Genomic DNA, 115,343 nt, shown 5'->3' on the forward strand with positions numbered 1-115,343 from the left:
TATACCGGGAAAGGCGGTTCATTTCACCATATGGTTACGAGGGTAAAGCGAAGCGGCACCCTCAGAGAGTTTTTTGTATAAGAGTGCGGAGCGAGCCGCTTAGGTCCTGAGCATTAGGGAGTAAAAGAGCTTCTGTCCGGCAGCGCCGGGCAGGAGTTCTTTTACTTTCTAAGCGCAGGGACCTGGCTCGCGTAGCACGTTTCTGCCAGGTAACTTAGGTGTCACTACACAGTGTCGCAAGCAATTGACCTGTTAGTCGCCAGCCGGTTTGGCCGCTGAAATCACAATTTAATTTCCCCGCAACGCAGACTTAACGCAGAACTGTTATACTTAAGACTCGAATCAGTGTGTCGGGGAGACCGCGATGCACGCTGGAAGTCTGTGACCCCCGTGAATATCGCAATAGATTAATTGTTAAACTAATTTTGTTAACCCTATTTTAGGTTGGTGCTAAGCCAAAGAAACCGCTTCACCCAGCCGCCACTATGGAGATTTGTTTCATCTTGGTCGGGATAGTGGTAAAATGTAGGTTGATTTATTGTAAATAAATGGGTAACTTTAAATAGACTTACTAAATGTACTGAAGGGAATTCTCACATGGCAAATATTTTGAAACGATGGGTCGAAAGTGATCGCCGGACTTTACGACGCCTCAGTAAATTAGCGGACGAAGTTGGTGCTTACGCCGACGAGTACGCACAACTTTCAGACGATGATCTGAAGGCAAAAACGCCGGAATTTAAACAGCGTTATCAAGACGGCGAAACGTTGGACGATTTACTGCCTGAGGCTTTTGCGGCTGTCCGTGAAGGTGCCAAGCGGGTTCTCGGCCTCTATCCTTTCCACGTGCAGATCATGGGGGGAATTGTGCTTCATGAAGGGAACATTTCCGAAATGAAGACTGGTGAAGGGAAAACCTTGACCGCCACAATGCCCGTCTATCTGAACGCTATTGCCGGTAAAGGGGTTCACGTTGTAACGGTTAACGAATACCTGTCTGCACGTGACGCCACTGAAATGGGTGAACTGTACACCTGGATGGGCTTGACGGTTGGGTTGAACTCGGCTGAGAAGTCACCAGAAGAAAAGCGGGAAGCCTACAACGCCGACATCACTTACTCAACCAACGGGGAAATCGGTTTCGATTACCTGCGTGATAACATGGTTGTTTACAAAGAAGATATGGTTCAACGACCATTGAACTTTGCGATTGTCGATGAAGTTGACTCCATCTTAATTGATGAAGCCCGGACGCCACTGATCATTTCTGGTCAGTCCGAAGGGACGAGTGCGCTTTACCAACGGGTTGATCGCTTTGCGAAGACCTTACATGAAAAAGACGACTTTAAGATTGACCTGGAATCCAAGACGGTTGCTTTGACCGACACTGGGATTGAAAAGGCCGAAAAGTACTTCAACTTGAAGAACTTGTATGATACCGACAACACGGCCTTGACCCACCATATGGATCAAGCCTTGCGGGCCAACTTTATCATGCTTCGTGATAAAGATTACGTGGTTCAAGACGGTGAAGTCTTAATCGTTGATTCCTTTACTGGACGGGTTATGGACGGTCGTCGTTACTCTGACGGCCTGCACCAAGCCATTGAAGCCAAGGAAGGCGTCGAGATTCAAGAAGAAACCAAGACGATGGCCAACATCACGTACCAAAACTTGTTCCGGATGTACAAGAAGCTTTCCGGGATGACGGGTACTGCCAAGACCGAAGCCGAAGAATTCCGGGAAATTTACAACATGGAAGTTATCACCGTGCCAACCAACAAACCGGTTGTCCGGGTCGATGAACCTGACCTGTTGTATCCAACCTTGGAATCCAAGTTTGACGCCGTGGTTAAAGAAATTAAGACGTTACACGAAAAGGGCCAACCCATGTTAATCGGGACCGTTGCCGTGGAAACTTCTGAATACCTGTCCCAACGTTTGGATAGTGAAAACATTCCGCACGTGGTCTTGAACGCCAAGAACCATGCCAAGGAAGCCGATATCATTCAAAACGCTGGTCAAAAGGGTGCCGTTACCATTGCCACCAACATGGCTGGGCGGGGGACCGATATTAAATTGGGACCCGGCGTCGTTGAAATTGGTGGGTTAGCCGTTATCGGGACTGAACGTCACGAGTCACGGCGGATCGATAACCAACTTCGTGGACGTTCCGGTCGTCAAGGTGACCCTGGTATGACCCAATTCTACCTGTCCTTGGAAGATGATTTGATGCGGCGGTTCGGTTCTGACCGTGTCAAAGCCTTCCTTGAACGGATGAACGTTGATGGCGAAGACGCTGTTATCCGTAGCCGGATGATTACCAAGCAAGTAGAATCCGCACAAAAGCGGGTTGAAGGGAACAACTACGATTCCCGGAAGAACGTTCTGCAATACGATGATGTTATGCGTCAACAACGGGACGTTATCTACGGCGAACGGAACCAGGTCATTAACCAAGACGCCTCATTGAAGTGGGTCTTGATGCCAATGATCCAACGGACCGTTGAACGGGTGGTTAACCTGCATACGCAAGGCGACCAATCCGATTGGGATTTGGATACCTTACTAGACTTCGGGATTTCCGCAATGGTTTCACCAGATAAGATCAGCCTGGATGATTTGAAGGGCAAGACCGCTGATGAAATCAAGGCCTTCTTCATGGGCTTGGCGGAAGAGGTTTACGCTGACAAGCAAAAGCAACTCTACGACCCAGCCCAAATGCTGGAATTCGAAAAGGTTGTGCTGTTACGTTGTGTCGACTCTCACTGGACCGATCACATCGATGCCATGGACCAATTACGTCAATCCATTGGATTACGGGGCTATGGTCAGTTGAACCCATTGGTTGAATACCAACAAGATGGATTCCGGATGTTCGGCGAAATGATTTCCGACATCGACTATGACGCCACGCGCCTGTTCATGAAGTCTGAAATTAGACAAAATATTACCCGTTAAACGGGAACGAACGAGGCGGAAGCAATTCCGACCTCGTTTTCTTTTAACTTCGAGAATGTTATTGGAAATCAAGAAGGTCAGACAGTCTTAGTCACGAATAAGTTTAAGACAAAGTTTATTGGCGGCATATGACTGATAAGTGTGTCATACTAGTGGGAGTCTTGTTTGTGGGTTAAACTAGTGTTAGCCGCAGGGCTGGTGAAAATGAGCTCAGCCGTGGGAATTACCTTAGCAGCTGGTCTGCTTAGGCAATTGCTATCTTTGAGCCTCGGGCTGTGAGGCTCAAAGTAAGTCTGGAGACCGCTCTTTGGCTCCAGACGGGCGCCCACAGCGTCACGGCTCATTTTTCACCAGCCCGGAGGCGAAAACATTTAGCCTGAAACAAATAGAATAACTAAAAAGGAGCCAACCAATATGGAATTAAGCGATGCAAAACGTGAAATTACCACCATGCGTGAACAACTAACCGGCTTTAGGGGGTCGCTTTGACTTTGATGCCCTGAACGAAAGCATCAGTGTCAACGAAGGCCAGATGGCCCAACCGGACTTTTGGGACAATGCCCAAACCGCGCAAAAATTAATTGATGAAACCAATGAAATGAAGAAAAAGGTCGAGGAATACCAAAATCTTTCCGACCAAGTCGATGACCTCGAGGTTGCCCTGGAATTGTTGCAGGAAGAACCCGATGCCGACATGCAGGCGGAGTTTGAGGCGGACTTTGCCAAGGCTAAGCAAGCACTGCAGCAGTACAGTCTGAACATGCTGCTCAACCAAAAGTACGACCGTAACAATGCGATTTTAGAAATCCATCCCGGCGCTGGGGGCACTGAATCCCAGGACTGGGGGGACATGTTGATGCGGATGTACACGCGCTGGGCCGAGCAGCATGATTTTAAGGTCACCATTTTGGATTATCAACCGGGGGATGTTGCGGGCTTAAGCAGCGCAACGTTACTGATTGCCGGGCACAATGCGTATGGCTATCTCCGGTCCGAGAAGGGCGTGCACCGGCTAGTTCGGATTTCCCCATTCGATTCGGCTGGGCGGCGGCACACGTCATTTGCTTCCGTGGATGTTTTACCAGAACTGGATGACTCGGTCGACGTTGAAATTAATCCGGCCGACTTGAAGGTGGATGTTTACCGGGCGTCGGGTGCTGGGGGCCAACACGTTAACAAGACGTCTTCGGCCGTACGAATCACCCACTTGCCAACGGGTATCGTGACGCAGAGTCAGGCGCAACGGTCACAACTGCAAAACCGGCAGACGGCTTTGGGGATGTTGCGGGCCAAGTTGTATGAACGCGAAGAACAGAAGAAGGCCGAGGAAAAGGCCAAGCTGGAAGGCGACCAGATGGATATTGGCTGGGGCTCTCAGATTCGGTCATACGTGTTCCATCCGTACACGATGGTCAAGGATCACCGGACGGACTACGAAACGGGGAACGGCCAGGCTGTCATGGATGGTGACCTGGATCCGTTCATCGACGCCTATCTGCAGTGGCAACTGAGCCAGAAGAATCCAGACTAAGCAGTCCGTCAGCGTGATGAAACGTTAGTGCAACTAACAATCACCGTTGGGCAACTGCTACGGTAAGTGGCCTGATGAAACTGCCAGCGGGCATGTACGGGCGTTGACTGATTCACAAAAATAATGATTGCGCGGGTAACACGAATGTCGTGTTGCCCGTTTTTGTTTCATGCTATACTGGGGACAGCTATTTTTTCAGGAAAGGTGTCGATTTCATGCGGACATTTATTGCTTGTGGCAGTTATTTGCTGCAGCCGCTAGTTTGGCTGGCCGTTCTGCGGGTCTGGCTGGCTAGTCGCGCGCGGATCAAGTCCGAACGTCATGACTTTGGGAGCGCCGTTTATGGCGATCACTTTGAGTTGCGTCACTTGTTGACGCAGGGGATTTTGCTGGGGTTAGGGCTCTCCCTGGTGAACTTCTTGATTGGGTTCAGTCTACCTATTATGTGGATTATCGTTTATGAAGTGTTGGCGTTTATCACGTTGATCATTTTGCCAACCACTGTTTTACCACTGACCTTAATTGTGGTGAGCACGTTAATCACCTGGTGGGGCAGTAATTACATACCAATCAAGCCCGATTTATCAGCTGCCGGTCTCAGCTTTGGACCCGTAGCGGGGGCCAACTATCTGTGGCTCGCCGTCATGTTCTTCCTGTTGCTGGGCCACTGGGTTGCTCACTATGGGGGCCGGTTCACCAGTCCTAAGATCTATGCGAAACAACGGGGGAAGCGCATCGCCGGTTACCCTTGGCGTGAACTGCTCGTCATCCCCATGGTGACGCTGGTTCCTGGGGACTGGTTTACCAGTCAGTGGGCCTTTTGGCCGGTCTTTCACATTCAAGGACAGAGTTTTGCAATCTTAGTTTTACCATTACTGCTAGGCCTACGTTTCACCATCTTTCGGCAGGCCCCGCAGCTGGTCTACCGGCGTTTGGCGAAGCAATTCGTTTGGTTAGGCGTGGTCGCTGCGGCTTTCGTGGGTTGGACAACGTTTCGGCCACAAGATTCGCCATTCCTATTAATCGTCCTGTTAGTTGGTTATGCTGTTATCCTATGGCGGGCTAAACGCTATGACGAACACCAACAATTCTGGTATTCTCAGGTGGACGACGGCGTCCGGGTACTGGCTATCCGGCCACGAACACCAGCCGTGAAAATGGATCTGGCTGCTGGCGATATTATTTTGGAATGCAACCATCGTCCCATCAATAGTGAAACGAGTTTTTATGAGGCGTTGCTGGCCAATCCCGCGTACTGTCATTTACGCGTGCGGGACATGAATGGCGAGTTGAAGATGACCGAAACGGCCATTTATTCCGGCGCACCGCACGAAATTGGGATCGTTTTATTCAGAGATCAGGAGGGGTAACCTATGAGTCGAGTCCTAGTCGTCGATGATGAACCCGCCATTGTGACGTTGTTGCAGTACAACTTGGAACAAGCAGATTTTCAAGTGGTCACAGCAATTGATGGCGAACAGGCGTTGAATTTAGCCCTACACGAAAAATTTGATGTGATTTTACTGGATTTAATGTTGCCTAAATTGGATGGTGTTGAGGTGACCAAACGCCTCCGCCAAGAGAAAATTCAGACACCCATCATTATGGTGACGGCCAAGACGGGTGAATTTGATACGGTCTTTGGCTTGGAATTAGGCGCGGATGATTATATCACCAAACCGTTTAGTCCGCGCGAGGTGATTGCCCGGATGAAGGCTGTGATGCGGCGCTACCATGAGGATGAACCGCAAGAAAAGGCGCCTAGCAAGGCAGCACACCGGCTACAGGTCGGGGACCTGACCATTGACCAGGATAAGTTTCAGGTGAAGCGGGGCGACCAGCCGATTGAGTTGACCCCCAAGGAGTTTGAACTGCTCCTGTTCTTTGCGAAGCGTCCCGGCAAGGTCTGGAGCCGCGAGCAATTGTTGGAGGGCGTCTGGGGGTTTGATTATAGTGGGCAGACGCGGATGGTCGACATTCATGTGTCTCATCTCCGGGAAAAAATTGAGCGGGACCCCAAGCATCCAACGTTGTTGAAGACGGTGCGGGGCTTTGGGTATACCTTTGAGGTCCAGCCATGATCCGGCAACTGCTGGTGGTGTTTCTCGGCTTGGGTGCGGCCAATACGTTACTGGTGAGCGTGGTGCGCGCCCCACATTTTGCCTTGGCCACGTTGGTAGCCTGGTCGTTGGCCTTGCTGGAAACGGTGGTCGCTGGCTACCTATACCACTGGGCTGAACAGCGAATCACGATTTTGACGAAGAAGGTCGAGGGCATCCGTCATGAGGAGGCCCCGGCCCACGTGTTATTGTCCCCACACGACCCGTTTTATCAGTTGGCCTTACAGATCAACTATCTGCAAACGCAGCAGCGTAAGGCTCGGCGGCAGATGGCGGGGCAAAACCAAGAGTTTGCCACCCTGCTGGATTACCTGCCCATCGGCGTGATGGTGATCGACCGCTATCGCAAGGTCGAACTGGCTAATCCGGCGATGGAGCAGTTCCTGCAGCATCGCATCTCACCGCGGCGGCATCCCTTCACGCAAGATATTCGGCAGTTTGAGCTGGCCAGTCTGATCAATTCAGCGTTGAGTGACCGCGAGACCCAGCACCGAACCCTGAAGTTGCCAGGCGTGGTTAACGAGCGGACCGTGGATGCCCGGGCCATTTATACGGCGACATCGCAGGACTACTTTCAAGTGCTGGTGCTGTTGTACGATGTGACCGAAGTTTATGCGGTGGAGCAGATGCAGATGGACTTCGTGTCCAATGCGTCCCACGAATTGAAGACCCCGGTCACGGCAATCTCCGGTTTTGCTAAAACGCTGTTAGCAGGAGCCAAGGATGACCCGGAAAAATCGGTCGAGTTCTTAAAAATTATTGACCAACAGAGCGAACGCTTGGTGGAATTAATCAATGATGTCTTAACCATTTCGCACATCGAATCGGGCAACGCCGTTGAGGTGACCGAGGTCCCCGTGGGGCAGATGATTGCGAGTCAGGTCGCGTTGTTAACGCCTTTGGCGGCGGTCAATGCCGTGACGCTGATCAATCAGGTGCCGACGGACTTAATGGCCGTCACCGACCAGCGTAAGTTTGATCAGGTGCTGAAAAATGTGTTGAGCAACGCTATTAAATACAATCGGCCGCAGGGGTCTGTGACGCTCTCGACCCGAATCTTAGGGCACTCGTGGGCATTGACGATTGCGGACACCGGGATTGGCATTGCCCCGCAGGATCAGCTCCGGGTGTTCGAGCGTTTCTATCGAGCCGACGTGTCCCATTCCAACCAATTGGTCAGTGGGAGTGGCTTAGGCCTCGCCATTGTTCGGGAGTTGGTCGAATCGTTGAACGGCAAGATCGATTTGCAAAGTACGCCAGACGTCGGGACTAAGGTGACACTGACGTTCCCTTTGGCTGAAAAAGAATAGACGAATGACGTGGGTGCCTGGAAATTATTTTCCGGGCACCTTTTTTTGTGCAGGGGGGATGGACGCACGGGTGGTTGTGGCTTGCTTGGCGAAAGGAAATACTAGGCAGAGACAGTGGGGATGGCGTAACGAACGTCAACTGCTTAATTGGCTAGTTGTGGGGCGTGACCACTTAGCCAAAAAAATTACCCATAACGGGATATATTTACATAACCTTTACAATACGTCTACACGACATTTACATTCGTTAGGTATACTTGCTTTTGAAATGGTCGGGCCGCAAAGCCTAGCCGATTAGGAGGTTAACGGTATGTCTAAGAAGCGCTGGGTGCAGGGCCTGGTCTTGGTTGTTCTGGTTGCGTTGGGAGTTTACGCTTACCAAACGCGTCAGGTCAGCCATGCGGGTGAATCCATCACTGCGGTAGGGTCAACGGCCCTTCAACCCTTAGTAGAAGCAGCGGGCGAACAGTATACGGGCGAACACCTGGGGACGTTCATCAACGTTCAGGGTGGGGGCACCGGGACGGGATTGAGCCAGATTCAAGAGGGCGCGGTCCAAGTTGGAAATTCAGACCTCTTCGCTGCAGAACAAAAGGGAATTCGATCCAAGGAATTGGTTGACCATCGCGTAGCTGTTGTGGGCATTACCCCCATCGTGAACAAAAAAGTGGGCATCAAGAACCTATCGACACACCAGCTGATTCAGGTCTTTACCGGCCAGGTCACAAACTGGCGTCAGGTCGGTGGCGCGAACCTCCCCATCGTTTTAATCAACCGGGCCCAAGGCAGTGGGACTCGAGCAACGTTTGAACAATTTGGCCTGGAGAAGCACCGTTCCAAGACCTCACAGGAACAGGATTCTTCCGGGATGGTCCGGTCCATCGTCGCCACGACGCCCGGTGCCATCAGTTACGTGGCTTTTTCTTACGTTGACCAAACGGTTCAGGACCTGTCCTTGAATCACGTGGCGCCAACGGAAGACAACGTGACGACGAATCGCTGGAAGATTTGGTCCTACGAGCATTTATACACGAAAGGCCAGCCAACCGGTCTGACAAAGGCCTTCATTGCGTACGTTCAATCGCCAGCGGTCCAAAATACTTTGGTCCGTCAACTGGGCTATCTTTCGCCCAACCAAATGATGGTCGAACGAAATGCAACCGGGCAGATTACGCAGACGGAGGGCAACTAATATGAAAACAACGGAACAATTAGAAGCCAAGCTGAAGCGTCGTTCCAAGGCCGCCAAGTTAGAAATTTGGGGGCGCCTGGTCAGTCTAACGGCGCTGATGCTAATCGTAGCGGTCGTCGTAGCCATCATTGGGTTCGTAGCCTCCAAAGGGATCGCAACGTTTACCAGTAACCACGTCAGCCTCTGGGACTTTTTGTCCGGCAAGAGCTGGAATCCCGGGGTCAATGGCGCCAACGGCAAGCCTGAAGTTGGGGCGTTGCCCATGATTGTCGGCTCCTTCTTAATTACGATTTTATCGGCCATCGTGGCCACGCCATTTGCGATTGGCACGGCGGTCTTTATGAATGAAATTTCACCTAATAAAGGGGCCAAGATTCTCCAACCGGTGACGGAACTCTTAGTTGGGATTCCTTCCGTGGTGTACGGGTTTATCGGACTCTCCGTGGTGGTGCCGACCACCCGAGCCATCTTTGGCGGCAGTGGTTTCGGGATTCTTTCCGGGACCTGCGTGCTCTTTGTGATGATTCTCCCAACGGTCACTTCGATGAGCGCCGATGCCTTGCGGGCCGTCCCCCGCTACTACCGGGAAGCTTCCCTTGCCTTGGGGGCGACGCAGTGGCAAACCATCTACAAGGTGGTCTTGCGCGCGGCAACGCCAGGCTTAATGACCGCGGTCGTCTTCGGCATGGCGCGGGCTTTCGGGGAAGCCTTAGCTGTACAAATGGTGATTGGGAATGCCGCACTGATGCCCAACAGCCTGGTCTCACCGTCGTCCACGCTGACGTCGGTCCTGACGACGGGAATCGGCAACACCGTCATGGGTTCGCTGCAAAATAATGCGCTGTGGTCCCTGGCACTGGTTCTGTTATTCATGTCATTGGTCTTTAACTTAATTATTCGCTTGATTGGTCGAAAGGGGCGCTTACAATAATGAATTCCAAAACGCAAAATAAGATTGCCATTGGCGGTCTCTACGGAATTGCCGGATTGGTCGTTCTGATTTTGTTAGCCCTGCTTGGCTACATCTTGGCCAGTGGGGTGCCACAGTTAAGCTGGCACTTCCTGACCGCACCGGGTAAGGCGTTCCTGAAGGGCGGGGGCGTTGGGATTCAGCTGTATAATTCCTTTTACCTGTTGATCCTGGCCATGCTGATTTCCTTTCCCATTGCCTTGGGCGCAGCCATTTATCTGTATGAATACGCCAAGGATAATTGGGTCACGACCACGATTCGAACGGCGATTGAAATTTTAAGCTCGCTGCCCTCCGTGGTTGTTGGGTTGTTTGGTTTCCTGTTCTTCGTGGTCAAGCTGCACCTGGGATTCTCCATTCTGTCCGGGGCCTTTGCCCTAACGTTTTTCAACCTACCGTTGCTGACGCGGAGCATTGAAGATTCCCTACGTACCATCAGCGACGTGCAGCGGGAAGGTGGCCTAGCGCTCGGCCTGTCACGGTGGGAAACCGTTACCCGGGTGATTTTACCCGCCGCGGTACCCAGTATCCTGACCGGGGTCATCCTGAGTGCCGGCCGGGTCTTCGGGGAAGCCGCTGCGTTGATCTACACGGCGGGCCAGAGCGCCCCAGCGTTGGACTTCACGGACTGGAATCCGTTTAACATTTCCAGTCCGCTGAACCCGATGCGGCCAGCAGAAACGTTAGCCGTCCACATTTGGAAAATTAATTCGGAAGGCATCATGCCGGACGCCAAGGCCATTTCATCCGGGTCATCGGCCGTCTTGGTGATTGCCATCCTACTATTTAACTTTGCGGCCCGTTACCTGGGCAAACGTTTGTATAAGCGCCTGACGTCGGCGTAGAGGAGGAAAGCCATGTTTGTGAATAACGATGTAAAAAATGCGATGGCCATGGAAGAGCGGCACGTGATTAAGCTCAGTGACCCGGACCATCCCGTCATTCTCTCCACGGAAGACCTCCACGTGTATTATGGCAAGAAGGAAGCCCTGTTTGAAGGCGACCTGGAGTTTGCCAGCAATCAAATCTCGGCCTTGATTGGGCCCTCCGGTTCGGGGAAATCGACCTACTTGCGGTCGTTGAACCGGATGAATGATCGGATCGCCACGGTGACGGGGAAAATCATGTACCGCGGCGTGGATATTAATCAGCCCAGCATTGACGTCTATGAGATGCGGCGCCGGGTGGGGATGGTCTTCCAACGACCCAACCCGTTTGCCAAGTCAATTTACGATAACATCGCTTTTGCTTTACGACTCCGGGGGGTAACCGGTAAACATAAGTTAGATGAAATCGTGGAGACATCGCTCAAGCAGGCGGCACTCTGGGACCAGGTCAAAGACGACCTGAACAAGAGTGCGCTGGCGCTTTCCGGTGGTCAGGCACAGCGGTTATGTATCGCCCGTGCCATTGCCATCAAGCCAGACATCCTATTATTGGATGAGCCAGCTAGTGCGTTGGATCCGGTGTCGACTGGGCAACTGGAAGACACGTTGTTGTCACTCAAGGAGCATTACACGATTATCATTGTGACCCACAACATGCAACAGGCCGCGCGGATCAGTGAGTATACGGCATTTTTCAATCAGGGGCGGGTGTTGGAGTACGACACCACGAGCCATATCTTTACCAATCCGTCGGTGCAGGTGACCAGTGATTACGTGTCGGGGAACTTCGGCTAAGAGGAGGAGAAATAATGAAAGAAGAAATTTTGACGACGCAGGATCTTCACTTATACTACGGTGACAAGGAAGCCTTGAAGGGCATCAATTTAAACTTTGATGAAAAGGGCATCACCGCGTTGATTGGGCCATCGGGATGTGGGAAGTCCACTTACCTGCGGACCCTCAACCGGATGAACGATTTGATTCCGAACGTCACGATTACCGGGACGATTAAGTTTAAGGGTGATGACCTGTACGCCCCCAGCGCCGACACGGTACAGATTCGTAAGGAAATCGGCATGGTGTTCCAGCAACCTAACCCGTTTCCTTTTTCCATCTACGACAACGTGATCTACGGACTGCGGATTGCCGGGGAAAAGGACAAGGAAAAGCTGGATGCCGTCGTTGAAAAGTCTTTGCGGCAGGCGGCCGTGTGGGATGAGGTCAAGGATCACCTGCATGAAAGTGCCCTGGCCCTTTCCGGTGGGCAACAGCAACGGGTCTGCATCGCACGGGTCCTGGCCGTTTCACCAGAAATCATCTTGCTAGATGAACCAACCAGTGCACTGGATCCCGTGTCCAGTAGCCAAATTGAAGCAACACTCTTGAATTTACGCCACGATTATACGATTATTATTGTGACCCATAACCTCCAGCAGGCGTCCCGAATTGCGGACCGGACCGCGTTTTTCATGAACGGGGAGCTGATTGAAGTGGATCAAACGAAGAATATTTTTATGAACCCAGCAAACAAGCAGACAGAAGACTACATTAGTGGTCGTTTCGGGTAAGGAGGCAGGATATGCGCAGATTATTTGATGATGAGTTAGCTGAATTAGATGCTGACTTTACTGAAATGGGGATGCTGGTCAGTGAAACGATTGAGCAGGCGGTGAGTTCCTTTACCAATCGGGATGCCGTTGCCGCGCAACAGATTATTGACCACGACCATAAGATTAACGAACGTGAAATTGCGTTGGAAAAGAAAACGTTTGAAATGATTGCCTTGTACCAACCCGTCACCACGGATCTCCGAGAAATCGTGACGATTTTGAAGGCCGTGTCGGAACTGGAACGGGCCGGGGATCACGCCCGAAACATTGCCCACGCCACGATTAAATTTGGCACGAAGCAAAAGATTCCCGTTTTAGAACAGCTACTGAACCAGATGGGGCTGATGACGACCCAGATGGTTAAGGATGTCTTGGCGGCGTACGTGGATAAGAACGACCACGAAGCGCGCAAGTTAGCCGATGTCGATCGGCAACTTGACCAGCTGAATCACCAGGTACGGGCCGATAGCTATGCCCAGATGCGTAGCGACCCCGCGTTTGAAACGGGCGCGTCCATTTACCTGAACGTGGCGCAGGACCTCAGTCGTATTGGGGATTACGTGACGAACGTGTGTGAATGGATTGTTTACCTGAAGTCTGGTCAAATCATCGAATTGAACACGGCGAGTCAGGATGGCGAAACGGCGTAATCCGTTGCGACCAGCACGAAAGCTTAATCTAAACTGAAGATTGATGAGAACGGCCACTGAAGACTTGCTTTCAGTGGCCGCTTTCGTTATTCTTGCCCTAGTGAGCCCGATAATTCTCGCAAGATTACTGGATTTACTAAGGTAATTTCGGATATGATAGAAGCACTTAACCGTAAGCCGTGCGTTGTACAGGCCTCCGGGAGAGTGAAAACGGTCCGGAACGCTGTGGGCGAACGCCCGGAGCCAAAGAGCGGTCTCCGCGCTTACTTTGAGCCATCAAGATGTCTCAAAGATATCAATTGCCTAATCGGCCTAGTTCGCCGATAAGGCAATTCCCACAGCTGAGACCATTTTCACTCTCCCTGCGGCTAACGTTGCTAACTCACAGCTAACGTGGTCGCCTAGCCGATTACTTAGTGGGCTGATAGAGAGTTTATTAGTTAATATATTTCAAATGTTTATGAGGTAAATTAAAAAGGAGTGTGTTCGCCTATGGCAGCAAAGAAACGTTTCGTCCGTTCCCGTACTAACCGCTTAGTTGGTGGGGTATTGGGCGGCATTGCAGAATATTTTGATTGGAACGCCAACCTTCTACGGTTGATCTACGTCTTGGTTTCACTCGCGATTCCCACCCATGGGGTCTTGGGCCTATTGGTCTACGTGGTTGTGATGACCTTTATGCCGCTGGATGATTCACAGCCAGCAACGCCTAACTTCCGGGATCTATTCCGGGGCGGGGGCCAACAGGAACCCGACCACGCCGGGCGTAAGGTGATTCATGACGTCACCGAACAGGACGTCAAGGATTCTCACAAGGACGGTGAGTAGGGTGCGGTTTTGGCCAAGAATTTTTGTGAATGCGTTAATCTTCCTGGCGTTAGCCGGCTTTTTCCAGAGCTCGCTGGCCGGGTCATTTCAAAATAGCTTCACCGTCTCCAGCGTCTGGATTGCCTTACTGGCAAGCTTCGTGCTAGCCCTGTTGAATGCGGTGGTTAAGCCGATTCTCTTCGTGCTGTCGCTGCCGATTACCATTCTGACTTTGGGCTTGTTCAGCATCGTGTTGAACGCCGCCATGCTGGAGCTGACCTCGGTATTTGTCGGTGCCAACTTTGCGTTCAGCTCGTTTGGCACGACTCTGATCATCGCGGTGATCATGTCGTTATGTAACGCGATTATCAGCGACCACTTTGCCCGAGGATAACTTGCTGCTACCGGTTTAATTTGGTGGGAGTTCCCACGGGAAAGTGCTAAAATTAAAGTAGTTTACTATGCAGTAAGGAGGAGCGCCCATGACAGAAAGTGTCACGGTTGCCGAACTCGTCAAAGCCAACCGCTTAGATGTGTATTCCGGCGAAGAAAATCTAGACCGTCAAATTACGACCAGTGATATTTCCCGGCCGGGATTGGAATTGACCGGTTATTTTAATTACTATCCAGCAAAACGGGTTCAGTTACTGGGAATCACCGAAACCTCGTTTGCAAAGGGCATGAGTCACAAAAAATTGCTCGATGTGATGCGGAAGATGTGTCAACCCGAGACACCCGCGTTTGTGATTTCCACGCAACTGGATCCCCCAGAAGAACTCAAGGAATCTGCTGCTGAAGCGGGGATTCCTATCTTAGGGACCAAGCTCACCACGTCGCGGGTTCTCAGTAACATGACCAACTTTTTGGAAGGCAAATTAGCCGAACGCCAATCCGTTCACGGGGTTCTCGTGGACATTTACGGGGTTGGGGTCATGATTACCGGTGACTCCGGTGTTGGGAAGAGTGAAACCGCGTTGGAACTGGTTAAACGGGGCCACCGGTTGATTGCCGATGACCGAGTTGAAGTGTACCAGCAGGATGAACAGACCCTAGTTGGGGCCGCCCCGGCCATTTTGAGCCATCTGCTTGAGATTCGGGGAATCGGGATCATTGACGTGATGAACCTCTTTGGTGCCGGTGCCGTTCGGAGTGAAACGGACATCGATTTGATTGTCCACCTGGAGCTCTGGAAGGACGACAACCACTTTGACCGTCTCGGCAATAATGATGAGACACAACGGTTCTTTGATGTCGTGGTGCCAAAAATCAGTATTCCCGTGAAGACTGGGCGTAACCTGGCAATTATCATTGAAGCCGCCGCCATGAACTTCCGGGCGCGGTCAATGGGCTATGATGCCACCAAAGTTTTTGATGAAAACTTAAAGCGCTTAATTAAGCAAAACGGAAATAAATCATAAGGGAGATGGGCGTTATCTTTTCACCTATTGTGGCGGCGCTGAACCCCATCGCCATTCACCTGGGACCGATTGCAGTCCACTGGTACGGCGTCATTATTGCGACCGGGGTCATCATTGCGGTGACCCTGGCGGTGCGTGAGGGTGACCGCCGGGGAATCAAGTCGGATGATATTTACGACATGATTCTCTGGGCATTGCCGGCCGCTTTGATTGCGGCTCGCGCTTATTACGTTATTTTTCAGTGGTCGTACTACCAGCACCATCCCGGTGAGATTATTGCGATTTGGGATGGGGGTATCGCCATCTACGGCTCACTGATTGGGGCCGGCCTGGTCGTGTACTTCTTCTGCCGTTCCCGGTTCATTCCGGTGTGGTTGATGCTGGACGTGGCCGCGCCGACCGTTATTCTGGGTCAAGCCATTGGTCGGTGGGGGAACTTTATGAATCAGGAAGCCTTTGGCCGCATCACTAGCCTGGCCTTCCTACAAGGCCTCCATCTGCCAAACTGGATCATCAATCAAATGTTGATCAACGGGGCTTACCGCCAACCCACCTACCTGTATGAGTCGACCTGGGATCTGATGGGCTTCGTCATTTTGATGAGCCTGCGTCACTATCCCAAGCTCTTCAAACAGGGCGAGGTCTTCCTGGGCTACGTGATGTGGTACTCGTTTGGCCGGTTCTTTATCGAAGGCATGCGGACGGATAGCCTGATGTTGTTGGGCGTCATCCGAGTGTCACAGTTGTTGTCGATCATCTTATTTGTGGGTGCCCTGATTCTCTGGGTATCCCGGCGACGGGCGGCCACGCCACCAATCGCTTACCTCGACGGAAATCCGTTTCAAGAAAAAACTAATCTTTCTAAATAAGGAGAATCCATTACTATGTCAGAGAAAATTGCAGTACTCGGTGCCGGTTCATGGGGATCAATCTTAGCGAGCGTTTTGGACGAAAATGGTCATGACGTCCGCCTCTGGTCGTACAATCCCAAACAAGTTGAGGAATTAAACCAGCAGCATACGAACACGCATTACATTAAGGACTTTACTTTCTCTCCGTCGTTAGTGGCTTACTCCGATTTGGCGAGCGCCCTGGACGGCGTGGACGCCATTTTGTTTGTTGTTCCCACCAAGGCCATTCGTTCCGTGGCGGGTCAGGTTGCTGAAATTTTAAAGGCTAAGAACTTACAACCTGAACTGATTCATGCCAGCAAAGGGATTGAACAGAAGACTTACAAGCGGTTGTCACAAGTGCTGGAGGAAGAGATTCCCGCAGCTAACCGCAAGGCCGTGACCGTCTTGTCTGGCCCAAGTCATGCAGAAGACGTTGCCCGCAAGGATATTACCTTGGTAACGGCCGCTAGTGTGAGCCCTGACGCGGCTAAATACGTGCAGAAACTGTTCATGACGCCATACTTCCGGGTTTACACGAACCCTGATATTATTGGGGTCGAAATTGGTGCCGCACTGAAGAACATCATTGCTTTGGGTGCCGGGGCTTTACACGGTTTAGGCTACGGCGACAACGCCAAGGCTGCCTTGATGACCCGGGGGCTGGCCGAAATTTCTCGGTTGGGGACCTCCTTTGGCGCCGACCCAATGACTTTCATTGGGCTGTCCGGTGTCGGTGATATTATCGTGACCGCCACGAGTTCTAATTCACGGAACTGGCGGGCCGGCGATGAGCTGGGTCGCGGTGAGGCGTTGGATGACGTCATCAACCATATGGGCATGGTCATCGAAGGCTTGGCAACGACTAAGGCCGCTTACGAACTTTCTCGTGAGCGCGGCGTTTCCATGCCGATCACGGAAGCTATCTATCAGGTTATTTATGAAGGCAAGGACATTCGCGCCGCCATCTCTGATTTGATGCAACGCGAGGGTCGGTCTGAATTTTAAAAATTTCTGGGGATACGAGGAAGGATCTTATTACTATGAGAAAAGTTAGAAAAGCAGTGATTCCAGCGGCGGGTTTGGGAACCCGCTTCTTACCTGCAACCAAAGCGTTAGCGAAGGAAATGTTACCCATCGTGGACAAGCCAACGATTCAATTCATCGTTGAGGAGGCCCACAAGTCTGGCATTGAAGATATCGTGATCGTGGATGGCAAGTCTAAGCGCTCGATTGAAGATCACTTTGATTCCAACCCGGAATTGGAAGCGAATTTGGAAGCCAAGCATAAGGACGACCTGTTGCGTCAGGTTCAAGAAACCACGGGCATGAATCTCTACTTTATTCGCCAACCCTATCCACGGGGCTTGGGGGATGCCGTATTGACGGCCAAGGCCTTCATCGGCGACGAACCCTTCGTGGTGATGTTGGGTGACGACATGACCGACAGCAAGGTACCCTTGACCAAGCAATTGATCGACCGGTATGAAGAAACCGGTGCCTCCACGCTGGCGGTTATGCGGGTACCCCACAAGGACACGGCGAAGTATGGCGTGATTAATCCTTCCGAGGAAACGGCGCCAGGACTGTACAACGTCACGAATTTTGTGGAAAAGCCCCAACCGGACGAGGCACCTAGTGACTTGGCCATTATTGGCCGGTACCTGTTCACCCCAGAAATTTTTGAAGCCCTGGAGAACACGCCAGTTGGCTTGGGCAATGAACTGCAATTAACGGATGCCATTGATAATCTAAACAAGACCCAACGCGTGTTTGCCCATGAGTATACGGGCAAGCGGTTTGACGTCGGCAATAAATTCGGCTGGATTCAAACCAACATCGAATATGGCTTGAACCATCCAGAAACCAAGGACCAACTCCGGGCCTACATTAAAGAGTTGGGCGCCAAGCTGGCTAAGGCCGACGAGAAGGCACCCAAGTCGAAATAGGTGACAAGCTTACTTTTTAATAGTAAAGTAGGCTCTATCATCAAGGCAAGAGTGGAAGGGAGCGTTACGCTTGAAGAATTATGATGTGATTGTAATCGGCGCCGGCCCCGGTGGGATGACCGGAGCGCTGTACGCCTCACGAGCCAACTTATCCGTTTTAATGTTGGATCGCGGCATCTATGGGGGTCAAATGAACAACACGGCTGCCATTGAAAACTATCCTGGGTTCAAGTCCGTTCTCGGACCCGACCTGGCCAAGGACATGTACGAAGGCTCGACCCAATTTGGGGCTGAGTTTGCATACGGTAGCGTTGAAGCCATTGAAGACCATGGCGACCACAAGGTGGTTAAGACTGACGACGGTGACTACGCTGCGAAGGCAGTCATCATCGGTTCCGGTTCCGAATACAAGAAGCTGGGCGTGCCTGGCGAGGATAAATTCGGTGGCCGGGGTGTTTCCTACTGCGCGGTCTGCGACGGGGCGTTCTTTAAGAACCGCGAAGTTGCTGTTATCGGTGGCGGGGATTCCGCTGTTGAAGAAAGCATCTACCTCTCTGGTTTAGCTTCCAAGGTCACGGTTTACGTTCGGCGTGACCAGTTGCGGGCCCAAAAGGTTATCCAGGACCGGGCATTTGCCAACGACAAGATCGAATTCGTTTGGAACACCAGCGTGACCGAAGTGTTGGGTGACGACATGAAGGTGACCGGTGTGGCCACGAAGAACAACGTGACGGGTGAAACCGGCGAAAAGGCTGTGAGTGGGGTCTTCATTTACGTGGGGAACTTACCAATGACCGCTCCTTTCAAGGACCTGGGCATCACGGACGACGCTGGTTGGATCAAGACCGACGAACACATGCGGACGGCCGTCCCTGGTATCTTTGCTATCGGCGATGTGCGGCAAAAAGATTTGCGGCAGATCACGACGGCGGTCGGTGATGGCGGTATCGCGGGCCAAGAAGCCTTCAGTTTCATCGAAGACTTAAAGGCCGCTGCAACTAAATAAGGTTTGAATGGAAACGGGAACGCCTTTGCGGGTGAGTCCCGTTTTTTATTTAATCAGATTTAGTGAATTGAAACCGAAAAGAGTGGTAAGCTAACTTTAGAATATGTTGGGGACCACTCCAACGGCAATCACTAACTTGAGGGAGTTGAAGGGAACTATGGGCATGAATCAATTTTTGCAAAGCTTGAGTGACTTGGAAACGATCGACCGGGCACCGGGATACTTTAAATTTGAGCAACACTCCGTGGCCGCACACTCGTTTAAAGTGGCGGAAGTCGCGCAATTCTTAGGCGACGTGGAAGAGCAAGCTGGGCATGAGATCAACTGGCGCTTGTTGTACGAGAAGGCCTTGAATCACGATTACACCGAGCGGTTTATTGGCGACATCAAGACGCCCGTGAAGTACGCGACACCGCAGTTGCGTCAGATGCTAGCCGACGTGGAAACGTCGTTGACGGCCAACTTCATTCAAAATGAAATTCCCGAACAGTTCCAGGCCGCCTACACCCGCCGCTTAGGTGAGGGGAAGGACGACACGCTGGAAGGCCAGATTCTTTCCGTGGCCGACAAGGTGGACTTGCTGTACGAATCCTTTGGCGAAATTCAAAAGGGTAATCCGGAACCCGTCTTCACCGAAATTTACCGGGAAAGTCTGAGCACAATTTTGACATTCAATCAGATGGCCTGCGTCCAGTATTTCTTGGCCGAAGTGTTGCCAGAAATGTTGGCGGCAGACTTTAGTGACCGGCAGAAGTTGGCACAGTTGACGGATAAATTACTGGAGGATAACGCCCAATGAAATTAGCAGGAGTTTGGAATCAACGACTGGACGGCGCCAGTGTGCGGCCGTTAACGCATGACGATGACGCGCTGATCTACCAATTTCAGGCCAGTCATCCGGCATACTTTGCCCACTTCCAGGACCATCCCGTGACGCGGCAGGAGGCCATTCAAGACGTGACGGACATTCCGCTGAACGCACAGCCGGAGCAGAAGGCCTACCTAGGAATTTTTCAGGATGGCGAGTTGCAGGTACTGGTCGATCTGATTATCGATTACCCACTGCCAAGTCTGGTCTGGCTAGGCATGTGGCTACCAGCTAAGACGGTCACCACGGAACAGTCCGCGGCCTTTTATGCGAGCTTGGTCGAGACGTTGAAAGCCGCGGGGGCAGTTCAGCTCCAGTTGAGTGTCTTCATGGGCGACCGGCAAATGAAACAGTTCTGGGAAGACCGCGGGTTAGCTGCGATGCAGACGACCGCGCTCGTAAAAGGGGAACGGGTCGCCAACGTGACGATTTACCAGGATAAATTTTAAGCAGGTCGCCAAGCTGGCGAAAGTATGTTCGGTATGGTAAAATATTTTAGCGTAATGAGTTTGGATTTACGTCCAGACTCTTTTTGCGATTGCAGGCATTTCTGTCAGTCTGGCAGGGTCTGACAACGAACGAGACTGTGGCGTGGCGTCGAGGAAAGTGGGACTGGGAACAGACCAGACTTTCAGCCAGCGCAGTGAAAATAACAGTAGCAGGGAGGTTACCATTCATGATCGATCGACAAACGGACCGTAAGTTTGATTTGGTGTCCAAGTATCAACCTACCGGGGATCAGCCCGAGGCCATTAGCAAGTTGACCCAGGGAATCGAGGCTGGTGAAAAGGCCCAGATTCTGTTGGGGGCCACCGGGACCGGTAAGACGTTTACCATTTCTAACGTGATTAAAAATGTGAACAAACCGACACTGGTGTTGTCCCACAACAAAACGTTAGCGGGCCAGCTCTACGGGGAATTCAAACAGTTCTTCCCCAACAACGCGGTGGAATACTTTGTTAGTTATTATGATTATTATCAACCGGAAGCTTACGTACCCTCGAGTGATACCTATATCGAAAAGGATTCGTCCATTAATGATGAAATCGATAAACTCCGGCACTCGGCCACGAGTTCGTTATTGGAACGCAACGACGTGATTGTCGTGGCTTCCGTATCGTCTATCTTTGGGTTGGGTGATCCGACCGAGTACAAGAACCACGTGGTTTCCTTGCGGGTCGGCCAAGAGATTGAACGGGACGCCCTGTTACGTAAATTAGTGAATATTCAATTTGAACGCAACGACTACGACTTCCAGCGGGGCCGGTTCCGGGTTCACGGGGATGTCGTTGAGATCTTCCCAGCGTCCCGGGACGAACGGGCGCTACGAATCGAGTTCTTTGGCGATGAGATCGACCGGATTCGTGAGGTGGATGCCCTGACTGGTGAAATCGTGGGCGACCGCGAACACGTGGCCATCTTCCCGGCAACCCACTTTATGACCAACGATGACATCATGGCGAAGGCCACGGCGGGCATCGAAGGCGAGCTCAAGGACCGAGTCGCGGAGTTGGAAAACGGTGGGAAATTGTTGGAGGCCCAACGGCTGAAGCAACGGACCACGTATGACCTCGAAATGATGCGGGAAATGGGCTACACCAGTGGGATTGAAAACTACTCACGCTGGATGGACGGTCGTAAGGAAGGGGAGCCGCCTTACACGTTATTAGACTTCTTCCCCAAGGACTTCTTGATGGTCGTCGACGAGTCTCACGTGACCATGCCCCAAGTGCGGGGGATGTACAACGGGGACCGTGCCCGGAAGCAACAGCTGGTAGACTACGGCTTCCGGCTGCCAAGCGCGCTGGATAACCGACCACTGAAACTCAACGAAGTGGAACAGCACATCAACCAGGTCGTTTACATGTCAGCCACGCCAGGCCCTTATGAACAAGCGCAGACCGACCACGTCGTGCAACAGATCATTCGGCCAACCGGTTTGTTGGACCCGACGATTGAGGTGCGGCCAATCATGGGGCAAATGGATGACCTGGTGGGTGAAATCAACGCGCGGGTTGAGAAGAACGAGCGGACATTTGTGACGACCTTGACTAAGAAGATGTCTGAAGACCTGACGGATTACCTGAAGGATCTGGGCATCAAGGTGGCCTATTTACACTCGGACATCAAGACGCTGGAACGGACCGAAATCATGCGGGACCTGCGACTGGGTAAGTACGACGTGTTAGTCGGCATCAACCTGTTGCGGGAAGGCATCGATATCCCAGAAGTTTCGCTGATTGCGATTTTGGATGCCGACAAGGAAGGTTTCTTGCGTAACGAACGGTCGCTGATTCAAACGATTGGCCGGGCCGCGCGGAACTCCCACGGGCACGTTATTTTGTATGCCGATAAGGTGACGGAATCCATGCAGGCCGCGATGGATGAGACGGCTCGGCGGCGGAAAGTTCAGATTGCATATAACAAGAAGCATGGGATTACCCCAACCACCATTATTAAACCAATTCGTGACTTGATTGCGGTCACGAAGAAAAACGATAACGCTGACGAGAAGGATGACTTCGTGGCCAGCGACTTTGAAGATATGACCAAGGAAGATCAAGAAAAACTGATTGTTCGGTTGGAAGACGAGATGCGTGCCGCTGCTAAGAAGCTCGACTTTGAGCAAGCCGCATCGTTACGGGATACCATCATGGACATGAAGACTGAGATCGGTGATTAGGTTAGTGAGGAGATTTCAATTTGGCAAACGATAAAATCGTGATTCACGGGGCGCGGGCCCATAACTTAAAGGATATTGACGTGACGATTCCTAAGAATAAATTGGTCGTCATCAGTGGCCTTTCCGGTTCCGGGAAGAGTTCATTGGCGTTTGACACCCTGTACGCGGAAGGCCAACGTCGTTACGTTGAGAGTCTGTCATCGTATGCTCGGCAATTTCTGGGACAGATGGATAAACCAGACGTTGATTCCATTGATGGGCTCAGCCCGGCCATTTCCATTGACCAAAAGACGACCTCAAAGAACCCGCGGTCGACGGTCGGGACGGTTACCGAAATCAATGACTACCTGCGCCTGCTGTGGGCTCGGGTCGGGACGCCTATCTGTCCCAACGACGGTACTAAGATTACCAGCCAGAGTGTTGAGCAGATGGTCGACCAAGTCCTGGCCTTGCCTGAACGGACGAAGATGCAAATTTTATCACCCATCGTCCGGGGTAAGAAGGGGCAGCATAAGAAGATCTTTGAAAAGATTCAACGCGAAGGCTTCGTGCGGGTGCGGGTAGATGGTGGAACCATGGACCTGTCCGAAGTCCCAGAACTGAACAAGAATCAAAACCACGATATCGCCATCGTCATCGACCGGGTCGTAGTCAAGAAGGGGATTCGTTCCCGCCTGTTTGACTCATTCGAAGCCGCTCTGCGACTAAGTGGCGGCTATGCCATTGCCGACCTGATTGATGGTGAGCCGATGATTTTCTCTGAACATTACGCCTGCCCGGTCTGTGGGTTTACGGTGGGGGAACTCGAACCCCGGCTGTTCTCCTTTAACGCACCATTTGGGGCCTGCCCAGACTGTGATGGGTTAGGGGTCAAGCTGGAGGTCGACCTGGATCTGGTCGTTCCCGACAGAACCAAGACACTGCGCGAAGGTGCCTTGGAACCCTGGAATCCCATCAGCTCACAGTACTATCCAGCCTTGCTGGAACAGGCCTGTGACGCTTTTGGTGTGGACATGGATACCCCATTTGAAAAGCTCTCCAAGAACGACCAAGCCCTGGTGCTCTACGGATCACAAGGTAAGGAATTCCATTTCCATTACGAAAATGATTTTGGTGGCGTGCGTGACGTGGATGTTGCATTTGAAGGGGTCATCCCGAACATCGACCGGCGTTACCACGAAACCAACAGCGACTTCACCCGTGATGTGATGCGCAAGTACATGACCGAATTAACTTGTCAGACCTGCCACGGCTTCCGGTTGAACCGCCAAGCCTTGAGTGTCAGAATCAATCACCAACACATTGGTGAGGTCTCTGATTTACCCGTTGAAAAGGAATTGGCCTTCTTCCAAGACCTGTCCTTTGGGGAACAGGACCAAGTCATCGCGCAACCCATCCTGAAGGAAATTCGGGACCGGTTGACGTTCTTACGGAACGTGGGGTTGGACTACCTCACGCTCAGTCGTTCGGCGCGGACCCTGTCCGGTGGGGAAGCCCAACGAATTCGGTTGGCTACACAAATCGGGTCAAACCTGTCCGGGGTGCTCTACATCTTAGACGAACCCTCAATTGGGCTGCACCAACGAGATAACGACCGGCTGATTGCCTCCCTCAAGCAAATGCGTGATTTGGGGAATACCCTGATTGTTGTTGAGCATGATGAGGATACCATGCGCGCTGCCGATTACATCGTGGATATTGGTCCCGGTGCCGGTGAAAACGGGGGCCACGTGATGGCTGCCGGGACACCTAAGCAGGTCATGCGCTCACGGAAATCGTTGACGGGTCAGTACTTGGCTGGCAAACAGTACATTCCGGTACCTTTGGAACGGCGCGCTGGTAATGGGAAGTCAATCGAAATTACGGGTGCGGCGGAGAACAATCTGAAGGACATCACGGTCGACTTCCCATTGGGTGAATTCGTCGTGGTGACCGGGGTGTCTGGTTCCGGGAAGTCCACGCTGGTCAACACGATTTTGAAACGGGCCCTGGCACAGAAGCTGAATCACAACTCCGAGAAGCCTGGTAAGTACAAGGGCATCGCCGGCGTTAAAAACATTGAGCGCCTGGTGGATATCGACCAGAGTCCCATTGGTCGGACACCCCGGAGTAACCCGGCAACCTATACCGGGGTCTTTGACGACGTGCGGACGCTCTTCGCGCAGACCAACGATGCCAAGCTGCGGGGCTATCAGAAGGGGCGGTTCAGTTTCAACACCAAGGGTGGTCGGTGTGAAGCCTGCCACGGTGATGGGATCTTAAAGATTGAAATGAACTTCTTGCCCGACGTCTACGTGCCTTGTGAGGTTTGTCATGGGACGCGGTACAATTCCGAAACGCTGGAAGTCGAATACAAGGGGAAGAATATCTCTGACGTCTTGAACATGACCGTCAGTGAAGCTCTCAAGTTCTTCGACGCCATTCCTAAGATTACCCGGAAGCTGCAGACGATTCAGGACGTTGGTTTGGGTTACGTTAAATTAGGCCAACCCGCCACCACGTTGTCTGGTGGGGAAGCCCAACGGATGAAGTTAGCCTCCGAACTGCACAAGCAGCAAAATGGGAAGAACTTCTACATCCTGGACGAACCGACGACTGGGTTGCATAGCGATGATATCAAACGCCTGTTAGTTGTGCTTCATCGCCTGGTCGACAAGGGCAACACGGTGTTGGTTATCGAACATAACCTGGACGTGATCAAGACGGCTGATCACCTGATCGACCTGGGTCCTGAAGGTGGGGAAGCCGGTGGTAACGTGGTTGCGACCGGAACGCCCGAAGAACTGGCTGAGGTCAGCGAGAGTTATACGGGTCAATACCTGAAGCCGGTGTTGGAACGGGATACTGCCCGGACTAAAGAGGATCAAGCTTAACGAAATGCCAATTAGTAGCAGCGAGTGCCCACGTCTTTGTGCGCGGTGCTTGCTGCTTTTTTGATTCGGTCGGTTAGTCATCAAAATGTTACAAAATGGGGTAACGTTGACCGTTCACGGTTTGTCCGGCGTGTAGGTGCGGGTAGAACTTGTCGACGGACTGAAAAACCAGTACAATGATTGAAAGCCGGTCGCCACTTGACCGGAATTGTGAGGAGATGCAGACTATGTTTAATATGAATCGATCCCGTTGGGGTTTTGACTGGGGCGAGTTCATTCTCGGTATTCTATTCATCGTTGCCGCGTTTGGCTTAATGCGCTCACCTAAGATCGGGCTAACCGGATTAGCCATTATTTTTGCCTTCATGGCACTACTGAGTGGGTTGACCACGATTGCGGGTTATAAAAAATTGCATGATGCAACCGGCTTACGGGCTAACTTTGCGTTAGTTTTTGGTGTCCTGGATATTCTGATTGCGGTGGTGTTCTTCTTTGATATGAACAGTGCCATCGTCACGTTGGGTTACTTATTTGCCCTGTGGTTTATTTTTGACTCCATTGAACGGTTGCTGGTCGCCAGTCACCTCCGGAGCTTCGGGGGCGTTTGGTTCTGGCTGTCGGTCGTGTTAGATGTCGTAACCTTAATCGTCGGCATCATGCTCTTCATTCACCCGATTGCTGCCGCCTTGTCCCTGAACGTATTGATTGCGTTCTTCTTTGCGGTCTTTGGTGTGAACGCGATTTGGATTGCCATTGCGCGCAGTCGTTCCTAATCATAGTGAAGTCGGTAAACGGAAATCGTTTGCCGGCTTTTCTTTTACACTGATTGGCAAAATAGTTGCGCCCAATCACGGGTCGGCTATACTGAAAGAAGTTACATACCTACGGGGGTATCACGAAAGGAGCTTGGATATGAAAATTGTGATTGTTGGGGGCGTGGCCGGTGGTATGGCTGCTGCTGCGCGATTACGTCGGTTAGATGAGACGGCAGAAATCGTGGTGCTGGAACAGGGGACCTACGTGTCGTACGCCACCTGTGGCTTACCATTTTATTTGTCCGGTGAAATCAGTGACCGGGAAGATCTGCTGGTGCAAACGCCCGCCAAGTTACGGCAACGATTCGCTATCGACGTGCGGACGAACCATCGGGTGACGGCCGTTAATCCAGCACAACATACGGTGACCGTGGTCAGCTCGGGACAAGAGACGGTCGAAGCCTATGACCGACTGATTTTGGCGCCCGGAGCCGTGCCAGTCGTGCCCGAGTTAGCCGGGTTGACCGCCGCGAAGAATGTCTGGGTTTTGCGCAATATTCCCGATGTAGACCAAATCATGGCGCAGCTCAACGACACGGCCGCCCAGCGCGTCACGTTGGTGGGTGGCGGCTTTATTGGCCTGGAAATGGCCGAGGCCTTGCGTCAACGGGGCTTGACCGTGACCATCGTGGAACAGCACCAGCACCTCTTGCCACCGTTGGATGAAGAAATGGCAGCCGGCGTTCAGCAGGCACTCGTTGCCCATGATGTCCGGGTCATCACCGGCCACGCGGTCCAGGAGTTTCGCCACGCGGGCCGAATATTGGTCTTGGATGACGAGACCGAACTGCAAACGGACCTGACGTTGCTGACGGTCGGTGTGCGACCGGCCACGGACTTCCTTGCCAGCAGCGGCATCACCTTGGGCGACCACGGCGGCATCGTGGTTGACGAGTATTATCAAACCAGTGCGGCTGACGTTTATGCGGTGGGGGATGCCATTCTGGTCAAGCAACAACTGACCGGGCAAGACGCGCTCATTTCGTTAGCGTCGCCGGCCAATCGGCAGGGCCGCCAGGTAGCGGATAACGTGGCCGGCCATCCCCGGCGGAACCGCGGAAGCATCGGCACGGCCATCGTGCGGGTGTTCGATCAGACTGCGGCAATGACCGGGTTGAACGAAGCCGACCTACGCAATCAAGGCGTGCCGTTTCGGGCGGTTCACGTGCGAGAAGACAATCACGCCAGCTATTTTCCCGGTAGCCAGTCCCTCTTATTAAAGCTCCTCTTTGCCCCGGATAGCGGCGAAATTTACGGCGCACAGGGGGTGGGGCCGGATGGGGTTGACAAGCGCATCGACGTTTTGGCCACGGCCATTAAGGGACACCTGACGGTCGCAGACCTACCGGAGTTGGAATTGTCCTATGCGCCACCGTTTGGCTCCGCCAAGGACCCCGTGAACCTGCTGGGGTACGCCGCGTTAAACGTGGTTGAGGGTTTCAGCGATAACATTCAGTGGTCTGCGCTCAAGGAAAATGAGGTGGCCGGCCGCCAGCTGATCGACGTGCGAAATCCGGATGAATTGGCGCAGGGGTATTTCCCGGACTCGCGGAACATTCCACTCGACCAGTTGCGTGACCGGTTAGGGGAATTAGATCCGCAGCAGGCATACATTGTCAGCTGCCAGAGCGGCCACCGGAGTTACGTGGCCGAACGCATTTTGAAGCAGCAGGGGTTTGACGTGGTTAATTTGGATGGGGGCTTTTCGCTGTATCACACAGTCCGGCCAGACGAGCTCCTATACGACTAACTGAAAATCAGACGGTGTGCTTCCGTTCCCGGCGGCGGACTCAAGGCGCCCTGCTGTGGGGTCGGTTCCAGCCGAAGGGCGGGCTTCCACCTCAACTTTGAGCCTGAGAGGCGGTCTCAAAGGTTGCCCCGTGGAACTAGGCTGGGAAAGAACCCCAGCCAAGTCCACCGACACAGCTGGGCACCTTGGCCCGCCTCTGGTCACTCACACTGGCCGAGTCATTTTCGGTGGTCGTCGGAAGGGGTGGACTGGTATGGTTAGCCGAAGATTCTAGAATGGCATATCGTAGCCCCAGCAACGGTGAATCTCAGTCTTAATGCGTTAGGAAAGATAGTTTAAAAACACGAGGCAGGACCGCCGTCCTGCCTCGTGTTTTAAGTTGCCCCAAGTAATCGTAGAGATGTTGTCGCTCTGACCTTAGCTTAAGCCACAACCACCCACCCCGCTCATGAAAAGCCGGTAAGTTTCCAAAAAACGGTGAATTTAAGAGAATCGTTAGGAAAAGACACACCCGGTGTGTTATACTGCATAAAGATTGTTTTCGAAAAGGAGCAAAGGAGAGCCATGACAGAAGATATTCGCCTGGTCATTATCACCGGGATGAGTGGGGCCGGCAAGACCGTCGCCATGCAAAGCTTTGAAGATTTAGGCTACTTTTGTATTGATAACATGCCGCCTTCGTTGCTGCCGAAATTTTGGGACCTGGTTCGCGAGTCGGGGAAGCTGTCCAAGATTGCGTTAGTGATTGACCTGCGTTCACGAGCATTTTATGACGAAATTGTCCGGATGCTGAACGATGTGGCGGTTCATGGGACCATGAATGCCCAGGTACTTTTCCTGGATGCCTCGGATGAGGAGCTGGTATCCCGTTATAAGGAGACCCGTCGTTCCCACCCATTAGCGCGGAATGGCCGCGTGATGGAAGGGATTCAGCGCGAGCGGACCTTGCTCGCCCCCATTCGGCAGGCAGCACAGTTGGTCATTGATACTACGAAATTAAGCCCGCGGAAGTTGCGGGAAGAAATTTTTCATAACTACGAAACGGAAACCACCCACACATTTCACATCGAGATCATGTCGTTTGGCTTTAAATACGGCCTGCCCATCGATGCGGATATCGTGATGGACGTCCGGTTCTTACCGAATCCGTACTACCTGCCCGAGCTGCGGGAGCAAACCGGGCTGGATCAACCGGTCTATGATTACGTGATGAGTCAACCGCAAACGGAAGACTTCTATCAGCGGTTCGTGGGCCTGTTGACGTCCATTGTGCCCGGCTATAAAAAAGAGGGCAAGTCGAGCCTGACGATTGCGATTGGCTGTACCGGTGGGCAACACCGCTCGGTCGCCTTGACGCAACGCATTGGCAAGACCCTCGGGGACACGTACCCCGTACACGTCACCCATCGGGATATTAACAAACGAAAGGAGTCCGCTAATCGATCATGAGAGACCTAACAAACAGCCGCCGGCCCAAGATTGTGGTCATTGGCGGGGGCACGGGGCTACCGGTCATCTTGAGCAACTTACGCGATCAAGATGTCGATATCACGGCAGTCGTCACCGTTGCTGATGACGGGGGTTCCTCCGGCATCATCCGGCATTATGTCAACGTTGTGCCGCCTGGAGATATCCGCAACGTCATGGTGGCGTTGGCGGAAGTCCCAGACATTTATAAAGACTTATTCCAGTACCGGTTTGAAACGACGGATGATTTCTTTGCGGGTCACGCCATTGGCAATCTCATCATTGCCGCCCTGTCAGAAATGCGGGGGGGTATTTTTGATGCCGTGCAGGAGTTATCGCAACTGATGCGGGTCAACGGCCACATTTACCCAGCCGCCAACGAACCGCTGGAACTACATGCACAGTTCGCTGACGGCAGCACGCTCAGCGGGGAGTCGGAAATCACGGCCGCCCATAAGCTGATCAAGCGGGTCTGGGTCGAAACCAGTGACCATCATGACCAGCCGCAAGCCGTGCAGCCCGTGATCGATGCCATCATGAACGCTGATCAAATCGTGTTAGGGCCCGGGAGCCTATTTACCAGCATCCTGCCCAACCTGATGATCAAGAGCGTGGGGGATGCCGTGCGGGAAAGTTCTGCCGAAGTCGTCTACATCTGCAATATCATGACGCAGAAGGGCGAAACGGAAAACTTTACCGACGCCGATCACGTGCGTGTGCTGAATGAACATTTAAACGCAAACTTTATTGATACCGTATTGGTCAACACCCGTAAGGTGCCCGACCAGTACATTGATTACCAACGTTGGGATGAAATGTCTCAACCCGTTCGGCATGATTTTCAGGGACTCCGCGATCAGGGGTGCCGGGTCATTTCGACCGACTTTTTACAATTACGCGATAACGGGGCGTTCCACAACGGGCAAGAGGTCGTTCATGAACTCTTGAACCTGATTGGGCAGCCGCGCTATCGAATGAAACGGAGGCCTTAACGGTGTCATACGCCAGTGAAGTCAAGAAAGAATTAACCACCCTGGAGGTCCACCGGGACAACGCTAAAGCCGAATTGGTCGCGTTGATCCGGATGAACGGTGCCTTAGGGCTCGCGAACCACCACTTTGTCTTGAACGTCCAAACGGAAAATCCCGCGATTGCCCGACGGATGTACCAGTTGCTCAAACAGTTCTACGATTTGGAAAGTGAACTGTTGGTTCGGCGTAAGATGAAATTAAAGAAAAATAACTTGTACATTGTGCGGGTCAAGACTGGCGTCACGGAAGTCCTATCCGACCTGGGCATCTTTGACGGCATGCAACTACTAGAGTCCGTACCCGATGACATTTTAAATGATGACATGCGGGTGCGCTCATACCTCCGCGGGGCCTTCCTCGCCGGCGGTTCCGTCAATAATCCCGAGACCAGCCGGTACCATTTGGAAATTTACTCACTATATGAGGAACATAACCAGATGATTGCGGAGATGATGAACCGTTACGACCTCAATGCGCGGACCATCGTGCGGCGGAGTGGGTACATCACCTACCTGAAGGGGGCCGAAAAGATTGCCGACTTCCTGTCACTGATTGGGGCGACGACGGCCATGCTGCGGTTCGAAGACGTCCGGATCATGCGCGACATGCGTAACTCGGTCAACCGCCTGGTCAACTGTGAGAACGCCAACATGGACAAGGTGGCCAACGCCTCGACCCGCCAACTCGATAACATTCAGTTCATCGATGCGACGGTCGGCTTGGGCCAACTGCCCACGAAGCTGCGGGAAGTTGCCGAGGCTCGGATGGCGCACCAGGAAGTCAGCTTGAAGGAGCTCGGCGACCTGGTACCCGGCGGTCCGATTTCCAAGTCAGGAATCAATCACCGGTTACGTAAAATTAATGATTATGCCAAACAGCTGCGCGAAGAAGCGACGGCTTAGGCAGTATGAAGAGGAGTCTGGAGCTATTTCCGGGCTCTTTTTTTGGCCAATTTTACGCTGGAAAAAATGCGCGCAAAAAAATAGCACCGGCCCCGGGGGTCAGTGCTATCGTTAAAACAAGTTTACTTCTTTTGTTCACTACTATTGGTCATGATGTGGTCGATCAAACCATAATCGACGGCTTCTTGAGCACTCAAGTAGTTGTCCCGTTCAGTATCTTGATTCAGACGTTCAACGGGTTGGCCAGAGTTGTCAGCCAAAATCTTGTTGATCAATTGACGCGTCTTCAAGATTTCGCGAGCAGCGATTTCAATTTCAGTTTGTTGGCCTTGGGCACCACCGGATGGTTGGTGAATCATCACTTGGGCGTGAGGCAAAGCAAACCGCTTGCCCTTGGTCCCGGATGAAGCCAAGACACTGGCCATGGAAGCTGCCATCCCCAACGTAATGGTTTGCACGTCGGATTGGATGAAGTTCATGGTATCGTAAATGGCTAAGCCGGAAGAGACGACCCCACCTGGTGAGTTGATGTAAAGTGAAATGTCCTTAGTGGAGTCTTGGGCATCCAAGAAGAGCAACTGCGCAATGATGGCGTTTGCCATGTCATCTTCGATTGGACCAGACAACATAATGATCCGGTCTTTTAAGAGTCGTGAATAGATATCATAGGCCCGTTCGCCACGGGATGATTGTTCGATAACTGTTGGTACTAAATTCATGACAAGATAGCCTCCCTTATTAACAATTAAATGGCTAGCGTTTTGCTAACATGTTGTTAGTGTACCGCTATGGTCAGAGTAGGTCAAACGAAAAGACTCGCTGAGGAACCCTGAACCTTTTGACTAAAACTATCATAACAGAGTTTGGCCAAACGTCACGTATTCTGTCAGTCAATCGGAAGAGTGCTAACGACGCTAAGCCTGAGTATTCAGTCAGTTACGACCACTTACGCCGGTTAAATAACCAGTTGCGACCAGTCTATTTATTTTTCAATTGGGATATGGTTTACTAAGAACAACGAAAGGGGGTGGCAGATTGAAAATTCACGTGGAAATTGACGACACGGTGACCGAGCCCGAGGTGACGATTCGCGCGGCGGCCAATACCGACCTCAGCCAACTGATGGCAGCACTCACTACTGTCGAGACGACGCCCAAGCGGCTGACCCTGCGACAACGGGGCCAGAGCGTCCAGGTGGCCGTGGCGGATATTCTCTTCTTAGAGGCCGCTGATCACCAGGTCATGGTCCACACGGCCGACGCGGTCTTCGTGACCCGGCAACCGCTGTATGAATTGGCCGAGAGCCTACCGGTGACTTTCCAACGGATTTCCAAATCAGCCATCCTCAATCGCAATCAGATCTTGTCGCTGACCAAGTCGGTGACCGGAAATTTGGTTCGGTTTCAACAATCGCATAAACAAATTTACGTGTCGCGCCGGTATTACAAGGCGTTGAAGGACGCATTAGAGGAAAAGGGGTAAGCGTTATGCATCGAAATTGGTTTTGGGGTGTGTTCCTGGTGTTAGCCGCGGGTATCTTAGTGACTAGCCGGATGGGAATTTTTACCTATCAAATTGGGTTCTGGACATTGTTGGTCGCGGTCTTCTTAGTGGCCGCGTTTGTGGAAAGCTTGGTTCATTTAACGGTGGGGGGGATGGTCTTCTCGCTAGCGTTCTTGGCGATTATCTTTGCGAAACCGTTGGGCATCGCGGCGTTAGCCCCTTGGACGATTCTCGGGGCCGCCATTTTGCTGACAGCCGGGTTGTCCCTGATCATCAAGCCGCGGTGGCGGTGGCACCATCACGGTCCACGCGTCATCGTCAATGGTCAGGACTGGCATCACCGGGGGCAAGACTGGACGGAGGACGTGCAGGACGTGGATGATCCCGAGCTGACCGTGGATGTGAACATGAGCAGTAGTATCCGGTACCTGCAGTCACAGGATTTCAAACGCGCTATCATTAAGGTGTCCATGGGCAATGCCAAGGTTTACTTCGACAACGTGAAGGTCAATGATGCCGGGGCGGATGTCTACGTGGATGATTCGTTTGGTGGCGTTGAACTTTACCTGCCCAAGACGTGGAACGTTAAAAATGATATGAATACCAGCTTTGGCGCGGTCGAGGAGAAAGGCTTCCAGGAGACTGATCCGAATGCGCCAGAAGTCCGGGTTCACGGGAACATTTCCTTTGGCGGGATGACCATCATTTACGTCTAAATAAAAATTTTTCGACGGCCCCTTGAATTTATATGCAGTATCAGGTATAGTAATTAAGTACTCAAAAATACTGATGCTGTTATGCGCCCGTAGTGTAATGGATCGCACGTAAGATTCCGGTTCTTGAAATGGGGGTTCGATTCCCTCCGGGCGCATCAGTTGGTCGTAACCCTTGTGGTTGCGGCCTTTTTTGTTTCATGGTGAGGAGCGATTGCGATTAATCGCGGGACAAATCTAAACTGCCGTCTAAACTAAATTGTGGCAATAAAAAAGCCTGGGATTTAGTCCCAGACTCGCGTGGTTTTGAAAGTTAGCGACGAATCCGATCCCAGCGTTTCCGCAGGGGTAGGGCAATCAGTGGGGCCACAAGTACATCTAATAGTAATTCCGGAATACCATTCGTGAGTAACGAAATCATTAAGACGTAGCCTAAGGTTTGGTTACCCTGGGCACCGAACGCGGTAGCCACGGCGGGCGTTTGGTAGAAAATGAAGACCAATCCCAAGACTAGCAACGTGTTGACCAGCGCTGCACAGCCGGCAGCAACCTGCATGGAGCGCCGTTGGGACCAGTGGCGCTTGAGCCCCCAGGCATACAGACCACCGGCAGCCAGGCCCATCAATAGCCGGGGCAGAATCGAAATGAACGGGTTGGTAAAAATCAGTGGCGCTACCGGGCTGGACGGCCAGGTGAAGGCCCGAATGAACGTGATCAGCCCCCAGAAACCACCAATGGCCATGCCATCCTTCGGCCCTAAGGCGGTACCGGCGACGATGACGGTCAAACCAATCAACGTCATACTGAAGGGCCCAAAGGGGATGTAGCCCAAAAATGGAATGATATTTTGTAGTAAAACAATCGCCATGAGGAGCGCGTCCACCACCAGGCGGAAAGTCTTGTGTCGCGTCATTTACCGAAACCTCCACGTAAGTTAATGCCGTTATTATAGCATGATTTTTCGTGAAAACAGTCAAACTGACTTGTATTTTTATCCAAAATCAGTTATAGTAATTGAGGTGTTGTTCATAACAATTTTTATGCGCCCGTAGTGTAATGGATCGCACGTAAGATTCCGGTTCTTGAAATGGGGGTTCGATTCCCTCCGGGCGCATCACTAACAACACGGCATCTCATACCTTCGGGTGTGGGATTTTTTTATACCCTGAAATTAGTTTGTGGTTGCTGTAACGGGGTGGAATTGGGCATGTAACGACTAGTCGAGTTTTTTTGAATTGCGGTTCATTTAGACGGTGAAATCGCCATTCTGAGTGGGCTAATGAAAACTAATTTTCCAGTTTCTTCTACTGTAAGGGCTTACATAAATTAACAGACTGAATCACTTGCTAAAGCGCTTGTGGTGACTTATACTATTAATCGTAAAAGGTTGGCTCTGGTTGGCCTTTAAATTTTTGACCAGGGTGGGCGTTTATCAGCCACCTCTGGTCGAATAACGTCCCACTAGGAGGTAAGCAGGATGCATGAAGATTGGCAGTGGGTCGAGGCAATTATGCCCCAGATGGTTGGGAAACTGACCAGCCGCTTCCGTGTTCTGCAAGGAATCGCCAACCTCCAACCCGTCGGTCGCCGGACCCTCGCTACCAAGCTAGCTTGCTCGGAGCGTACGGTGCGCACGACAACGGATGCCTTAGCGGGACTCGGTTTTGTTCAAATGTCCGTGAAGGGCATGCAGATCACGGCCACTGGTCAGCGCGTTCTCCAGGGGTTAGCCCCCGTCATGAACGACTTGGCTGGTCGGCAACAGCGGGAACGAGAACTGGCAAAACGGTTGGGCATTGCCCACTGTACCATCGTGCCAGGTGATAGCACCGCGGCAAATGGGTCGCTCAACGGCTTAGCCCAGGCGGCTAGTCAAGTGTTGAACGATCAGATGCCGCAGGGCCGAAGTACCGTGGCCGTCATGGGTGGGCACACGTTGGCTACCGTGGCAGATGCGTTGACACCGGCACTAGCCGTCAATCGGCAGTTGCTATTTGTCCCCGCTCGCGGTGGGGTTGGTGAATCGCCAGCCATTCAAGCCAATGCGGTTAGCGCCGCCATGGCTGAACACACTAACAGTGAGTTTCGCCAGCTGTATGTGCCTGAGCAATTAAATACGGAGACTTACAAGCCGCTCTTTGCCGAGCCGGCCATTCACGAAGTGCTCCAGTTGATTGCGCAAAGCAATGTGGTGATTCACGGTATCGGTCAGGCGTTCGTCATGGCCGAGCGGCGCAACATGAATCCGCACGTGATTGCCGATTTATCTGCGGCCCATGCCGTGGGTGAGGCCTTTGGTTATTTCTATGATGACCAGGGCCACGTCGTCAGCAAGTTTCCCCGTATCGGGCTGGAAATTGGCGACTTAGCCGCTAAACAATTAGTCATCGCCGTAGCCGGTGGTGCCGAGAAGGGCGCTGCAATTGCGGCGTACATGCGTTTAGCGCCAGCACAGACTTGGTTAATTACCGACGAAGGTGCTGCTGACTTTGTTTTAAAGAAGTGATACAATGAACAAGTATTGCTTTTTAAAAAAATTATCTTTGTTTGCTTCCTGAAGGAGGAAATCACAGTATGACTGTAAAGATTGGTATTAATGGTTTCGGACGTATCGGCCGTTTGGCTTTCAAGCGGATTCACGAACTCCACTCAAGTGACATCGAAGTTGTTGCCATCAACGATTTGACGACACCTTCAATGTTGGCTTACTTGTTGAAGTATGACTCAACTCATGGTCGTTTCCCTGGCGAAGTTTCCGCTACGGACAAGGGCATCGTGGTTGACGGTAAGGAATACCCTGTTTACGCTGACCCTAAGGCTCAAGACATTCCTTGGGTTAAGAACGACGGTGTTGACTTCGTTCTCGAATGTACCGGTTTCTACACTTCCGAAGAAAAGGCTCACGCCCACATCGATGCTGGTGTTAAGCGGGTATTAGTATCTGCTCCAGCCGGTGCCGTTACGACGGTTGTTCCTGGTGTTAACATGGACGCTTTAAGCAAGGACGATGTTATCGTTTCTGCTGGTTCTTGCACCACGAACTGTTTAGCACCTATGGCTTACTTCATGAACGAAGAATTCGGGATCAAGGCCGGGACTATGACCACGATTCACGCGTTCACTGCTACCCAACAAATCTTGGATGGCCCTCGTGGTAAGAAGATGCGTAACAACCGTACTGCCAGTGTTAACACGATTCCTCACTCAACTGGTGCCGCTAAGGCTATCGGTTTAGTTATCCCTGACTTAAAGGGTAAGTTACAAGGCCACGCACAACGTGTTCCTTTGACTGACGGTTCTTTGACGGAATTAGTTACTGTTCTGGACAAGAAGGTTACTGCTGACGAAATCAACGACGCTATGAAGAAGCACACTGAAGGTAACGAAGCCTTTGGTTACAACGCCGACGAAATCGTTTCTTCAGACATCATCGATGATGACCACGGTTCTGTCTTTGACCCAACCCAAACTGAAGTTACGACTAACGGTGACACCCAATTAGTTAAGACTGTTTCATGGTACGACAACGAATGGGGCTTCACTTGCAACATGGTCCGGACTTTATTGCACTTCGCAACTCTCTAATCCGACCGTTGTAACAGTAGCTTTTAAATAGACTCACGAACGCGGCGGAGGGAGGAATTTCTTCGCTGCGTTTTTTGTAAGTCGTTAAAAATTTGCACAAGTCCTTTGAAATTCGGAGGTAAGTGCTGTATATTGTGAAAGTAATCATTTAAAGATAAGAACTCAAGGAGGATTTCAGAATTGGCTAAATTAACAGTTTCTGATTTAGACTTAGAGGGCAAAAAAGTCCTGATGCGGGTCGACTTTAACGTCCCAATCAAAGATGGCGTGATTGGTAACGATAACCGTATCGTTGCTGCATTACCAACGATCAAGTACGTAATCGAACATGGTGGCAAGGCCATCCTCTTATCCCACTTAGGTCGGATCAAGAAGGAAGACGACAAGCCAGCATTGTCCATGCGTCCAGTTGCTGAACGTCTGTCCAACTTGTTAAACAAGCCCGTTACCTTCGTCCCAACGACTGAAGGCAAGCAGCTTGAAGATGCCATTGATGGCTTAAACAATGGTGACGTCTTAGTGATGGAAAACACCCGTTACGAAGATGTTAAAGACGGCGAATACGTTAAGCGTGAATCCGGCAACGACCCTGAATTGGGCAAGTACTGGGCTTCATTGGGTGACGTCTTCGTTAACGATGCTTTCGGGACGGCTCACCGTTCTCATGCATCTAACGCCGGTATCGCTGCCAACATGGCCCAAACGGCTGCTGGCTTCTTGATGGAAAAGGAAATCAAATTCATCGGTGGTGCTGTTGACAACCCAGAACACCCATTTGTTGCTATCTTGGGTGGTGCCAAGGTTTCCGACAAGATCGGTGTGATCGACAACTTGTTGGCTAAGGCTGACAAGATTCTTATCGGTGGTGGGATGACTTACACGTTCTACGCTGCTAAGGGTATGAAGATTGGGAACTCATTGGTTGAAACTGACAAGATTGACTTAGCCAAGGAAATCTTGGACAAGGCCGGCGACAAGCTGGTTCTGCCTGTTGACTCCGTTGTTGCTGAAAAGTTTGACAACGATGCCGCTCACAAGACGGTTGACGGTGACGTGCCTGATGGCTACATGGCCTTGGACATTGGACCTAAGTCAGTTGCTGAATTCGAAGACGTTCTGAAGACTGCCAAGACGGTTGTTTGGAACGGCCCAATGGGTGTCTTTGAAATGAGCAACTACGCTGAAGGTACTTTGGAAATTGGTAAGTTCTTGGGGACCTTGACGGATGCTAAGACGATTGTCGGTGGTGGTGACTCAACTGCTGCTGTTCAACAACTTGGTGTTGCTGACAAGCTTTCCCACATCTCTACTGGTGGTGGGGCTTCTCTCGAATACCTCGAAGGGAAGACGTTACCAGGAATTGCCGCAATTTCTGATAAGTAAATTAATAAAGAGCTGTGGTGGTTGTCATCACGGCTTTTTATTGTGATAGTCGCCGATCATTAAGGGTCTTCGCTGGCTAATCCGGTGGGAATTCGGTAAGATGATGGGCGTAGTCAATTTATTTTTAGGAAAGGGTGGATTAGGTTGCGGATACCACTCATTGCTGGTAACTGGAAAATGAACAAAACGGTAACGGAAGCGCGCAGTTTCGTTGAAGCTGTGCAGGGGAAGTTACCGGCTGCGGACGTCGTGGAAACGGCGATTGCCGCACCAGCGTTATTTTTACAGACCATGTTAGAGGCAAATACTGAAGATGTGCTGCGCATTGGCGCGGAGGCTTGCTACTACGAAGATGACGGGGCGTACACGGGGGAAACTAGCCCACGCGCGCTCCACGAGATGGGGATTCCGTATACCATCGTCGGTCACTCCGAACGGCGCCGCTACTTTAACGAAACGGATGATGTCATTAACCGGAAAGTCCAAGCGGTTTTCCGAAATGGCATGACCCCAATCGTTTGTTGTGACGAAACCATGGGCCGGCGCGAATCTGGTGAAAAAATTCACTGGGTCGTCAACCAGGTGACCGCCGCACTAAAGGGTGTCAGTCCGGAAGATGCTGCGAAGATCGTGATTGCCTATGAACCCAGTTGGGCGATTGGCAGTGGGACTTCCGCATCGACCGACCAAGCCGAAGAAGGCTGCTACCTGATTCGCCAAACGTTGGCAGACATTTACTCGGATGATTTAGCCAATGGGGTTCGAATCCTCTACGGTGGGAGCGTCAAGCCCGACAATATTGCTGGCCTGATGGCTAAGAATAATGTCGATGGCGTGCTCGCTGGGGGCTCTAGTTTGGATGAAACCTCTTTCATTCAGCTGGCGAACTACCAAAATTTGTAATTCGAGCAAAATGTGATTGAAAGTTCAAAGTTAAACTTATAGAATAAAGCATGGGATGATTGTTTTGTTCCCGTGAAGCCAAACACTCATAAGGAGAGAATACAAAAAATGTCTATTATTTCTGATATTTACGCACGCGAAGTCTTAGATTCTCGTGGTAACCCAACTGTTGAAGTTGAACTTTATACTGAAGCCGGTGCAATGGGCCGGGGGATCGTTCCTTCTGGTGCCTCAACTGGTGAACATGAAGCCGTTGAACTTCGTGATGGCGACAAGAGTCGTTTCATGGGTAAGGGTGTTACTAAGGCTGTTGACAACGTAAACAACATCATCGCCAAAGAAATCGTTGGCTACGATGTTACCGACCAACGTGCCATTGACCAAGCTATGATCGACTTGGATGGTACGCCAAACAAGGGTAAGTTAGGTGCTAACGCTATCTTAGGTGTTTCCTTAGCTGCTGCCCGTGCTGCTGCTGACGAATTAGGCCAACCTCTGTACAACTACTTAGGCGGGTTCAATGGTCACGTCCTTCCTACGCCAATGATGAACGTTATCAACGGTGGGAAGCACGCCAACAACAAGGTTGATTTCCAAGAATTCATGATCATGCCTGTTGGTGCCAAGACCGTCAAGGAAGCTATCCGGATGGGTTCAGAAACGTTCCACAACTTGAAGAACCTGTTGAACGAAAAGGGCTACTCCACTGCCGTTGGTGACGAAGGTGGTTTCGCTCCTGACTTGAAGAACAACGAAGAACCATTCGAAATCTTAGTTGAAGCTATCAAGAACGCCGGCTACGTACCTGGTAAGGACGTTGCTATCGCCTTTGACTGTGCCTCATCAGAATTCTACAATGCTGACACCAAGAAGTACGAACTTAAGGGTGACGGCAAGGAATACACTGCTGAAGAATTTGTTAGCTTGCTGGAAAGCATCGTTGACAAGTACCCAGTTGTTTCCATCGAAGATCCTTTGGACGAAAACGAATGGGAAGACTGGCAAATGGCTACTGAACGCCTTGGCAAGAAGGTCCAAATCGTTGGTGACGACTTATTCGTTACGAACACGGACTACTTGGCAAAGGGTATCAAGATGGGCGTTGCCAACTCTATCTTAATCAAGCTGAACCAAATCGGTACTTTGACTGAAACTGTTGAAGCCGTTGAAATGGCTAAGCAAGCTGGTTACACGGCCGTTATCTCTCACCGTTCTGGTGAAACTGAAGACACGACTATCTCTGACTTGGTTGTTGCTTTGAACGCCGGCCAAATCAAGACTGGTTCAATGAGCCGTGGCGAACGTATCGCCAAGTACAACCAATTAATGCGGATCGAAGACCAATTAGGTAAGACTTCCAACTACAAGGGTATTCACTCCTTCTACAACTTGAGCGAAGATGCGCGTTTGGCCATCATCAACAAATAGTTTAAAAAATGAATGTGAAGAAGCAAGTCCAGCGATGGGCTTGCTTCTTTTTTTTACATAATTTTTTGTGCGTGAAAAAGAATTTGAAAAATTTGCGCGAAAAATAAAATAATCGGCGGTTTCTTACGGAGTTAACTTTAACGAGGGGGAATTACAATGATGAATTTTACAAGATTGCGCGTCATGCTGTTGATGGTTAGTGGCTTTACTGTGGGGATGGGGAGTGTTGGTGTGTTTGGAGGCTCGGTGGCTTGGGCTAAATTGGTGACCGTGGAGCACAAGATAAATGCTTTTAATGAGGGCGATACTAAACCTCAGACAGTGCTTTATAAGAAAGAGACACAAAATCTTCAAACTGAAGACGACGTGAAGACATTACCAGCGTTGGAACATTTTACGTCACAGCATTATTCGGAACATAAAGGACAAGTAACGGTTGTATATAATGGTTCTCTAGCATTGGCACATGTTCATCTGATTTTTGAGATTGAGAATGGGAGAATAATTTCTAAACGAGAATCTAAGCCAGAATTAACTCTCGGCGGTCGGTTAGTCTTTGATGTTCCGGCAGGTTATAAGTTGGTTGATGTTGGGGATGCTGAGCGCAGAGTACTGTCTTTATCTGAAGAATGGCGTGTTAAGGTTAAGGCCATTTCCACGGGGGAACCTGGTGGGCAAGTGGGTGGTTCTGAAACAAACGGCGGACCAAATCCGCAAGTACCTGATACGAAACCAGAACCGAAACCAGAACCGAAACCAGAACCGAAACCAGAACCGAAACCAGAACCGAAACCAGAACCGAAACCAGAACCGAAACCAGAACCGAAACCAGAACCGAAACCAGAACCGAAACCAGATAAGCCCGCCAAACAACCAGACGCTGGTGACAAGGACGTAGTGGCCATTCCTAAGCCGCCAGTACCGTCGAAACCACAAACCAAGCCAAGTACACCGCAGGCACCAACGCCACATCCTAGGCCTGTTCAGGTGCCCACAATCACGCACCCCATCGGGCAACCGGCCTTGGACGCTGTTTCACGGCCAGGTAAGAAGCCGGTGCCTACGCTGACCACCGCACCCAATACCAGTACCTTGCCGCAATTGCAGGTGGTCAATCATCCGCTGAGCCATCAAGGGGCTGCGGATTGGTGGCACCCGGTGACGGCAAATGTTACGCCAGATAAGCCAGCTAAGCGACCAGCTCAGCAGACGCATCAGCCCCAAACGGCTCATCGTCGTCCGGCTGCGAATCCAGCGACTAGTGCTCGGCAGCCAGGTCATATTGCAAAACCAGCACAGTCGGCAAAAACGTCGCAGTTACCCCAAACGGATGAACAAACGCTTCCATTGGCGTGGTACGGCGCTAGCGTCCTTCTAGGACTCACCGGTCTGACCGGGTACCGGCGGATTCGTCGTTAGTCTGGCAACATTTTGTGCTAAACTAGTTGTTAGACTAAAAATACCGGAGGAATCGCCTAATGAAACGTCAGCACCGTACCCAACATGATCTCACACGACTCAACGCCATCTTTTTCGGTAGCGTGGTCGGCCTACTTGCTGGGGTCGTCGTCAGCACGTTTCGTTTGGCCATAGAGCACCTTCTTAAGTTTATGCAAGGAATGTACGGCTGGTTCGGTCAGAACCCGTGGTGGCTCATTCCGTGGGCAATTTTGCTGGTTGCCGTGGCCATTTTGATTGGTCACTGGACCAAGGAATCTCCCATGATCAAGGGCTCCGGGATTCCCCAAATTGAAGGGCAACTGGCCGGCGAAATGGACTACGCTTGGTGGCCGGTTCTGTGGAAGAAGTTTGTCAGTGGGATTCTGGGCATTGGGTCCGGACTGTTTCTGGGACGGGAAGGGCCATCCATTCAATTGGGTGGGACTGTCGCTCAAGGAGTCGCCGAAGGGTTACACCTGAAGGGCAGCCAACGCCGCTTATTGATTGCCGGCGGGGCCGCAGCTGGCCTGTCAGCCGCATTTAATGCGCCGATTGCGTCGACGCTGTTTATTTTGGAAGAGGTTTACCATAATTTCTCGACACTGGTTTGGCTCACGTCGCTGACCAGTGCCGTTGTTGCCAACTTTGTTTCAAATGAGTTCTTTGGCTTAACGCCAGTGCTGCACATTAACTACCAGCAGGCTTTGCCGTTAAAATATTATTGGTTATTACTGATTTTAGGAATCGGGTTAGGCCTGCTGGGCTACGTCTATCAGTGGGTCACGCTCCGTGGCGGTAACTGGTATGCGAAGCTCACTTGGTTACCGCAACACCTTGATGGTATCATTCCCTTCTTGCTGGTCATTCCTATCGGTCTTCTGTGGCCGGTTGCCTTAGGCGGCGGGAATCAGATGATTGTTCTGTTCGCTAAGCATACACCGCTACTCATGCCGTTAATTGGCTACTTCATTCTGCGGTTCTGCTTTTCAACGATTAGCTATAGTTCCGGTCTGCCAGGTGGGATTTTCCTGCCGATTCTGACATTGGGCGCTTTGCTCGGTGCGATTGGTGCTCGGTCCTTTGTGTTAGTGGGCTGGTTACCAAAAATCTACGTGGCCAATCTGATCATTTATGCCATGGCTGGTTACTTTGCCGGTATTTCTAAGGCCCCCTTTACGGCAATCCTACTGATTACCGAAATGGTTGGGACCTTGCATCATTTGATGCCATTGGCTGTGGTTGCCATTGTGGCCTATATCACCGTCGATGTCTTGGGTGGCGCGCCAATTTATGAGGCCATGCTCCAGCAGATGGTGGCGCCAGCAGAGGCCAAGACGGCTGGACCGACGGATCGGATTGAGTTTGCGGTGAGCGAAGGCTCCGGCCTGGCTGGTCGGCAGGTCCGTGATTTAGTTTGGCCTAAGGGGTCATTGCTGGTCAGCGTTCAACGGGGCGAGCGGTCCGTGATTCCCCGTGGTGATACCATTTTACGGGCAGGCGATACGTTACTGATTTTTACGTATCAGCGTAACCGAGCGTTCGTCCGCCAACAGCTTACCCAGTTAAACGATTCTCACCCTCATTTGGCCGATTAACCAAGCAGGGGGCTGGTAAAAAGTGGCTGACTATGATAAATTGGTAAGGTATAGTTAGACCTATTAGACCTATTCGATAGGTAGGAGGCAAATTCGTGTATAACTTTTTAATGACCTGTATTTTAATTGTTGCTGTTTTGATTATCATTGCGGTAATGATGCAGCCTGCTAAGACCAACGACGCGTTATCCGCTTTATCTGGTGGTGCGGACGACTTATTTGCAAAGGCTAAGCCTCGTGGCTTCGAAGCTTTCATGCAAAAAGTGACCGTTGTTTTGGGTGCCTTATTCTTTGGGCTGGCAATGGCTTTAGTTTATTTATCTTCACACTAGAGTAGAATGTGGGCCTCCTGTTTGTTAGTTACAGGGGGCTTTTTTACAGACTACCCGAGTCAAAAATAGCGGAAAGTGGTGGTTTTACATGATTCGAAAACCAACCCCGCTCTTTTTCGAGCAGGGGCCTCAAGCAGTGATTCTACTGCACGCTTATTCCGGGAGCTCCAATGACATGCGTATTTTAGCGCGCCGGCTACAGGGTGAAAATTACACCGTGCTGGCGCCAATCTTTACTGGCCACGCCACGGGGGACCCGGCCGATGTTTTGCGGCTGGGTTCACCGAAGCAGTGGTGGCAGGACACTGAGGACGCGATTGCTTTGTTAAAGCAACGTGGTTACGAGCGGATTGCCATCTTTGGCCTGTCGTTAGGTGGCTTGTTTGCGACGCGAGCACTCCAGGAACATCCTGAACTTCTCGGTGGTGGGACGATTGCCTCCCCCGTGATCTACCGGGGACAAACCAACGTTCCGGCGGCATTTATTGAAATGGCTCGTGCCAGCTACCGGGAACAGAACATTACGGGGGATGACCAAGAACAACGTGTGGCGTGGTTGAAAGACCATTTGAACGCGCAGTTGATGGCCATTCAGGCGTTCGCTGATACGACAGCGACGCATTTAGACCGGGTGAAGCAACCCGTCTTCATTGCCCAAGGGGATGCGGATCACATGATCGACCCCCGTTCGGGTAAGTGGTTGGCGGAGGCCTATCCGGCCGACCAAATTGATTTTCACGAATACGCAGGAGCAGGTCACGTGTTAACCGTGAACACCGCGCACCGCGCATTAGAAACGGACATTTTAGCTTATCTACAAACAATCTTTTAAAATAACGAGGAATCGATAGTGCAAGATAATACATTGAAAACAGATTTAACAGCTTTCTTCCGGTCTCATTCGGAACAGAGCTACACAGTTGAAGATATTTCGGATGCACTCCACTACCACGGTTCAGCTGCTTTTAAGCTGATCGTGCAGGAGTTAGCACAGTTGGAACGCGACGGTCTTGTCCAAGTAACGGACCACGGTCATTTTCAATTGGATCCTAGCCAACGGACGTTGACCGGGATTTTCCACGGTAACGACAAGGGCTTTGGCTTTGTCGCATATGATGAAAACAAGATTGAACCGGATGCTTACATCGCGCCTAACAACACGTTACGGGCCCTGAACGGCGATACCGTTAAAATCGAAATTGTTCGCGCGGGGGATCCTCGTAGCGGCAAGGGACCTGAAGGTAAGGTCACGGAAATTGTTGAACACCACTACGAACAAGTTGTTGGTGAATTCTTCAAGACCGAAGACGATAACGGTTATTTGGGTCAGGTTCGTTTAACGGACAAGAAGGTCATGAAATACAAGTTCTACGTGACCGCTGTTGGCTTGAACCCCACCCCAGGTGAGGTCGTCACGGCTGAAATTACCGAATACCCAAGCGATGCGCATCCAGATGCCATGGTTGGGATTGCCAAGCAAGTCATCGGGAGTGTTGATGACCCTGGTATCGATATTTTACAGATTGTGTACCAACACAATATTCCTTCTGAATTCCCAGAAGAGGTCATGCAGGCCGCTGATGAGATTCCAGATCACGTGCTGCCCGAAGAAATGGCTGGCCGTGAAGATATTACGGACCAAGATTTGGTCACCATTGATGGCGAGTCTTCAAAAGACTTGGATGATGCCGTTACCGTTTGGAAATTGCCTAACGGAAACTACCATTTAGGGGTCCACATCGCTGACGTTTCCCACTATGTTCAAGAAGATTCAATCCTGGACAAGGAAGCCTACAAGCGGGGGACCAGTGTCTACTTGACTGACCGGGTTATTCCAATGTTGCCACGGCGCTTATCTAATGGGATTTGTTCCTTAAACGAGGGCGAATTGCGGTTATGTATGAGTTGTGACATGGAAATTGATGACTCCGGGAACGTGGTTAAGCACCGGATTCACCCATCTGTCATGCGTTCTAAGGCGCGAATGACCTACACGGCCGTTAACCAAATCTTGGAAGCTCATGACCCATTGACCATGGACCGTTACAAGTCACTTGTCCCAATGTTTGAAGCTATGGGCGAGTTGCACAAGATTTTGGTTAAGCACCGTAAGCGTCGTGGGGCCATTGATTTTGATGACCGCGAAGCTGAAATCATTGTCGATGACAAGGGCCACGCCGTAGACGTTAAGTTACGGACACGTGGAATCTCCGAACGGATGATTGAATCCTTCATGTTGGCAGCTAACGAAACGGTTGCGGAACACTACTTCCGTGCCAAGGTACCTTTCTTATACCGGGTCCACGAAACGCCAGATGGCGACCGTGTCCGGAGCTTCTTTGAATTCTTAACGGCCTTCGGGATCAACGTTAAGGGTGATGCCGATCACTTACGGCCAAAGATGTTGCAAGGTATTCTGAAGCAGGTTGCGGGTAAGCCTGAAGAAGCCATGGTTTCTGTGATGATGTTACGGAGCTTGAAGCAAGCCCGTTACGCTGATCAGTCCTTGGGTCACTTTGGGTTGGGCGCTGAGTTCTACACCCACTTTACGTCACCAATCCGGCGGTACCCAGATACCATGGTTCATCGGATGATTCACTACTACGAAGACCACGGTACCGGCGATAGCAGCAAGGAAAAGTTTGCCCCAATTCTGGAAGAAATCGGGATTCACACGTCCGAAGCTGAACGTCGTGCCATTGATGCTGAACGTGATACCAACGACATGAAGATGGCAGAATACATGGCTGACCACGTCGGCGAAGAGTTTGACGCCGTGGTTAGTTCCGTCATGAAATTCGGGATGTTTGTCGAATTGCCAAACACCATCGAAGGGTTGATTCACATCAGTCGGATGCAGGATGACTACTACGAATACGTTGAAAAGTATCTGGCCTTAGTTGGGCGCAACACGCGTCGGACTTACCGGATCGGTCAAGAAATTCGGGTTAAGGTTATCCACGTCGACAAGGAACAAAGTGAAATTGACTTTGAATTATTAAATCCAGAAAAAACACCAACTAGTGATTTATTACCACACCGTGAACACCGCTCTCGTGGGGGCAACTTCCACGGTCGGAGCAACAATGGTGGTCATAGTAATGGTAATAATCACGGTGGCAACCGTAATGGTGGCAATCACCAGAACGGGAATCAGCGATCATCGAACCAACGTGGTGGGAATAATAGCCAACACCGGAGTAATAACAATGGTGGCGGCCAACACCGCAACAATTCACAAGGTGGTCGGCACTAAGCGAGGTGACTGAACTTGGCGAAAAAAAAGTCCAAGAAAACACCAGATAACGTTTTAGCTCAGAACCGGAAGGCACGGCATGACTACGCAGTCACGGAAACGGTTGAAGCCGGACTCGTTTTAACGGGGACGGAAATCAAATCGTTGCGTGAACGGCGGGTCAACCTGCAAGACGGGTTCGCCCAGATTCGGAACAACGAAGCGTGGATGATGAACGTGCACATCAGTGAGTACGTTCAGGGAAACCGATTCAACCACGATCCGTTGCGGAACCGGAAACTCCTGTTACACAAGAAGGAAATTCGGCGGTTAGGTCAAGCAACAATGGATAAAGGGGTTACCCTGATTCCGTTGAAGATGTACCTGAAGCATGGATTTGCGAAGGTGTTAATTGGGGTTGCCCATGGGAAACGAGAATATGACAAGCGCCAAACAATCAAACGGCGGGAACAAGACCGGGAGATTGCGCGGGTCATGAAGCGTTACTAGTCATTTATAAGGGGGACAGCAGAACTTGGTTGGTTCGGCTGTCCCTTTTTACATAAAATTGGGATAGGTTTTTATTGGGAGGCTAATTAAATGGCAACTGCACCAAAAATTCGGGTCAAGGACCTGCATAAGGCCTTTGGTCAAAATGAAGTTTTGAAGGGCATTACACTCGATGTCCAGCCCCAGGAAGTGCTCTGCATGATTGGGCCCTCGGGTTCCGGGAAGAGTACCTTTCTCCGTTGTCTAAATGGGTTGGAACAAATCACGAGCGGCGAGGTCTGGGTGGAAGGCCAACGGGTTGGTGACCCGAAAGTCAATCTGAACCAGATTCGTGAGAACATCGGGATGGTATTTCAGCATTTTAACTTGTTTCCGCATTTGTCCGTGCTCCAGAACGTGACGTTGGGGCCCGTTCAGTTGAAAGGCCTGAGTAAAGCCGCCGCTAAAGAGCGGGCCGAAAAGCTCCTCCAGCAGGTTGGCCTGGAAGATAAGGCTGAGGCGATGCCCCATTCGTTATCCGGCGGCCAGCAACAGCGGGTGGCCATTGCGCGAGCACTGGCGATGGAACCCGAAATCATGCTGTTCGATGAACCGACCTCGGCACTAGACCCCGAAATGGTCGGGGACGTGTTGCAAGTCATGCAGGATCTGGCAGAAGGTGGCATGACCATGGTCGTTGTGACCCACGAAATGGGCTTCGCCAAAAACGTGGCCGATCGCGTGGCCTTCATGGATGAGGGGATTATCCAAGAGGCAGGGACTCCCACAGAGGTGTTTGACCATCCGCAGAATCCGCGGACGCAGGAATTCTTAAATAAAGTGCTTAACGTTTAGACAAAAAATCCGTTCTGGTTAATTCCGGGGCGGATTTTTTGTGATTTCGACAAGTGACAGAACTAACGTGAATGCTGATGTAGTCCTGTTTATCACGAATGCTTTAAGACTGAAAAAAGTTGCGAGTGATAGCAGTTTCATTAGTTTTCACTATGTGCTATTATATGGCTGGTAAATATATTCACTAATGCATATGATTTGAAGATAAATTAAATCAAGTGTTACTAATTTGAGGCTATACTTGGCAATGTAGCAACGTATTTTAATCATTGCTTTTTTGACGGGCGATTCATGGCCAGAGGGACTTTTGAACTAAAAGTAAAACGATAAACGAACCTTGAGGAGGGGAAGACTTATGAAGTTACAAGCGACGATTTTGTTAGCAGGATTGACCTTAGGAATGGCCCAACCCGTCAGTGCGGTCGTTTTGCCGCAGACAGCACCGGTTGTGACTGCACAGGCCGCAACAACGAAAGATGATATCCAGTATGAAGGCGACTATGGCGTTCACTGGACGTTATCAACTAGTGGGGTTCTCCATTTAGGTGCCGGCACGCTAGCCGATGAACCGATGCCACCGGCGAGTGGAACGGGATCGAGTGATGGGCAGTTTGCCAAACAGATTGCGTTAAAACAGGGGCTCACGACTCCCAGTGATGCTGAGCTCACGGCCGCCGGGAGTCTAGTGACCAAGGTCGTGCTGGACGGGCCGATTAAGACCTCCGCCAACGCCGCCAATCTTTTTGCACAGTTGCCCAATGTGACCGACTATGAGAATTTGAATTTACTCGATACGTCTGCGGCCACCTCCATGAAGGGGATGTTCCTGCAGATGAACGGCAACAAAGTGTTGACCTCGCTGGACGTTTCTCACTTTAACACGAAAAATGTGACGACCATGTGGGGGATGTTCTATGGCCTCAAAGGAATCAGTGAACTGGACCTGTCGAATTTTGATACCGGACAGGTGACGGCCGCGACGTCCATGTTTTTTGGCGATTCTAGTTTGCAAGCCATTAACCTGGCCAATGCAACGTTTACTAATTTGAAGAGTGCCGACTACATGTTCTCAGGGTCTGATCTACGGACAATTCGCTTGGATTCCTTTGCGCCACCGGCAACCTTTTCGGGGTACGGCATGTTTGCCAACAAGACCACGATTGGGCAAGTGACGTTTGGCCCGAAGACCCATTTCGCCGGGGATCCGAAATTGAATGATGCCCAGACGGTTCCGGATGAATTTACCGGATTGTGGCAAGCCGTGGGCAAGGGGACGATTCAAAATCCCCTCGGCGATGAGTTCGCTCATGGTAAGGACATTACCGATCTGTATAACGGGACGGACAATCCGAGTGGTGTCGTCACCTACGTGTGGCAGCCGGTCAATCGGGTGATCGAACCGACGACCCCACCCGTGGTCACGCCACCTACCGTTACGCCACCCGCTGTCACGCAGAGCCAGCCCGTGACCGTTCGTTACCTGGATGAAAAGGGTAGTCAGCTGGCCAATAACCAGGTGTTGACTGGTGACATTGGTGAAATCTATCAAGCTAACCAGCTGAACTTTGCCGGATACAAGCTGAACCGGATCGAGGGCCAGGTCAACGGGACGTTTAGTGACCGTGCCCAGACGGTGACCTTCCACTACACGCGCAACTTGATGTCTGGTGGGGATGCCGCCACGGTGGCCCCAATCGCTAGCGTCGTTTACGCAACGAAGAAGATTGGGCTATATCAGACCAAGAATTTCTCCAAGAAGACGGTCAAACACTGGTACAGCAAGCAGAAACGGGCCAACCGGCCAATGTTTGTGGTGACCGGCACGGCTGATTCCAAGAAGGGCAATCTGCGCTACAAGGTCAAGGACGTGAATCATAAATCCAAGACAGCCGGGAAGACCGGGTATATCACGGCGAAACCAAGTTATGTGACGGGCGTGTACTATGCGACCAAGCAAGCTAAGGTTAAAGTGATTGCGAAGAACGGGCTTAACGCTTACCAGCAAAAAGCGTTGAAGACGAAGCGTGTCCACTATAGAAAGGGCCAACAGCTAAAGGTCAAAAAGATTGTTGCGTATCATAAGACGACGCGGTTCCAATTGACTAATGGCAAGTACGTGACGGCCAACAAGAAACTTGTGTTAGCCGTGAAATAGCAAAATCGGTATCAACCATGGAAACTGGCTGATACCGATTTTTTATTTTTTGGTAAATTGCGCAATGTCGCCAGTAGCCGGGGCCCAAGCGTGACTCCGCAGGGGAGCCAACGCCTTATGTTGATGCTTAGCCCAGCGGTCGAGAATCGCGGCCAGGCAGATGACTAGGGCTTCATGGTCGGGTTGATCGACGGCTAGTGTCGTGGTGCCCCCGCCGGATTGACTGACTTGGTCAATCGTGGCAATCAAGTCACGACCATGGGTGATTTTGAAATGGCCACTACTGAGGTTGCCCATGATGATCCAATTGAGTCCGCGGACGAACAGGACTTCGCGAATCACGCCGAAGGTCTTGCTGACGCGGCCGACCGTTTGCCGGTGATAGACCAGGCGAAATTTTGGCAACAGACCCAACGATTCTTGTTTGACCTCGGCTTCCAGTGCCCCGGCAATCGTGTAGACCGACAGCACGTCCGCTCTGAGCCCCCATTTACCCACGAGCAAATAGCAGGATTGATTATTCGTATCGCGGATGACCGTCGTCGCCTTGGCGGACAGCGCGGCCTGATTGAGATACAGTGTACGCATGGGGCTCCTCCTTTGCATCGTGCTCGAATTCGTTAAACCCATTCTAACATGTTTCACCAGAAGCTGTTCGATAATATCATTTAGCCGGCCGTTATGATAGAATAAAAGGCGAGGTGTTGGGAATGAAACCGTTTATTCATAATGACTGGTGGCCAGTGCTTGAGCCCGAATTTGAGCAGACCTATTATCAGGAACTGCGCAAATTCTTGGTCGAAGAGTATCAGCACTATCGCATCGATCCGGACATGTATCATATTTTTACCGCGTTCGAGTGGACGCCGTTTAGTCAGGTCAAGGTGGTTATTTTGGGGCAAGACCCGTACCACAATCCTGGTCAGGCGCATGGCTGTAGCTTTTCCGTTCGGCCGGGCACACCGATTCCACCGTCGTTGAAGAACATTTACAAAGAACTCGATAGTGACTTGGGCATCAAGCCGGTTAACCATGGCTATTTGGAAAAATGGGCCAAGCAAGGTGTCCTGTTACTTAACTCCGTTCTGACCGTGCGTGATGGCAAGGCTTTTTCCCATCAAGGGCACGGTTGGGAACGGTTAACGGACGCTGCGATTGCGAAATTGTCGGAGCGACCCGAGCCCGTAGTCTTTATCCTATGGGGGAGTGCCGCGCGGTCTAAGATCAGTTTGATTGACACGCAAACCAACATTGTGTTGCAAGCACCGCATCCCAGTCCGCTATCCGCTTACCGCGGGTTCTTTGGCTCCAAGCCATTTTCCAAGACCAACATCGCATTGACATCATTAGGGGAGACGCCCATCGACTGGCAACTACCAGAACACGTTACCGAAGATGAGACGTCCCGCCCAGCATCCAACCAAGCATAGACAGAGAGAGAATTGATTCGTGGGATATTTTATGGAGGTCATTATCTATGGAACTTTTTGATAGTCTCAAGCAAAAGATTAATGGACAAAACAAAACCATCGTTTTCCCTGAGGGGGAAGATGCTCGGGTCTTAGGTGCCGCTAGCCGCTTAGCCGCTGATGGCTTGATCAAGTCCGTCGTTTTAGGCAAGCAGAGTGACGTTGAAGCCACTGCCAAGGACAACAACATTGACTTGAGTCAAGTCACGCTGTTGGACCCAGCCACGATTCCAGCCGACCAACACAAGGAAATGTTAGATGCCTTGGTTGCACGTCGGAAGGGCAAGAACACGCCTGAACAAGCCGCTGAAATGTTAAAGGACCCGAACTATATCGGGACCATGATGGTCTACATGGGCCAGGCTGACGGGATGGTTTCTGGTGCCGTGCACGCAACTGGCGACACGGTTCGTCCTGCCTTACAAATTATTAAAACTAAGGAAGGCGTCAGCCGTATCAGTGGGGCTTTCATCATGCAAAAGGGTGACGAACGCTACGTCTTCGCCGACTGTGCCATCAACATTGAATTGGATGCTGCCGGCATGGCTGAAGTCGCCGTTGAAAGTGCCCACACCGCCAAGGTCTTTGACATCGACCCTAAGGTTGCTTTACTGAGCTTCTCCACTAAGGGCTCTGCTAAGGGCGAAATGGTTACCAAGGTGCAAGAAGCCACGAAGATTGCCCACGAAACGGCGCCTGATTTAGCCGTTGACGGTGAATTACAATTTGACGCTTCCTTCGTGCCAAGTGTTGCGGCTCAAAAGGCCCCAGACTCCAAGGTTGCCGGCCACGCCAACGTCTTTGTCTTCCCAGAATTACAATCCGGGAACATTGGCTACAAGATTGCCCAACGCTTCGGTGGTTTTGAAGCCATTGGACCCATCCTGCAAGGCCTGAACAAGCCCGTTTCTGACTTGTCTCGTGGTTGCAACGAAGAGGACGTTTACAAGGTTGCCATCATCACCGCAGCCCAATCACTTTAAACTTTTCATTTACTGGACACAAATGAATCGTGTTAAATAACGATACCCGGATTGCTATTTGCTAGCAGTCCGGGTATCATTTATTTTGGTGAGTCGTGAGCGGTTCGGAAATGGGGCTGGTCACGGCTAAAGGATGAGAAATCAGTTTTGAAAAAGGGGAATGGCAGTATGTTTGAAACGACCGTAACGAGTCCCGACCAGACGATGGCCTGGGGCCAAGCCTTAGCGCCGAGTCTACAACCGCGCGATGTGATTTTACTGGACGGTGATCTGGGAGCCGGCAAGACCACCTTTACCAAGGGATTGGCGCTCGGCTTAGGCATTAAGCGCAACGTTAAGAGTCCCACGTTTACCATTATTCGTGAGTATCAGAGTGGCCGCATCCCCCTGTACCACATGGATGTGTACCGCCTGGAAGATGGCAGCGGAGATGAGCTGGGCTTGGATGAATACTTCAACGGGGATGGCGTGAACGTGGTCGAATGGTCCCAGTTCATTGCAGATGAGTTGCCCGCCCAGTACCTGCGCATCGTGTTCAAACGTGACGATGAAGCCGGTGAAAATCAGCGGACGTTGCGGTTTGAACCCGTGGGTGCCCGCTTCGAAAAAATTGTGCAGCAGTTGGAGGACAGTCAAAAATGAGTGAAGAAGTCGCCATTCGTTTGCCAGAACCAGCCGACGCTGAAGATTTATTAGCGTTGCTAGACCGGCTCCAGCAGGAGAGTGATACGTTCAGCTTGGCCGATGCTGACGATCCCGTCAGTGCGGCGCAGGAAGCCGACCAGCTCAAACAAATCGCTGGCAGTCCGCGTCATTTGTTGCTGGTTGCCAGCCTGGGCAAGACACTGCTGGGGGTCTGCTCAATCGCACCGACACCCCAAGGAAACGTCGGTGAGCTCGGCATTGCCGTTGAGAAAAAATATTGGCACATGGGAATCGGCACGGCCCTGGTCGACGAGGCGCTGTACTGGGCCCAAACGGCCAGCGACTTGCAGGCAATCGGTCTGATTGTGCAGACCCGCAACGTGGCCGCCATGAAGCTGTATCAGAAGTTAGGCTTTACCCGCACGACGACCCCGCCAACGAAGGTCACGGATGATGATGGCGAGCGGGTTACGGCGGTTGAGATGGTTTATCAACTGGACGCTGATTAGAGCGTGACAGAAGGCGGTTACCAGTTTTAAGCGGAGCCGGCTGCTTCTTGACACGCGTTTCGGCCATAGAAAACTAGAACAGTCAAAGCATCTGGGAGCTGTCCCGGATGCTTTTTTCTTCGGCAAATTTAGATGAGTGGGGGCGGGCCACTGCTTCCTTTGTCTCCGTGAAAGCGGTATCCTTGAGGCGGGACATCACTTTGAGGAGGATGCAGGATGTATCAGGCAAATGAACAGCGTTACGATAAAATGACTTATAATCGGGTCGGCGACAGTGGCTTAAAGCTCTCCGCCATCGGCCTGGGTCTGTGGAACAACTTTGGCAGCGTGGATGATTATGCCACGCAAAAGGCCATCGTCCACCAGGCGTTTGACTTAGGAATCACCTACTTTGATCTGGCCAACAATTATGGCCCGGAACCGGGCAGTGCGGAAATCAACTTTGGCCGCATGCTGGCGACGGATTTGAAACCGTACCGCGATGAACTGGTGATTGCCAGCAAGGCGGGGTACGTGATGTGGCCCGGTCCCTACGGCAACTGGGGCTCCCGCAAGAGTATCATTGCCAGCGCCGACCAGAGCTTGCGGCGGACGGGCCTGGATTACTTTGACATTTTCTACAGTCATCGGGCGGACCCCCAGACCAATCCGGCCGAAACGGCGTTGGCCCTGGATCAACTGGTACGTGAGGGCAAGGCCCTATACGTGGGGCTATCCAACTATAGTGGGGCGCAAATCAAGGTCATGGCCGGGATTTTTCGTGAGTTACACACACCTTTTATCATTGACCAACCGCGCTACAACCTCTTGAACCGGCAAGTCGAAGATGATGTTTTGCCAGAACTGACCGCCGAGAAGAAGGGCGCCGTGTCCTTCAGCTCGCTGTGTCAGGGATTATTAACGAACAAATATTTGCACGGCATCCCCAGCGATTCTCGCGCCAAGAAGACCACGATTCCGTTCCTGCATCCCGCCCAGGTTGAACAGACTTTGGGAACGATTAAAGTCTTGAATGCCGTCGCCGCCAATCGCAATCAAAGCCTGGCGCAGATGGCCTTGGCCTGGAACCTGCGGCAACCCGCCATCGCCAGTGTGCTGATTGGTGCCAGCCGGCCGGAACAGGTCGCCGATAACGTGGCGGCACTGGACAACTTGGTCTTTAGCTCCGCGGAGCTTGACCAGATTGAAACGATTTTGGCCGCACAATCGCCCATTGATTGGGACGCTAAGTAGTCGATCGTCAAAAATTAGTTAGACAGTAAATAACAATACTGAACACAAAAAATCGGACCGCAAAAAATCGGACGAAGCATTTCTACAAATGTTTAGTCCGATTTTTGTACCATATATTTAATTGGTGATCATTTGGCAGCCTCATTCGTCAACGTATTTCAAAATATCCCCAGGCTGACACTCAAGCACGTGACAGATTTTACTCAGGGTACTAAAGCGAATGGCCTTGGCCTTGCCAGTCTTCAAAATTGAGAGGTTGGCCGGCGTGATGCCAATGGCCTTGGCCAGTTCTTGGCTGCTGATATTGCGCTCCGCCATGACCACATTCAACGTTAATTTCACCACAATAAGTCGACCTCCTAAACAGTCAAATCGTTTTCAGCTTTGACCCGCATCGCGTGGCGGTAAGTTTCGTAGATAGCTGCAAGCATGATGATTTGAAAGACATCGTGGAAACAGGTTTCCCAAGTTTCCGAGAAAACCCCGGTATTCACCCGCAGCAGCCAACTCTGTGACAGTTGGTTGCCACTAGCGAATAGCAGATCACCCAGTAGCATCATGACCTGCGCCTTGATAATCGTGATTAGGGCTAACTCGTTTGAGGTGGAGAAATAGTTTTGGTCGCGGATATTCGAGAGTAACTTAATCAGGGCTTTAAGCAGTTTAATTGTCGCCCATACCGTGAGGACCACCCCCACCGACATAATCAGCGCGTACGGCCAACTGGGGAAACGCTTCACGGCACCCAGTGTGGCTTGCTGATTGTTTGAGAAACGTAAAAAGTCAGAGCCGTTGAGAATGGCGTGAGTAGTGTGGTTTTGAAACGCATCGGCCAGGTAGATAATCGGATAAATGAGCATGAAATAACCGGCGACAATCCCAAATCTAAGAAACATAATTAAAACATTAATACCAATCTTTAACCATTTCGACATGGTTAACATCTCCCCTGAAATTTATTACGACTCGATAATACAATATCGATAAACAATAATCAATAGTCGATAATCAATAAACCAATTTTCATCAAAAAAAGGCTTAGCCGCCACCCACAAAATGGAGTGACGGCTAAGTCCGATGGAACTATTCAATATTAAGCATTCACCGTAACGAATGACTTCAACGGCTGCGTACCGAAGTGGTTGGCCTCGTACAACAGAATATTGGCACAGGCCAAGCTATCGTCGAGCGCGTTGTGGTGATGGTGCAGATCAATGTTCAACTCGTCGCAAACGGTGTTGAGTTTGTGATTCGGAAATTCCGGGAAGAACTTCCGACTGGTCTTCACCGTGTCCAGCGTCAGGTAGCGGGCGGTCGGCAGGTTGTAATGCTCCAGACTGCTCCGCAAAACACCGTTATCAAACGGCGCGTTGTGGGCAATCACTAACCGGTCGCGCTGGAAGAAGGGGGACACGTGCTCCCACACTTCTGGAAACGTGGGGGCGTTGGCAACGTCACGTTCATGAATCCCATGAATCTGGACGTTGCGCCAGAAAAAGTCGGTATCGGGTTTGATCAAGGAATAAAACTCATCAACGACTTGGCTGTCACGCACGATGGTCAGTGCGAGGGAACAGGCGCTGTAGCGTTTGCCGCTAGCCGTTTCAAAGTCCATGGCAACAAAATTCACAGGGACATTTTCCTCTCTTATGGGTTGACGATTAACAACAGGGTTAGACGGTCAGGTCCTTGACGTCCAGTTCAACGGGGCAGTGGTCCGAGCCCATGACCTGGTCGAGGATCTCGGCCTTTTCCAGTTGGTCTTGCAGGCGGTTACTGGTGATGAAGTAGTCGATCCGCCAGCCGGCGTTGTTGTCGCGGGCGTGGAACCGGTAGCTCCACCACGAGTAGCGTTCGGTGGCATCTGGGTTGAAGTAACGGAAGGTGTCCGTGTAGCCTTCACTCAGGAGGTGCGCCATCTTTTCCCGTTCGTCGTCGGTGAACCCGGCGTTCTTGTGATTGGTCTTGGGATTCTTCAGGTCGATTTCCGTGCGAGCCACGTTCAGGTCGCCACAGAAGATGACGGGCTTCTTCGCGTCTAGCTTTTGGACAAAGGCCAGGAAGGCTTCCTCCCAGCCCATCCGAAAGTCCAGTCGCTTCAGGCCGCTCCCAGAGTTGGGCGTGTAACAGGTCAGCACGTAAAAGTCAGGATATTCCAGCGTAATCGTCCGGCCTTCGTGGTCAAAGTCTGGGGCGTCGATGCCGTAGAGGACGTTCAGTGGCTTGTGCTTGGTAAAGAGCGCGGTCCCCGAATACCCCTTGCGTTCGGCGTAGTTCCAGTATTGATAATAACCTGGCAGGTCGAGGTCGATTTGGCCTTCCTGTAACTTCGTTTCCTGAATGCCAAAGAAATCGGCATCGAGGTCCTTAAACGTCTCGACGAAATTCTTTTTCACAATCGCCCGTAGGCCATTTACGTTCCAAGAAATAAATTTCATAACGCACCTCCAACTAACTAATTTTAGTATACCAGAAAAGTTAGAATTTGCTGTAATTGAAGCGTTCTCTCCCGGTTGGTTGGCGTTTCATGGTAAAATAATTCTATTGACGACAAAAATGGACCGACCGCAATGACAGTTGGCCCAGTGACTAACAAAACCAAGTTTAAATTTTTGCGGAACGAGAGGAAAATCATGATGATGGCAGATATAGCAACGGCATTTCCAGCAATTGAGATCTTACGTGACGAGCCTTTGGCCAACTACACGTACACCGAGACTGGGGGACCTGCCGATTACTTAGCATTCCCAACGAACATTCAAGAAACCAAGTCCTTACTGGCCTACGCCAACGAAGAAAAGTTGCCGGTCACCGTGGTCGGTAACGCCAGCAACCTCATCGTCCGTGACGGCGGCATCCGGGGACTGGTTATGATTCTGACGAAGATGAATCAGATTACGACCACCGGCAACACCGTGACCGCCGAAGCCGGCGCCGCACTGATCAAGACGACCCAGGTTGCCCAGGCACATGCCCTGACTGGCTTTGAGTTTGCGGCCGGGATTCCTGGGAGCGTCGGGGGTGCCGTCTTCATGAACGCCGGGGCCTATGGTGGTGAAATCAGTGAGGTCGCGCTCTCCGCTGAGGTCTTGACGCCAGCCGGTGAGATTCGGACGCTGACCAAGGCTGAATTCGATTTCGGTTACCGTCACAGCTCGATTCAAGATTACCATGATATCGTCTTGACGGCGACCTTTGCGTTGACGCCTGGCGACGGGCAAGCCATTCAAGCAAAAATGGATGACCTGAATGCCCGGCGAGCTGCCAAGCAACCGCTAGAGCTACCATCCTGTGGCAGTGTCTTCAAGCGGCCTACGGGTCACTACACCGGCCAGCTGATTCAAGAGGCCGGCTTGCAGGGCCTGAAGTGGGGCGGTGCCCAGGTTTCGACCAAGCACGCCGGCTTCATCGTCAACATCGACCATGCCACAGCCACGGATTACCTGGACCTGATTCACCACATCCAGGCCGTTATTTGGGAAAAGAATCAAGTTCATTTGGAAACAGAGGTCCGCATCATCGGTGAAGAACCGACGACCACGGCCTAAGCACACGAATTACAAAAGGGGGAACCTTATGTGCCTATAGTTGAAGCAGTGATCCTGTTGATCGTGTTAGTTTTGTTCTCTAATATTATCAGTCACTACCTCACGTTTATTCCGGTCAGTTTGATTCAAATTGCGCTGGGACTCCTCGTTGCCTTAATTTGGAAATTCGAGGTCCCACTGGAAACTGATTGGTTTTTGCTTTTGTTCATCGCCCCGTTGCTGTATAACGATGGGCGGCGCTTTCCCAGAAAAGAACTCTGGCGCTTGCGCGGCCCCATCTTTGCCAACGCCATCTGGCTGGTCTTCTTGACCACCATCTTGGGCGGCTTCCTGATTTACGAGTTGATTCCCAAGATGCCCTTTACCGTGGCGTTGGCCCTGGCGGCGATTCTGTCACCAACCGACCCCGTGGCGGTGCAGTCGATTTCCAAACAGGCCAAGTTGCCAGATAGCCTGCTGCACCTGGTGAGTGGGGAAAGTCTGATCAACGATGCTAGTGGCCTGATTGCCTTTAAATACGCGATTGCGGCGACGGTGACTGGGGCCTTCTCCATGGGAACGGCCGTCGGGGATTTCTTCTACATCAGTATCGTCGGCTTCCTGTCCGGGCTGATCTTCATGACAGCCATCCAGCTGTTGATGGATATTTTGCGCCGGCAAGGCATTGACGACGTGATCTTTAACACCGTACTTCAGATTGCCACGCCATTCGTGGTTTACCTGGTGACCGAAGAGATTACCCACGCATCAGGCGTTATTGCCGTGGTTACAGCCGGGGTGCTCTATCACGCCCGGGAAAACCGGATCGTTGAAGATTCACCAGAATTGAAATTAGTGACTGAAAAAGTTTGGGATATTATTATCTATTCATTGAACGGTATCGTGTTCGTGATTCTGGGGATCGAGTTACCCGTGGCCACGTCGAAGGTCATCAAGGGTGGCCAGTTCAACACCTGGCAAGCCCTGTTCTTTGCCTTCATGGTCTGGGTGATTATCGTGGTGATTCGGACAGTTTGGACCTACGGGTACGTCTTGTTTGAACGACTCAATCACAAGGAACGTTCCGAGCGGCCTGGGATACGGATGTCCATTTTATCCGGTCTCTCTGGGGTCCGGGGAGCCGTGACCATGGCCGGGGTCTTATCCGTGCCCATGACGGTGGCCTCCGGGGCCGGCTTTCCAACGCGGTCGCTGATGCTGTTCGTGGCCTCCGGGGTCATCATCATCAGTCTGGTGGCGGCGACGATTACGTTGCCATTGATTTCCACATCGCGGCAACCCCTGCAAACGCGGGCGAGTGCCAGCGATGAAAATGCCAACGAAATTGATCTGGACGAGGACGGCGAGGAGATTCCCGCCGACACCGTGCGCCAAATCAGTGAGGATGAGGCGCGGGCGTACATTATGCGCTTGGCCATTTCTAAGATTGAAGAGCTGCGGCGACCGAACAACCAGCGCGCCGCGTACGACTTGATCCTGGATTACCAATTTGTCATTCGTCGCTTGGAAATGAACTACCGCGCCGACACCGCGATGCAAAAGGTTTTGGAAGACGAAATCAAGCTGCGCGAGGTCACACTGGCCGGTGAACGGGCGTCCCTCAAGGAACTGCGCAAGGGTGAAAAGATTACCCAGACCAGTTACGTGGGGGCCATCCGGCGCATCGAAAACTTTGAGAACCGGCTGACTCAGGTCGCGGGGCACACCATGCCGAGCGTTCTGCGTTACTGGCGGGTCTTCTTCAAGCATATGTTCCGGAACGCCGCCTACTGGCTCCATTCGGAGGATACGGACCGGCTGCATGCCGAGAATAACCTGATTGAACGGGAAACGGCGAAGGCGGCCATCAAGGCGCTGTCACAGTACCTGGCCAGTTCCGACGTCGATGAGACCCAGTTCGATAACCAAGCGGTGTACCACTTGTTGGTCCAGTACCGGAACCGAATCGAACGGGCCAAGGCCGAGACGGCACCGGACCACGAGGACCTCTACCAACACCAGATCAACAAGTTACGGGTGCGGGCACTGGGCGCCGAACGGACCGGGATTCAGACGTTGCTGGAAGCCGGCAACATCACCTGGAACATGGCATCCCATCTTCGACAGTACGTGAACTATTCCGAGAACGTGCTGGTCATGTCGCTGAACAGCGAAGAGGGTTAGGCGTTCAAGGTCGTGTTTTCACGCAAATTTTAAAATCAGTCGCTCATTCTGAAATTAATCAGAGTGGGCGACTTTTTTCGTTCCCAAAATAAAAATGACAACCGACAGTCACGAGGACTAGCGGTTGTCATTGCGGGTTATTTATTAGGTTAGAACATCATGCAGTGGGTGATGGATACGGGGCTGATTCCTAGCTAATCCGTCACGTCACGGTTGTTCATGATGAGGTATAGGATCCAGTAGCAGAACAGCTGAATAACTGTCATCAGGACCACGAAGATCCACATGTCCGGCGTCCACATGGTCATCAACGGCCGAATGAACTGTTCAGGATTTAAGAACAAGTAAATCGTGTGGATCCGTAAGAAACGGCCGATGTACAGGCCAACCGACGTCAGGAAGGTCAGGAGCAAGACGACAATCAGCCGGGCAATCCCGTTGCCCTTAGCCAGTCGCGCGGTGATGGCCTGGCTGACGTGATTGAGACTCCAGAAGCCCAGAAACGAGCAGCTGATGGCACTGACAATCATGTAGGTGAAGTAGATCCACAGGTGCGGTGTGACGCGCAGGAGGCCGCTCATGGCGTAGGGCTGCAGGAGCGACAGGTGAAAGAGGTCAGTCAGCAGGTAGGGCGCGTTGGGATAAAAGAGTAGCCACAGCAGGACGAGTGGCCAGAATAGCCAGCCGCGCGGTCGTTTAGCCCCGAGATGAAAGCTGATCTCGATGGGGATGGCGCCTAGAAAGGTGTTGAGCACCAAGAACGAGAAGGGGTCCTTCGCACGGAAATAGAGGAAAATGAGCCACGCCACAAAGAAGACGCGGATTTCCCACCGGGCTCGCCGATTCATAGCCATCACCAATCCTTTCCCAAAGTACTACCCTCATTCTACAGCGCGGGGCCGAAATCGAACAGAATATGACTTCTATATTAGCAGATTATTTTCATTTAAATAACGGGTGAACCTGACCTTAAGAAATCTGTAAGCTTTGTGACCAATGGGGCAGAGTTTCACGGGATTGTCGGCAATCGGGGCGAAATGTCAGCGGTGCCGTGCTATAATAAAATTTGAATTCAATTTGGAGGGAAAGTCATGAACCTGGATTGGGGAAATCTCCTAACTATAGGAAATTTGGTCAACCTCCTCGACATTCTTGTGGTGTGGTTCGTCATCTATGAATTAATCGTGATGCTACGGGGAACTAAGGCTATCCAGCTCTTCCGTGGGGTTATTTTAATTCTGATTGTCCGCTTTATCAGTGCCTACTTGGGGCTGAACACGGTGTCGTGGCTGGTCGATCAAGTGATCAACTGGGGCGTTATCGCCATCATTATTGTTTTTCAACCAGAAATCCGGCGGGGGTTGGAGCACCTCGGCCGGGGGTCCTTGTTTGTCCGGGTGCGGCATGAAAATGAAGCCGCCAACAAGATGATCGAAGGCCTTGATAAAGCCATCCAGTACATGTCCAAACGGCGAATTGGGGCGTTAATGACCATTCAACGGGACACCGGGCTGGAGGACTACATTGAAACGGGAATCGACCTGGATGCCGAGCTGACCGGTGAACTACTGATCAACATCTTCATTCCCAACACCCCGCTGCACGATGGCGCGGTCATCATCCGTGATAACCGTATCGCCGTCGCGGCGGCCTACCTGCCCCTATCCGAGAGCAATCTGATTCCCAAGGAATTGGGGACCCGGCACCGGGCAGCCGTAGGGATTTCCGAGGTGACGGACGCGTTGACCATCGTCATTTCAGAAGAAACCGGGGAAGTTTCAATCACCAAGAACAACGAGCTGTTACGCGGGCTGACCCAAACGGACTACCTGAAGTTTTTACGCAACGAATTGGTCAATGATGAAGCCACTGACAACAATAACGTGTTCTTACGGGCACTGGATTGGTTTGATCAACGGTTTAGAGGGGGGCGGCGCTAATGAAGAACGCGCGTTATACCACGTGGTTGTACCGCATCCTGGCGCTGATTCTGGCCGTGCTGTTGTTCTTCTACGTCAACAGTACCAAGTCTTCCAGCAGTGGCTCGTCGACCAGCTCGACGGGGAACACCACGTCGCTCACGGCCACCAAGACCATGACAGTGTCGGTGCCGTTACAACTGAATGTGAATAGTAATAAATATTTCGTGACCGGCTACCCCTCCAAGGTCAAAGTTAAACTGAAGGGACCCTTAGCCTTAGTCACGACAACGGCCAACACGCAAAATTTTAAAGTGTACGTGGCGCTCAGTGATCTGGGTGTCGGCAAGCACACGGTCACCCTGCACCAGGAGGGCCTGAATCACGAAATTGAATCAAGCATTGATCCGGCGAAAATTAACGTGGACATTGAGCCGCGGCGAACGGTTTCATTCCCGGTCAAGGTTCGGTATAATAGTCAAAACATTGCAGCGGGGTATTCCGCTGGCAAGGCCACCTCTGACGTGACGACGGTCAAGGCGACCGGCGCGGCCAACGAGATCTCGCGGGTCAAACAGGTCATCGCCCAGCTGACGGTGCCGGCCAACACCAAGAAGACCGTGAATAACCAAGCGGTCATTGAGGCGCTCGACAGTAGTGGCAAGACGGTCAACGTTATTTTGACGCCGTCGACCACGACCGTGAACCTGCCAGTGACGTCTGACGGGGAGAGCCAAAAGGTCAGCGTGAACCTGAACGCCAAGAACGGGTCATCGGGAACGTCCTATAAGCTGAGTACGACCAGCAACAAGGTCACGGCGTATGGGAGTTCCTCGCAGTTAAAGGCTCTGGGTGACAGCGTTGACGTCGACGTTGACGTAAGTGATGTGAAGAATAAAACGACCAAGACGGTCACACTGGACACCAATGATAACGATGTCACGGCATTTGACCCGTCAACCATTAAGGTCACGGTCACAGCAACAACCAAATAAAACCAACAAACAGATTGAGAAATGAGGAAATTTGACATGAAGTATTTTGGAACTGATGGTGTTCGGGGAGTTGCCAACCAAGATTTATCTCCCGAGTTAGCATTTAAAGTCGGCCGGTTCGGTGGGTATGTCTTGACCCAACACGCTGATAGTGACAACGCACACCCCCAAGTCTTAGTAGCCCGCGACACCCGGATCTCCGGTCAATTGCTGGAAAATGCCTTGGTTGCCGGCTTGCTGTCCGTGGGGATCGAAGTTCTCCGCTTAGGCGTGATTTCAACGCCAGCCGTGGCTTACTTAGTTCGGACGCAGGGCGCCGCAGCCGGGGTCATGATCACGGCTTCCCACAATCCCGTTGAATATAACGGGATCAAGTATTTCGGGAACGACGGCTACAAGCTGTCCGATGAAATGGAAGAAGAAATCGAAGCCCTCTTGGACGCCCCAACCGATGACTTACCACGGCCAACGACTGATGGCTTAGGCACGGTCGAAGACTACTCCGAAGGGAGCCAAAAGTACATTCAATTTCTGGAACAAACGATTGCGGATGACCTGGAAGGCTTACACATCGCGGTGGATTCCGCGAACGGCGCTACCAGCGGCTTAGTTTCCCGGTTATACGCGGACCTGAACCTGGACTTTGACACGATTGCCACCACGCCCAACGGCTTGAACATCAACGATCAAGTTGGGTCGACCCACCCAGAACAATTACAAAAGTTTGTTGTGGAAAAGGGTGCGGCCATTGGGTTAGCCTTTGATGGTGACGGCGACCGGTGTATCGCGGTTGACGAGGAAGGAAACATCGTCGACGGGGATAAGATCATGTACATCTGCGGGAAATACATGGCCGAACATGGGCGTCTGAAGAAGGACACCATCGTGACGACCGTCATGAGTAACCTGGGGATGTACAAGGCCATGGAAGCCCACGAGCTGAAGTCTGTGAAGACCAAGGTCGGGGACCGTTACGTGGTTGAAGAAATGCGGAAGTCCGGGTACAACCTGGGTGGCGAACAGTCCGGCCACATTGTCTTCTTGGACTTCAACACGACCGGTGACGGCTTGTTAACGAGTTTACAATTACTCCACATCCTGAAGGTGACGGGCAAGAAGTTGTCCGAATTGGCCGCTGACGTGAAGACCTACCCTCAAAAGTTGGTCAACGTGAAGGTTGCTGACAAGGAAGCTGCTTTGAACAATCCACAAGTCCAAGCCATGATCGCTACGGTTGAAAAAGAAATGGCTGGCGACGGCCGGGTCTTGGTTCGGCCTTCCGGGACTGAACCCCTGTTGCGGGTGATGGCGGAAGCGCCAACTGAGGAAACGGTTGCGGCTTACGTGGACCGGATTGCTGACGTGGTCCGCGCCGAAGTCGGCGTCGACTAGCGCTTGGGGTTAAACCGCGCCTTACCGGGCAGTAAAAATGGACCGGAACGCTGGGGAAGGACGCTTCAAGCCGAAGAGCGGTCTTGAAGCTTGCTTTGAACCTCGAAAATCGCGAGTTTCAAAGTCACCATTTTCTGAGCGGCGCTGCCGTTCAGAAAATCCGCCGGCTGAGTCCATTTTTACTGCCCTCACGGCTGACACGGGTTTAACCCGTGCTAGTCGAGACGATTCTTTGTTTAAAGTTTGGCTTAGAGAAGACCGGAACGTGGTAGGCGGCCGCCTGGAGCCAAAAGGCGGTCTCCAGGTTTACTTTGAGCCTCTGAGAAACGAGTCTCAAAGATACCAGTTTCCTTGGTGGCTCTGCCACCAAGGAAACTCCTACGACTGAGTTTATTTTCGCCGACCTCACGGCTGACATTAACTTAACCCGTGTTGGTCTTGCTAGGCGGCTGTTCGACGGTGAGATTATTTTGCTAGATAGCAGACAACATCAGATCACTGCTTAAATAAATTAGATTTTCGAACAGGATTGACTACTCATAGACTGAGCCGCCAATCCTGTTTTTTCTTGGGCGATTTGCTGGTGAACGGGAAATTACTGTTAGTCATGAATGACCAAATAGCCCAATTACTTAGCCAATTAGTAGGCAAATAGGTGCGTGTTTTTTAAGATTTTCTAGTATAAATATTTTGATAGACCGGTTTTGGCTTTTCTAATTGACAACCCTGACAGAACGCTGTAAAGTATAGTCATTCAGGGATGGTTTTCAAAATGTTTCAGTCTATACCAATTCCTGAGAAAGCTCATTCATTTAATAATCAAATTATCCGACCCGTCTGGTTTACCGGAACCGGTGTCGAGCAAAGGAAGATAAAAACTATGTGTGGAATTGTTGGTGTTACGGGTAACGACAACGCCGTTAAGATCTTAGTCGACGGCTTACAAAAGCTAGAATACCGGGGTTATGATTCAGCTGGTATTTACGTGAACGACCAAAAGGGACAGGACTACTTGGTTAAGACCAAGGGCCGGATCTCCCAATTGCGTTCAAAGATTACCCCCGACGTACACGGTTCTACTGGGATCGGTCATACGCGTTGGGCAACTCATGGGGTCGTTAGCGTGGATAACGCGCATCCACATTTCTCAAACGACGACCGCTTCTACTTAGTTCACAACGGGGTCATCGACAACTTCCAAGAACTCAAGGCTAAGTACTTGAGCGACGTACCTTTCAAGAGCCAAACCGATACCGAAGTTGTTGTGCAATTGATCGACAAGTTTGCCGTTGAAGACAATTTGGATGCCAAGCAGGCCTTCCTTAAGACGTTGAGCCTGTTAAAGGGCTCCTCTTACGCCTTCTTGATGATGGACCGCGACCAACCAGATACGTTGTTCGTTGCCAAGAACAAGAGCCCACTGTTGATTGGGGTCGGCGACGGCTTTAACGTGGTCTGCTCCGATGCTTTGGCAATGTTACGCGAAACTCATGACTTCCTGGAATTAATGGATGGTGAAGTGGTAACCATCACACCAGACAAGGTAGCCATTGAAGACGCTGACGGGAATGCCGTTGAACGGAAGACCTTCCACGTTGACATGAACGCTGACGAAGCCGACAAGGGGACTTACCCATTCTACATGTTGAAGGAAGTCGACGAACAACCTAACGTGATGCGCAAGTTAGCCCAAACCTACTTGTCAGAACACGGCGAACCAGAAATTGATGACAAGCTGTTGAAGGCAATGCAAGCCGCTGACCGCCTGTACATCGTGGGTGCCGGGACCAGTTACCATGCCGGTCTGATTGGGAAGCGTTTGTTTGAAAATTTGGCGCACATCCCAACGGAAGTTCACGTTTCTTCTGAGTTTGCCTACGAACAACCAATGTTATCAGAGAAGCCATTCTTCATCTTCCTGACGCAATCCGGTGAAACGGCCGACAGTCGTGAAGTGCTGGTCAACGTGAACGATGCCGGCTACCCAAGCCTGACCATCACGAACGTCCAAAACTCCACGTTATCTCGTGAAGCGACCTACACGTTGCTGTTACATGCTGGTCCTGAAATTGCGGTGGCCTCAACCAAGGCTTACACGGCGCAAATCGCGTTGGAAGCCATCCTGGCTAAGGCCTTAGGTGAAGTGACGGGCCAAATTATCGCCCAAAACTTTAACATCCGCCAACAACTTGGGTTAGTTGCCACGGGGATGCAGGCCATCGTTGACGAAAAGGATAAGTTGGAAGCCATTTCGAACAACTACCTGTTGAAGACCAACCGGGCCTTCTACATTGGCCGGGGTATCGACCACGCCGTTTCTTTGGAAGCAGCCTTGAAGTTGAAGGAAATCTCCTACATTCAATGTGAAGGTTTTGCTTCCGGTGAATTGAAGCATGGGACGATTGCCTTGATTGAAGAGGGCACGCCAGTCATTGGGTTCATTACCCAGGAAAAGACGGCCGGCCTGACTCGGAGTAACTTACAAGAAACTATGGCGCGGGGTGCCAAGACGTTGACCATCGTTCGCGAAGGTTTAGCCGTTGACGGCGACGACTTGATCCTGCCAGATGTTGATGAAATGTTAATGCCATTGCTGAGCGTTGTCCCAGCACAACTGTTGGCTTACTACACTAGTCTGAACAAGGGCTTGGATGTTGATAAGCCACGGAACTTGGCCAAGAGTGTGACTGTTGAATAAAGTTTCACCTGAGAGCTACCCACTTGTTGGGTGGCTCTTTTTTTGATTTGGTCGTTGGTTTTCCGCTCCCGGCGGCGGCTTTCAAAGTGCCCGGCTATGGGGCCGGTTCCAGACCGAGGGGCGGTCTTCCACCTCAACTTTGAGCCTGAGGAGCGGTCTCAAAGGTTGTCCCGTGGACTAGGCTGAGTCAAAACCTCAGCCAAGACCACCGACACAGCCGGGCACTTTGAGCCGCCTCTGGTCGCTGAGACTGGTTCGATGCGCGCCACCTAACCAGTGGGTAGATTCAACTGGTCTGGTAGCCGTGTCTAACTAGCTTGCTGTTCACGACTTTGCTTGGTGAGCCCACAGAAAGAGTTTGTCAATGGCCTAGTAACGCAGCATTTACGACTGGCCTTACACCAGTGGTGAAACGTCTTTTTCTTGCGTTAACTTACTTTTAGTTGTATAGTGATTGCAAATAATCTATGAAAGCGGGAGGTGAAAATGATGAAATATACGAAGCGAGTCGATAGTCATAAAAACCAGAAGCAAAAGGATGCCACTTTTGAAAAATTCCGGAAGCAGCAGAACGATTTAAGCGCCAACCGGCGGGGAATTCGGCGGAAGTAGTGGGACGGTAGCCATTTTGGCGGTCGTCCTTTTTGTTTTCAAAAATTTTCAAAATCCCGAGCAAATGGCTTGCAAAACTGGTCTAGAGCATTTATAATTGGACTATACCATTAAGAGAGGGAGACTGAATGATATGAAACAATTGACGAACATGAAGGTACAAATTGTTAGCGACAAGCAAGCAGGGGGCCAGGCTGGTTTCCGGGTCTTTGAAGAGGCGTTACAGAACGGGGCCAAGGTTTTAGGCCTAGCAACTGGAAGCACGCCAGTCACCATTTATGAGCAATTGGCTGCGAGCGATTTGGACTTCAGTCAATTAACGTCGGTCAACCTGGACGAATACGTTGGTTTGAACGCGGACCATCCACAAAGCTACCATTACTTTATGCAAGAACATTTATTTAGCGCTAAACCTTTTGCGCACTCATACGTCCCAGACGGGTCCGATTTGGATGCGGCCAAGGCCACTAGCGAATACGATCAAATCATTGCGGAAAACCCCATTGATTTACAACTGTTGGGCTTGGGGAAGAACGGCCATATCGGCTTTAACGAACCCGGGACCGATCCCGACTCAACGACCCACAAGGTGACGTTAACGGACTCGACCATCGAAGCCAATGCCCGGTTCTTTGACAACGCCGATGAAGTTCCTCGTTACGCCTATTCCATGGGCATTGGGTCCATTTTAAAGGCTAAGCAAATCCTGATTGTGGCCTACGGTGAAGCCAAGGCCGCCGCGGTTGCTGCCATGATTCAAGGCCCCGTAACGCCAGACGTGCCAGCCAGTTATTTGCAGACTCATCCGAACGTGACCGTGATCTTGGATGAAGCCGCTGCAAGTCAGTTAGATTAAGTCTTTGTTTCAACCGCATTTTCTCTTGAATTTTCCTTTCTGCACCCGGGGCACATATGGTATTCTTGTCCTGGAAGCGATTTTAAGGGGGAAACCGGTAAAATGAAGCGAACGAAACGATGGCTACTAGCCGCGCTCGTCTTGGGTGTCGGCGTCGGTGGCTTTACCATTAGTAAGGGGACGGGTCATGCGGCGACCACCGACCCACAAACCTTTATCTCAACTTTGAAGAGTCCGGTCACGACGGTTGCCAACAAGTATAAACTGTATCCGTCCGTGATGATGGCGCAGGCTGCCTTAGAGAGCGCTTGGGGGACCAGTACGCTCACTACTACTGCCAATAATTACTTTGGCATTAAGGGCGCTTACAATGGCCAATCTGTGACGATGCAGACGTCCGAGTACGATAGTAACGGGCAGTTATACTATACAAATGCCAACTTTAGAAAATATCCTAGCGCCAAGGCCTCAATGACGGACAATGCCACGTTGTTACGCAACGGGACCAGTTACAATCCCACGATTTATAGTGGGACCTGGCGGGAAAATGCGGCGACTTACAGTGATGCAGCCAATGCGCTGACCAACACCTACGCCACCGCCCCGACCTATGGTAGCAGTCTGATCTCGATTATTAAGACGTATAGCTTGAGCTCGCTGCTAGATGGGAGCTCGACCAGTTCATCCAGCAGCTCCTCTAACAGTAGTAGTGCGGATACCGCGGCACCTAAGCCGAAACCGGTCGTGTATGATAAGGCGATGTACTTTGGTGCGAGTGGGACCCAAACAGCCCGGCTGAATGCCCAATACACCAGTTACCGCCTGTACAACCACATCAAGGGGACCCGCGAGAAGGTCACGAAGACGGCTTGGAACAAGGTCAGAGCTGGCCAGGATGTCCAGGTTTACCTCGATATGCGTGGGGTAAAGAAGGCTGCGACGACTGGTAAGAAGACCACCTGGTACCGGCTGAAATTTAGCAACAGTAGTTCGGCCAAGAAGTATTGGGTGTACGGCAAGGCCTTAACGCTGCCGACCGTTAAATACACCAAGGGATCGGCCACGGTTAAGGTGAACAGCGCGTTGAGTGGAAGTTACTACAACCACGTGTTCAATTCACCCTATCTGGCCAAGTCCATGGGCGCACTGAAGAAGCTAACGGCGAAGTCCTACACGGCTGATAATCAGGCGGTGAAGACGCAGGATGGTGTCAAGTCGACCTGGTACCGAATCAAGGTTGGCGACAACAAGTATTGGATTGCGTCAACGGAAACGGCTGCCAGTCCCCAGTACGATTACGTCGTGTACTCAGCGGCCAGCGGAACCAAGAAACTGAGCGCCAAGTACAAAAAGTTTACGCTCTACAATCACGTGAAGAAGACCCATTTCAACCAGGAAAGCTATAAATGGCCGAGTGGCAGTAAAAAGGGCGCAAAGGTTACGGTGAACTATAAGGGACTCAAGACGGCCTACGGGACGACTTGGTACCGCATCCAGTTCAGCGGGAACAAGACCAACTACTGGGTCGATTCACGCGCATTAGCTTAAATTAAAGGGGTAAATTGAAGGTTTGGTAGCCATGGGGGCTGCTGAACCCTTTTTGCTTGCTGGACAACCGTGGACACCTTAACAAATCGCTAAGGCTGACCAGAAAGTTCCCACAAGTCACAAATATTTGGTATAATACAACAGACTGAGCCCGGTACGTTTACGGGCCGCATAAGGAAACGTAAAAATTGAGTTAGGAAGTTTAATTCATGGATAATTCTTACAAAATTAAAGTACAACACGTTACGAAGGAATACGATCTGTACAAGAGCCAAGCGGAAAAACTGCGCGCGTTCTTCTCACTGCGTAACTCTACCGTGCCACATTTCTGGTCACTGATGGGGATTTCCCTGGAAGTGAAGCCGGGCGAAACTCTGGGCTTGATTGGGGTCAACGGTTCCGGAAAGTCAACGCTGTCCAACATTATCTCCGGCATCATTCCCCAAACGACGGGGACGGTCGATGTTCGCGGGGACACCTCAATCATCGCCATCGGGGCCGGCTTGCGGGGTAATCTGACCGGATTGGAAAACATTCGGTTGAAGGCCTTGATGCAGGGGCTGACCAATCCCGAAATTGACGCGTTAATGGACGACATCGTGTCCTTCGCTGATATTGGTGATTTCTTGTACCAACCAGTTAAGAGCTATTCTTCTGGGATGAAGTCACGGCTGGGCTTTTCAATTGCCGTGCACGTAAACCCAGATATTTTGATCATTGATGAAGCCTTGTCCGTTGGGGATGATACCTTCTACCAAAAGTGTGTGGACAAGATTTCCGAATTTAAGGATGAGGGCAAGACCATCGTCTTCGTCAGTCACTCCCTGAAGCAAGTGGAAATTCTGTGTGACCGCGTCGCCTGGATTCACTACGGGACGCTCAAGGAAATTGGTGAGACATCTGATGTGGTCAAGCACTACCGTGAATTCACCAAGTGGTTCAAGGGTCAGACCAAGAAGGAAAAGAAGCACTTCCAACGCCAAATGAAGACCAACCAAAAGTCTTTTGATATTGATGCCTACCAGAAACAGGTCACCGAAGAACGCCAAGCGGCGGCACCAGATGATGCCAACGTGGCAGCCGAGGTCAAGAAGGACTTCTATGGTTCAGTTATCAGTGAAAAGATGAGTTGGGGGAACCGAATTTTAACCTTCGGAGTCGCTATCGTCTTTGTCCTGGCTTGCTTGGTCAACGTTTCGGGTCACTCAGTGAGTGAAGTCCTGCAAAATCCAGGGAGCATTGTGCACCCAGAAACGGTGCTTCACGACTCAAACAAAACAACAAATGTGAAATAAATTAGAGAATAATAAGAATACGGATAGATTTTTATTATTTTTCGTGGTATCTTTAAGTTACCATTTATTTACCCCTTTATTTGATTTCCCAATGAACCGAATAAAGGTTTATCTCTCATTTGGTGAAGACTAAATGGCGGGGCCGAGAAGAAATTCTCGGTCTCTTTTTGTAGAGTGCGGAGCGGGGCGTTTAGGTCCTGAGCATTAACGTCGGTTCAGTGATGACCCTGGGCTTGGGTCATTGCTGAACCGGGGTTAAGCGCAGGGACCTGGCTCGCGTAGCACGTTTCGGAAGCCGCCAGGACCAGGATAGTTCCGCGAGGAGCCAATCGAATGCCCTAAGACAAGATAGAATTTAAGACCTATCCCGGGCCTGGGTCGTTTCCGTTACGGTGTTAAGCGGAACCAGTTGCCCCGCGTAGCACGTTTCAGAAGCCGCCAGGACCGGGATAGTTCCGCGAGGAGCCAATCAAACGCCTTAATAAAATCTAATGCCAATCAAGAGCTACCAAATCCAAGGTGGCTCTTTTCTTTTGAAAAGGAATCAAAACGCACAATATTAAAACTCACCAACCCAACCGCACACAAATTAATACCATCGCAAACAACGTGCAGTAAACTAGCCCCAACCAAAAGGGGAGGCCATCCACATGAACAAAACCAGTCGGCGAATTCTCATTGAAATGATCAGCGGTGGCTTAATCGCAGCAATCGCTATGCTCCTATGGGGCGGTTTTGACGCCTGGTTTGCCCGGGCCAATGATGTCACGCCTCTTAGGGTAGACTTTTTCCACATCACCTTTTACCGGGTCACCCAAGCAATCGGCCAATTTCACGGTCAGATTTTCCCCGTGCATGTTGGGATTCTTCTGGTCATTGGTGCGGCCTTGGTAGTGGGTTTAGTTGAACTCTGGCGCAAGTTGAGCCGCGCCAGCTAGTAGCCAAGTTACAGACCATTTTCAAGTTCGACACAAAATATAATTTTTTTAAATGGCCGTCAATCCGGTCCAACCCTATGTAGGAGTAGGGAGTAACTGGTGAGCACCCAAAGTGATAACGTAAAATAATAGTGAAAATCACCAACTATTTTTTGAAAGCTATTGACAGCGCTTACAAAAACCGGTATATTATATCTCGTAAGGTATTAATAATTACCTTCTAATCAATTCTCTTTCTCTCTTATGCCGACCACTGCCATTCCCTGGTAGTGGTTTTGTTTTGCCCAAAATCACGGTATAATAGAAACATTGTGCGGAGGCGATTTAAAAATGAAAAGTCACGAAACATTTACACTGATCGAGGAAATTACCCGCCTCGATGGCAGTAAATACATGGAAATCAGCGACATGGTCCAAAATGGCCGGGCGGAACTGGCAGTAGAGCGCAAGCTGATCAAGCAAGTGCGGATCCTACAGCTAAACATTGCCCACACGCCTCACGTCCAGGCTTACGAAGACTACGTGAACGAAAATTACACGATGCCAGAAGAGGCCTTCACTGAATTTCAAGAATGGAAACGCACGCCAGAAATGGAAAAGGAAGTTGCGGCTATTCTCCACGAAAACCATATTGGGTAATCGTTAAATGATGCATTAGTAAACCACGTCCTAGTCAATGAGGATGTGGTTTTTTCTTTGGACGCGTTAGGAGCTAAATTGCTCACGCAACATGCGATTCACGACAGAAGATAGTTAGCCAACTTAGCAAACAAAGCTCACTGATCACGTGGATCAACAGCACTCACAAATATGAATCAGCGATTAGTGACTCAGTAGATGTGGGATGGTAAAAATGGACCAGTGGACAGTCTAAGTGACCAGAGGCGGGCCAAGGCGAGCAGCTGTGTCGATGGTCTTAGCTGAGTGAATTTTCTCAGCTTAGAGCATGGGACAACCTTTGAGACCGCCCCTTAGGCTCAAAGTTGAGGTGGAAGCCCGTTCTTCGGCTGGAACCGACCCCACAGCAGGGAACCTTGAGCCCGCCGCCGGGAACGGATGTCATCGCCTCCCGAAACAGTTTAACCACGCATTTAACCCCAAGAAAAAACTAATCGGCCTATCAGTATATAAACAAAATGACAATTTGATTGGCTACAAAATTGTGGTACTCAACCAATAATCGTGCTACTATGAAAACGGATTCATAGATAATCAACAAATTGTTTTGGGAGGGTTTATTTTATGAAAAAATCTTTAACGATTATGAGTGCTTTATTGATGGTCACCAGTGCGGGGGCCGGCATTTCCCTGAACCAAGTCACAGCTCCAACGGCGACGGCTCAAGCGGCGACTTTAAACGCGGCTAAACTGGCAAATGGTAAGTACAGCGTGAAGTACAGCCTGTACAAGACCGGGACCACGACGGCTTCTGAAGCGGCTAGTTACTTCACCACCGCAACGGTTACGGCTAAAAACCAGAAGACTTCCGTGGCGTTGAAGAGTACGGCGGCCGCTAACCAGTATCTGGATGCCGTCACGTTAGGCGGCCAGGCGGCTAAGGTCACGAAGGCAGCAACGGGCAATACATACACGTTTAGCAACGTGAACTTGAAGAAGGACCAAACGATGGGCTTTACGGTTGCCGTTCCGGGCATGCCACAAGCCATGAAGGAAACCGCGACGTTGGCCTTTCAAACCAAGACGTTGAAGGCCACCACGCAGGCGAAGGCTAAGAAGGCCGTTAAGCTGAGCACCAAGGCGGTCAAAGCCAAGACCAAGGCGGTCAGCGGTACGACCACCAAGGGTGCCAAGGTAACGGTCAAGCACAACAAGACCACGCTGGGTAAGGTCACAACCAAGAAAAAGGCCTACACGGTCAAGCTGAAGAAGGCCGTTAAAAAGAGCTGGAAGCTGAAGGTCACCGCGACTAAAGCCGGTTACAAGACCGTGACCAAGACCGTAACGGTTAAGTAAGTGGAAAAATCACTACCGGTTTCGGTGGTGATTTTTTGGTTTTACTAAAAATAAGAAACGGGGGAGCACAAGATGAAACATCTACAGCAATTTTTCCGTGTCATCGCCTGTCTGGTCGTGGGTCTCGTCTTCCTGGGCTGGGCCCAAACGACGGACGGCCATGCCGCGACGTTAAGCAATGGTCTTTATCAAGTTCCCATGAAAATTATCAAGGCGGACAGCAGCGCCACGTCCGATGCCAATCAGTTCTTTGGCAAAACGGCCGTGGTCCGCGTGAATCACGCTCAGGTGACGGTTTTGATCACCTCAAATGGCGCCAAGTACATTAAGAAGATGACCGTGGCTGACCAAGCCGTGACACTAGTCAAGACGGTAGATCACCAGGCGGTGTATCAGTTTAATCTGACGGCCCAGATCAGTCCGCTGACCACGACCTTTAGCCTGACGACGCCGATGGGGGCCATGAAGGAACAGGCTCGCCTGACCCTGAACTGGGCCCAGGCCAAATCCGTCAGCAAAAGTGTCGCGACCACGGATCTGATTGCGCAGGCTGAGACGCTTGCTAAGGCCAATGCCAGCAATCAGAGTTCTTCCGTGACCGTGCCAAAGTCCACAACGACTAAACCTACCGCCACCTCGACGGCTAAAAAGACCACCACAGCCACCGAATACTGGCGCTACCAAGTCTTACAGGGCGCTAAGATGACCAAATCCGAGGCTGACCAGTACTACACGGACGTGGCGACCGTGACGCCGAAGGGCACCGGTTATCAGGTGACGCTCCACGTGAAATACGCCAAGTCCCTGAAGCTCGGGGCCCGGGCGGTCGTGCCCAAGCGTATCAACGGCGCACAGCCACAACATGTGACGTACGGCCAGAGCGGTCGGAACTATACCATGAGCTACACCTTTACCGTGGCGAAGCGGTCCGCGTTGACGCAGAAATTGATTCCGGGTCAGATTCACGTGACGGTGCCTGCCATGAACATCAGTCAGACGTTCCCGATTCGTTTCCGGTTTGCCCGGAGTGGGGCGGCTGATCAGGCAGCGGCTGCGACGGTCGCGACGTTGCCCCATACCACGGTGACCGCAGCTAGCGCTAGTGCCAGTCCGACGGCCACGTCGACCACGACTAAGCCGCATCAGGCAACACTGCCACCAACGGGTGAAGCCACGAACAACTGGGCCGTCCTGGGCCTCGTGGGCTTAGCGCTCGGCGGGTTTATTTGGCGAGGAGGTCGGGCCCATGACTAAAGGCTTACGCGGTCTCATGCTCACCGTCCTGGTGACCATCGCTGTCTGGTTCCTACCCACGGCGGCGCACGCCCAATCACTGGATTATTCAGCGCTCAAATATGGGACGAATCAAACCTCGATGGCCAGCGGCTACTTTGTCCATCCGGCCAAGGTGACGGTGAAGAATCACGCCTACGTGGTCACCATGGACATTAAAACGGCCAAGAAGTTAACCAGTTGGCCGGTGAAGGTTTTATCAGTTGATGGGCAATCACCCGAAAATGTCCGCAAGGTCAAGGATTCAGCGGGCAACTCCCATCTGTACTATAGCTTTACCACCACGAATTTAAAACGCGCGGTAAATGCGAAGCTGTCGATCTATGTGCCGGACGTGTACAAGGCCAAGCACCTGATCACCTTTAAATTTAAAACGGGGAATTTGCCAGCATTGAACCAGCGGACGACTACGACACGGGCAAAGCGGACCCAGTCCAGTACGGCGACTAGCGCGTCAACTAAGCCAGCTGTCACTGCCGCATCATCGTCCGCGAAGTCCGCGTCTAAAGCGCAGGCTAAAAGTAGTGCCACGAAAGCAAAAAATAAGGCGAAGTCGTCATCAAAAGCCAAGTCCAGTCAATCCACTAGCAGCCAGTCGTCCAGCAGTACCGACAGTCAATCGGCGTCCAGCGCGGACCAATTACCAGCGCACCAGACCCATTGGGGCGCGCTGATTGGCGGCGTGGTCGCAATCGTCGTCTTAGTCGGTGGCGGTAGTTGGTGGTACTTTGGCCGACACTAGGAGGTAAATGCACATGCAAAATCCAAGAAAAATCGGCCTGATCACGTTGGCCGTTTTGGTCGTGCTGGGCCTCGTTGGTGGCGGTATTGCCTGGCACCAGCAACGGCAGAAGCAAAGCCAGCCACGCATCGTGGCAACGACGGTCGCTATCGTTCAGATTGCGGACAAACTCCACTTACCCCTGGTGGGCGTGCCAACGACGGCTAATAAGCTGCCGCAACGGTACCATCAGGTCACTAAGGTGGGGAGTCCGATGAATCCCAGCGTGGAAAAAATCACGGCGCTGAAACCGACCGCCGTGTATTCCGTGACGACCTTGGACGACCAATTTGGTAAGGCCTTCAAGGCCCAACACGTGACGCCGCACTTCTTGAATCTAACCAGTGTGGGCCAGCTGCAGCAAACGTTGACGCAGCTGGGCAAGCGGTACGACCGACAGGCAGCGGCGGCGAAACAAAATAAGCTGATTGATCAAGCCAAGCAGCGGGCAACCGCCCGGGCACGTCACCGGCACCAACCCCGAGTTCTGGTATTAATGGGGTTGCCCGGCGCGTCTTACATGGTGGCCACCAACCGCTCGTACGTGGGGGACCTGGTGCGTCTGGCCGGGGGCCAAAACGTCTTCACCAGCCGCACGCAGGAGTACCAAGCGCCCAACGACGAGGCCATTCAAAAGGCGAACCCGCAGGTCATTTTGCGGCTGGAGCACGCGATGCCCAGCATGGTGACCCAGCAGTTTAACCACGAATTCAAGAGTAATGCCATGTGGGCGCAGACGGCGGCGGTCAAGCACCACCGCGTCTATGACCTGCAGGAGCCGACCTTTGACGCGACCGCGAACATGCGGGTCGCCACGGCGCTCAAGCAGGTCAGTCAATGGCTGTATCCGAAGGGGGCGGCCGCATGACCAAACACGCTGGCTGGTGGTATGGTGGCGTGATAGCGCTGCTGGTGCTGACCAGCCTGATTGCGCTCATGGCCGGTACGACATGGCTGGGACTGCCTCAAGTCACGTGGGCGGTCAGCCATCCGGCCAGTCGCGCCTTTGTGACGATCTTTTCACTGCGGCTACCACGAATCCTGAGCAGTCTCATCTGTGGGGGAAGTCTGGCGGTCGCCGGCGCACTGTTTCAGGCCGTTTTTCGCAATCCCATCGCCGACCCCAGCATCTTAGGGATTAGCTCCGCCGCCGATTTCTTTAAATTGGGTGGCGCGATTCTTTTACCCTGGCTACCCGGTCGCAACTGGCTGATGGCATTGGTCGGCGGGCTGATTGCCCTGACCATCCTGACCAGCGGCCGTGCCCTGACCGATCCGTACCGGTTGATCATCGTGGGGGTGGCGCTCGATGCCACCTTTGTCGGCCTCCAACAGCTACTGAGCAGTGGGGCCGCTGCCGTGAGCCACAGCACGTTTAACGGACTGACCTGGAGCGATACCGCCACCTTGCTCGGACTGGGCGTCCTGGGGCTCGTGGTGGCCCTGATACTGGCACCCTGGGCGAACTATTTAAAATTAACGGATAGCGCCCTGAAAAATGTGGGCGTGCCGGTCAACGTGCTCCGCTGGACGTTGCTGTTACTGGGGATGTACCTGGCCGTCAGTGTCACGGCGGTGGTCGGCACGATTCCCTTTGTCGGTATCGTGATTCCCAACGTGGCCCGGCGGCTAGTTGGTCACGATTACCAAACCGTGCTCCCATTCTCCATGCTTGCGGGGGCTTGGTTGATGCTTGCCGCCGATACGCTGGGACGGACGGTCATCGTGCCCAGCGAGATTTCCGCGGCGACCATGATGGCCGTCATTGGGGGGCCATTTGTCATTATTCTCTTACAACGGGGGCGAGGTTTTCATGGAATGTCAACACGTTAGCTATCAGTATCCTCGCCAAACTCGCGGCCTGAGTGACCTGACGGGGGTCTTCCCACCAGGACAGGTCACGACGATCATTGGGCCCAACGGTGCAGGCAAGTCCACGCTGCTCCAGTTATTAGCGCGGCGGCTCCCAGCACAGGCGGGACAGGTCGTGTTAAATGAACAGCCGTTGGACCAATTGACCACCAAGCAGTTGGCCCAGCAAGTGGCGATGGTGACGCAACATCATCAGTTGTACGACGAGCTGACGGTGCGCGAGGTCGTGGCAACGGGCCGGTTGCCGTATCACGGGTTGTTGCAGGCGGTCCCGGCAAATGAGGTGACGCCATACCTAGAGATGGCGGGGCTGACCTCGCTGGCCGATGAGCTGATTCAAGACCTCTCCGGGGGCCAACAGCAGCGGGCCTGGTTGGCCGCGGCCTTGGCCCAGGAACCGGCCGTGCTCCTGCTGGATGAACCGACGACCTATCTCGACGTCCACTACCAGCAGCAGTTGATGACGCAGTTGCGGCAGCTGGCGGCCAGGGGCCTGACGGTGATCCAGGTGCTCCATGACATCAACCAGGCCTTTCGCGTGAGTGATTGGCTGTGGTTGTTGCAGGACGGCCAGCTGGTGGCCAGCGGCACCCCGGATGATCTCCGCGATGCGGCATTGTTGGGCCGGACGTTTGCCACACCAATTGAGATTGTGACGGTGCCACATCTGGGGCCGTATATTGTTCAGCTGCCAGATTAATTGGGTTATGTTGGTTGCGCCCCTTAAGCTGGTAGCTTGAACATGTTAAGTAGCTGAACTAGTTTCAAGTAACCACCTCCTGGAGGAGTAAGTGGTAACTGAACACCTGAGCAATCCAAGCAGCACAAAAAATCCCAACCACTCAGAAAATTCTGAATGGTTGGGATTTTTAATTTCCAGTAAATTTACTTCACCGCAGCCTTGATCTGGTCGATGCGGTCGTACAGAATGCCGTCTCGCAGGCCGGCGTTGGAGAAGGTGATCAGCTGTGAATCCAGCAGTCGCATCAACAGGGCCACCGGAATCAGGCCACCGATGATGATGTCGGCGCGGTCCTTGGACAGGCCAGGTACCTTCTTACGGCCGGCCAGGTCGAGACCTAACAACTGGGTCAACGTATTGTAGACGTCGGTTGCCGTGAGCTTGTAGCCGTGGACGTCCTCGACGTTTAAGAAGTTCTTGTTCCGCCGATTGATCTTGGCCAGCGTCCGGTTGGCGCCGCCCAAGCCAATGACGGGCAGGTTTGCTGCCTCACGCAGCCACCAGACGTCGTTAAAGACGTTGTTGACGAAGGTCATGGCGGAGAATAAGGAGTCCGCCTGAACCTTGTCGCTTTCCAGGTAGGCCTGTGACAGGGTCACGGAGCCTAGCGGAATCGAGACGACGTGTTTCATTTGGCGATTTTCCACCAGAATCAGCTCGGAGGAGGCCCCCCCGGTATCGACGATCAAGCCGTTCACGATGGGCAGCGTGTGGACCACGCCGACGTAATCGTAGCGGGCCTCCGTCGCCCCTGAGATGACGTCGAAGTCGAGGTCAAATTGGTCCTTGACCTGCTTCAGAAATTGTTTCTGGTTGGCTGCCTGGCGCACGGCTGCCGTGGCGACGGCGGTGATTTGCGGGTCGACTAATTTATCATAGATGGCCTTAAATTCCGCTAACGCCGCGAGGGTCCGTTCAATGGCAGCGGGTTGGAGCAGCTGCTCTTCACCCATGTTTTCCGACAACCGGACGTAGCGCTTTTCTTCCGCCACGGTCTGGTGATTGCCGGCTTCGTCAATTTCACTAATGGTCATGCGCACTGAGTTGGAACCCAGGTCGATGACAACTAAGTTTTCCATTTAGTCAAGACTCCGATCAATAGGGGATTTTGGTTGGTTCTTAGGACTTAACATCGGTTTAAATTGGTGCGGCGCGTTGCTGTCCTGTGGGGCGTGCGTGGCGTTGGCCTTGATTTTCGCCGTTGCCCGGGCCATGAAGGTCTCCTGGGCATCCAGGGGTTCGAGGCCCCGGCGGTCGACGCGGGTGTAGGTCCGGTCGGCCGTGAGCACCCGGGTCTTCACGTTATCGTGCCACAGTGTGGAGAAGATGTCAAAGACCTTTTCACGCAGGTTGTCTTTCAAAATTGGGAAGAGTAACTCAACTCGCCGATTCAGGTTCCGGGTCATCAGGTCGGCACTGGACAGGTACAGCTGTGGGTCACCGGCGTTGGCAAACGCGTAGATTCGGCTGTGTTCCAGGAAGCGGCCGACGATGGAGTGAACCTCGATGTTTTCGCTGAGTTCAGGGATACCTACGTTTAGGCAGCAGATGCCCCGGACAATCAGCTTGATCTTAACACCGGCGTTGGACGCCTCGTAGAGCTTGGCAATCATGGCCGAGTCGGACAAGGAGTTCATCTTCATTTCGATCCAAGCGGGTTGGCCGCCCTTAGCGTTGGCAATTTCCTGATCAATCTTAGCCGTAATAAAATTGCGGATGCCATCGGGGGACATGTGGAGCTGGTGGAAGTAAGGTGGTTCGGAGTAGCCTGACAACATGTTAAAGATGTTGGAGGCGTCGATGCCCATGTCCGTGTTGGTGGTCATCAGCCCCAGGTCGGTGTAGAAGTGAGCGGTGACGTCGTTGTAGTTCCCGGTCCCCATGTGCATGTAGCGCCGGATGCCGTCGGGTTCCCGCCGAACAATCAGCGTCAGCTTACAATGGGTCTTCAGGCCAATCAGCCCGTAGATGACGTGACAGCCCATCTTTTCTAGCTGTTGCGCCCAGTGAACGTTGTTTTCTTCATCAAAACGGGCCTTAACTTCGACCAGAACCGTGACCTGTTTGCCGTTCTGTGCGGCGTTCCCCAGGTACTTGATGATTGGGGAGTTGGCGGAGACTCGGTACAGCGTCATCTTGATGGCCAGCACGCCGTCATCGCAGGCGGCTTGGCGAATCAGTTCGGTCACGGCAGCGAAATCATCGAAGGGGTGGTGAACCAAGACATCGTGCTGGCGAATAGTCTTGAAGACGTCATCGTCATGCTGCAGGCCAGGGGTCTGGGCGGCGGTGAACTTCGGATAACTTTCATCGTCGTGGCCACTGATCTGCTTGGTCAATTTCGACAGGAAAGTCAGGTCGATGGGCCCGCCAATTTCGTAGACCGCGTAGTCGGCAATCTTGATGGAGGTCGCCAGGCGACTCTGCAGCGATTGGCTGATGCCGGCCTCAACTTCCATGCGGACGGCGCCCCCGTGTTCCCGTTTCTTCAGTTGCTGTTCAACTTCCTTCAGGAGGTCGGACGTATCCTCCTCGGCGACGTCCAAGTCCATGTCCCGGATGACCCGGTAGTTGGCGGCTTCCTTAACTTGGTAGCCGATGAACAGGTTGCCGATGAAGGTCTTGATGATGTCCTCCAGCATGATGAAATCGTTGGCGGCACCCGGTAGACGCACGGTCCGTGGGAAAATCTCGGGGACCTGCACGGTGGCGAAGCGCTTATCCTTCTTGTCGCCGTCCTTGTACAGCCGCATCGCGATGTTTAACGTGTTGTTCCCAATGAACGGGAACGGCCGTGAGCTGTCCACCGCCATTGGCGTCAGGGCGGGTGAAATTTCATCGTTGAAGTATTTTTCAATGAAACGGGTCTGTGGTGGCGTCAACTCGTTGGGCGTCAAAATGTGAATATTTTTCGCAGCGAGGGCCGGCAACAGCATCCGATTCAAGGTAGAGTATTGCTTAACGACCTGGTCGTGGGCTTTGGCGTTGACCGCAAGTAATTGGTCCTCGGCCGTCATGCCAGAGGCATCGGGCTTAGGATAGTTGACCGCGGCCAGCTTCGAGAGCGAGGCGACCCGGACCATGAAGAACTCGTCCGCGTTGCTCTGGGTGATGCCCAGGAACCGCACGCGTTCGAGTAACGGATTGGCCTTGTCACGGGCTTCCTCCAGGACCCGGTCGTTAAAATCGAGCCAACTGAGTTCCCGGTTGGTGTAATATTTTGCTTTTGTATAATCCAGGGTCATTTGTGTAACCTCCTCTGTTTTAAGACTGGTTGTAGGCCGAAGACGTCGGTAAAGAAATCGGCCTTGTAGTTAAATGCCCAGCGAATCAGTGAGAGCTCGTCGTCGCTGAAGGCCGTGATGACGACCTTGTTGGTCCGCACGGAGACGGAAATGCGTTGAATCGTTTGCTGATGCGCGTCGTCGAGGGCGTCCGCAATCCGCAAGATGGCGGAGAGCTTGGCGACCACGACACGCTTGTCGCTGTCCAACTGGCGGAAATGAGCCAGGTCTTCGGCGGGCGTCCGGGTACTGTGATAACGGGAAACGGCGGCAATGATCTGTGTTTCCTCGGTCGACAATCCCAGAATTTCAGATTCCTTGAGCACGTAATCCGAGTGCAGATAGTGTTCGTGGGTGTCGATGAAGCCCCCAATGTCGTGAACGATGGCGGCCACCTCGAGTAACAGCCGGTCACGTGGGGTCAGGTGGTGCAGCGGCTTCAATTGGTCAAAGAGGTGCAAGGCAAAGCGTCGGACCAATTCCATGTGATTGGGTTCCACGCGATACCGGTCGGCCAGGTCGTTAGCGGCAGCCAAGATTTGGTCTTCGAAATGGTATTTATGATAGCCCGCCGTGATGGCTTGATTGGTGGTCAGGCCGTCTAAGACGTTCAGGTTGACCAGGTGGAGCTTCTCGGCGTGCACGACCGTCAGGAGTTTGCGAACCAGCAAGACCACGGGTAAGACGATTTCCACGTTTTCCTCGGTCAGGTGGAGCCGCTCCATTAAGTATTGGTTGGAGGCCCCAGCCACCTCATTACAGAATTTATTAAACGATTTGACGGACAGCGTGTAACTCACGTCGCCCTTGGGGATGAAGTAGGTGTTCAGTGGCGCTGCCCCAATCAGCATCACCTGGTTTTGCGTTGTTTGAAATTCTTCCGGCAAGAAGCGGTAGAAATCATCGACTTTACTATTGATGTAATCGTCCAGGACGTCGACTGGGTTGGGTGCGGTGGCCCGCAGCGTTTGCAGGACTTCCTTGATCCGGATAGGCCCCAGCTTCATGTTGTGTGACGCAATCAGGTCGTCGTGGGCAAAGAAGGACAGGGTGGTGCTCCCGGAGTTCATGCCGATGATGGCCGCGTGGTCCTTGACCAGGTGATGATAGCGGTCGTACTTCAGGGCGATTGCCTCGTTGCGGACGAAGGATTCCTCGCCCAGGGACAGCCATTCGATGTGCAGACCGGTCCGTACGTAGAGTTGATCGCGCATGAACTCGGCGTTGGGTGCCGACGAGAGGGCCTGTGAGCCCCACAGTTTATAGCGGGTCACGCCGTAGTCCTTTAAAATTTGGAGGAAACCGCGTAACGCTTCCACGGCGTCACCCACGGTTTCAAAACTAATTTCTTCATGGTTGTAAATATTTTCCCCAATGGCGACGGCCGATTTGACCCGTTCCGTCTGGGCGCCGGTTTTAAGGTTCACAATCGACAATTCAATACTGGACACGTTTACGAGCATAGCGCCAAAATAATCATCAGCCATAAAATTCATCTACTTTCTTCAATATTCTTGGTTTTGGGTTAAACAGGTTTGTGGCAGCGCCTCCGGGCTGGTGAAAATGGGCCGTGGCGCTGTGGGCGCACGTCCGAAGCCTGAGAAGCGGTCTTCGGACTTACTTTGAGCCGAAGTTCACGTCTCAAAGATAGCAGTTGCCTAAGCGGGGAACCCGCTAAGGCAACTCCCACGGCTGAGCCCATTTTCACCAGCCCTGCGGCTGACACAGGTTTAACCCCAATCGTGTGGTCCGTTCTGTGTCCTGGGCAGCGGAGTTATGTTGTGCCTGCTGGGAAACTGACAATTTGAGTCAGGTGCTGGAGCATGGTGACTCAGCGACACAGCCGGGCACCTTGGCACCCCTCTGGTCACTCCCACGACCGGCCCATTTTCCCAGCCCTGCGGCTGACACGGTTTAACCCCAATCGTACGGTTGTTCTGTGTTTTAGCAACGAGGCTAATGTACTTCTTGTTGTGGCTACCGTGAGTCCATGGATCAGATTTAACCTATTGTGAAACAAGGACTGCTTGGTCGGGCCAATAGACTCAGGCTGTAGGCCAGTGAACGGATGACCCCATTGATACATACGGGTAGGCTAACGCAACTTAGGTTTTACCACTTTAGTTATTGTCACAGATTGTGTTTATTATACTAAAATTGGTCTGGACCATGTTGCTGGGGGCAAAAATAATGTGAAAAACTTCGAGATTTGACTTGGTTTGTCAGAGGGCTAATCCAATTGGCAACGCTTTAATTTAATCGGTAAATAATTGATTATCCATGATGACTAGGTCGAGATGTTTTTCTGTTTGCTGGTTTTCCGGTGGCAATTGGTGATAGTCGCCGTATAGCCGTGTTAAAATCGTATCATATTGCGTCGGCGCCTGAACAGTTAACTGCTCAAATGGCACGGGGGTTAGGTCGGTTAGTTCCGCAACGCTGTAGATTTCCTTGTCATAAGCGTACTGGGACGCTAAATTTTTGACTTGAGGGAGCGTCTCGTCGCCTTGGTACTGGGTCATGACGGCTTCCCGCTGGGCCTTCAATTCGTTGACCGCGGTGACCTGCTCAGGCTTGAGCGGACTTTGAAGCTTGCGGAGGGGATTGTCCATCAAGTGGTAGCGCAACTGCAGGAGAATTCGCGTATTAAGTAGTTGAAACTTCCCGAGCTGTTCGCGCTGGGCGGCAATGTCCGTGGGAATTCGATCCAATGGGAAAATGTCGATGAAAATGCCCTTCCGCGCGTTGTTGACGTTACGTTTCTCTTCAATATAGGTGTTGCGGTCCAGTAGCTTGGCGTAACTCAGCGCGTAATTCTCATCGCTAGTGGGCGTCTGCAGAAAGTAATGGCTACCAGCAAGCAGGTCGGGCGCGGCGGCCAAGAACTGGTCATAGTCGGCACGGAGCAGGCCAACGTCCACGTCGTCGTCCCAGGGAATGAACCCCTGATGGCGAATCGCGCCGAGAAGTGAGCCCCCCATTAAAAAGTAGGGAAGGTCTAGTTGCTGGCACAGATGCGCAAACTGAGCAAGATTTCCCAGCTCAACTTGGTGAATGCGTTCGATTAAACTCGGCATAGGCAATTCCTTTCTGGCGCTGAAATAGATTCGGGTGATAAAGCTGAAAATGTTTGATAATTTTGGGCACGGTGATAGGTTGCTGTTGCGTTGATACTGATGGTCGTCTAGATTGCCAACACAATCTAGACTCTAAGCTAAACTAGTGGTAGCCGCAGGGCTGGTGAAAATGTGGCAAGCAGTGGTCGTTGTGAGTGACCAGAGGCGGGTCAAAATGCCCGGCTGTGTCGATGGTCTTAGCTGAGCGATTTTTCTCAGCTTAGCCCATGGGACAACCTTTGAGACCGCTTTGTGGCTCAAAGGTGAGGTGTAAGCCCGCTTCTCAGGCTGGAACCGGCCCCACAGCAGGGCGTTTTGAACCCGCTGCCGGGAATGGACAGCAACCACCGCGGTCCGGCCTCATTTTCACCGAAACCCTAGTTCACCGGGTAAGTGCTGGTGTGGACGGTCTGGCCGTGTGTATCCGCGAACGTCACCGTGATGGTCTGACTGCCCTTAGGCTCAAACATCGCCAGCCCACTAACCGACTGTCCAGCCTTAACCGGCATCACGGTGCGGTTCAATTTGTTATTGTCGCTGGTTTGACTGGTGGTGAAGGCCAGGTTGCCGGTGCCCAACTTATGGCCATTTTGCGTGGCACTCACGGCGGCTTGCCAGAGGTCACTTGGGATAATTGATGTGTTCTGGTGGTTCGTTACGGTATAATAAATGACAAATAGGTTGCGGTTGGCCGTGGCACTGGCCGTAATCTTAGATCCGGTCAGCTTGAACGCCACGTTTTTAATGGTAAAGGTCTGATTGCTAAACGTGGCCGTCTTGGCAACACTAGCGGTGCTGGAACTGGCGCTAGCCGATGACTTGGCATGGCTGGACTGCGCTGACGATGACTGACTCGACCGACTGCTGGCGGGTTCCTGTTGACTGGATGGTGTTTTGGCCGCAGACTTGTTACCGGCGCCGCATCCCGCCAGCAATAAGACACTCCCCAACACGGCGATTAATTTGACGTGTGACATGGAAACTTCCCCCTTGAAAGTGAAAAATTAAGACTGTGGTGGCTCGCCACTGAAAACGGGGAGCCGCTACCCTCATTTTAGCATAGGACGGGGCGGACAACCGCCTAATTGGGTAGGAAAAAGCTGGTATTTGCCGGGCGTAAATGCTAAGATAAAAATCGTATTTTGAGAAATGTAGGTGGGTAATCATGGCTGAGCAAGAAGAGCCTTTGTTAGACGCATTTATCGACGTCTACATGAATTCGCTGAAGTATTTAGATGAGTTTGTTTCCGAACCAGCTAAGGCGTTTCATTTGTCATTTGAACAGTATTTGATCCTGCGAGAAATCACGCGCAACGAGAACGTCACGTTGATGGACATTGCCAGCAAGCGGCAGGTCACGCGCAGCGCCATTTCTCGTCAGATCAAGGTCCTGTTAAAGCAGGGCTACTTGCAACAGCAGCCGGATGAAAATGACCGGCGGCGGCTGTATCTCTTGGCGACGCCAGCTGGCACTAAAGCTGAACAGGCAATCCGGCAACGTATCAACCACCGTTTCCAGGGGTGGGTCGACGTTTACGGTGATGAGCGGGCTCACGAAATCTTGAACTTTATTCGAGATTTCAGTCAGGTTACTCGCATGAAAAAGTAAGTGAACGTCTTGGACGTTTGACCACCGGAGAATTTGCGATGGAGAAGGAGAATGGAGCCAATGAGCAAAAAGCGCATGAGTACTGAGGAAGAGAAGCGCTGGCGCAAGATTGTCTTCATGGATGATGACCACGATGCCAAGCGGTCGCCACGCCAATCACGGTCGTATGTGTACGGGGAACCCGTGAAACGATCATGGTGGGACCGGCTGACCCGGCATCTGGGCCGGCGCTAATTAAAAATGGACCACCCGCTCCCGACAGAGTTGTCAGGGCGAGTGGTCCATTTTTTTGACGGATTAATCCACAACCGCCTCAACGGGTGAGAATTCTTTTACCAGTTCGACGTGGACGTTGTCGCTGCCACTCATGAGTTTGGCGACGGGGCAACGGCGTTCGGCGAGATCCACCATGGCTTCAGCCGTGGCCTGATCGACACCGGGAATCCGAACCTGTGCGGTCACGTAAAATTGGAGCCCACGCGTGTCACGCGCCATTTCCACAATTGTATGGATTTGGGAGGTGTGGGGAATCCCTTTGCGTTTCTCGATGGCTTCCAGCGTGGCGTTCAGACAGGTGCTCAGGGCGAGCCCGACAAATTGTTCGGGGTTCGCACCCGGTTGGTCGGAGAGCGGATCAGTGGTTAAAACGTCCAATCCGCCTGGCACGTAGGAGTGGCTCTCCAGCCCATCGTCGTTGTTGGCAACGGTCCGGTAACGGGGTGGAAATTTTTTACGGTCAATGGCCAAAAGGAATTACCTTCTTTCGTCTAGTCTACCCCTAGATTACGCCGATTAAGACGAAAAAACAACGGAAACGCTACGTAAGTGTAAGGGCTTTCCTAACGGCTAAACCAATGACGGTTAAGCCATTAAACAATTACGGCAAGTCAAGGTGGGACAAGCGTTCAACCGTTTGCACACCACGACCATACCAATTATAGATTAAATGGTCTGAAATGCGGATTATCACGAAAGTAAACATTAGGCAAAAGCCCGCTAACCCGGGGGAATGACGTAAACGGTTTTATGTAAAAGTTTTGTAATAATTGCGTAACGGGGGTAGACCACACCGGATTTTATGTTTATAATGTAGTCATTAAGTAGCAGACACTGGCGAACAGTTTGGGGGGAGCCAAATGTTAAACGAACAGCTATTAGATGAACGCAAGAAGTTCCAGATGATTACCTGGCGCGCGAAACAACACGGCGCCGAGGTGGTTGAGAAGAAAATGATGCAACAGTTTGCGGCAACCGTGGCGGAACAAAAAGCCATTGTTGCGGCGGCCCAACGGCGTGAGACGTCCGCGGTTAGTTAGGTAACTGGGGCTACCGAAGCCCTTTTGACTAGTTACGCGGTGATTCGTGGTACGCTGTGACGAATTAGGGGGCTAGAAGATGAAACGTCCAATGATGTATTATGTTTATTACCTGAGTGGATGGTTGTTCATCGGCATCATGGCAGACGTGATTTACCACATGATTATGTTGTGGATCGCGGCTAGCCACATGTAAGTTCGCACAATAAATGCTAAGAAGACCAAGTCCGAGATGACGGGCTTGGTCTTTTTTTGAAATTTTAGGTAATAAAAAAGCTAGTTACGTCGGACGCAACCAGCAGAATAGAAGTATGTGTACGGCTTCAATGGTGTTAATAATGGCTAAATGTCAATTAACTCCTCCAACGATTGAAGTCCCGTGGCAGGCTCTCACCTGAATATGTATCTTTATTATAACGTTGCCACGGGGGTCTGTAAACCTCAAATTTAAAGATTCACTTAAAGGAATTGTGTTAGTAAAACGAGAAACGTCACTAATGCCGGCATTCCTTGGAACCAAAAAATCGACTTTTTAACGGTGAGACTCCCATAAATAGCAACTATCACAATGTAGACCAGTAACAGCGCCGTCGTGATCAGCCGGGGTTGGCCAGTGAGCACCCACTGACTCACGAGGAGGACAACTGCCAACATGCCATTGTAGATACCCATGTTACCGAGGGCGGCTTTGGCGGGGGCCTGGTTGACGAAGCTCAGGGGCATGTCGAATAGCTTGGCTTGTTGTTCAGGTTTACCAAAGATTTCCAGGCCCATAATCACGAGGTGTTCAATGGCGACAAAATAAATTAAGAATGTTAAAATTATAATCATTATAATTGCCTTCTTCTATCTGAGTTAGTATAGTGGAAATTGGATAACGGATAACGGTGTGGGTAATCATTCATTCAGATCAAAAATATTTGCCACTTTAAGCTAATTTTTAGTTTGGCGTGTAGAATAGTTAAGTGAGGATAAATTTACCAGGACCACCTGGGTCATTCACGGGGAGAATGGCGTCACACCAAGACTTTTGAAATTATGAATGGAGGAATTCCCATGAGACTCCTAGACTTAAGTGGACAACAATTCGGCAGACTGACGGTTATCCGTCGTGACGGCACGGCTAAGAATGGTAACGCGACGTGGCTGTGTAAATGTAACTGTGGCAACCTGGTCACAGTTGATAGTTACCGGTTGCGGCACGGGATTACGGTGAGCTGTGGGTGTTACCGGCGAGATGTTAGTAAAGACCGGCTCACCAAGGATCCCCGGACCCGCAAACAAATTGGTAACGCCATGAACCTGCCATTAGTGAATGGTAGCAACGTTGCGGCACTGACAAAGATTAGCTCCCGGAACATTTCCGGCGTTATCGGCGTCAGCTTCGACAAGCGTTCTGGCAAATGGGCTGCACGTCTATTCTACCATGGCCGTTACATTTTAAACCAGACTTTTACCGACTTTTATGATGCTGTTGATGCCCGGAAACAGGCTGAGAAACAGTTGGCTAAAAACGACGAATTGAAGTTAAAGACCTCCGCTGAAGGTTAAATCAGCACGCTTAACCAGCAAAGAAATAGAAGCCAAAATGAGTCGTTTCCGATCAGTCGGGAGCGACTTTTTTGGTGCATCAAGGCTGGTGACGAGGCGCCTAGTCGCGGAGCTGGTCGTTCCCGGCGGCGGGTTCAAAACGCCCGGCTATGGGGTCGGTTCCAGACGAAAGGCGGTCTTCCACCTCACCTTTGAGCCTGGGGAGCGGTCTCAAAGGTTGCCCCGTGGACTAGGCTAGCAAAGAACGCCAGCCAAGACCACCGACACAGCCGGGCATTTTGACCCACCTCTGGTCACTGACACTTTCCGGCCCGCGCGTCATCACCAGCCCTGATGGTTTTTGTTCTGTATTTGTTTTCGTTCCCGACGGTAAGCTCAAGGGGCCCTGCTGTGGGGGTCGGTTCCAGACGAAGGGCGGTCTTTCACCTCAACTTTGAGCCAAGAAGCGGTCTCAAAGGTTGCCCCGTGGACTAGGTCGGGAAGGGACTCCGACCTAGTCCACCGACACAGCTGGTCGCCTTGGCTCACCTCTGGTCACTCCCACAACTGGCTCATCTTCACCAGCCCTGTAAGTTGAAATTGGTTTGGTTCTGTGCGCGTTTAAAGTAGTGGTGAGCTCTAAGATTTCTGATCGTTTTGTGATAAGCCGCTTGGTTTCTGTATTTCCTAATTTCTGTGAGGCAGAGTGGATAGAAACTTTTTTGATCTACGACCAGATTGTCTGTGGAAATATGCGGTGAACTTGAGAAAAACATGGTAAGCTTGATGCAATTAAGAATAGTGAGTGGCATCGAGTAGCGTTAAGGACGAAATAACCACAGTGAAAAAATTGTTGAGTCGGTGAATGGGCCCCATAGCAGGCAACCTTGAACGCGCCGGCGGGAACGACGGCAGCTGTGCACATTCACCAGAGAGAGACTTTTTTGGGAGGAAATTAAACAATGACCTATCGAGAAGAAGCAGATACGTTGGGCACCGTCAAAGTGCCCGCCGACGCCTTGTGGGGCGCACAAACGGAACGAAGCCGGCACAATTTCACGACCGGACCCTTGATGCCCCTGGTGTTGATTCGGGCGTTGATTCAGCTGAAGCGGGCCGCTGCGGTGGCTAACCGTGATTTGGGCGAAGTCCGCGAGGCTAAGGCTAACCTGATTATTCAGGCAGCGGACCAACTGTTGGCGTTGCCCGATGACCAGCTGCAACGGGATTTTCCGCTTCACGTCTACCAAACGGGGTCGGGCACACAGACCAACATGAACGTTAACGAAGTGCTGGCGCATCAGACGGCCAAGCTCGACCCGACCAGCGGGGTGCTGGCCAACGATGACGTCAATCACAGTCAGAGCTCCAATGATACCTTTCCAACGGCCATGGCGATTACCGCACGGATGGCCTTACAGCCGGTATTGGCGGCGACACAACACTTGATTGCCGAGCTGACGGCTAAACAAACGGCGTACTGGCAGATTGTTAAGATTGGCCGGACCCATTTACAGGATGCCACGCCGCTCACCTTTGGCCAGGAAATCAGTGGCTGGGTCAGCATGCTCCAACACGACGTCGACTACCTTGAATCGCTCCAGGATACCCTCTTGGAACTCCCAATCGGGGGCACGGCCGTGGGTACCGGACTGAACGCGGCGCCTGGATTTGATGTGGCCGTTGCCGCCCAACTCAGCCAAGCCTACGGGCAACCCTTTACGGCTAAGACCAACAAGTTCTTTGGGCTGGCCGCGCATTCTGGGTTGACCGTGGTGCACGGCGCGTTGAGGACGTTGGCTGGGGACCTGTTGAAGATTGCCAACGACGTCCGTTTTCTGGCGAGTGGCCCGCGGGCCGGCTATGGCGAGCTGAACATTCCCGCTAACGAACCGGGGTCATCCATCATGCCGGGCAAGGTGAACCCGACGCAGGCGGAGGCGCTGACCATGGCGGCAACGCGGGTGATGGGCAACGACGTCACGATTAGTGTGGCCGCTTCCCAGGGGAATTTTGAAATGAACGTGTACAAGCCGGTCATCATTGCCGCCTTTTTGGAATCGACGGATCTCCTGACGGGGACGATGCAGAGCTTTGCGGATAAGCTGATTCACGGACTGACGGTCAATCAGACACGCATGACCGAACTGGTCGACCGCTCACTGATGACGGTGACGGCACTGTCGCCCCACATCGGCTACCACGCCAGTGCGGCGATTGCCCAAGCGGCGGAACAACACGGCTGGACGCTACGTGAGGCGGCGTTAAAGTCAGGTGACGTGACCGCCGAACAGTTTGAGCAGTGGGTCGATCCGTTGGCCATGACGAACGTGAACCGACCAGAATAGAAAATGTTGAGGGGGTCGTCCAGGCGGGCGGCCTTTTTTGTGCCAACGTTTTAGTTATCCCCAACTTTCGGTATAATGCGGCTAGAGAAACTTTTTTCAGAAAAAACGTTACCTTTGGGCGAGTCGTTCGTTATCTCAGTGAGAGGGGGAGGCAGCAGGATGCAGCTACAGGCGTATCAAAAATTAGTCACGCAACTGGCAGTCGAGCTGCAGCGCTACCTGATCAGCCGCGGGGCACAACGGGAGACGGCGGCGGACATCGTGCAAGACGTGTTTGTGAAGGTCTTGGAAATGGAGCTGGTCTTGCCACCGGACAAGCTGCGGCCATACCTGTACCGGGTGGCCTGGTCCACCTACCTGGATCAGTATCGGCGTGACCAGCGTTATGGAGATTTGGTCGAGAAATACTTACGCCCGGAAATGGTGACCCGGCAACCACCCGTTGAAGATTCCTTGGGACCGGCGCTGGCAAAGCTGTCGGCCAAGGAACGCCGCTTGTTACTGTTGCGGTACGATCAGGAGCTATCGATGGCCGCCATTGCCCAGGAGTTACGGATTCGCCCGGCAGCCGTAAAGATGCGCCTGCAACGCGTTTATCGCAAGTTGGAAAGAATATTGAGGAGTGAGGAAGCATGAATGAGGAGCAACAATTTCAAAAACTAGCGCGCCGGGTCAAGTGGCGTCGTTGGAGCATCACAATCGGCTTGATTCTGGTGATCATGGTCGGTGGGGGACTGGCCTTTGTCCAAATGACCAGGGTCAAGGCTAAGCGGGCGTCCGATGAGATCAATCGGTCGTTTGACGTGATCAACGCGGTGCTGTCTCCCAACATTCAAATCAGTGATCAATTTTTGGAGAATAGCGATTTCTTTGGGGGCACCGTGGTCAGTCACCGCTATAAGGATATTGACGGGGCCCGCGAGAATTGGTCCGCCAATCGGGGGCCGTATACCTGGTTGCTGGGCCGTGGGGGCGGCTTTTCGAATGCCACGGACATCAGCGACACGGCGGCCTATGACCGCATTACCCAACACAAAATTCCGCTCTTCTACAACGTTAATCGGCAGAAGTCCGAGGTTCAGCGCGCCCACGAGGTCCGGCAGGTCGTGCGACAGAAACATTACCTGGCTGAGGTCGCTCTGACCTTTGACCACCGACTGACCCTGAAACAAATTAACGCCAAGTTGCCGGCCGGCGTTCACGCCAACTGGTACTGGGCCGGCGTTTCTGGCAAGGCCGACGCCACCATCATGGACAATAATTTTGTTGGCTTCCAGGGAGCTAGCCAGGCCAAATTCACCGCGGAAAACTACCGGTGGTTCCGTCACGAGGCCCTGTCCACTGCGAGTGGGATGACGTATAACAATTTTGACGTGCTCGCCTACGCCAACCACTTTGCCAAACGCTATCCCAAGCTGGATCAGGCCAAATTTGCCGGCGTGATCGTGACCGGGAAGAGTGCCGCGTTTAAACCCTTGACGCAAGCCAAGTGGGTCGCAACCAGCTCTGTCGGCTATTTTCAACCGGATACGGGCATAAAATGAAAATTAGATTAAAAACTCCTTGACATATTTCTCATCAAAGTCTAATCTTATCTTCAAGCTAGATTGCAGGTAAATAATTAGCGTTGATGAAGACGATTAGATTGGTGCGGCACTGACCAGCGACTCCCGTTTGGTGTGAGGGGAGACAGGCCCCCGGTCGAAAATCACTTCGGAGTGAAGTGGTGAAGAAATTTTTTCTAGTAACCGCGTTGGTGGCACCCATTATCGTGCGAGCGGATTGTCCCGGGCAGTCCGTTAAGTGACGACTTAAGGTCGTAAATGAGGTGGTACCGCGCGTTGAGCGCCCTTAGCAGAAGTAAAATTCTGTTGAGGGTGCTCTTTTTTTACCACGGCAGCTAAAGGCTTACCAGAATATGAAAAGTTTGGAGGGATTCGATGGATAAGAGATTTGGATTAGGATTGTTGGGATTAATGGTGGTTGGTACCTTAGCCGGTTGTGGGTCAAGCAAGTCGGCGACCAACCAGAACAAGGCGTTGAACGTGACCATGCCAGCCGAGCTACAAACGGCTGACCCCAATAAGGCCACGGATGCGTACTCATTTTACATGATGAAACAGACCACTGAAGGTTTATATCGTCAGGACAATAACGGTAAGGTGGTCGCAGCGATTGCCACCAAAGTTGTGAAGCCCACGAACAATGGGAAGACCTATACGTTTACGCTGCGCCACGATGCCAAATGGAGCAACGGCGACCAAGTCACGGCCCAGGATTTCGTCGAGTCTTTCCGCCGGCAGGTCGATCCAACGACTAAGGCGCAATACGCCAACCGGTTTGCCACGTTTGTGAATTACGATGCCGTTCAGAAGGGCACGAAACAACCGTCCGCGTTAGGCGTTAAGGCGTTGGGCAAATACAAATTACAAGTGAACCTGACCCGCCAGAACCCGTCCTTCAATTACGAAGCGGCGACCGAATACCTGCCCGTCAACCGGACCCTGGTTAAAAAGTACGGCGCCAAGTACGGGACCAACTCCAATCGCGTTGTGGCCAATGGGCCGTACGTGCTGAAAAAGTGGAACGGGACCAAGGACAATTGGGTCTACGTGAAGAACAACAAGTACTACGATGCCAAGAGCGTCAAGATCAAGAAGGTCAACGTGCAAGTGGTCAAGACCGACTCGACGGCTGAAAAGTTATTCGCCGCCGGCAAGGTTCAAGAAACCAAGATTTCCGGCACCACGGTCACCGGGACGGCCAACAACGCCAAACTGAAGAAGCAGATGCGTAAGACGTTAACGACGGCCGTGTCCATCCAATACTTCAACACCAAAACGCAGTTGGGTGGCAATCAAAACTTCCGGACCGCGGCTAGCCTGGCCATCAACCGGAAAGAATTAACCACTAAGGTCAACCAGGATGGGTCCGTGCCATTGAAGAACATGGTGGCCCAAGGGGTTGCCAAGGACCCGAACAACGGCAAGGACTTCGCCGTCAGCACCGGGAACTACACGCCACACAACGATGCCAAGGCCAAGCAACTCTGGAACAAGGCCAAGCAGGAATTGGGCGGGGGTAAATTTAACATCACGCTTCTGACCAATGATTCCGACGGTTCCAAGAACGTGGCCGAATACATCCAAAGTCAATGGCAAAAGGATATGCCGGGACTGACCGTCACGATTTCCTCGATGCCACTGACGCAACAGATCAACAAGATGTTCAAGGGCAACTTTGACGTTTCCACGTTCGGCTGGACCGGGGATGAACCAGACCCAACCACCGACCTCGACCTGTTCATGAAGGGCAACTCCATCAACTTCTCGAACTACGTGGATAAGAAATACAACCAATTGATGCTGGCCGCCCAAACGGAAACCAACGCCAAGAAGCGGTTTGCGCTTTTGAAGGAAGCCAGTCAACGGCTGTCTAAGCTGGGCGTGTTCAACCCACTGTACCAGCAAGCTCAAGTCAACCTGGTCAGCGACAAGGTCGGGGGCGTGAAGTACAGCACCTTCAGTACCGCCGCCCAATACCGTTACGCTTACTGGAAATAACGGGTTTGATTGATGGCACTGGTCGTTCCCGACGGTGGGGTCAAGGCTGCCCTGCTGTGGGGAACGCTTCCAGCCTGAGGGGCGGTCTTCCAGCTCGACTTTGAGCCTGAAAACCGGTCTCAAAGGTCGTCCCGTCATCTAAGCTGAGTGAGAAACCTCAGCTAAGATGACCGACACAGCAGGGCAACCTTGACCCACCTCTGGTCACTGGTAGTGGTGGGGGATTGCCAGTTGCGTAGGATGCTGATCTGATTTCGTACTGCAATTATGGATGGGTATCGCAGAATCAATGTAGTAAGTAAAAAACGACTAGATTAATGGATTCGCTAGTTGTGGGTTAAACCAGTGTTAGCCGCAGGGATGGTGAAAATGGGCAGCGAAGTCTGTGTTAGTGACCAGAGGCGGGGCAAAATGGCCAGCTGTGTCGGTGGTCTTGGTTGGGCGAACTTTTCCCAACCTAGTCCACGGGACAGGCTTTGAGACCGGTCTTTGGCTCAAAGTTGAGGTGGAAGCCTGTTTCTCAGGCTGGAACCGACCCCATAGCAGGGCGTTTTGACCCCGCCGGCGGGAACGACCAGAACCGCGCCACGGCCCATTTTCACCATCCCGGAGGCGCCAAAACAATCAGTTTAAACCAAGAAAATATCGAAGGAGTGGTTTCATGGCAGATACAGCAGCAGAAACGTTACAGAGCGCCGTCAATCAGGCCCTAGCCGAGGATCGGCAACGACTGGCAGACTACTTACATTTGGAAACGGTCTCCGCGCAGAAACGGGGAATCCCCGAAACGGTGGTGTTCTTGGAACAGGCCTTTCAGAAGTTAGGCGCCAACGTGGAAGTTTGGCGGGATGTGGCTGGGAGCAATCCCTTTGTGTTCGCGACATTTGCCGCTGGACCGACCGGCAATGCGAACAAGACGCTGTTGTTCTACAACCATTATGACGTGCAACCACCGGAACCCTTAGATGAATGGCACACGGAACCCTTTACCCTCACAGAGATTGATGGGAAGTACGTTGCCCGGGGCGTTTCCGATGACAAGGGCGAGCTGATGGCCCGGTTATCGGCGGTCAAGGCCCTCCAGAACAGCGGCGGCTTACCTTGTAACTTGAAGTTTATCGTCGAGGGTGAAGAAGAAGTTGGTAGTGGACACATTGAACCAATGGTGCGGCAACACGCAGCGGACTTAGCGGCTGACGTGGTGGTGTGGGAGACCGGCGGCAAGGATGCGGACGAGAATTTCAACGTCACCTGTGGCGTGAAGGGCATCATGAGCTTCGAGGTCAGCGTCCAAACGGCCGATAACGATTTGCATTCATCGCTAGCGGCTTACGCGGACAACGCAGCTTGGCGGTTGACCCGCGCCTTAGCGTCGTTGCGGGGTCCGAACAACGAGGTGTTGGTGGACGGCTTTTACGATGACGTGCGCGCCTTGACGCCCGTGGAGCAACAGGCAACGGATCAATTAGCCTTCAATGAAGCAACGACTCGCCAGAACTTTGGGTTGAAGCGGCCGTTGGTTACGCGTGAACCGACGACGGCGCTGGTCAACGCAACGACCATGACCATCAACGGCCTGACCAGTGGGTACGAGGGGGATGGCGTCAAGACCGTCCTACCTAAGTTTGCCCAAGCCAAGCTGGATTGTCGGTTGGTACCGAACCAGGAGCCACATAAGATTGCCCAATTGATTCAGGCGCAGCTGGACCGCAATGGTTTCGACGACGTCCATGTGACCTACTTATTAGGTGAAAAACCCTTCCGGTCAGACTTGACCGACCCGTTCGTGCAAACGGCATTGACCACGGCCAAGGCGGTTTACGGGGACCACGTGAAATTGGTGCCCAATGCGGCTGGAACCGGGCCACAGGCACCATTTGATGAGACCCTGCACACGCCTATCGTGGCCTTCGGGTCCACCTGGGCGGGGTCAGGCCCGCATGCGCCAAACGAAAACGTGCGGGTTGCCGATTATCAGCAGGACGTGGCCTACACGGCGCAACTGTTGCAGGCATTTGGCCGGGCTTAAATAGGAAATAGATTAACTAAAAACGCCAAAATGGTTCGAGACAATTACTGTCCCGGGCCATTTTGGCGTTTAGTTGGTTGTACCGAACGTGTTGTTAAGGAATCACGTAGAAGCTAGGTTGGAAGTAAGTTTGGCTGAAGACGCCGATACCGTCCGTTGGGTTTTGGGCGGCAACGTAAGAGCCATTACCCAGCGATAGGCCGTCGTGGTACGGTTGACTGTCGGAACCCCAGAATAGAATGGCACCAGCGGGCGCGTTGGCCACGTCGTAGTGGTGGGCACCCAGCGTGGCCTGCTGCGTGGTCGTCCGAGCGCTTAACCCGAGGGCGTATTGGACCAAGCCGGAGCAGTCGAAACCGGCCGGTGTATTGCCACCGTAAACGTATGGTGTGCCACTGTTGGCGATGGCTAGCGCGGTGCTCAAGCCATTGCCACCGGCGACGTTGCTGGTTGTGGTGGCCGTGGCCGCTGAAGAGTTGGCCGTCGTGTGGGCATAGGTAGTCGAGGAGGTGGCTGGTCGGCCAGTCGTCGTGGCGACCTGACTAGTCTGAGTAGCCGGTTGTGCCTGGGCCGTCATGTGGGCCGAGGCCGTGGTCGTGCCGATAAAGAACAGGGCGCTGGCACCAAGCGTACTGAGTAAGAGACGCGTTCGAATAGTGATAAGTGTCACTCCAATGGTTAAGTATTTGTCGGGGGCTTCTATAGATAAACGGTGAAAGCCTTAACGACACTTTCGAGTATACCGATGAAAGGTTGCGGGGGTGTCTCATGACGTTTACAGATTAAGACAGTTCAGTAACGGCGGATGTCAGTCGTTGAGAATTTTTCACGCAGATAAGTGGTGATCCGGTGAGTGACTAAGCGTGTGAATCACTAGAAAATTGAAATAATTTGCCGCTGAAAATGGCGAATATCCAAGATAAATTGGCCGTAAACTCGCTTAAGGGGTGGTGACGAATGTGATGGGCAGGGTCCACTATCCATGGTAGGATTGAGCTTATCAACTTAATATTTTGGGGGTAGTGGGCATGAAGACCTTTGTATTTGACGTGGACGGCACCTTGAGTTTTGATGGGCAAACGATTGCGGCGGAAATTTTAGCCAGCATTCAGGCGTTGGTGGAACGGGGCCACCGGATAATTTTTGCTTCAGCACGGCCCATTCGGGACTTAATGCCGATTATTCCTGGGTTTAAGCATGCCCAACTGATTGGTGCCAACGGGGCCCTCGTGGCTCAGGACGGCCGTGTCGAAGTCGTTGCGCCCATTCAGACGGCAGACTTTCATCGGCTTCGTGGGGTCATTGCGCAGGCCAATCTGGATTACGTGGTCGATGGCCGCTGGGACTACGCCGCACGGGTCACACCAACACATCCCCTTGCCCAACGAATCGATCCGGCGCACTTGGCGCAACGGGTCACTTTAGCAGAAATTACCACGGCCGTGAAAGTCGTGCTCCTGGGGTTGCCGCCACGGCAGGCCACCGACCTGCACCGTACGTTGGCCGCCCGGAAAGGCTTGGCAGTCGTCAGTTATACCGGGGAGGGCAACCTAGACATTACGGCCCAAAATATTAACAAGGCCACAGCCCTGCAACACTTGGGCGTGACCGACTACATTGCATTTGGTAATGATCAAAATGATTTGGAAATGTTGGCCGGCGCGCGGACCAGCGTCTGGGTTAACAGCAAAGCTCAGCTGGCGCACCTGGGCCAACGGGCATCCGTCACCTGTCAGCCGACCAGTCAGGCGGTGGCAACCCAGATTGCCCGTTTGACCTAGATTTCACGCGCGTTTTTAAGCTGCGCCGAGAAATTTCAGTTGTAACTCGGCGCAACTTGTGCTAATCTGACAACAGTTGCATAAGCTTAAAGACAATAAAAACGGCCAACGCCCAGCCTGCTACGACGGTTAGCGAACTAAGGATAGTGAGAGCTTAGTCACTCGTCAGGTGGGGATAACCCCGTTTTCGTTGCCGGCTGAAATTTCGAGAGTAGGCCGCGCCGTGATCCGCCACGTTATCAAGCGGAGCGTATGATAGTACGTTTATTAAAGTTGGTTTTGATTACTAAAACAATTTGGGTGGTACCGCGGAAAGATCTTTCGTCCCTTGATTATGGGGATGTTGGGTCTTTTTTTAGTGCTCAGAGAAGGAGAATACAAATGACAGAAGCGTTAGTCAGAGATTTATTCGGCGAAACACACTTTGCCGAAAGTGAAGAAGTTGTCTTACACGGTTGGGTGAAGACGGTGCGGGGGTCTAAGCGGGTTGGCTTTATCGAACTCGGCGATGGCTCAACCATCAAGAATGCCCAAATCGTGATGAAGAGTGACATTGAAAACTATGCAGAACTGACGAAGTTACCACTGAGCTCAACGATCAAGGTCGTGGGGACGGTCGTTTACACGCCAGACGCTAAGCAACCCTTAGAAGTTCACGCCAAGTCCATCACGTTGGAAGGGACTTCCGACAACGATTACCCGCTGCAAAAGAAGAAGCATTCCTATGAATTCTTGCGGACCATGGCCCACTTGCGGCCACGGACCAACACGTTCTACGCGGTCTTCCGGATTCGGTCATTGGCAGCCTTTGCCATTCACCAATACCTGCAGGGCCACGGTTTCACCTACGTGAACACGCCAATCATCACCAGTAGTGACAGCGAAGGGGCCGGGGAAATGTTCCGGGTCACCACGCTGGACATGAACAACCTGCCTAAGACAGAAGATGGCAAGGTCGATGACCACGAAGACTTCTTCAAGAAGGAAACCAACTTGACGGTCAGTGGCCAACTGCCCGTTGAAGCTTTTGCCTTAGCTTTACGTGACGTTTACACGTTCGGCCCAACTTTCCGGGCAGAAAACTCACATACGGCCCGGCACGCGTCAGAATTCTGGATGATCGAACCAGAAATGGCCTTTGCCGACCTGCAAGACGTCATCAACGAGTCCGAAGGGTTATTGAAGTACGTGGTCAACTACCTGTTAGACAACGCCAAGGATGAGTTAGACTTCTTGAACGGCGCCGTTGACGAGGGCTTGTTGGACCGGTTACACCAAACGACCAACGAAAAATTTGCCCAAGTCACTTATACGCAAGCTATTGAAGAGTTGGAAAAGGCACCCGTTAAGTTTGATGTTCCCGTCTACTGGGGCCTCGACTTACAAGCCGAACACGAACGCTACCTGTGTGAACAGGTTTACAAGCGCCCAACCTTCTTGACAGATTACCCACGTGAAATCAAGGCCTTCTACATGCGCGATAACGACGACGGTAAGACCGTTGCTGCCGCTGACTTATTGGTTCCTCGTATTGGTGAATTGATCGGTGGGAGTCAACGTGAGGAACGTCACGCTGAAATGGCCAAGAAGATCAAGGACAACAACTTGCCACAAGAAGAATACCAATGGTACCTTGATTTGCGGAAGTATGGCGAAACGCCACATTCCGGTTACGGTATCGGGTTCGAACGGTTACTGATGTACGTGACGGGGATGGAAAACATCCGCGACGTGATCCCTTACCCACGGACCCCAGGTAACGCTGACTTCTAATTTTTTTGAAATTTAGGGAAAATGAAAAGGGCTGTCAGCCGCTAGAAATAGCGGTTGGCAGCCCTTTGTCGTCCAGAAAAAGTGTAAAAGAAAACCCGTTAGCCGCGCAGCTAGCGAGTTATTTATCAGTGGCAAAGTGGCGTACAGACTCAAAGAGTGCAAGGTTGATTCCAAAAACAGATATTTTAATTTTTAGATATTGATGTGTTTTCTGATGTTAGTAGCACTTTCGACGCAATGCATTGCAATCCTAGTCGCCATACCTGATAATAGAGAAGTTGCCTAACCCACACTAGCAACAGTGGGGAGGTGAACTCTCATGTTTCAAAATCTTTTTGCGCCACTTGTTGTTGGCATCCTAGTCGCCTTATTTGCGGACTGGTTAGACCGTAGACGGCATAGGTAGTTTTAGGTAACTTCTAACCCACCCGTTTAGTTTTACATAAACGTATAAAAAAGGCTCTGACTACTCCAATAGTCAGGGCCTTTGGTGAACTCAATGTTCCAAAATCTTTTTGTACTTAGAGTATAACATATAATATACGTATTCGGGGAATAAGCTGCTTGTTCGAAAAGCATACTCAAAAACACAGTGGTTTTATAGAATCATATTATGTATGATTTTACAAGCTGGTTACCCAGAAAGCCTACTATACCCACGGACGCCAGGTAACGCTGAATTCTAATTTTTTAAATTTTAGCGATATTGAAAAGGGCCGTCAGCCGTTAAAAATGGCAGTTGGCAACCCTTTCGGCGTCCAATTTAAAGGTTAATTGTCAATTGAAAATATGATGACTTAGCGTCAGGAAACCGATAGCTGATGTAATGAAGTCGTCAATTAGTGATCAGTCATAAACTTAAATGCTTTATTTAAGTTTTCAGAATCTTGTAGATTGTTGAACGTTATTCTATGAGCATCACCATTGTCATCATAATACTTCATAAAGAAAGCACTATTAGAGTTTATCTTAGCGTTTTTAAGAACGACGGCATACCTTTTCTTACCCAGTTTTTTCTCCAGTGTTGCTAGGTCAATACTTGGTATATCATTTTGCTGTTCCAATGAGAATTGCCGAATTTGATGGTGTACGCCTTTATAAGTAGAATCTGTTTTTCGATAAAAGTAAATCGGGAAATCCTTATACGGATCGAAGGACTTGGCGTTTATTCGTTTTTCCACTGTAGTAGCACTTATGGCGTAAGGCGTTTCATGGTAGTTTTTATAATTTGGTGTTTGGGTGAATTGAAAAATACATCCTAACAGAACGACTATCAAGAATCCGAAGCCACTCCACGTTTTGAAGTCTAAATCTTTAGAACGAAGATAAAACCAGACCAAATCACTTAAAATTAAAGCGCCTGCTAAAATCCATAAACGCAAAATATAGTTTTTCAATGACGCGTCGGGCAAATCTACCCATACATTCGATAGTTGATAATAATCAGTTATCTTAATATATAATAAACCACCGGCAATTATACTAAGGATAATCGTCGCAATGTTTAGTCTGCGTTGCATCTTCATATGACATTCCCCTGACAATAATGGATTTTTTACGATTTTCACCGCCCTACATGATGATTCTCGTGTGCTGGTTACCAGAAAGAGTCCCGTTGGCGACCATATCTTGATGATTAATACATTTTGGACAAAATAAAAATGCCGTATTACCGGCATTTTAAAGGGGTTATAACAATCCGTTTCTGGTGCTTTATGGAGCCGGCGGGGATCGAACCCGCGTCCTAGCATATTGCCAACTTAACGTCTACACGCATAGGCAGACTACTTAAAGTTTCACTGAATAACTTGCCGCCTGTCAGGGCCCACATACTCAGCTAACCTGATTCATCTCTTCTAACGTACTTCAGGTGGGAGCCGTTAGCGTAAGCCCGTTAAATTTAGGACCCAGATCTAGACCGCGGGCAAGCCTAGGAGGATCTACGTTAAGCGCCTATTAAGCAGCTAAAGCGTAAGAATTGTTATTATTTTTTGCAGTTATAATAAACTGGACCTTTTAACGTAGATGCCGCTACGACGCGCAGTCAAGCTTCAACCTATACCAGTCGAATCCAGAACGGCCCCATTTCGATACTGATACAGTGTACCATATCTGAGCCCGTCTGCAAAATATTTGACTTGAATCGGCCGTAAACGACATAAATTTTTGGTAGGGGACTGAGTCGGCTGGTGCTGTGGAACGCTGGTCAATCCGTCTAACTTGTTTTAAGCTAAAAGATGTATGCTGAATTGGAGACCGGACGCAATTTTGAAAAACGGCCGCCCCATGTGGTACCCAGGACTTGAATTGAACGGTATAATGTGAGGGTGAGTCCGATTTCAGTGCTCACCGGGAATGACACTGGCCCCAATCCGGAGACGGTGTCAGTAGTTCCCAGCCAGAAATTAGTTTATACTGACAGCAGTGACCAGCACAACTATTTTAAGCGATTCAAGTGTTAGGGGCGTTATCAGCCAGGATGACCCTTAAATAATAGAAGAGAAAACGGTTACCGGCTAAAAGTTACAGAAACTTCATAGTTCTATCACCACCACTTCTGATTAACTTGTTAACTTCAGGATAACTATGAGCGACGAACTTTTTTGCCGGCACCGAATCCAGATAACGTTGGAATCAGTGGAGGTAACGATGAAGCTTTTAATGATAGAAGATAACCATTCAGTTTCGCAAATGATGTCGATGTTTTTTAAGAAGGAACAGTGGGACGCGCAGTTTGCCTATGACGGCAACGAAGCGGTCGAGATGTTTTCCGCCACGCCCAATGATTGGGACATGGTCACGCTTGATCTGAACCTGCCCGGCATGGACGGGATGCAGGTCAGCGCGGAGATTCGTAAACTTTCGCCGACCGTGCCGATCATCATGTTAACGGCCAGAGACTCCGAAAGTGACCAGGTCTTGGGATTGGAAATGGGGGCCGACGATTACGTCACCAAGCCTTTCAGTCCCATCACGTTGATTGCGCGGATCAAGGCGCTGCACCGGCGCGCCGAGTTGGGACCCGTTTCCAAGACCACCGAAGATGATACCGCCAATGATACTGAGGCGTTTGACGTGGTCACGGAAAACTTTAAGCTCAACACCAAGACCCGGGAAGCCTACCTGAACGACCGACAGATTGAGGACCTGACGCCCAAGGAATTTGACCTCCTGAAGACGTTGGCCCAGAAGCCTCGGCAGGTCTTCTCCCGCGAACAACTCCTCCAGCTGGTCTGGGACTACGAGTATTACGGGGATGAACGGACCGTGGACGCCCACATTAAAAAGCTCCGGCAGAAGATTGAAAAGGTTGGTCCGCAAATCATTCAAACGGTTTGGGGAGTCGGTTATAAATTCGATGACAGTGGAGCAAACAAGCAATGAAACTCATGTATCAACAGATGTTAGGGTTCTTTGCGGCCATTATGATTATTTTGGTCATCATGGGCGTGTCGTATTCGCAGATGACCCGGCGCATGGTGTACAGTAACACCTGGAACTCGCTGGAAAAATATTCAAACAGTCTGATTGAGCAGTCCCTGCGAATCAGTTCGCAGAAGCCCAACACCGTGCAATTTGACACGACCTCGCTCGAGAGCAGTGAACAGCTGCTACAGAACCAGGCGGTCAGCACGACCATCTACAGTGCAACTAATAAAATCGTTTTTCCCGCCAACGTCTACCAACAGGCCATCGATAAGTCAGATTGGAAGAAGTTGAAAAATAACCAAATCATTCACAAAGTCGTCGATCGCCGGGTTCGTAACAAGAATGGTCGGGTCAGTCCGGCGATGACCGAAGTTATGAAACCCTACTTCTATAATCATAAATTAGTGGCGGTCGTAGTGATGGGGGCCTTCGTCTCGGACATCAACACCAACGTGAACCAAATCAACCGCAATTTGATTCGGGCACTATTGGTTTCGTTCTTAGTGGCCGTAGTGGCGAGCTACATTTTAGCTCGGTACTATACGTCACGAATCAACCGACTGCGGACAGCGACCAATCAGGTGTCTAAGGGAAATTATGACATTCAGATGGCGAGTCGCAACCGCGATGAAATTGATGACTTGATCAATGATTTCAACGGCATGGCTCACTCGTTGAAGGATTCACAAGAAGAGATTCAACGTCAGGAGCAACGGCGCCGTGAATTCATGGCCAACGCGTCCCACGAAATGCGGACGCCATTGACCACCATTAACGGCTTGCTGGAAGGCTTGGCCTACGATGCCATTCCCGAAGAGAGCAAGGAAGAGAGCATCGATCTGATGCGGAGTGAAACCAGTCGCTTGATTCGGTTGGTCAACGAAAACCTGGATTACGAGAAGATTCGGTCCAACCAGATTGCCCTGAACCTCCACGAGTTCAACGCGGTCGATGCGCTACACAACATCGTGGAACAGCTCAAGCAAAAGGCCGATGATTCCGGCGACGTCTTAGAGTTACAGTCGCCCGAGAAAATTGCGGTGTACGCCGACTACGACCGGTTTGTGCAGATTATGTTTAACATCACGCAAAACGCCATTCAGTTTACCCAGCAGGGGCACATCACCATTTCAGCTCAGCGCGGGTACGAGGAGACCATCGTCAAGGTGGCCGACACCGGGATGGGGATGAGTGACGAGCAGCTGCAAAATATCTGGGAACGCTACTACAAGGCCGATCCTTCGCGGAAGAATACCAAGTATGGCGAGTCCGGTTTAGGGCTGTCCATCGTGCACCAGCTGGTCCAACTGCATCACGGAAAAATTAGCGTGACCAGTAAGGAAGGGGTCGGCACGACCTTTACCGTCATCTTCCCCGATCAGCACCAAACCAACTCGCAACGCGCAAAAACCACGGAATAGGGAATTCGCGGGAGTGTTTTGGGGCTAAACATGATACAATGAGGGAACCATTAAGGAGGAAACTTTTGAAACGAGTACAAATTACCGGGAAGTCCGTCCGTAAGTTTGAGGACGGCTATCCCATTGTCGCTTTAACCGACTTAGAAAATAACAAGGATTTTGATAACGGGGCCTGGGTCCAATTGGAAAACCATGGCCATTTCGTGGCGACGGCTTACTTCGCCAAGCAACACCGGGGAATCGGCTACGTGCTGAGCCTGAAGGAAAACGAACCCATCGACGAACGCTTCTTTACCGGCAAGTTCCGGGCCGCCGCTGCCAAGCGGAACGCCTTTGCCAACCAGGATGCCTATCGGCTATTTAACGGGACCGGCGATGGCCTCGGTGGCTTAGTCGTTGATGTTTACAAGGGCATCTACGTCTTCCGTTGGCAAAATGACGCACTGAAGCAACAAGCCCGGCTGATCTACGCGGGCTTCGAACGCATCATGGGCAAGGACCAGACCATTGTGGCCGTTACTCCTGGGCAAGAAAAGACGCAACTGATCAGTGGTGACCTGGGGCAACAACCCGTCAATATTTTGGAAAACGGCGTGACGTATCCCGTTGATTTGACGTTGAGTCGGCAGCAGTTAGCCTTAGAGTTCCGGGATGTCCGGGACTGGGCTAAGCAAAACGGCCAACAAAAGCGCGTCTTGAACTTGTTCAGCGCGGAAACTGGGTTAGTTGCCGCTGCCATGGTTGGTGGAGCCGTTGACGCTGTCAGCGTGGACCCCACGAACCGGGCGACAACCACGTTGCAGGCGCAATTGGCTGCCAACAACCTGGAACAAGCTCCCGTTGAAATGCGGACGATGGACGTGACCAACTACTTGGATTACGCCAGCAAGCATGGGCTGACCTTTGATATGATCATGATCAACCCACCTGCCTTTATCCGTGGTAAGAAGCGGACCTTTACGCTGGAACAGGACTTACAACCCCTGGTTGAACAAGCCTTGAAGGTCGCAACGACGGGGACGAAGATCCTGGTTACGGCGACCGCGCCAACGTATTCCATGAAGCACCTACAGTCAACGGTTAACGCTGCGGTAGAAAATTATACCGGTCATGTAACTGCTTTCAATACGTACGGTTCGCCAAATGACTTTTTGACCAACGTTGCCGACCGTCATAGTGAATCATTAAAGGGTTTACTCTTGTCGGTTGATTAATGAAAACGATTGAAAATGAACACAAGAAGGACTACTTGGTTAGATAGACCACTGACCAATTGGTCCTTTTTTTGCACAACAATGGTTTACTTTTCGAAAAGAAACATTTACACTTACTAATGCTAATTAAGAAGCGCTTACAGAGAGAAACGACAGAGATGAAACGAGAGTTGAGGTTTGCATTATGGGTATATTATTAGCTTTGATCCCCACGGTTTGTTGGGGAAGTATTGGATTGATCAGTGGCCGTCTGGGTGGGACTTCCTACCAACAGACGTTAGGGATGACCGCTGGGGCCGTTTTATTCGGAATCTTCTCATTGGTCTACTTCCACAGTGCCTTAACCGGCATGTCCATGTTGGTCGGGGTTGCCTCCGGTCTGTGCTGGTCAGTCGGTCAGTTTGAACAATTCCAATCCATGAAATTCATCGGGATTTCACGGACGGTGCCTATCTCCACCGGGTTACAACTCGTGGGGACGGCGTTGGCCGGGGTCCTGCTGTTCCATGAATGGAAGACGACCAAGATGGTGACAATGGGCACGATTGCCGTGATCGTTTTGATCATCGGGGCTGCCATGACGTCCTTGCGTGACAAGCGCGCCGCAGCCGGTTCGAGTCAACCCGTTGAAGCGGGTCGGGGCTCAATCGCCATCGTGATTTCCACAATTGGTTACGTGCTGTACACGGTTATCGTCACGGCATCCGGCTTGGATTCCAAGACCATCATCTTCCCACAATCTTTGGGGATGATCTTAGGGGCCTTGATCTTCGTAATGTTCTCCCGCCAAAAAGTTTGGCACAAGGCAACCGCCAAGAACATCATGACCGGTTTGGTCTGGGGCATTGGGAACTTCTTTATGTTCATGTCCATTCCAACGGTCGGCTTGGCCATCAGCTACTCCCTGGCACAATGTGGGATCGTTATTTCCACGTTCGGGAGCATCTGGTTACTGGGTGAAAAGAAGACTGGACGCGAAATGGTCTACATCACAATTGGCTCTCTGTTAGTTGTTGCTGGTGGGGTTACGCTCGGTTTAATGAAATAGTTATAAGGGACGGCTAACGTGGGTTGGCGTCCCTTTTTATTTTCTTAAAAAGTGTGGACTAGACCATTTACTTTTAAGGGGAATGCGTTATAATGGACTAGTCAAAACAATAAAAGTGAGGTTATCTAAATATGGCACATATCGCCTTCGATCGTTCCAAACTTGATCCGTTTATTCATGACAACGAACTTGGAGAAATGCAAGCGCTTGTCACCGCTGCAGATTCTGAATTACGCCAAGGTACCGGAGCCGGTAGTGACTTCCGTGACTGGTTGGCACTGCCCCATGATTACGACAAGGAAGAATTTGCCCGCATCAAGGCCGCAGCAAAGAAGATTCGTTCTGATTCTGAAGTCTTGATTGTGATTGGTATCGGGGGCTCTTACCTGGGTGCCAAGATGGCCGTGGACTTCTTACACGACACGTTCTTTAACTACTTACCAGCAGAAAAGCGTCAAGGACCACAAGTCTTCTTCGCTGGGAACTCAATCAGTCCGGACTACGTTCATGACCTGATCAACTTGATTGGCGACCGTGACTTCTCTGTAAACATCATCTCGAAGTCTGGGACCACGACGGAACCTTCTATCGCCTTCCGAATCTTCAAGGATATGTTGGTCAAGAAGTATGGTGCCGATGGGGCCAAGAGCCGAATCTACGCCACGACCGACAAGCAACGGGGCGCTTTGAAGACTGAAGCCGACGCTGCTGGTTACGAAACGTTTGTCATTCCTGACGGCGTTGGGGGTCGTTACTCCGTCTTGACTGCCGTTGGTCTGTTGCCAATCGCCGCATCTGGCGCTGACATCGATGAATTGATGAAGGGGGCCGCTGACGCCCAAGACGCCTACACCAACCCTGATTTGACCAAGAACGAAGCTTACCAATACGCTGCTTTGCGGAACATCTTATACCGCAAGGGTTACACCACTGAATTGCTGGAGAACTACGAACCACGTCTGCAGTACTTTGCAGAATGGTGGAAGCAATTGATGGGTGAATCCGAAGGGAAAGACCAGAAGGGTATCTACCCATCATCCGCAAACTTCAGTACCGACTTGCACTCCTTGGGTCAATACATCCAAGAAGGTCGCCGGAACTTGATGGAAACGGTCATCACCGTCGACAAGCCACAAAACGACGTTGACGTGCCTAGCGAGGCCGATGACTTAGATGGTTTGAAGTACTTGGAAGGCAAGCAAATGAGCTTTGTCAACACCAAGGCTGGCCAAGGGGTCGTCTTAGCCCACACCGATGGGGGTGTCCCTAACATGGGCGTCCACATCCCTGACCAAACGCCATACACGTTGGGTTACTTGATCTACTTCTTCGAAGTTGCCGTTGCCATTTCTGGTTACCTGAACGGGATCAACCCATTCAACCAACCCGGTGTTGAAGCTTACAAGGTGAACATGTTCGCCCTGTTAGGCAAGCCTGGTTTTGAAAAGTTGGGCAAGGAATTAAACGCTCGGCTCTAAACTTAAACTTTAAATGAAAGCATCGCTACGAATTTTGTGGCGGTGCTTTTTTGCCAGCCGGGGGTGAAATTGGCTTATCGGGTCTAGCCCTGAACGTCTAACGACCCATCAGTAGCCGTTTTAGTGTCCTAGGACGCGTTTGACGGGCGAAAACGTCTGACTATACCAATTTTCACATGCGACGCGCTCACGGCGATTTTAGACGTTATTCTGGGCTGGCGGTGAGGGGAAATGGCATTTGGTTAAGTGGACCGGTGAATTGTAATCGTGAAGCATAGGCACGCGAAAGGTAAAATCCGGGAGTCTTTGGTAGGGTAAATTGCCAATGACCCCCGGATTTTTACGTTAAAAATAAAAAAGTTGCTATTTTATTTAGCGGATGATACCAAACGACATAATGTGACATCCCCAACGTGTATGATTACGAGTGTCTGGTGAAACGGTACCAAGACAGTTGTGCCGGCAATCGGAAATCCGGTTTGTCAGGTGAAGGAGGATGTACATATGGATATAGTGAAAGGCGGACTCGCCGGCTTGCTGGTCGCGTTGAGCTTAGGCGGGGCCTTAGTCACAGGTTCAACGACGGCCCAGGCCAAGCCGCAGCCAGTCAAGGCTACGGTGACGGAGGTCAATGGTCAGAAGGTCGTCATGTATAACGGCAAGCAATACACGCTGAAACAAGGCATTGAGCTAGGCCTTACCAGTGATAGCAGCGTTAAGGCCAAGGAAAATCGCTGGACGTATAAGCTGACGAACGTCAAGGCCAAGCGGACCAAGTCTGGCAAATCGGTGAAGGTCAGCGGCAAATTAACCGTCACCAACATTCCGTTGAGCGTGTTTACGCCGGCTAAAAACGTGCAAATCGTGACGGCTAATAGTGTCAAGTTGGCAAAGGTCACGAAGCGGTTAACCTTTAGTTAGGTCGTGAAGACCAAAGCCAAGAAGCTGACACTACAGGCGGGCTATAACGGCAAGGTCAAGGGTCATCAGTCGTTTTTCGTTTTATCGGCCAACAAGAGTTTCAAGGTCAAGGCTTACAAGTAACACCTAATCTAAGTGAGAACAAAAAGTTCTAGAAAGTGGGATTATCATGAATAAATTAATGAAGACGGGGCTGTTAGCTGCCCTGAGTATTGTGTTAGTTGCCCCCAGTTTGACGACACCAGCCAGTGCGAAGAGTAAGGTCAAGGTGTTGTCGACTAGTAAGGTTGCCCACAAGACCTATCACGGGAGCATGGGAAACATTTACAGTAGTGTCAAATTGACGCACCGCAAGTACAAAATGAGCAAGTACCGTTATACCACCTGGACCGCTACCAAGAAGGCCGTTATTAAGAACCACGGTAAGAAGGGAACCCTGGCCTACATCAAGTCCGGCAGCAAGTCTGGCTGGATCTACAAGAAGTATCTGCGTTCTGGGAAGGCCCCGTTTAACAAGCAGAAGCGGCTGAATAATACCTATACGGCTTACTTGAAGGCATTGATGCCAGTTAACCGTGATGATAAAGACACCCCAGGTGAACGTAGTTACGATGCGTTGGCAAGTTCAATCGATAACAGTTGGGGAAATAATGGGTACTATGGTGAAGACGAGGTCAAGGTAGCAGCTAAAGATAAAGATGCTTTGATTAACGCGTATGCTGTGTTCAAAAACCGTTTCTCTGGCTCTCAACGGAAGAACTTGGATGCTATGGCTAAGCAATTAGATAATCTGGAACCCATCACAGATAACCTGGATGAAGTTGCCTCAACTATGGGAACGTTTGCCCAAGCTTTGAGCACGGCCGTTGGTGACTTAAGCTAGAGATTGATTCGACTGAAGTTTTAATAACTGCAAAGGAGCAGACCCAAAATGAAATTATTGAAAATCGTCAGTGCAGTGATGGTCGCCACGACCCTGGGCGCCGCAGTCGTGGTTGCCACACCAGGCGTGACGGCTGACGCCAAGGCTAAGAAGTCGTTGAAGGCGTTCCCTAAGTCGTTACGGCTTACCTGGTACCATTATGAAAAGAACGACAACGGGAAGTTTACGTACAGTAAGCTGACCTTTACCGCTAAGCGCCTAACCATGAAATGGGCAGGGTGGGGAACCACGAAAGCAAGCACGGATAAATACGTGCTCCATCAATACAACCCAGCTAAGAAATTGCCAAAGGGTAAAGATAGCTGGATCTTTGCCTATAAGGCCGGGAAGTCGACTAAAATGGGCGGCTGGAACACCACTAAGCGTGCGATGACGGCTAAGGATGCCCTTTCGAGTTACAAGGTCGTCACTGCTAAGGTGAACGGCAAGAAGGTTAAGGTGCTTCATGCTAAGAATTTGTCTTCGTTGCCCGTTGATATCCCGTACTACTACACCAGTAAGCAACTGACCAAGCAAACGAACCCTAAAGGCTATAATTATGGCAACGCATATGGCGCACAGAAGTAAGTCGTAAGGTCATTGCCACCTTTCACCTCCAGAGGAAGTGGCAATGGGGGCTGTTGGCTTGTGAGCTGATGGTAAAAGGGGACGTCCCCCGACTGCAGTCTTTCTACACAAAAGTTCCCTGGAGTCGGGGGATGTTCCGGAAAACAAGAAAAATACGTCTAATTATTTGTCATTTTAGGGCAAGTAGTCAGGCGTATTTTTTGATTGGCAGTCTTGGGTATTTTTAGGTGAAAAGTCAATGTCATGCAGGAAGTATCAAGCAACTAAACCAATCAGACACGATTGTTATTAGTTGATGAGAATCGCGGCAATTCGTTTACAAGAGCCTGAGTTAGCGGGTATACTACCTGTAGTCGTTAAGACGCAAGTGAAAGGGGCGAGAGCCGATGACCGATGTGTTCAAAATTGTTAATTGGTTTAGAGTGACCAGTAATGCAGAGATGCGAACGATTCAAGCCGATGAGTTAACACAAATGAAGGTCATGAAGCTGCTGTATTACGTTCAGGGAACGTATTTAGCAGCTTATGGTGAGAAGGCTTTTGCCAATGACCTCTTCGCTTGGCAGTTTGGACCGGTGGTACGTGAGGTCCACGAAAAATATCAGAATCGGCGGGGAATCGTTGGAAATTTAACTGACGACATAACTGCAGTCAATGACTATCAGAGTATTTCTGAATATTCCAGACTAGGCATCGTATTGACAGCTGTATGGGCGGCCCTTGGGGATCAATCAGCAACCGAGTTGATGCGGCGAACGCATGAGGAGCGGCCGTGGTTGGAAACACCTCAAAATACCGTCATCAGTCTTGAGCTAATGAAAGACTTCTTTATTGCTGAGGTTGTTGCTCAGTGACAAAACTCCGGTTAACACCCAAGTACGAGAAGTCTGCGAGAAAAAAGGTTGAGTTGCGAAAGCGAAAAGTTCTTAACTTTGAACCGGATCGCTTGGCGTTTAACTTTTCTTTCGTCACACGAGATAGAAAGTATGGCTTTGATGATAAGGGATTTACCAAAGTCGTCAAGGGACAATTGTTTGACAAAATGGTTCGACTCTCGTCAGAACGCTACAATGCGATTCTTGGATGGCCTAAACGACTGGGATTAGAAAATCTTCCTGAAAAAGAGGTTGCTGTGGCGGTTCATCCTGATTTTACGCGCTCGTTACGACACTTAGACTGTCTACCGGGTTTTTGGGTCTTCC

At 51.5% G+C, this 115,343-nt stretch carries 104 protein-coding genes, 2 tRNA genes, 1 other RNA gene and 1 other annotated feature (1 of these 108 running past the window's edge); of the genes, 89 read left to right on the top strand and 18 right to left on the bottom strand.

Features of this window, described 5'->3' with window-relative positions:
• Positions 1-597: 597 nt before the first annotated feature.
• The 27 genes from secA to whiA all read left to right on the top strand — a co-directional run bounded on the left by secA (position 598) and on the right by whiA (position 31,690).
• Entirely contained in the window at positions 598-2,961 is a 2,364-nt protein-coding gene (gene secA / locus EKM84_RS09455) for a preprotein translocase subunit SecA (RefSeq protein ID WP_125765524.1), read from the top strand.
• A 414-nt stretch (positions 2,962-3,375) separates the two neighbouring features.
• Positions 3,376-4,492, top strand: a protein-coding gene (gene prfB / locus EKM84_RS09460) for a peptide chain release factor 2 (RefSeq protein WP_125765525.1) whose coding sequence is annotated in 2 segments (ribosomal slippage) — positions 3,376-3,447 and positions 3,449-4,492 — 1,116 coding nt in all. Because the reading frame shifts where the segments join, the coding sequence is not laid out codon by codon here.
• 215 nt (positions 4,493-4,707) lie between these two features.
• Entirely contained in the window at positions 4,708-5,862 is a 1,155-nt protein-coding gene (locus EKM84_RS09465; protein ID WP_125765526.1) for a PDZ domain-containing protein, read from the top strand.
• Between the two features lie 3 nt (positions 5,863-5,865).
• The gene (locus EKM84_RS09470) at positions 5,866-6,573 is read left to right on the top strand and encodes a response regulator transcription factor (RefSeq protein ID WP_125765527.1); all 708 of its coding nucleotides are present in this window, start codon (positions 5,866-5,868) and stop codon (positions 6,571-6,573) included.
• On the top strand, positions 6,570-7,922 hold the full coding sequence (locus EKM84_RS09475; RefSeq protein WP_125765528.1) for a sensor histidine kinase: 1,353 nt from the start codon (positions 6,570-6,572) through the stop codon (positions 7,920-7,922). Before EKM84_RS09470 ends, EKM84_RS09475 begins: the two co-directional genes overlap by 4 nt.
• 310 nt (positions 7,923-8,232) lie before the next feature.
• Positions 8,233-9,114, top strand: a complete 882-nt coding sequence (locus tag EKM84_RS09480) for a phosphate ABC transporter substrate-binding protein (protein ID WP_125765529.1) — start codon at positions 8,233-8,235, stop codon at positions 9,112-9,114.
• Between the two features lies 1 nt (position 9,115).
• Entirely contained in the window at positions 9,116-10,045 is a 930-nt protein-coding gene (gene pstC / locus EKM84_RS09485) for a phosphate ABC transporter permease subunit PstC (RefSeq protein ID WP_125765530.1), read from the top strand.
• Positions 10,045-10,929: a phosphate ABC transporter permease PstA gene (gene pstA, locus EKM84_RS09490; RefSeq protein ID WP_125765531.1), complete on the top strand. Its 885-nt coding sequence runs from the start codon at positions 10,045-10,047 to the stop codon at positions 10,927-10,929. The genes pstC and pstA overlap by 1 nt, the downstream gene beginning before the upstream one ends.
• Positions 10,930-10,971: 42 nt before the next feature.
• A complete protein-coding gene (pstB, locus tag EKM84_RS09495; RefSeq protein WP_191988079.1) occupies positions 10,972-11,766 on the top strand; it encodes a phosphate ABC transporter ATP-binding protein PstB in 795 nt (264 codons plus the stop codon).
• Between the two features lie 14 nt (positions 11,767-11,780).
• A complete protein-coding gene (gene pstB / locus EKM84_RS09500; protein ID WP_125765533.1) occupies positions 11,781-12,539 on the top strand; it encodes a phosphate ABC transporter ATP-binding protein PstB in 759 nt (252 codons plus the stop codon).
• A gap of 11 nt (positions 12,540-12,550) precedes the next feature.
• Complete coding sequence (gene phoU / locus EKM84_RS09505; RefSeq protein ID WP_125765534.1) at positions 12,551-13,231, top strand: phosphate signaling complex protein PhoU; 681 nt, start codon at positions 12,551-12,553, stop codon at positions 13,229-13,231.
• Between the two features lie 492 nt (positions 13,232-13,723).
• Entirely contained in the window at positions 13,724-14,059 is a 336-nt protein-coding gene (locus EKM84_RS09510; RefSeq protein WP_125765535.1) for a PspC domain-containing protein, read from the top strand.
• 1 nt (position 14,060) lies between these two features.
• Positions 14,061-14,432 (top strand): phage holin family protein, encoded by a 372-nt coding sequence (locus tag EKM84_RS09515; RefSeq protein WP_125765536.1) that lies wholly within the window; start codon positions 14,061-14,063, stop codon positions 14,430-14,432.
• Positions 14,433-14,520: 88 nt separating this feature from the next.
• Positions 14,521-15,456 carry an HPr(Ser) kinase/phosphatase gene (hprK, locus tag EKM84_RS09520; RefSeq protein WP_125765537.1) on the top strand — a complete coding sequence of 312 codons (936 nt, stop codon included), beginning with the start codon at positions 14,521-14,523 and terminating at the stop codon, positions 15,454-15,456.
• A 5-nt stretch (positions 15,457-15,461) separates the two neighbouring features.
• On the top strand, positions 15,462-16,325 hold the full coding sequence (gene lgt / locus EKM84_RS09525; RefSeq protein ID WP_125765538.1) for a prolipoprotein diacylglyceryl transferase: 864 nt from the start codon (positions 15,462-15,464) through the stop codon (positions 16,323-16,325).
• 15 nt (positions 16,326-16,340) lie between these two features.
• Positions 16,341-17,354, top strand: a complete 1,014-nt coding sequence (locus EKM84_RS09530; RefSeq protein ID WP_125765539.1) for an NAD(P)H-dependent glycerol-3-phosphate dehydrogenase — start codon at positions 16,341-16,343, stop codon at positions 17,352-17,354.
• A 35-nt stretch (positions 17,355-17,389) separates the two neighbouring features.
• Entirely contained in the window at positions 17,390-18,295 is a 906-nt protein-coding gene (gene galU / locus EKM84_RS09535) for a UTP--glucose-1-phosphate uridylyltransferase GalU (protein WP_125765540.1), read from the top strand.
• A 70-nt stretch (positions 18,296-18,365) separates the two neighbouring features.
• Entirely contained in the window at positions 18,366-19,301 is a 936-nt protein-coding gene (trxB, locus tag EKM84_RS09540; RefSeq protein ID WP_125765541.1) for a thioredoxin-disulfide reductase, read from the top strand.
• 157 nt (positions 19,302-19,458) lie between these two features.
• Positions 19,459-20,100, top strand: coding sequence for a YfbR-like 5'-deoxynucleotidase (locus EKM84_RS09545; protein ID WP_125765542.1), 642 nt, complete (start codon positions 19,459-19,461; stop codon positions 20,098-20,100).
• The gene (locus EKM84_RS09550; protein ID WP_125765543.1) at positions 20,097-20,618 is read left to right on the top strand and encodes an acetyltransferase; all 522 of its coding nucleotides are present in this window, start codon (positions 20,097-20,099) and stop codon (positions 20,616-20,618) included. Before EKM84_RS09545 ends, EKM84_RS09550 begins: the two co-directional genes overlap by 4 nt.
• A 227-nt stretch (positions 20,619-20,845) precedes the next feature.
• Positions 20,846-22,852: an excinuclease ABC subunit UvrB gene (uvrB, locus tag EKM84_RS09555; RefSeq protein WP_125765544.1), complete on the top strand. Its 2,007-nt coding sequence runs from the start codon at positions 20,846-20,848 to the stop codon at positions 22,850-22,852.
• A gap of 20 nt (positions 22,853-22,872) precedes the next feature.
• The gene (uvrA, locus tag EKM84_RS09560; protein WP_125765545.1) at positions 22,873-25,725 is read left to right on the top strand and encodes an excinuclease ABC subunit UvrA; all 2,853 of its coding nucleotides are present in this window, start codon (positions 22,873-22,875) and stop codon (positions 25,723-25,725) included.
• Positions 25,726-25,952: 227 nt separating this feature from the next.
• Positions 25,953-26,498 carry an HdeD family acid-resistance protein gene (locus EKM84_RS09565; protein ID WP_125765546.1) on the top strand — a complete coding sequence of 182 codons (546 nt, stop codon included), beginning with the start codon at positions 25,953-25,955 and terminating at the stop codon, positions 26,496-26,498.
• A 139-nt stretch (positions 26,499-26,637) separates the two neighbouring features.
• A complete protein-coding gene (locus EKM84_RS09570) occupies positions 26,638-28,290 on the top strand; it encodes an FAD-dependent oxidoreductase (RefSeq protein ID WP_125765547.1) in 1,653 nt (550 codons plus the stop codon).
• Positions 28,291-28,854: 564 nt separating this feature from the next.
• Positions 28,855-29,739, top strand: coding sequence for an RNase adapter RapZ (gene rapZ / locus EKM84_RS09575; protein ID WP_125765548.1), 885 nt, complete (start codon positions 28,855-28,857; stop codon positions 29,737-29,739).
• Entirely contained in the window at positions 29,736-30,749 is a 1,014-nt protein-coding gene (locus EKM84_RS09580; RefSeq protein ID WP_125765549.1) for a gluconeogenesis factor YvcK family protein, read from the top strand. Before rapZ ends, EKM84_RS09580 begins: the two co-directional genes overlap by 4 nt.
• A gap of 2 nt (positions 30,750-30,751) precedes the next feature.
• The gene (gene whiA / locus EKM84_RS09585) at positions 30,752-31,690 is read left to right on the top strand and encodes a DNA-binding protein WhiA (RefSeq protein ID WP_125765550.1); all 939 of its coding nucleotides are present in this window, start codon (positions 30,752-30,754) and stop codon (positions 31,688-31,690) included.
• Positions 31,691-31,812: 122 nt separating this feature from the next.
• On the opposite strand, the gene clpP is transcribed toward whiA, so the two are convergent.
• Positions 31,813-32,409: an ATP-dependent Clp endopeptidase proteolytic subunit ClpP gene (gene clpP / locus EKM84_RS09590; protein ID WP_125765551.1), complete on the bottom strand. Its 597-nt coding sequence runs from the start codon at positions 32,407-32,409 to the stop codon at positions 31,813-31,815.
• 316 nt (positions 32,410-32,725) lie between these two features.
• Between clpP and EKM84_RS09595 the strand changes: the two genes are divergently transcribed.
• From EKM84_RS09595 to EKM84_RS09605, 3 genes are all read left to right on the top strand, one after another.
• Positions 32,726-33,172, top strand: coding sequence for a LytTR family DNA-binding domain-containing protein (locus EKM84_RS09595; protein WP_125765552.1), 447 nt, complete (start codon positions 32,726-32,728; stop codon positions 33,170-33,172).
• Between the two features lie 5 nt (positions 33,173-33,177).
• The gene (locus EKM84_RS09600) at positions 33,178-33,909 is read left to right on the top strand and encodes a LiaF transmembrane domain-containing protein (RefSeq protein ID WP_125765553.1); all 732 of its coding nucleotides are present in this window, start codon (positions 33,178-33,180) and stop codon (positions 33,907-33,909) included.
• An 83-nt stretch (positions 33,910-33,992) separates the two neighbouring features.
• Positions 33,993-34,064: transfer RNA gene (locus EKM84_RS09605), tRNA-Arg, on the top strand.
• A 155-nt stretch (positions 34,065-34,219) separates the two neighbouring features.
• Here the strand turns inward: EKM84_RS09605 and EKM84_RS09610 are convergent.
• Positions 34,220-34,819 carry an ECF transporter S component gene (locus tag EKM84_RS09610; protein WP_125765554.1) on the bottom strand — a complete coding sequence of 200 codons (600 nt, stop codon included), beginning with the start codon at positions 34,817-34,819 and terminating at the stop codon, positions 34,220-34,222.
• Between the two features lie 129 nt (positions 34,820-34,948).
• Between EKM84_RS09610 and EKM84_RS09615 the strand changes: the two genes are divergently transcribed.
• The 14 genes from EKM84_RS09615 to EKM84_RS09680 all read left to right on the top strand — a co-directional run bounded on the left by EKM84_RS09615 (position 34,949) and on the right by EKM84_RS09680 (position 51,306).
• A tRNA-Arg gene (locus EKM84_RS09615) sits at positions 34,949-35,020 on the top strand.
• Between the two features lie 363 nt (positions 35,021-35,383).
• On the top strand, positions 35,384-36,412 hold the full coding sequence (locus tag EKM84_RS09620) for a sugar-binding transcriptional regulator (RefSeq protein ID WP_125765555.1): 1,029 nt from the start codon (positions 35,384-35,386) through the stop codon (positions 36,410-36,412).
• Positions 36,413-36,480: 68 nt separating this feature from the next.
• Positions 36,481-37,491: a type I glyceraldehyde-3-phosphate dehydrogenase gene (gap, locus tag EKM84_RS09625; RefSeq protein WP_125765556.1), complete on the top strand. Its 1,011-nt coding sequence runs from the start codon at positions 36,481-36,483 to the stop codon at positions 37,489-37,491.
• Positions 37,492-37,671: 180 nt separating this feature from the next.
• Complete coding sequence (locus EKM84_RS09630) at positions 37,672-38,874, top strand: phosphoglycerate kinase (RefSeq protein ID WP_125765557.1); 1,203 nt, start codon at positions 37,672-37,674, stop codon at positions 38,872-38,874.
• 144 nt (positions 38,875-39,018) lie between these two features.
• Entirely contained in the window at positions 39,019-39,777 is a 759-nt protein-coding gene (tpiA, locus tag EKM84_RS09635; RefSeq protein ID WP_125765558.1) for a triose-phosphate isomerase, read from the top strand.
• A gap of 108 nt (positions 39,778-39,885) precedes the next feature.
• Complete coding sequence (gene eno / locus EKM84_RS09640; RefSeq protein WP_125765559.1) at positions 39,886-41,205, top strand: phosphopyruvate hydratase; 1,320 nt, start codon at positions 39,886-39,888, stop codon at positions 41,203-41,205.
• A gap of 156 nt (positions 41,206-41,361) precedes the next feature.
• On the top strand, positions 41,362-42,624 hold the full coding sequence (locus EKM84_RS09645) for an LPXTG cell wall anchor domain-containing protein (protein ID WP_164511369.1): 1,263 nt from the start codon (positions 41,362-41,364) through the stop codon (positions 42,622-42,624).
• 59 nt (positions 42,625-42,683) lie between these two features.
• Entirely contained in the window at positions 42,684-44,240 is a 1,557-nt protein-coding gene (locus EKM84_RS09650; RefSeq protein ID WP_125765561.1) for a ClC family H(+)/Cl(-) exchange transporter, read from the top strand.
• Positions 44,241-44,335: 95 nt separating this feature from the next.
• Positions 44,336-44,572: a preprotein translocase subunit SecG gene (secG, locus tag EKM84_RS09655; protein WP_125575696.1), complete on the top strand. Its 237-nt coding sequence runs from the start codon at positions 44,336-44,338 to the stop codon at positions 44,570-44,572.
• An 88-nt stretch (positions 44,573-44,660) separates the two neighbouring features.
• Positions 44,661-45,404 (top strand): alpha/beta hydrolase, encoded by a 744-nt coding sequence (locus EKM84_RS09660; RefSeq protein WP_125765562.1) that lies wholly within the window; start codon positions 44,661-44,663, stop codon positions 45,402-45,404.
• A gap of 18 nt (positions 45,405-45,422) precedes the next feature.
• On the top strand, positions 45,423-47,828 hold the full coding sequence (gene rnr, locus EKM84_RS09665) for a ribonuclease R (RefSeq protein ID WP_125765563.1): 2,406 nt from the start codon (positions 45,423-45,425) through the stop codon (positions 47,826-47,828).
• 15 nt (positions 47,829-47,843) lie between these two features.
• Complete coding sequence (gene smpB, locus EKM84_RS09670; RefSeq protein ID WP_125765564.1) at positions 47,844-48,317, top strand: SsrA-binding protein SmpB; 474 nt, start codon at positions 47,844-47,846, stop codon at positions 48,315-48,317.
• Between the two features lie 90 nt (positions 48,318-48,407).
• Positions 48,408-49,151, top strand: coding sequence for an amino acid ABC transporter ATP-binding protein (locus EKM84_RS09675; protein ID WP_125765565.1), 744 nt, complete (start codon positions 48,408-48,410; stop codon positions 49,149-49,151).
• A gap of 355 nt (positions 49,152-49,506) precedes the next feature.
• Positions 49,507-51,306 (top strand): MucBP domain-containing protein, encoded by a 1,800-nt coding sequence (locus tag EKM84_RS09680; protein ID WP_125765566.1) that lies wholly within the window; start codon positions 49,507-49,509, stop codon positions 51,304-51,306.
• A 42-nt stretch (positions 51,307-51,348) separates the two neighbouring features.
• On the opposite strand, the gene EKM84_RS09685 is transcribed toward EKM84_RS09680, so the two are convergent.
• Positions 51,349-51,894, bottom strand: a complete 546-nt coding sequence (locus tag EKM84_RS09685) for an LURP-one-related/scramblase family protein (RefSeq protein WP_125765567.1) — start codon at positions 51,892-51,894, stop codon at positions 51,349-51,351.
• A 122-nt stretch (positions 51,895-52,016) separates the two neighbouring features.
• Between EKM84_RS09685 and EKM84_RS09690 the strand changes: the two genes are divergently transcribed.
• The 5 genes from EKM84_RS09690 to EKM84_RS09710 all read left to right on the top strand — a co-directional run bounded on the left by EKM84_RS09690 (position 52,017) and on the right by EKM84_RS09710 (position 56,145).
• A complete protein-coding gene (locus tag EKM84_RS09690) occupies positions 52,017-52,736 on the top strand; it encodes a uracil-DNA glycosylase (RefSeq protein WP_125765568.1) in 720 nt (239 codons plus the stop codon).
• Positions 52,737-52,783: 47 nt separating this feature from the next.
• On the top strand, positions 52,784-53,758 hold the full coding sequence (pta, locus tag EKM84_RS09695) for a phosphate acetyltransferase (protein ID WP_125765569.1): 975 nt from the start codon (positions 52,784-52,786) through the stop codon (positions 53,756-53,758).
• 168 nt (positions 53,759-53,926) lie between these two features.
• Positions 53,927-54,400, top strand: coding sequence for a tRNA (adenosine(37)-N6)-threonylcarbamoyltransferase complex ATPase subunit type 1 TsaE (tsaE, locus tag EKM84_RS09700; protein ID WP_125765570.1), 474 nt, complete (start codon positions 53,927-53,929; stop codon positions 54,398-54,400).
• On the top strand, positions 54,397-54,912 hold the full coding sequence (locus EKM84_RS09705; protein WP_125765571.1) for a GNAT family N-acetyltransferase: 516 nt from the start codon (positions 54,397-54,399) through the stop codon (positions 54,910-54,912). Before tsaE ends, EKM84_RS09705 begins: the two co-directional genes overlap by 4 nt.
• Positions 54,913-55,128: 216 nt before the next feature.
• The gene (locus EKM84_RS09710) at positions 55,129-56,145 is read left to right on the top strand and encodes an aldo/keto reductase (RefSeq protein ID WP_125765572.1); all 1,017 of its coding nucleotides are present in this window, start codon (positions 55,129-55,131) and stop codon (positions 56,143-56,145) included.
• 141 nt (positions 56,146-56,286) lie between these two features.
• Here the strand turns inward: EKM84_RS09710 and EKM84_RS09715 are convergent, their stop codons facing one another.
• From EKM84_RS09715 to EKM84_RS09730, 4 genes are all read right to left on the bottom strand, one after another.
• Complete coding sequence (locus tag EKM84_RS09715; protein WP_203639804.1) at positions 56,287-56,490, bottom strand: helix-turn-helix domain-containing protein; 204 nt, start codon at positions 56,488-56,490, stop codon at positions 56,287-56,289.
• 14 nt (positions 56,491-56,504) lie between these two features.
• On the bottom strand, positions 56,505-57,080 hold the full coding sequence (locus EKM84_RS14345; RefSeq protein WP_225418183.1) for a DUF2975 domain-containing protein: 576 nt from the start codon (positions 57,078-57,080) through the stop codon (positions 56,505-56,507).
• A gap of 158 nt (positions 57,081-57,238) precedes the next feature.
• The gene (locus tag EKM84_RS09725; protein ID WP_125765573.1) at positions 57,239-57,775 is read right to left on the bottom strand and encodes a 3'-5' exonuclease; all 537 of its coding nucleotides are present in this window, start codon (positions 57,773-57,775) and stop codon (positions 57,239-57,241) included.
• 43 nt (positions 57,776-57,818) lie between these two features.
• Positions 57,819-58,583: an exodeoxyribonuclease III gene (locus tag EKM84_RS09730; protein ID WP_125765574.1), complete on the bottom strand. Its 765-nt coding sequence runs from the start codon at positions 58,581-58,583 to the stop codon at positions 57,819-57,821.
• 195 nt (positions 58,584-58,778) lie between these two features.
• On the opposite strand from EKM84_RS09730, the gene murB reads away from it, so the two are divergent.
• On the top strand, positions 58,779-59,693 hold the full coding sequence (murB, locus tag EKM84_RS09735) for a UDP-N-acetylmuramate dehydrogenase (protein ID WP_125765575.1): 915 nt from the start codon (positions 58,779-58,781) through the stop codon (positions 59,691-59,693).
• A gap of 30 nt (positions 59,694-59,723) precedes the next feature.
• Positions 59,724-61,856, top strand: a complete 2,133-nt coding sequence (locus EKM84_RS09740) for a cation:proton antiporter (protein ID WP_125765576.1) — start codon at positions 59,724-59,726, stop codon at positions 61,854-61,856.
• Positions 61,857-62,050: 194 nt separating this feature from the next.
• Here the strand turns inward: EKM84_RS09740 and EKM84_RS09745 are convergent, their stop codons facing one another.
• Positions 62,051-62,710: a DUF1361 domain-containing protein gene (locus EKM84_RS09745; protein ID WP_125765577.1), complete on the bottom strand. Its 660-nt coding sequence runs from the start codon at positions 62,708-62,710 to the stop codon at positions 62,051-62,053.
• A 237-nt stretch (positions 62,711-62,947) separates the two neighbouring features.
• Here EKM84_RS09745 and cdaA point away from each other — a divergent pair, with 237 nt between their 5' ends.
• The 16 genes from cdaA to EKM84_RS09820 all read left to right on the top strand — a co-directional run bounded on the left by cdaA (position 62,948) and on the right by EKM84_RS09820 (position 80,729).
• Complete coding sequence (cdaA, locus tag EKM84_RS09750) at positions 62,948-63,796, top strand: diadenylate cyclase CdaA (RefSeq protein WP_125765578.1); 849 nt, start codon at positions 62,948-62,950, stop codon at positions 63,794-63,796.
• Positions 63,796-64,770: a CdaR family protein gene (locus EKM84_RS09755; RefSeq protein ID WP_125765579.1), complete on the top strand. Its 975-nt coding sequence runs from the start codon at positions 63,796-63,798 to the stop codon at positions 64,768-64,770. The genes cdaA and EKM84_RS09755 overlap by 1 nt, the downstream gene beginning before the upstream one ends.
• Before the next feature lie 36 nt (positions 64,771-64,806).
• A complete protein-coding gene (gene glmM, locus EKM84_RS09760) occupies positions 64,807-66,162 on the top strand; it encodes a phosphoglucosamine mutase (protein WP_125765580.1) in 1,356 nt (451 codons plus the stop codon).
• Positions 66,163-67,042: 880 nt separating this feature from the next.
• On the top strand, positions 67,043-68,860 hold the full coding sequence (glmS, locus tag EKM84_RS09765; RefSeq protein WP_125765581.1) for a glutamine--fructose-6-phosphate transaminase (isomerizing): 1,818 nt from the start codon (positions 67,043-67,045) through the stop codon (positions 68,858-68,860).
• A gap of 489 nt (positions 68,861-69,349) precedes the next feature.
• Entirely contained in the window at positions 69,350-69,472 is a 123-nt protein-coding gene (locus EKM84_RS14440) for a hypothetical protein (protein ID WP_263853631.1), read from the top strand.
• A gap of 151 nt (positions 69,473-69,623) precedes the next feature.
• The gene (locus EKM84_RS09770) at positions 69,624-70,328 is read left to right on the top strand and encodes a glucosamine-6-phosphate deaminase (RefSeq protein ID WP_164511374.1); all 705 of its coding nucleotides are present in this window, start codon (positions 69,624-69,626) and stop codon (positions 70,326-70,328) included.
• A 102-nt stretch (positions 70,329-70,430) separates the two neighbouring features.
• Positions 70,431-71,876, top strand: coding sequence for a glucosaminidase domain-containing protein (locus EKM84_RS09775; protein WP_125765583.1), 1,446 nt, complete (start codon positions 70,431-70,433; stop codon positions 71,874-71,876).
• A gap of 209 nt (positions 71,877-72,085) precedes the next feature.
• Complete coding sequence (locus EKM84_RS09780) at positions 72,086-73,171, top strand: ABC transporter ATP-binding protein (protein ID WP_125765584.1); 1,086 nt, start codon at positions 72,086-72,088, stop codon at positions 73,169-73,171.
• A gap of 650 nt (positions 73,172-73,821) precedes the next feature.
• The gene (locus EKM84_RS09785) at positions 73,822-74,109 is read left to right on the top strand and encodes an LlsX family protein (protein WP_125765585.1); all 288 of its coding nucleotides are present in this window, start codon (positions 73,822-73,824) and stop codon (positions 74,107-74,109) included.
• 330 nt (positions 74,110-74,439) lie between these two features.
• Complete coding sequence (locus tag EKM84_RS09790) at positions 74,440-74,748, top strand: hypothetical protein (protein ID WP_125765586.1); 309 nt, start codon at positions 74,440-74,442, stop codon at positions 74,746-74,748.
• 603 nt (positions 74,749-75,351) lie between these two features.
• Positions 75,352-76,083 carry an NEAT domain-containing protein gene (locus EKM84_RS09795; RefSeq protein ID WP_125765587.1) on the top strand — a complete coding sequence of 244 codons (732 nt, stop codon included), beginning with the start codon at positions 75,352-75,354 and terminating at the stop codon, positions 76,081-76,083.
• 72 nt (positions 76,084-76,155) lie between these two features.
• Complete coding sequence (locus EKM84_RS09800; protein ID WP_125765588.1) at positions 76,156-77,337, top strand: NEAT domain-containing protein; 1,182 nt, start codon at positions 76,156-76,158, stop codon at positions 77,335-77,337.
• Positions 77,330-78,118, top strand: coding sequence for an NEAT domain-containing protein (locus EKM84_RS09805; RefSeq protein WP_125765589.1), 789 nt, complete (start codon positions 77,330-77,332; stop codon positions 78,116-78,118). The genes EKM84_RS09800 and EKM84_RS09805 overlap by 8 nt, the downstream gene beginning before the upstream one ends.
• 13 nt (positions 78,119-78,131) lie before the next feature.
• Complete coding sequence (gene isdE, locus EKM84_RS09810) at positions 78,132-79,025, top strand: heme ABC transporter substrate-binding protein IsdE (RefSeq protein WP_125765590.1); 894 nt, start codon at positions 78,132-78,134, stop codon at positions 79,023-79,025.
• A complete protein-coding gene (locus EKM84_RS09815; RefSeq protein WP_125765591.1) occupies positions 79,022-79,990 on the top strand; it encodes an iron ABC transporter permease in 969 nt (322 codons plus the stop codon). The genes isdE and EKM84_RS09815 overlap by 4 nt, the downstream gene beginning before the upstream one ends.
• A complete protein-coding gene (locus tag EKM84_RS09820) occupies positions 79,971-80,729 on the top strand; it encodes an ABC transporter ATP-binding protein (protein ID WP_125765592.1) in 759 nt (252 codons plus the stop codon). The genes EKM84_RS09815 and EKM84_RS09820 overlap by 20 nt, the downstream gene beginning before the upstream one ends.
• 185 nt (positions 80,730-80,914) lie before the next feature.
• Here EKM84_RS09820 and ppx read toward each other — a convergent pair whose 3' ends face one another.
• From ppx to EKM84_RS09845, 5 genes are all read right to left on the bottom strand, one after another.
• Positions 80,915-81,850 carry an exopolyphosphatase gene (gene ppx, locus EKM84_RS09825; protein ID WP_125765593.1) on the bottom strand — a complete coding sequence of 312 codons (936 nt, stop codon included), beginning with the start codon at positions 81,848-81,850 and terminating at the stop codon, positions 80,915-80,917.
• The gene (locus EKM84_RS09830; protein ID WP_263853632.1) at positions 81,851-84,010 is read right to left on the bottom strand and encodes an RNA degradosome polyphosphate kinase; all 2,160 of its coding nucleotides are present in this window, start codon (positions 84,008-84,010) and stop codon (positions 81,851-81,853) included.
• Positions 84,011-84,012: 2 nt separating this feature from the next.
• Positions 84,013-85,542, bottom strand: coding sequence for a Ppx/GppA phosphatase family protein (locus tag EKM84_RS09835; RefSeq protein ID WP_164511370.1), 1,530 nt, complete (start codon positions 85,540-85,542; stop codon positions 84,013-84,015).
• Positions 85,543-86,310: 768 nt separating this feature from the next.
• Positions 86,311-87,132, bottom strand: coding sequence for a LicD family protein (locus EKM84_RS09840; RefSeq protein ID WP_125765596.1), 822 nt, complete (start codon positions 87,130-87,132; stop codon positions 86,311-86,313).
• Between the two features lie 416 nt (positions 87,133-87,548).
• Positions 87,549-88,148, bottom strand: coding sequence for a DUF5067 domain-containing protein (locus tag EKM84_RS09845; protein WP_125765597.1), 600 nt, complete (start codon positions 88,146-88,148; stop codon positions 87,549-87,551).
• A gap of 188 nt (positions 88,149-88,336) precedes the next feature.
• On the opposite strand from EKM84_RS09845, the gene EKM84_RS09850 reads away from it, so the two are divergent.
• Complete coding sequence (locus EKM84_RS09850; protein WP_125765598.1) at positions 88,337-88,780, top strand: MarR family winged helix-turn-helix transcriptional regulator; 444 nt, start codon at positions 88,337-88,339, stop codon at positions 88,778-88,780.
• 60 nt (positions 88,781-88,840) lie between these two features.
• Entirely contained in the window at positions 88,841-89,014 is a 174-nt protein-coding gene (locus tag EKM84_RS14210; RefSeq protein WP_164511371.1) for a hypothetical protein, read from the top strand.
• Between the two features lie 63 nt (positions 89,015-89,077).
• Here EKM84_RS14210 and EKM84_RS09855 read toward each other — a convergent pair whose 3' ends face one another.
• Positions 89,078-89,527 carry an OsmC family protein gene (locus tag EKM84_RS09855; RefSeq protein WP_125765599.1) on the bottom strand — a complete coding sequence of 150 codons (450 nt, stop codon included), beginning with the start codon at positions 89,525-89,527 and terminating at the stop codon, positions 89,078-89,080.
• Between the two features lie 389 nt (positions 89,528-89,916).
• Between EKM84_RS09855 and EKM84_RS09860 the strand changes: the two genes are divergently transcribed.
• On the top strand, positions 89,917-90,096 hold the full coding sequence (locus tag EKM84_RS09860) for a hypothetical protein (protein WP_125765600.1): 180 nt from the start codon (positions 89,917-89,919) through the stop codon (positions 90,094-90,096).
• Positions 90,097-90,555: 459 nt separating this feature from the next.
• Here the strand turns inward: EKM84_RS09860 and EKM84_RS09865 are convergent, their stop codons facing one another.
• Positions 90,556-90,927, bottom strand: a complete 372-nt coding sequence (locus EKM84_RS09865; RefSeq protein ID WP_125765601.1) for a DUF1304 domain-containing protein — start codon at positions 90,925-90,927, stop codon at positions 90,556-90,558.
• A gap of 225 nt (positions 90,928-91,152) precedes the next feature.
• Between EKM84_RS09865 and EKM84_RS09870 the strand changes: the two genes are divergently transcribed.
• The 6 genes from EKM84_RS09870 to EKM84_RS09895 all read left to right on the top strand — a co-directional run bounded on the left by EKM84_RS09870 (position 91,153) and on the right by EKM84_RS09895 (position 99,566).
• Positions 91,153-91,647: an alcohol dehydrogenase gene (locus tag EKM84_RS09870; RefSeq protein WP_125765602.1), complete on the top strand. Its 495-nt coding sequence runs from the start codon at positions 91,153-91,155 to the stop codon at positions 91,645-91,647.
• A gap of 941 nt (positions 91,648-92,588) precedes the next feature.
• Positions 92,589-93,974, top strand: a complete 1,386-nt coding sequence (locus EKM84_RS09875; protein ID WP_125765603.1) for a class II fumarate hydratase — start codon at positions 92,589-92,591, stop codon at positions 93,972-93,974.
• A 159-nt stretch (positions 93,975-94,133) separates the two neighbouring features.
• Entirely contained in the window at positions 94,134-94,610 is a 477-nt protein-coding gene (locus EKM84_RS09880) for an RNA polymerase sigma factor (protein ID WP_164511372.1), read from the top strand.
• A complete protein-coding gene (locus tag EKM84_RS09885; protein ID WP_125765605.1) occupies positions 94,607-95,518 on the top strand; it encodes a sigma factor regulator N-terminal domain-containing protein in 912 nt (303 codons plus the stop codon). The genes EKM84_RS09880 and EKM84_RS09885 overlap by 4 nt, the downstream gene beginning before the upstream one ends.
• A gap of 74 nt (positions 95,519-95,592) precedes the next feature.
• Positions 95,593-95,830: a binding site (T-box leader), on the top strand.
• An 84-nt stretch (positions 95,831-95,914) separates the two neighbouring features.
• Positions 95,915-97,537, top strand: coding sequence for a peptide ABC transporter substrate-binding protein (locus EKM84_RS09890; RefSeq protein WP_125765606.1), 1,623 nt, complete (start codon positions 95,915-95,917; stop codon positions 97,535-97,537).
• A 661-nt stretch (positions 97,538-98,198) separates the two neighbouring features.
• Positions 98,199-99,566 carry a M20/M25/M40 family metallo-hydrolase gene (locus EKM84_RS09895; protein ID WP_125765607.1) on the top strand — a complete coding sequence of 456 codons (1,368 nt, stop codon included), beginning with the start codon at positions 98,199-98,201 and terminating at the stop codon, positions 99,564-99,566.
• A gap of 94 nt (positions 99,567-99,660) precedes the next feature.
• Here EKM84_RS09895 and EKM84_RS09900 read toward each other — a convergent pair whose 3' ends face one another.
• A complete protein-coding gene (locus tag EKM84_RS09900; protein WP_225418184.1) occupies positions 99,661-100,236 on the bottom strand; it encodes a C40 family peptidase in 576 nt (191 codons plus the stop codon).
• A 358-nt stretch (positions 100,237-100,594) separates the two neighbouring features.
• Between EKM84_RS09900 and EKM84_RS09905 the strand changes: the two genes are divergently transcribed.
• From EKM84_RS09905 to EKM84_RS09915, 3 genes are all read left to right on the top strand, one after another.
• Positions 100,595-101,347 carry an HAD-IIB family hydrolase gene (locus tag EKM84_RS09905; RefSeq protein ID WP_125765608.1) on the top strand — a complete coding sequence of 251 codons (753 nt, stop codon included), beginning with the start codon at positions 100,595-100,597 and terminating at the stop codon, positions 101,345-101,347.
• Between the two features lie 381 nt (positions 101,348-101,728).
• Positions 101,729-103,120, top strand: a complete 1,392-nt coding sequence (gene asnS, locus EKM84_RS09910; RefSeq protein WP_125765609.1) for an asparagine--tRNA ligase — start codon at positions 101,729-101,731, stop codon at positions 103,118-103,120.
• A 319-nt stretch (positions 103,121-103,439) separates the two neighbouring features.
• The gene (locus EKM84_RS09915) at positions 103,440-103,526 is read left to right on the top strand and encodes a type I toxin-antitoxin system Fst family toxin (protein WP_125765626.1); all 87 of its coding nucleotides are present in this window, start codon (positions 103,440-103,442) and stop codon (positions 103,524-103,526) included.
• 433 nt (positions 103,527-103,959) lie between these two features.
• On the opposite strand, the gene EKM84_RS09920 is transcribed toward EKM84_RS09915, so the two are convergent.
• Together EKM84_RS09920 and ssrA are read right to left on the bottom strand one after the other, a co-directional pair.
• A complete protein-coding gene (locus EKM84_RS09920; protein WP_125765610.1) occupies positions 103,960-104,646 on the bottom strand; it encodes a hypothetical protein in 687 nt (228 codons plus the stop codon).
• 187 nt (positions 104,647-104,833) lie between these two features.
• Positions 104,834-105,204: a transfer-messenger RNA gene (gene ssrA / locus EKM84_RS09925) on the bottom strand.
• 565 nt (positions 105,205-105,769) lie between these two features.
• Between ssrA and EKM84_RS09930 the strand changes: the two genes are divergently transcribed.
• The 10 genes from EKM84_RS09930 to EKM84_RS09975 form a co-directional block, all read left to right on the top strand.
• The gene (locus EKM84_RS09930) at positions 105,770-106,504 is read left to right on the top strand and encodes a response regulator transcription factor (protein WP_125765611.1); all 735 of its coding nucleotides are present in this window, start codon (positions 105,770-105,772) and stop codon (positions 106,502-106,504) included.
• Positions 106,501-107,970, top strand: a complete 1,470-nt coding sequence (locus tag EKM84_RS09935) for a sensor histidine kinase (RefSeq protein ID WP_125765612.1) — start codon at positions 106,501-106,503, stop codon at positions 107,968-107,970. The genes EKM84_RS09930 and EKM84_RS09935 overlap by 4 nt, the downstream gene beginning before the upstream one ends.
• Positions 107,971-108,035: 65 nt before the next feature.
• Positions 108,036-109,184 carry a class I SAM-dependent methyltransferase gene (locus tag EKM84_RS09940; RefSeq protein ID WP_125765613.1) on the top strand — a complete coding sequence of 383 codons (1,149 nt, stop codon included), beginning with the start codon at positions 108,036-108,038 and terminating at the stop codon, positions 109,182-109,184.
• Between the two features lie 184 nt (positions 109,185-109,368).
• The gene (locus tag EKM84_RS09945) at positions 109,369-110,232 is read left to right on the top strand and encodes a GRP family sugar transporter (protein WP_125765614.1); all 864 of its coding nucleotides are present in this window, start codon (positions 109,369-109,371) and stop codon (positions 110,230-110,232) included.
• Between the two features lie 131 nt (positions 110,233-110,363).
• Positions 110,364-111,710, top strand: coding sequence for a glucose-6-phosphate isomerase (locus EKM84_RS09950; RefSeq protein ID WP_125765615.1), 1,347 nt, complete (start codon positions 110,364-110,366; stop codon positions 111,708-111,710).
• 504 nt (positions 111,711-112,214) lie between these two features.
• On the top strand, positions 112,215-112,631 hold the full coding sequence (locus EKM84_RS09955) for a hypothetical protein (protein ID WP_125765616.1): 417 nt from the start codon (positions 112,215-112,217) through the stop codon (positions 112,629-112,631).
• Between the two features lie 169 nt (positions 112,632-112,800).
• Positions 112,801-113,514: a hypothetical protein gene (locus EKM84_RS09960; RefSeq protein ID WP_125765617.1), complete on the top strand. Its 714-nt coding sequence runs from the start codon at positions 112,801-112,803 to the stop codon at positions 113,512-113,514.
• Positions 113,515-113,562: 48 nt separating this feature from the next.
• Positions 113,563-114,141 (top strand): hypothetical protein, encoded by a 579-nt coding sequence (locus tag EKM84_RS09965; RefSeq protein ID WP_125765618.1) that lies wholly within the window; start codon positions 113,563-113,565, stop codon positions 114,139-114,141.
• A gap of 386 nt (positions 114,142-114,527) precedes the next feature.
• Positions 114,528-114,995, top strand: coding sequence for a Panacea domain-containing protein (locus EKM84_RS09970; protein WP_125765619.1), 468 nt, complete (start codon positions 114,528-114,530; stop codon positions 114,993-114,995).
• Positions 114,992-115,343: the 5' portion of a hypothetical protein gene (locus EKM84_RS09975; protein WP_125765620.1), read on the top strand. It continues 56 nt past the right edge of the window; 352 of the gene's 408 nt are visible here — the first part of the coding sequence; the start codon lies at positions 114,992-114,994; its stop codon lies off the right edge, out of view. Before EKM84_RS09970 ends, EKM84_RS09975 begins: the two co-directional genes overlap by 4 nt.

The sequence above is a fragment of the Levilactobacillus mulengensis genome (genome assembly GCF_003946045.1).
GTDB classification, from domain to species: Bacteria; Bacillota; Bacilli; order Lactobacillales; family Lactobacillaceae; genus Levilactobacillus; species Levilactobacillus mulengensis.

Coding starts and splice junctions, on each gene's coding strand:
- secA (WP_125765524.1), top strand. CDS start 598: ATGGCAAATATTTTGAAACGATGGGTCGAAAGTGATCGCCGGACTTTA.
- EKM84_RS09465 (WP_125765526.1), top strand. CDS start 4,708: ATGCGGACATTTATTGCTTGTGGCAGTTATTTGCTGCAGCCGCTAGTT.
- EKM84_RS09470 (WP_125765527.1), top strand. CDS start 5,866: ATGAGTCGAGTCCTAGTCGTCGATGATGAACCCGCCATTGTGACGTTG.
- EKM84_RS09475 (WP_125765528.1), top strand. CDS start 6,570: ATGATCCGGCAACTGCTGGTGGTGTTTCTCGGCTTGGGTGCGGCCAAT.
- EKM84_RS09480 (WP_125765529.1), top strand. CDS start 8,233: ATGTCTAAGAAGCGCTGGGTGCAGGGCCTGGTCTTGGTTGTTCTGGTT.
- pstC (WP_125765530.1), top strand. CDS start 9,116: ATGAAAACAACGGAACAATTAGAAGCCAAGCTGAAGCGTCGTTCCAAG.
- pstA (WP_125765531.1), top strand. CDS start 10,045: ATGAATTCCAAAACGCAAAATAAGATTGCCATTGGCGGTCTCTACGGA.
- pstB (WP_191988079.1), top strand. CDS start 10,972: ATGGCCATGGAAGAGCGGCACGTGATTAAGCTCAGTGACCCGGACCAT.
- pstB (WP_125765533.1), top strand. CDS start 11,781: ATGAAAGAAGAAATTTTGACGACGCAGGATCTTCACTTATACTACGGT.
- phoU (WP_125765534.1), top strand. CDS start 12,551: ATGCGCAGATTATTTGATGATGAGTTAGCTGAATTAGATGCTGACTTT.
- EKM84_RS09510 (WP_125765535.1), top strand. CDS start 13,724: ATGGCAGCAAAGAAACGTTTCGTCCGTTCCCGTACTAACCGCTTAGTT.
- hprK (WP_125765537.1), top strand. CDS start 14,521: ATGACAGAAAGTGTCACGGTTGCCGAACTCGTCAAAGCCAACCGCTTA.
- lgt (WP_125765538.1), top strand. CDS start 15,462: ATGGGCGTTATCTTTTCACCTATTGTGGCGGCGCTGAACCCCATCGCC.
- EKM84_RS09530 (WP_125765539.1), top strand. CDS start 16,341: ATGTCAGAGAAAATTGCAGTACTCGGTGCCGGTTCATGGGGATCAATC.
- galU (WP_125765540.1), top strand. CDS start 17,390: ATGAGAAAAGTTAGAAAAGCAGTGATTCCAGCGGCGGGTTTGGGAACC.
- EKM84_RS09545 (WP_125765542.1), top strand. CDS start 19,459: ATGGGCATGAATCAATTTTTGCAAAGCTTGAGTGACTTGGAAACGATC.
- EKM84_RS09550 (WP_125765543.1), top strand. CDS start 20,097: ATGAAATTAGCAGGAGTTTGGAATCAACGACTGGACGGCGCCAGTGTG.
- uvrB (WP_125765544.1), top strand. CDS start 20,846: ATGATCGATCGACAAACGGACCGTAAGTTTGATTTGGTGTCCAAGTAT.
- EKM84_RS09565 (WP_125765546.1), top strand. CDS start 25,953: ATGTTTAATATGAATCGATCCCGTTGGGGTTTTGACTGGGGCGAGTTC.
- EKM84_RS09570 (WP_125765547.1), top strand. CDS start 26,638: ATGAAAATTGTGATTGTTGGGGGCGTGGCCGGTGGTATGGCTGCTGCT.
- rapZ (WP_125765548.1), top strand. CDS start 28,855: ATGACAGAAGATATTCGCCTGGTCATTATCACCGGGATGAGTGGGGCC.
- EKM84_RS09580 (WP_125765549.1), top strand. CDS start 29,736: ATGAGAGACCTAACAAACAGCCGCCGGCCCAAGATTGTGGTCATTGGC.
- clpP (WP_125765551.1), bottom strand. CDS start 32,409: ATGAATTTAGTACCAACAGTTATCGAACAATCATCCCGTGGCGAACGG.
- EKM84_RS09600 (WP_125765553.1), top strand. CDS start 33,178: ATGCATCGAAATTGGTTTTGGGGTGTGTTCCTGGTGTTAGCCGCGGGT.
- EKM84_RS09610 (WP_125765554.1), bottom strand. CDS start 34,819: ATGACGCGACACAAGACTTTCCGCCTGGTGGTGGACGCGCTCCTCATG.
- EKM84_RS09620 (WP_125765555.1), top strand. CDS start 35,384: ATGCATGAAGATTGGCAGTGGGTCGAGGCAATTATGCCCCAGATGGTT.
- gap (WP_125765556.1), top strand. CDS start 36,481: ATGACTGTAAAGATTGGTATTAATGGTTTCGGACGTATCGGCCGTTTG.
- eno (WP_125765559.1), top strand. CDS start 39,886: ATGTCTATTATTTCTGATATTTACGCACGCGAAGTCTTAGATTCTCGT.
- EKM84_RS09645 (WP_164511369.1), top strand. CDS start 41,362: ATGATGAATTTTACAAGATTGCGCGTCATGCTGTTGATGGTTAGTGGC.
- EKM84_RS09650 (WP_125765561.1), top strand. CDS start 42,684: ATGAAACGTCAGCACCGTACCCAACATGATCTCACACGACTCAACGCC.
- EKM84_RS09660 (WP_125765562.1), top strand. CDS start 44,661: ATGATTCGAAAACCAACCCCGCTCTTTTTCGAGCAGGGGCCTCAAGCA.
- EKM84_RS09675 (WP_125765565.1), top strand. CDS start 48,408: ATGGCAACTGCACCAAAAATTCGGGTCAAGGACCTGCATAAGGCCTTT.
- EKM84_RS09680 (WP_125765566.1), top strand. CDS start 49,507: ATGAAGTTACAAGCGACGATTTTGTTAGCAGGATTGACCTTAGGAATG.
- EKM84_RS09685 (WP_125765567.1), bottom strand. CDS start 51,894: ATGCGTACACTGTATCTCAATCAGGCCGCGCTGTCCGCCAAGGCGACG.
- EKM84_RS09690 (WP_125765568.1), top strand. CDS start 52,017: ATGAAACCGTTTATTCATAATGACTGGTGGCCAGTGCTTGAGCCCGAA.
- pta (WP_125765569.1), top strand. CDS start 52,784: ATGGAACTTTTTGATAGTCTCAAGCAAAAGATTAATGGACAAAACAAA.
- tsaE (WP_125765570.1), top strand. CDS start 53,927: ATGTTTGAAACGACCGTAACGAGTCCCGACCAGACGATGGCCTGGGGC.
- EKM84_RS09705 (WP_125765571.1), top strand. CDS start 54,397: ATGAGTGAAGAAGTCGCCATTCGTTTGCCAGAACCAGCCGACGCTGAA.
- EKM84_RS09710 (WP_125765572.1), top strand. CDS start 55,129: ATGTATCAGGCAAATGAACAGCGTTACGATAAAATGACTTATAATCGG.
- EKM84_RS14345 (WP_225418183.1), bottom strand. CDS start 57,080: ATGTCGAAATGGTTAAAGATTGGTATTAATGTTTTAATTATGTTTCTT.
- EKM84_RS09730 (WP_125765574.1), bottom strand. CDS start 58,583: ATGAAATTTATTTCTTGGAACGTAAATGGCCTACGGGCGATTGTGAAA.
- murB (WP_125765575.1), top strand. CDS start 58,779: ATGATGATGGCAGATATAGCAACGGCATTTCCAGCAATTGAGATCTTA.
- EKM84_RS09745 (WP_125765577.1), bottom strand. CDS start 62,710: ATGGCTATGAATCGGCGAGCCCGGTGGGAAATCCGCGTCTTCTTTGTG.
- cdaA (WP_125765578.1), top strand. CDS start 62,948: ATGAACCTGGATTGGGGAAATCTCCTAACTATAGGAAATTTGGTCAAC.
- EKM84_RS09755 (WP_125765579.1), top strand. CDS start 63,796: ATGAAGAACGCGCGTTATACCACGTGGTTGTACCGCATCCTGGCGCTG.
- glmM (WP_125765580.1), top strand. CDS start 64,807: ATGAAGTATTTTGGAACTGATGGTGTTCGGGGAGTTGCCAACCAAGAT.
- glmS (WP_125765581.1), top strand. CDS start 67,043: ATGTGTGGAATTGTTGGTGTTACGGGTAACGACAACGCCGTTAAGATC.
- EKM84_RS14440 (WP_263853631.1), top strand. CDS start 69,350: ATGAAATATACGAAGCGAGTCGATAGTCATAAAAACCAGAAGCAAAAG.
- EKM84_RS09770 (WP_164511374.1), top strand. CDS start 69,624: ATGAAGGTACAAATTGTTAGCGACAAGCAAGCAGGGGGCCAGGCTGGT.
- EKM84_RS09775 (WP_125765583.1), top strand. CDS start 70,431: ATGAAGCGAACGAAACGATGGCTACTAGCCGCGCTCGTCTTGGGTGTC.
- EKM84_RS09780 (WP_125765584.1), top strand. CDS start 72,086: ATGGATAATTCTTACAAAATTAAAGTACAACACGTTACGAAGGAATAC.
- EKM84_RS09785 (WP_125765585.1), top strand. CDS start 73,822: ATGAACAAAACCAGTCGGCGAATTCTCATTGAAATGATCAGCGGTGGC.
- EKM84_RS09790 (WP_125765586.1), top strand. CDS start 74,440: ATGAAAAGTCACGAAACATTTACACTGATCGAGGAAATTACCCGCCTC.
- EKM84_RS09795 (WP_125765587.1), top strand. CDS start 75,352: ATGAAAAAATCTTTAACGATTATGAGTGCTTTATTGATGGTCACCAGT.
- EKM84_RS09800 (WP_125765588.1), top strand. CDS start 76,156: ATGAAACATCTACAGCAATTTTTCCGTGTCATCGCCTGTCTGGTCGTG.
- EKM84_RS09805 (WP_125765589.1), top strand. CDS start 77,330: ATGACTAAAGGCTTACGCGGTCTCATGCTCACCGTCCTGGTGACCATC.
- isdE (WP_125765590.1), top strand. CDS start 78,132: ATGCAAAATCCAAGAAAAATCGGCCTGATCACGTTGGCCGTTTTGGTC.
- EKM84_RS09815 (WP_125765591.1), top strand. CDS start 79,022: ATGACCAAACACGCTGGCTGGTGGTATGGTGGCGTGATAGCGCTGCTG.
- EKM84_RS09820 (WP_125765592.1), top strand. CDS start 79,971: ATGGAATGTCAACACGTTAGCTATCAGTATCCTCGCCAAACTCGCGGC.
- ppx (WP_125765593.1), bottom strand. CDS start 81,850: ATGGAAAACTTAGTTGTCATCGACCTGGGTTCCAACTCAGTGCGCATG.
- EKM84_RS09835 (WP_164511370.1), bottom strand. CDS start 85,542: ATGGCTGATGATTATTTTGGCGCTATGCTCGTAAACGTGTCCAGTATT.
- EKM84_RS09840 (WP_125765596.1), bottom strand. CDS start 87,132: ATGCCGAGTTTAATCGAACGCATTCACCAAGTTGAGCTGGGAAATCTT.
- EKM84_RS09845 (WP_125765597.1), bottom strand. CDS start 88,148: ATGTCACACGTCAAATTAATCGCCGTGTTGGGGAGTGTCTTATTGCTG.
- EKM84_RS09850 (WP_125765598.1), top strand. CDS start 88,337: ATGGCTGAGCAAGAAGAGCCTTTGTTAGACGCATTTATCGACGTCTAC.
- EKM84_RS14210 (WP_164511371.1), top strand. CDS start 88,841: ATGAGCAAAAAGCGCATGAGTACTGAGGAAGAGAAGCGCTGGCGCAAG.
- EKM84_RS09860 (WP_125765600.1), top strand. CDS start 89,917: ATGTTAAACGAACAGCTATTAGATGAACGCAAGAAGTTCCAGATGATT.
- EKM84_RS09865 (WP_125765601.1), bottom strand. CDS start 90,927: ATGATTATAATTTTAACATTCTTAATTTATTTTGTCGCCATTGAACAC.
- EKM84_RS09870 (WP_125765602.1), top strand. CDS start 91,153: ATGAGACTCCTAGACTTAAGTGGACAACAATTCGGCAGACTGACGGTT.
- EKM84_RS09875 (WP_125765603.1), top strand. CDS start 92,589: ATGACCTATCGAGAAGAAGCAGATACGTTGGGCACCGTCAAAGTGCCC.
- EKM84_RS09880 (WP_164511372.1), top strand. CDS start 94,134: ATGCAGCTACAGGCGTATCAAAAATTAGTCACGCAACTGGCAGTCGAG.
- EKM84_RS09885 (WP_125765605.1), top strand. CDS start 94,607: ATGAATGAGGAGCAACAATTTCAAAAACTAGCGCGCCGGGTCAAGTGG.
- EKM84_RS09890 (WP_125765606.1), top strand. CDS start 95,915: ATGGATAAGAGATTTGGATTAGGATTGTTGGGATTAATGGTGGTTGGT.
- EKM84_RS09895 (WP_125765607.1), top strand. CDS start 98,199: ATGGCAGATACAGCAGCAGAAACGTTACAGAGCGCCGTCAATCAGGCC.
- EKM84_RS09905 (WP_125765608.1), top strand. CDS start 100,595: ATGAAGACCTTTGTATTTGACGTGGACGGCACCTTGAGTTTTGATGGG.
- asnS (WP_125765609.1), top strand. CDS start 101,729: ATGACAGAAGCGTTAGTCAGAGATTTATTCGGCGAAACACACTTTGCC.
- EKM84_RS09915 (WP_125765626.1), top strand. CDS start 103,440: ATGTTTCAAAATCTTTTTGCGCCACTTGTTGTTGGCATCCTAGTCGCC.
- EKM84_RS09920 (WP_125765610.1), bottom strand. CDS start 104,646: ATGAAGATGCAACGCAGACTAAACATTGCGACGATTATCCTTAGTATA.
- EKM84_RS09930 (WP_125765611.1), top strand. CDS start 105,770: ATGAAGCTTTTAATGATAGAAGATAACCATTCAGTTTCGCAAATGATG.
- EKM84_RS09935 (WP_125765612.1), top strand. CDS start 106,501: ATGAAACTCATGTATCAACAGATGTTAGGGTTCTTTGCGGCCATTATG.
- EKM84_RS09945 (WP_125765614.1), top strand. CDS start 109,369: ATGGGTATATTATTAGCTTTGATCCCCACGGTTTGTTGGGGAAGTATT.
- EKM84_RS09950 (WP_125765615.1), top strand. CDS start 110,364: ATGGCACATATCGCCTTCGATCGTTCCAAACTTGATCCGTTTATTCAT.
- EKM84_RS09955 (WP_125765616.1), top strand. CDS start 112,215: ATGGATATAGTGAAAGGCGGACTCGCCGGCTTGCTGGTCGCGTTGAGC.
- EKM84_RS09960 (WP_125765617.1), top strand. CDS start 112,801: ATGAATAAATTAATGAAGACGGGGCTGTTAGCTGCCCTGAGTATTGTG.
- EKM84_RS09965 (WP_125765618.1), top strand. CDS start 113,563: ATGAAATTATTGAAAATCGTCAGTGCAGTGATGGTCGCCACGACCCTG.
- EKM84_RS09970 (WP_125765619.1), top strand. CDS start 114,528: ATGACCGATGTGTTCAAAATTGTTAATTGGTTTAGAGTGACCAGTAAT.